This is a genomic window from Snodgrassella sp. CFCC 13594 (genome assembly GCF_001590725.1).
GTDB lineage: Bacteria > Pseudomonadota > Gammaproteobacteria > Burkholderiales > Neisseriaceae > Snodgrassella.
Window position 1 is genome coordinate 1 of sequence record NZ_LQXR01000008.1, and the last position, 91,880, is coordinate 91,880.

Below are 91,880 nucleotides of genomic sequence, written 5' to 3' on the forward strand. Positions count from 1 at the left end.
GCGGTTTGCATTGCAAAATATTGTATTGCACCCGGCAATAGTATTGAGCCTGCAACCATGGACGCAAGCACTTTGCCTTGTGCTGCGGACAATGCATTTAAGGCATCGTCTGATGTTAAGCTATTAATTACTTTTAAAATGCCGGCTTTATCACTTGTTGCGGCTGGTACATTCTTAGCTACAATATCTTTGATGGCCGTAAGAACCTGATTTTGTTTTGCTTCGACAGGTTCAATACCTGCATCTTGTAAAATCGCAATCAATTCAGCTTGTATTTGATTAAGATACCAGGCAGGCAAAATGGTACCCAGCTCAGTAATACCGTCGCCGTCGTGAAATAACTTATCCTGTGTTTTTATCGGATACATTTATTTGCCCTCATAAGTAAATCTAATATCTGTAAAAGCTGGTTTTAAATTTCTAAACATTGTTTCAATGACTGCATCACCATAGTCTGTCAATCTGTCGCCTGCAGCTGATACGCCAGCTCGAAAGTAAGCGGCCTGACTGTTTGCATTATTAACATTCACCCACCACACCCACATGATGTCCTCACGTGCGAGCCGGTCACCGGCGCGATTAACGCCAGCGCGAAACGGCTGTGGTTCTGTTATCGTTATGCTGTAGCCAATGGATGCTGCGAGCTGCTTAAAATACGGGATACTTAATCCGCCAATTTCGTTTAACTTTGCAAGCACAGCTTGGATGCGTTGCTGTGCGTTTAGACCAACGCTGCTCAAGCCGAACTCTTGTTCCCATCGCAAAATATAGTTGCCTGATGTTCTTGGGTTAATAACACCTAAAATTCGGCTTGCACTTGACTGCACACCATCCAAGCAATTGCCGTCGATTTCTGCTGCGGTTCTAATGCCTGATGCAGTGCGGTTATAAGAAACCGGTGGCAAAAGTCGAAGTAATGTATCGGAATAACCCATTACATCGACTCAATTATCACGTTGCCAAGCATGAACCATTCAATCTTGCTTTCCATGTCAGCATCCATGTTGCCAGCGGGCATGGTCATGCTGCGGTCAATCACACCAGTGACATCACTAATCACGGCCTCCAACTGCGAAGCAATGATGCCGTCACCAGGCTGAATGGCCGAGAAATACTCTTGCAAGGCTGCCTGAATATCAGCAGTGGCGCTGGCCAAGGTGGTACCGGACAATTTAACGGCGGCATGAATGTTGACCAGCGTTACGTCTGGCTTAATGACCAAGCTATTTTTAGCCGTAACCGGGCGCACAGAATCGATGTAGGCTTGAGTGGCGGCCACAATCTCATCACTCGGCACATTGCCCGCGCTGGTAATGACAATATCAACCGTACCCAAGCCGCGCCGCAGTGGGTACACATAGGCACTGGACACACCATCAACACTCAATGCCCAGTTTTTGTAATCGTATTTATTGCCGCCCGCGGCGGGGCGACGCAAAAGCTCAAGCAAACGGGAAAGCAACGCCGCATCTGTTTCTTGGTCTGTGCCGCCCACGGCTTCAATCAGTATCAAATCAGTGGCTACGCCGTTGGGCGCAGCCATGAATTGCGCCGATTGGTTGGTTTGGTTGTAAACGGCTCCGGCCGCAGTGGCAATGATGTCTACCGTTGCAGTGCCCGTCGCGTCCATCGTGGCATCGGTTTGCGTGGTATAGAACACATCACCGCACTTGATTTGTGCACCGGCGGTAATGACGGAACCGGCCACACCGCTGGCCGTGGCGGTGCCGCTGGCATAGGTCGCATTTTTGCGGCGAATGCCACGCAGGTTACAGTGGCGCTCTAAATATGCAGTATCTGCCGTATCAGGGAAAAACTGACGCAATACCCATGCTTGATGTGCGTATTGCCCAACAGCGCAACTGGCGAGCACACTTGCGCGAATGTAGTTGTCACTGTCTGTGCTGGTATCGGCGTTTGGCTGCAATGACACCAAATCACGCAAAATCGCGCTGCGAATTTCTTCAAATGTCGGGATTTGGCTCATGATTAAACCTTATTTAAATCACTTTTACAGGGTGTTCATAGCTGTATTTTTCACCAGCTGCTGTATCAATTTGGATGTGTAAATACAAATAGCCGTTATGCGGTTGCGTTTCTGTGATCGTTATCTCGCTCGCACGTCCGTCATCGACAATCGGCTGCAAGGCCTCTTGTGCATATTGACGAGCCAACATGCCAACACGGGTTAAATCTTTTTCACGCTGGATTAAGTGAAGCAATGAACCCAGCGCTGGGTCTGCCCAATAATCGCCCAAAGGTGTCATCAAGCGGATGTACACCGCATTTTGCAGGTTATCCAAGGTGCTGCCGGTGTAATCGCCGGTGCTGGGGTCAAGTGCTCTGTCCATGTGCCCATTATGCCGCTGCCAATTGGGCAGTAGCATAGGAAGCGCTTCAGTGGGTGCAGATATAAAAAGAGGCAGCACTGGGCTGCCTGAAATGGGTTAACTGATTTAAATTAGACTGGCTTGCCTACCCCCGCGACATGGTCATGACCATGCAAGCTGATACCACTAGCAGTGACATCGCCATCTGTGGTGTAGCTACCGCCGCTTTGAGCAATGTTGCCGTTGAAACTGGCCCCACTACCGCCTTGAATAGCCAGCCCGCCATTGCCATTGATTTGGCCAGCCGCTGTAACTTCCTGTGTGCAATTAACATTGGGCGCATCAATATCAACACCGCTGGGCGCTTTGATATTCAATTTTTCACAGTCAATATCAATGATGCGTCCTTTCTTCAGCGTAATTGAGGCGCCATCTTGGTTGTATACAGACACTTCACCAGATGCCAACGATTTAACGCGATAGCTGCCGTTTTCTGTGGCCACAATAATGCCATGGCTGGTAGCACCGCCCAGCGGGATCACAACCACTTCAGTGCCAGGTGGGGGGTTACTGGTGAAACCGAATTGCTGCATGTGTTCGATGTCTTGCAGTGTTTCGTCAGCCAGCCCAGATACCTGGGCACGTTGCACGTTCTCGCCGCTGTTCACCAGTGTCAACTTCCCACGGAACGCCTGGCGGATGGCATCGCTCGCATCATTCACAACAGCCTTGGTTTTTTTGGCCAACTTGGCAATGGGGTTCATATCGTCGCTAACTCCGTTGGTGCCTTTTTGGATTTACTGGTTTTCGCTTTGTTGGTCACGCCTTTTTTCTTGCCTTTCCGCTTACGGGCTTTCTCTGATTTTTCAGCGTAGGCATCAGGCACCCACACACCATCTTCTTTAAGTCGCAATTCGGTGGTGGTGCCATCGTAACGACTGAGCATAAAGCGCCGACCCATGAGAAAGAAAATCGCGTCGATACCTTCTTCTTCATCGATGACATGCACCCGTTGACCAGGCTGCCACAACACACCATCTTGGGTTTTGTGGTCAGGCACAGTAATCGTCAGCGTAAAGCCGTCTAGCTTCCAATCCGACAACATTTTTTTGGCCTGCTTTTGCAATGCATCTAAATTTTCAGCATCGCTCACCACCACGGTTTTCGGTTTATGCAATGTCATAGTGGGGTCTTTATAAACCCACTTTAAATCGTGTTTACTGCTATTGCCAGCCCGCCCATGGCTTTGCCCAAGAAAGGTCACTTCTGAAAAACGGCTCTCGGTATCGTGCTCAACCTGAATGCTCTGAATGTTGTGACGTGTGTCTGTGCGACTGTGGCAGAGTGTAGCCACTGGCTTGCTTGAATAATCAGGGCCACCAATCACCAACGTGCCGTTGGGCTCAAACCAAGGATGTAAACCCACGCTATTGGCTACCTTAGTCAGCGCCTGCCAGACGGTTTCGCCTGGCTCGATGTCAATCTTGTCCAGTGTGGGGTTCTTCTCTGATTTCAACACCACGCTTTTGATTTGTGTCCAGCCTGCGGCCAGTTTTTTAGCAGCGGCCAATACCGTCATACCCTTGACGTTAATTTGAGGGGCGGAGCAATCCACAAGCAGCCCAGCCAGATCGCGGCCAGAGAGTGTGATTTGACGATTCCCTTTGCTGACTGTTTTAACCTGATTGCCGATAATGCCCGTCATGACCACCTGGTCATTAATAACAACTTCACACTGATCACCGCTGTAATCTTCAACCGATGTTTGTGCCATGGCCAAACCAGTCTCAAAATTGAATGCATCGGCCGGAATCAGAAAGTCACTGTCGATGTCATAGCTTTGCCAATCCTTGTGCTCCTTGCCGCCAATGCGCACCACCACAGTATTGCCGTATGGGTATGGGGTTTTATTTGACATAGTAGTTCATCCAGTCGCCGCGGCTGATAAAGCTAGGGTGGGTCAAGTGCGGGTTGAGCCGCATCAATTCTTCAGTACGACCAATATCAGCATAAAAGGCATGCGCAAACTGGTGAATGGTGCCGTCAAACTCGGCTTGCCGCACACGCAGCGGTGGCTTTTGTGCAATCAGCGCCAACACCAAGGCATTGAATTGAGATGCTGATTGACGCAAGAGTTCAATCGTCTGATTGGTACTGGTATACAGAGCAGTAGCCTGCGGGCTCTTGGCAGCTTCGGCCAGCGTGTAGGTTGCACGCAAAGCATCAATTTGTGTCTGGATACGATTTCGCAGGTTATTATTAACGTGCATCAATTCAGTGGCGGTGATGGTGTCACTGTCATTTTCAATTAGCTCAACCGAAATTCTGATTAATATCCCAATATTAATCAGCGCCAACAGTTGTGCAATCGGCTGCATTTGCCGCTCTGTAACTTTGTGAATTCGGCGCGTGGCCACATCACTGCTGTCACCTTGCCCCGTCAAAATACTGGATGGCAATGCAGTAATTTCGGTCACCTTATCCGCAGTGGCGTCATAGCGCTGGCGAGCACCGAGCACGCTCTCGCCCTGGGCTGCCTCAGCACTCAGCCCAACATCCAACATCGTGGCCAGCTGAGCGGCTTGTGACGCGCTAGCAGTACTGAATGCTGATGTTGAATAGCTCCCACCATCGGGATATTTTGTGCTGTCTAAATCAAAAGCATTGCGTACCGCTGCAACCACGCCTTTTAACCCAGACCACAAACCCAAAGCACTGCCCCAAATCGCCGAAACACCATTTTTAACGGCGATGGCCAAATCAACATACTCAAGCACTTGGTCAATGTAGCCGTTGAGTGTATCCAAAATGTCTTCTAATTTGGCCAGCCATGCATTTTCAAACACAAATATCGGCTGGGCCTCGGTGGCTTCCCGAAAAGTAATATCCAGCGCCACATAATTGACCATATCTGCTTCGGTGTGAAATGACCATGACGAAGCAATCATGTTCTGCATGCGCCCGAAAAACGGATGCACAAGCACGCCAGCGCCTTGCTCTTCGAGCGCATTCATCAGCGCCACCATTTTGGCATCAAAGCCCAAGCCGTAATACACGGCCGATACTTGGCATTGACGCCCCTGTGTGCCCATATCCTCCAAATCAATGCCGTTCACAAACGGCCGCGCGTGCTCTGCCAATGCTTTTTCGTTGCGATCATCAACCGACAGCACATCAAATGCGGTGCCTTTATAGGATGCGGGTTGCAAATTGTTGTACCACATGCTCATTGCGCACCTCCGCGATTAAACATTGAGTACTGCTGGCGCGAAACTTGTTCGGCAACCACTCGGCCATCGAGGGTTACGCTGATGTTGTTTTGAATGGTTTGCTGCTGGCTGGCCAGCGTGCCATTGATGCGATCAAGCTGGCCGCCCAATGTGGCGGTATTAGTCTGCATGGCTGCCTGAAAATCGGCGGTTTGTTTTATGAACATCGGCTGCATTTTTTCAACCGGCAATTGAGGAGGCTGTCCAGTCGCAGCTTTACCTGCTTGGCCACCGCCTAGGGCTTGCTGCTGTTGCTGGCGACGGATGGCTTCTGCTGATAATGGAGGACGCACTTGCGGGTTTTGCATGCGCATTTTGCGCATCCGCTCATCTTCACCGGCATTTAAACTCTCTGAGTGAAAGAGTAGGCCAGCACCAAAGCCACCCATGCCCAATTTAGGGGAGTTGAGTAAAAACCGGCCACCGCCGCCCAACATCCGACCACCCCATTTAAGTAAACCTCCCACTTTTGAGGCTCCGCCTTTCAATACTTGGCCAGCTGTAGATGCACCACCTTTTAATATTCCGCCCACTGCACCTTTACCACCGCCCATTAATGCCATGAGCCCCAACGCACCACTCGCCGCGGTTGCTGCCGCAGCAAGAGCTGTTAAAGCCAATGTTGCATTGGGGAATTCAGCTGTAAATGCGGTCCATTTCGACTGTAAATTATTTAATGGATCGGTGGTATCGGAACGACCAAGCATGGCCAAAGATGTGTCTCTTTCTTGCTTAAAGAGATCATCGCGACTTTTTACATCAATATTTTTTTTAACTAAACTGTCTGCTGGCTTTAGCTCCAATAAACCTTGAATATATTCTTGCATTTGCTTGGAATCTACTGCAGCATTTAAACCTGCTTTTGCTTGAATGTCCGGCAGCAATGATGACAGCACAAAACCTTTCATAATATTCATTTGATTTGCTGCTGTTTTGTCTCCGCCGTCTGCTTTAAGTTTGAGGCTTTGATATTCTTTATCACGAGCCAGCATGGTATCAGCCAAGCGTGCCAGCACTTCCACCGCATTTTCACCGTTGCCAGCGCCTTTCAAAACCGATCCCTGCCAATCTATACCCTTTCCCGGTTCGGTAGGGTGAGCCATTTTTTTAAGTCGTTTTGTTGTGTCAGCAGATAACGTTTTTTCTAATAAATTTCTGATGTTATTGGCAGCTTCGCTATTTGAGCCAGCTTTATTAGATGAGGACTGCAGCATAGAAAGAAGATAATCAAATCCTTGCATGCCGCTCAAGCCTGATGATTTTGCGGCAGGCAGCAATGCTGGCAATTCTCGTACCATATCTGCAATTTCAAAATTACCCTGCATGCCTGACTTCATTGCGTGCTCAAACGCTTGCCCTAAATCTGCATTTTTAAACCCATAATCCGACAAAACTTTCATGAGTTTTGCAGTATCTTCGGGATTATATTGTCCTGGTCTTTCTGCAGATGCAATCATGGCTTTGTAAGATTCTCGCGAGCTACTTTTTGCTTCGTTGAAACTCATGCCGTTTGCCATCATGCTGTTAATTAAATCCAGTCCTACATCGGCATTGCCACCATTTTCCCTGACCAATTGTGTGACCAAATCCTTAATTTGCTTCTTGCCCTTAGTTGCAATCCAGTCGGCGGATTTTGTGTTGTCTTCACCAAATGCCTGCCACGCCACTTGAGTGACATTGGCTTGTAATTGTTTTTGGTCATCCATTGCGGGCTTGAGAACAGCGCCAGCCGCTGCCGTGGCTGCAATGGCCGCGCCACCGATCTGCATGCCTTTTTGCAGTTTTGATGAGCGCCCGAGCTCTTCATTTAATTCTCGAATGCGAAGACGGGATGCTTTAGCCGCGCGTTGTAATTCATTTTGTGATGCCTTACCACTGCGGGACAATGCGGTGTAGGCTTGTTGGGTGCGCAGAATCTCCCTTTGAATATCCCTTTCAGAACGGACGCCCAACCGGGCGCGCGCGGCGCTGGCTTGCCTGTTTTCTCGCTCAGTGCGGCGGATGATATTTTCTTGTGCGCGACCGGCTTTCTCACTTTCTTGCACAGCTGCTGTCGCAGTGCGTTTGATATTGTCTTCCATTTGCTTCAACGCACGGCTAACCCCAGCCTCCTTGGCTGCCAGCGTTAGTAGCAATTTCATATTTCCACCAGCCATAAAAATAGCCTTTAAACGGTCAATAACACATGGTTAATTGTCGCTTAAAGGCTGTCCACAGAGGATGGGAAGTGTTTCAGTGGTACCGTTTTATTTTGCTTTTAACCCCACCCCCACAACATTACTATTTTTCTCAGAGGCTACATGATAAATATTATCTTCAAAATTAAATTCACTCGAATGCTCCCCATTATCTTTGGCTTGTGCGATAGTTCCAGTAATGCTTCCAAATAGCTCTCGCCAGAGCTCACTTCGCTCAGCGTCTGGTTTGTTTAAATATGGAGAAACCATGATTTGAATCGAGGCCAGCATTTTATTCACATTTTCGTTGGTATTATCGCTTTTAATATACCCAGATGCCAAAGTCAGAACCTGTTTTGACTCATTCATATCAATGGAGGTAAAACCGTATTTCGTTTCAATATCAAGTTTATAGCCGCATTCATTTTTAACTACATTTTTATTTATCACTTCTGCCGATAAACCTGCTTTTTTCAAACCCTCTCCCATGTTTGCCAATAAATCATCAACATTAATCCCTATGGGCTTCTGACAGTTTGCTACCGCAACAGATGATGCTTCATTAGATTCTTGCTGCTTTTCGGCCCCACATGCAGCGAGCATAGATGCAATTAACAAGACTAATATGTTTCTCATTACAACTCCCCTAATTAAGTAAAACAAAGCCCCATCACACGATGAGGCTTTTAGTTTAACTGAGGATATTAAGTCTCGGTAGCGGCAGATTTCTCACTGGGCTTTTTCCGTCTTTGAGAAATAACAACCCCTTCGTCACTGATGCCGAGACTCTCAAACACAGTTTCTAGCCATGCAGACAATTCGGCGTGACACATTTCGGCAATTGCAGTTGGCATAATCATCGACTTAGCCATAATCACACATGCTTGCCGGTAGTTTTTGTGTGCTACTTGGTAATTTGGCCGCTGGGGCCGCTTTTTTCTGATGTGTTTACATGGCCAGCGGCTGGAGACTTTACCCGCAAACACTCAATACTATCTAAGATTGCTTGGTAATCCTCAGATGCCAAATTATCCATTAGAAAGGAGATTGATAAAGCCTCAGCTGGAATACCGGGAACTGTCAATTGTTGCGTCCAATAAGCCAGTGTCTCTACGATGGTTTGTCGCACCTCGGATGATCCCGCTGGCTCGGCTACCTGTTCCAATGCATCCATAGCAGCCAACTCACCACCAATAGTGAGCGGCCGAACAGAATAATCACAGTAAATTTTGCCTTGGTATTCCAAGCCGAATGTAAATTGACCAGTTACACGCATCATTCAATCACCTTATCCAACGCAAACATTTCAATATCAATGCGAGCCTCGTTATCGACTTCATACTGTTCCGAACATTCGGAGCTAGTGCAGCCGATGTAGCTGATTCGAGCATCTTCCTTATTGATCGGGAAAATCGTAATCTTCGCATTGGTAATGTTGTCCCAGTCGATTTTGGTGTCGTCGATCGGAATGGCCGCAGTCAGGCTCAATTTGTATTCAGTCACGCCGTCTGCGTAACCGCGCACTTTGCCACGACGGTTCATCGTTTTAACTGGCTTGCGACCGGTGGTGGTACTTGGCTTGATGCTGATAATCTCAACTTCAGTGCCGTTTACTTCCATAATCACCGCGCCCGCATAAATAGCGTCACTCATGTTGTGTCCTTTCGTGTTATCCAAGATAACCCGGCATGGCTATCTTGGCTTCATGGGTTACAGATACAGGTCAATCCGGGCCGCAAAAACATGCAAGCCGTTAACCACATCGGCAGGGATGATGGCATCCAACCGGTTTACATCCGAGCCATTGCGCTGTACCACCAGCAAGTTTTTGTTGGCCATCACTTCTTCCAGAATTTCTGCATCTTCACATTTAAGCAGCACATCCAGAATTTCAGACTTCACCCTGCGCGGCGTTTTGCTGGATAGCTTGTCGCGAGGGAAACGCAAGGCAATGCGCTGGTCCACTGCATCGCGTACATAATCCAGCGTGCGGATGGTGGTGATGTCGAGCAATGCTGGGTCATCGGTGCCGGTGGCGTTGGTGGTGTAAGTGGACACGGCACGCATGATTTGCACTTTGTTTGACTTTACTTCCAGCGGCGTTAAACCGTTGTATAAAGCACTGTTAAACTCAGCGTAAAGAGGCCAATCTGAATCTGGTGTTACGGTTAGCCCTTTGACTTCAAGGGTATTCAACGGCTTTGCTGGGTCTTCTTCATAAGCCAAAACGGCAGCGTAGCCTGCAGCAATAACCGCATTGCCCTCGATGGCTTTTTTGTACCACGCCACCGTAATGCGACCATCATTCAACTTGCCCGCAAAAGTCGTGCCGGTGGCCAAGGTGCCACGCCAGCCCATGACGCCGATACAACCACGCTTTTCAATGGCGTTGGATACTGCCTCAATGTGATCTGATAACTTGGCTGCATTCGCATCATCGGTAAATGCACTGCATATCACCTGATAGCGTTTACCAGCCACCACATCCAGTGCTGGGCCAATATCGCCGTTTACATCTCCGCTGGCAAAAGCAGTTACAGCAAAAGAAATGTCGCTGGCGGTACAGGTGGCGCTCACGCTGATTTCATTGCCAATAGCACCTTTGTTCTTGGCTGTTAATGCCAGCGTTCCGGCCGCACCGGCGGCGGTAACCTGCGTGTCAGGCACGTTAACCACTGTGCGCAGTCGGGTAGCAATGTCAGCCGCTGTGTCGCCACTGGAGATTGAGGTTTGGTAAGCAGTACCACCAATGGTCACTGTGGCCACGCCGACACTTGTTGCGGTGCCCGTGAATGTAACGCTGCCTGTTGCGGCGACCCCAGCCTCTGCATCGGCAACGCCAATTACTGTCAAATCCAAATAAGCGTTATTGGTAAATGCCTGCGTCACACATCGATGCGCCCACGAACCAGAGCCAAATAAATCAGCAGCATCAGCGTCACTGAATAACTGCACGGGTTCTAGCGCCGCTTGTTTACCCGCTGACAACATTGGCGCCACCAGCAACATCTTTTGTGGATTCTGTGGCAAGCCGCGAACCGCATTGCGGGTGTTAAATTCAATATAACGGCCCGGCACACGGATGCTGCTCGGGATTGTGTCAAAAGAAACTTGATTAGCCATTATTTGGCTCCTTTTGTCTTGGTGGCGGCTTCGGCCTCGGTGACATCAACGACCAGGCATAAATCACCATCTGCGAGCAAGCGGCGGTAATACACCGTATCCGACACTTCCACCAGTTTGTCTTCAATATAGTCATGCACGCGTTTTTCCAGCGGTACGCGCAAACCATCTGCGGCTTTTACTTTCATGGCTGCTCCTCGTTAAGTCGTAGCTCGCTGTGTACTTGCGCGCCTAACTTATCATCAAAAATCAAAGAATCCATCCGCAAAAATTCAGGGTATGGGTCGGACAATTCGCCCTGGTATTGCGTGAATACATAATCAGGATTGGCCTTATCTGTCGTTTCTTCTGGGAAGCGACCACTTTCCAGTGCTGTGAAATTCCAAGTTGCTTCAAATTCAATAGCCACAACACTCAACGCACCGTTTTGAACCACGGCATTATTCAAAATCGTGCGCACTTTTTTGGGTACCAAACCAAAGCTGTTGAGCTTTTCATCCAGCCGTTGGCCAGATAACAATCGCAAAACAGCAAATATCAAATCATTGCTGCCCACTTCGCGCTTGTCTAAACCGCCTTGGCGGCCTGCAAGCTCACTGCGCAGGCTGCGGCTGGCGGCCATCACCACCATCGTGGCAGTCTGCTCATACAGCTGCTTAGATGTGGATTTGGTGTCAATCTTGGCACCGCCATAGGTCACCCAACAGCAGGGCACTTGCTTGATTGCATTGGCCCAGTTTTCATTGTCCAGCTCACCGCCGTAGCTTTTGACCTGGCGAACCAATTTGCCTAGCCTTTGGCCAAACGATCCACGATGGCGGTTTCAATATCAGTTATCACGTGCAAACACCCGGTTTTTGTTGTTCACAAATTGCACCGTATCGCCGCTGGCCACTTGGTCGCCATCCGCCTCAATACCCAAAGTAACATCGCCTTTGGCCAAACCTTCGAGCAGCTTCAGAACATCAATTTTGTAGCGCCGTTCGATTTCTTCGGTGATGCTTACCCCGTTAGTGGCACATAAGCGATAGCGGGCAATATCGCAGCATAAGCGGGTGAGGATGGGCGGGACTTCAACAAACGGCAGCGGATAGCGACCCAGATAACCATTGATTTCTGCCGTAGCGTCGGCAAGAGCCACTTCAGCAACGTCATGGTCAATTTGATTGTCTTGGTTACGGTCGGTGATTTGCATCACTTCCAATTCACCGAACCGAGCAACCATATCCGCTACCGTTGCATAATTCATTGCGTAGCATCCTGGGCTGCACGCAAGGTCACGCCGCGCACTTCAAGCTGTGGGTCTGCCGCGATGCGTGTCCAATCGCGTTCATTCAACAACTCGGAGCGGTTGAGCACGCGCCACTCTTGCCCAAATTGCAGCCCGCCGCGCCAAAATGAGCCACCGCTACGGGTACGCACGGCCATCACTTCGGCTTCGTGAATGTTGGCTGGGTAGCCATCTTCAATAATTTCCTCGGTGGCCACTGGCTCCGGCGGTTCATTTTCAGCCGCATCCTTGATTTCGGCGGCGGCTTTTGCTTCTGCAGCGGCTTGCTTTTCTGCCGCTATGCGTGCGCGTTTTTCAGCAGCGGTTTCGGCTTTTGCCATTCTCGTCTCCTGTGGGCGGCTCCCGCCGCCCGGTCAATGGTTAGGCCAGCTGCGGCTCAACATGCAATTCCAAGCGACCGGCCCAGATGTTGGTGGTGCCGTCTTGAATGGTTTGCTCCAAAATTTTGCGTGCGTCTTCTTCCAAAGCAGGCGGCACAATCAACTTGGTTGGATTGATTTTGAGCGTCTTGCCACCATCGGCTTTGATGGTTTTCATCTTCGCCACCACCGCGGCCAAATTTTCTTTTGTAAGTGCCGTTTTTTCAGCCATATGCGCCAGTTGCCACAAGCCAAATCCAGCGTTACCGCGCGCCCGAATGCCGTACAAATAGGCATCTTCCATGAACACCTTGTCCGATTTTGAAGGGTCAAACTTGGTTTCAAATTCCGGTGCAGTACGTTCTTGCCATACCATCGGCTTCAGCACGTTGCTGTCGTCAATGATGTACCAAGTTGGCGCATCAGCAGCGGCACCTGTAGTCAAATTTGACTGCATGGTGGCCACGCCGCTGCCATCGACATTCGGATAAAGCGGGTGGTCGGTATCAAAGAAATTTTGGCCGTCATAACCCAGCGTAGATTTACCAGATGGCAACATGCCCCACACCAAATCGTCAGGCAACTCAGCGGCGGCTACGCCAGCTTGCTGCATCACAGGTCGGTAAATACCGACTTGGTCGTCTTCAATATCCGTACGGGCGATGCTCACCGTTGATTCATACAGCTTGTTGGTGATAGACATCGCTTCTTTGCCAAGCTTTTGAATCTGTCGCTCGCCGACCCATTCACGCATCTGTGGGAATGCAGACAACCAGGCATAAGTGTTGACGGCCGTCGTTGACGGAATTTTCATGGCGATAACCGACCAGCTTGGGTCGCGATGCTTTAAGCCAGCGGCGAATTCCTTGCGGAATGCGATGGTTAATGCTTCCAAAATAGCGGTTTTATTCATTATTTCTGCTCCAGTACTTGAGTTCGATATTCGACGTCAGACATGCCGAGCATTTTTGCGGCCGCAGTTTGCTCTGCAGTCAGTGCCACTGTTTTGTCACCTGCGGGCGGCTGCGTGGCAGTCTGCGTACCGCCCAAAGCTGCTACTGGTGTCACTGTGCCCAGATAAGCAGTCAACTGAGCCAAGCCGCCTTCGGTTTTGGCCAAGCCAGCCGCCCAATCTTTTTGGGCCGGTAGCAACTTACCCGAGGCCAAGGCATCGGCAATGACGGTGCTGGCCTTATCGCCATTGATTTGCGCGCTCAACGCTGCAATTTGGGTCTGCAAATCTTTCATAACTTCTACCGACACAAACTTAGCTGGGTCGGGCTGCTTGCCACCATCGGCTGTCAAAGCAGCAATTTTGGTATCACGGGTTTGCAATTCATCAAACACAGCAGACAACGCAACGGGTTGCTGCTTTTGTTTTTCAATCAGCGCCGATAACGCTGCTTTCATCTCATCTTCAGTTGCTTCGGGTGTTTGAAACACCTGGCGCAACAAAGCTACTAAGTCCATTGGGTTTTCCTTCTGGTTGGGTGGGGTTAAAAACTGTGCGCTGGCAGCGGCCAATATTTCGTCCATGCCATCCAGTGCGGGGAAATTGGTTAATGCCGCGTGATACAGCTTGCGCACATAGCCTTGGGTGTCATATGCAAAAACCGCGCTGATATAACGATATTCACGAGCCGCAATCATCTGCGCCGCTTTGTCCGTCCAGTTGGCATCAGCAAACAATCCTTGCGGCGTGAACTCAAAATAATTCATCCATCCTGCCGCCGGTGCCGGTTGTCCGTTGGTTTCTTTGTTGAGCGTTTGGTGCTCATAATCAATGACCAAATCGTTTTGCGCCGCATTAGCCAGCTTGGCCACATCATGGCCGTTTTCTTCAGTCAGGAACCAAGCGGGTACATCAGTTGGCCGACTGTCCGTAGCTGAGCGAAACTCGCCATAAGGCAAAAGCTGGACGCGTGATGATTTTGGCGCGCCTTCTCCGATTGTCTGAATTTCAAATGTAAGTGCCGCGAGGGCCAATTGTTTTTTGCGTGGCATCGGTGGTTTTCCTGTCGATGCTGGCATTTTTACGCAGACCATTTGGCCGCATAGAGTGGAAGAGCTTCAGTGGGATGTTGGCCCACAAACTGAGATTGTGTGATTTGTAATGAGCGCACCAGTTTATAAATCGCGCACAGGGTATTTAAAGGGTGTTTAAAACCCGTTATTTCTTGTTTTACGCATGATGGCCGCTAAAACATAAAAAAACGCCACAGCGGGCGTTTATGTCGATTTAAGATAATCAATGCATAATGCTTTGGAAATACTTTTGTACATCATCCAAAATGTCGGCCTCGTCCTGGGGCGTGATCATCATAAATGGGCGCGCAGGTATGGTAACTGATCGCCCGCGACCAGCCTGGCCGCCGAAGTTGTGAATTGCTGCATAAATACTATTGGTGCCGACAACTGCGCTGCCATTGTCTGAATACTCACTGATGCTACCGCGCAGGCGGCCAGTGTCGGTGAGCGGCTTGCCCACCCGGTATTTCAACCCGAGCCATGCAGGCCGCCCGCCAGCATCAAAGTTTTGCATCACGGCGCTGTACATCGTGCCTGAAATATTGCGCATCAGCGGTGACAGGTTGGTTACCCCATCAATCAACCGCTCAATTTGGGCCAATACTTCGTTTTCATTACTGATTTTGATTTCAATGTATGCCATGTTATGATGCTCCTATGGCCACTGGAAAAGCGGTGAATCTGCCTACCGCAGCCTTGCTTTGCATGAGCGTGTGTAGGATAGCGGCAGACCTACCCAGTGGCCTTTACTGTTTCTTGCTTTTCCAGCAGCCGTTTCAATTCATCTTTACCCGCGTATCTGTAAGACTGCACATATATTTCATCCGCTTTGCCAACATATTTAATCACCGCCAACAGCATGTGCTTGTCTGCTTTCTTCAACAGTGAAAAGACAGAACCGCTTTTGAAAATGTAATCCGGTTCAGCAATCACATCCGGCAATAAGCCATAAACCGCTGCATCAAAATTCTGTCCGGTTCGGCTATCCACTTGCTTAATCAATGTATCGTCTGATAGCCACGCCGTAGCGCGGCCAACACCCATCGCCTTTTGATTTTCATGTGACAGCACGCCTGCAGCAAATTTCAGTTGCCGTGATAGCGTATTGCGTATGCTAATTCGCTCGAATGAGGTTGGCTTACCATCCACGCCCAAACGATTTTTGACTTGTTCAAACTCGTTTTGAAGCTGCTTTAAACCCGCTTTAAACTCGGGTCCCGTCATGTCGGCCTTGGCAAACACCTGGGCCAGTGTGTGATCGTAGCGATCTAAATCGGGGCGGTAGTTCATGCGCCCGGCATTGTAATCAAAGCCGCGGTCTGTGGTCACAACAGTGCCATCCGGTGCTTTGTATGCCTTGGTTGGGTAGGTATCGCCCCGCTTGTTGTAAATCTTGTTGGTCTCAATAAAATTGCTTTCAGTACTTTCGCCGACAATCAAGCCTCGCCTGGTGACATCGCGTTCGGCCAAGGCAGTGACAGAGCAGCGGCAGTTGTAGCCGTTAGGCGGATAAAACGTCGCCCAAAATGGGTCATCGTAGCGATACACCAAGCCAGACATAGCCAAGTGGGACGGACGTGTGCGCGAATCGCCGACCGCGTTGTATTGCCAATACGGGCGATTGTCGATGTTGCCCATGTAGGTTTGGTATTGCCCGGCGCTAAAAGCGCTCTGCATATTGGTGCGGTACAAGGTTTCTAATCGCCTTGGTGCGCCATACACTTCGCCGCTTTTTGGGTCGATGATTTCTTTGCCGCCATTGCCGTCTGGATGAAGCCAGCCTGCAGTCTGCATGTGGTTCAGTAATTCTTTTTTGAATGTCGAAAACGGCGTGCCTTCGGCTGCAGACTTCACCATCGCGTCTTTAATGCTTTGCAGCATGTCTAAGTCAGTAATGCGCGATACCGTAACCACTTTTGCCAATTCACTGGCTGTGAGCTCACGATAACTTTGTGTAGTCACGCCTTTGGCTTTCAACCAATCTATGGCCTTGGTCGGCGGCAAATCCAGCGCAAAACTAAGCTTGGGCATCGGCTTGCCCCAGTAAATCAGCCAGATACAGCGCCTTTTGCATATAGCCTTGTAACTCTTTATTGTCCATCGTCGGGAACAGTGCAGTTAAAGCCGTGCTCGCTTCCTCATAGCTGTCACAGCCCATGACGGCAGCTGTGGCCTGTTTTAAAACAGGGTTTAATTGGGCATTAAAATCCGGTACCAACATGCCTTCATCCACCACACCATCTAACAACTGCTGTGGTGTTTGTCGCGCGCCAGTGTTTGCTGACAGCGCTGCAGTTTTACTACCAGTGCAACAAGAGCAGCTTGGCATGCGTCCAGTCAAGGCTGCTTGGGCCGTTGGGGCTGCGGTGGCCAAAAGCTGCTCGCCGTCTTGCGCATCGGGAATGGCCAGTTTTTCACGCGCCCAAGGCTCCGGTATCTGTACGCCCACATCCACCAATTTCGGCAGCGCGTCAGCAAATTGTGCTAAGTCGGCAACCTCGCGGGTATCAAATTCAAATGATGGCACACGGCGTGGATCAACCCCGGGGAAGTTCACCATCAAATACGGCAGGATAATTTGCTTGGTGATGGTTTGTGCCAGGCGCTTGCATCCGACACCATCAAATCGCGGCGTACTTCGTTGTGTACTTGACCCAGAGCATTGGTGCTTGATTTGCCATCAGCGCCACTGGTGAGCGTTTGGCCAAGTATCAATCGCGCCGCCGATTTCTCGCACCAATCTATCATGGTCATAAACGGATTATTGGTGCTGCTGGTGCCGCTCGCCGCCTGAATAATTTCAATCTCCATCCCATCAGGCATAATGCCCGCCGCGTTGTGTCCAATTTCCGCCACCGCGCGCAGCAACGTGGTTTTGTCTTTTTCAGTGGCACCAGCGCCGTATTTACCAATCCGAATGGGCATGCCGTAGAGCTCTAAAAACTCGGCAAAATCACTGGATGAATAATGCTTAAACATATACAGCCAAGCTAGTGTACGAAATAAACCATTTCGCGCCGCTTGCACGCTGCGGCTTTTGTGCTTGTGCACCACCCAGCCCAGTGGCCACAATGTTTCGCCCTGTTGGTTATCTGGCGTTTTGAGTAATAGCCATCTTCTTTATCCCAACGGAACCACGCTTGCGGGCGGTGGGTAAATGACACCGGCAAGTGCAAGCCGTTGACCATTTCCCATTCAATCTCAATCGGGGCAAAGCCATGGCCAACTGAATCCATCATGTCGAGCAGTAAATCTTCAAAGCCATCAATGCCATCAATCAGCTCGTCTGCGGCTTCAGCCAGCTTATCTTCAGCGGGTGTTGGGTTACGTGGCGGGGCAATGCGGTAATCCAAAGTCAATATTGCATTCTTGCGCGTGGCCACAGCAGAACCAATGGCACTGTCTCGCTCTTCAATGTCCATATACAGCTCATGCTGCGCCGTGATGTCGCCATTCTCCGCATCATCAAACAGGCTTTTCAACTTAGATGGTGTGATGCTGTTCGACGGGTGGTCACTTAAAACGCGGGTGACTTCAGTAATGCGTGCCGCCGATGTTTGCAAATCGGCAGGCAGCGCTACCTTTTCAACCTTGCTTTTGTCTTTCTTTTTCTTGGCCATGTGGGTTATCTCCATTTACTGCGCATATCAGAAAAATCATCATCGTGAACGCTTTGCCATTCGATCGGTGCGCTACCGGTTGTGGCCAACATCCACAGCATTTGTAGCGCATCGGGGCCGTCGTCGTGGTCGGCCATAGGGAAGTGACGAAGCTGGTCTATCAGCGTGACTTGACCTGGATGCAGACGAATCAGGCCGTTGGCCATGTGCGGCTGTAGGGCTTCAATTCGCAGCATTTTGTCTGTAATCGGCTTGATGCCGCGTGCCGGTACCGGAATACCCATCGCTGCCGAACGCTTTACTAATTCAGTCTTGAGAAATTCTTGAAACTGCACTGTTTCCACAGCCCACACCAAGCAGCGATACTCGCGTTGCAATTCAATCACGTCTGAAATGATGCGGTCAGGTAGGCGCTTTTTAATCAACGCTTCAACTACATCGAGCACGCCTGTGCTGCGATTAAAACCACCCACCAACAGTGCAGACGGGTCGCGAGCATTGCCCGCTTTGCCGAGGCTCGGGTCGCAAGCGCCGTAAAATACCCATTCATTTAACCGATTTACCCAAAATTGAATGGCATTGGCAAAGGGCGCAGCATCGCCCGCCAGTGGGTCGTTTTGATACTCTGAATCAAAAGCCAAGTGGCCGTTTTTAGCGCGGATAATCATCAACGCCAACACGCCACGCGCAGCCCAACTGGTGACAGCACCGGCCAGCATCTCGGTTTTATTGGTTTCATAAAAAGCGGTGGCTACTTCTTTGCCTTCGTTGCGGTGCAGCTCTTCCCAGCGGTCCCACAGCACCATATTGTCTGGCCACCGGATCATGGCTTTGAAGCGTGCCGTGTGCCAATACTCATTCTTGAGCGTGCGGCTCAATACACTGTCGTAGTGCAAAATCGTGCCGATATAGACCACATCGTACTTTTGGCCAACACCACCCAAAGGCATGATGGTTTTGGTCAGCCAACCCTGCAGCTTGTCGCGTTGCTCTGGATTGCGCACCTGGTCGTCATTCTCAATATCATCCAACACCGTCAAATCAGGACGATATGGGCCATGGCGCAAGCCGCGCAGCTTTTTTCCTGAACCGGCTACTTGAACCTTGATGTCATTGGCGGTCACGATCGTACCGGCTTGCCACACCCGTCCACCGCCAGTCACTTCGGCAAAATCAGTGCTTAAACGCGGGTTAAACTCCAGCTCGGCTTTAATCGCTTCGAGCATCGGATAAGCCTGGTCAATGCTGTCCATTACAATCACAATGTAGTGCTTCTGCTGGGTCACAATGCACCACAGCGTAAACAGCTGCGTCACCATCGTTGATTTGGCTTCACCACGCGGCGCGGCAATGGCTTCATTCTCGCCATCCTTGCTGCTGACAATTTCAGGCAGCCTGGTGTATAAATAGCGGTGTAGTTCCGAGCGCTCTGAGCTTTTGATGTAATGTGGGAAATAGGTGTTCACAAAGAATTCATACCCGTGCACTGGGTCGAACACCTTCGCGCGACGCTCGGCCACCGCTGCCGGTTCTGGGTCGAAACCCACAACCTCGGCTTCAATCATGCGACGCAGATTTGCAGCGATTTCGGCTAGGTTTTTTTGAAATTCTTTGTTTTTCATTTTTTATGGTGTCCCAATGTATATTGATCGTAAATTACAGCTTAAACTCTTGCAAAATTTAACAGATGAATTTCCCGAATGCCCTGCTCAATCTTTCTATGATGAGCAAGTTAAAGAACATGGGGAAAAGCAGGTTGTTGGTAATCTTTTATATTTAGATGAACATGGACTTATTTCACTCAAGCAATCCCAATGCTATGGGGAAAGCATGCCATCAGCAATTTGGGCGCTAACTAAGCCCACAGCAAAAGGCATTGATTTTCTAGCCGATGATGGCGGCTTATCGGCTATTCTCGGGATTGTCACGGTTAAGCTGCACTCTGACACCATCAAAGATTTGCTAACTGCCAAAATCGATGCCTCCGATTTACCCTCTGAAGAAAAAGAACACTACAAATCTTCGCTTTCGACCATTAAAGATTCTGCATTAACCAGAATCACTGAGCTTGCCATTGAAAACGCTCCGTGGGCGGTTATGCTCGGAGTCATAAAGACTGCAATAAGCAGCTAACCAAACCGCTTCTGAATCTCCGCCCCAAACGGCTGCAGCATTTCAACAAATGCTTGCAGATGCTTGGGGTATTTTTGTTGCACAAACTTACCCAGCATATCCAGCACTTCAATAGCAGTGGCCAGCTGACTGGTTTCAGGCAACACCTTGCGGCTCGCGGCAGTGGTTTTGGTAAACGCATCAGCCAAGCTGGTCAGCATCTCCACTTTTGTCATTGCGGGCAGCTCTTCATCTGCATTGATTTTTTCCATTGTTGCCTGGTACTGCACCAAAAATCCGGTCAAGATCGAACGACTCAATTCCTCAAGCCCACCGCCAGCGATGGTGTGTGCCGCGCGCACTTTGTCCCAATCATCGCCCAGCTGTTTGTCCGCTTCTTTCCAGCGCCGCGCAGTGCCAATGGCCACACTGGCCATCACCGCCGCCATTTCCAGCGGCTGCTGTTCAAACACATAGAGGCGCCGTACTTTTTCGCGGGTTTCTTTCGGGTGCGCCATATCAGCCACCAAACTTCACGCGCAGCAGCTCAATCGCCGTGGTCACCAGACCACCAGCCAGCCCGCCAGCGGCCGCGCCGTTTACCAATGCTGTGCGCTTACAGTCTTTGTGAATCTGATCGAGGCGTTCATTGACCACTGTTTGGTTTTCAATAATCGTGTCTTGTTTTTGCTCAATGCGGTTTAATTGAGCCAATAATGGGTCATTTGTCATGGTCATTATTTGTCTGCTTTCTTATCCAATTTTTCTGATACTTCTTTTAAGTCAGCGCGAATTTCTTTGAGTAGACCAGTAATTTGCTCATTCTCACGGCGCGCATCATCCCGGCTTTGGTAAGCTAGCCGCACGTTATTGATGTCCTGACGCAACTCTTTGCATTCTTCGCTGCTCTGGCTAATGCGTTTTGAAATGGAATTTACCCAAGCCCACAGCGCGCTGGTGAGTAAACCAAAGACAGCACTAAAGGCCACTTCAAAGCTGATTGCGTTCATTCGTCACCTCCAAACACGACGCGGCACTGAAGCCAGTCTTTTTTCGGGTCGGCCACCACCAGCGCTTGGCCATCTTGCTCAACATCAAATGCGGCGCTTAAATGCTGTTCAATGGCTTGTTTCTGGTGTGGCAATGCAATCCAGCCAGCTTGCAGCACAAACGTCACATCAAAATGCCTGTCCATGCGCATGTGGTGCACCCAGCTCGTGCGCGTCAGCTTTTCAGCCACCGCTGCAATAAAGCTTTCCTGCTCATCCATTTTGCGCAAGCCATATTCAATATCCATGTGCTTTTGTGCCAAAATCATGTTGGCTAATTCACGATACGATTTCGCACTCATTTAGCACCACCCGTGGCCCAGCTCCTCCACGCCTTATTTTGGTTTTCCAATTCGCCGACATACACGCCAAAATCTGCCGCATGCTCTAAGATGGTCTTGGTATCGCCTGCAGCCGGTGCAGCTGGGCGCACGGGTGCTACCAGCAAAGCACCTGGCGGGGTTGGCATCGTGGGCACTTCAACGGTTTTAATAACCGAGGGCGCGCTTGTATTGCTGCAAGCCGTTAGCGCCAAAGCCATCAATGCACTGGCTATCAGCTTTGTCTTTTGCAATCGCATCACTAATCCCTTTCTTGGTTTCTGCCGCACGCTCGCGGGTTTGGTTGTTTGCCGTAGCCAGCTCTTGATCGGCCTGTGCCGCGCGGGTTTGCCATGCCGCGGCAGCTTCGTTGGCTTTAGCCAGTGTCTGGTTGTATTCAGCCTGCGCGGCAACAGCTTGCTGTGCATACTGTTGCTTGAGCGCCGACAACTCAGCCTGAATACTTTCTTTGCCCGATTGATACCCACTAAAATAAAGGGCAATGGCTGCAACAACCGCTACAATCAACTGCCAGTATTGGCGTGCAAAAGCCGATAAAACCGTTAAGAAATTAAGCATCATTGGTTTCCTTTTCTTGCTGTTTTGCTGCAATCCAGCGCCGCGCCACTGCATAACCGCCCACCAAGCCCAAATACGCAATCCACACCTCATAAGGCGGCGCAGGCTCAACCACAAATTTATAAGTGCCCGTGGCAGCGGCCACATTGGCCCAAAGCTTTGAGTGGCTGATTGCGCCGGTGCCGGGGTTTGTAATCAAGCCCAGCGGCCATTTGAGTATAGTTTTGATACTCACTCGGCCACCTCCGCCAGCACCCCAGCTACCGCTTTGGCCACCAGCCATTTTTTGTCATGCCACACCACCAACTCAGCATCATTACTGATAAAAAACAGCTCAAGAATGATGCCACCATTGCGCACGTAACCCAGCCGATGGTGCTGGCCTGCGTTTTCCGGTTGCCAACCTTTATCGCCACGCAACGGGCTGCCGGTCACATCAGCCACGGCTTTGCATAATTTTTGGCACAACAGTTTGTCTTTGCTTTGCGCCAAGGCTTCAACCCCGCGCGCGGTCTTATTTGCTGCGGCATTGCAGTGAAATTCGACAGCAACAGCGCTACCTGCTATCAGCTTGATGGCTTTATTCAAATCCAGATTGCCTTTGCCTTCGCCATCTGTGCGCGTATAGATGTTTTTTTGTGCGAGATAATGGGCCACCATATTGCGCATATCAGCTGCAATATCAGCCTCGCGGTTGGCGCCATTGACTGCGCCGGGGTCGGTATTGCTATGCCCGGCGGTGATGGTGATGATTTTGGTGCTCATAAAAAAATCCCAGTGATGGTTTACTGGGATTCAGTTTGCCGCGCAGGCGGGGTTTAACTAGAGTAGAAGCGCTTCAGTGGGTCGGGTTAAAACAAATCCCGCTGGTGGGTAACCGGATCGGTGTGGCTGCGAATGATGTCATAAGCGGTTCTGTCGCTGATATTGTATTTCGGGCATAAAGTCTGAATCGCCATAACCCCGCTGGCACCGTCCAGCTCGGTCATGCGCAGGTAATCGTTTTTAAAACGAGCATTTCGCAGCAAGCGCAGCGCTTTTTCACAACGCGGAATATAGTCCCGGCTGCCGCGGAATACAGACAGCAACTGGTGGGTTTTCTGCTCCCCAATTGCTCGGTATAAAATGCGCAGGCGCTCTGTTTCACGTATGCCCACACCGAACGCAAACGATGTGCCGCCAATCGCCTTGACCAGCGCCTCGGTCGCTGGAAAGCCAATAATCTCGGCAATGTCGCACACAATTGCGGGCAAGTGCTGTTTGGCCAATTCCAATTCAGTCATGGATCAATCCTTTCGGCGGTTGGCATAAATCTGCAAAGCGGCAATCAATTTGTGCATGTGCTCATCATTTAGCCATTGCACGCGATCAACGCGGAACATTTTGCGTGCCATGCCGTGTGCGTAATTCCACGGCAATTTGTTATCGGCGAGCAAAGCGCCGACCTTTCGCAGCATTGGGTCTGCCGAGGTACGCGCACTCGGGCGTTTGTGTTTGGTGGGTGATGTTGGTGTGAAGCCTTGGCTGCGCATGGCTGCCAGTACTGATTCGAGCTGGCCAACATCCATTTCAGTGCAAGATCGGTGCCCGGTTACGCGTTCAAGCAGCGCGCGATAAGTCGCGTCATCAAGCCCAAGTTGCGTTTGGCCAATTTTGATTTTTGCGATCAGCCCGCGGCGATTTTGAGAAGTTGCCATTTTTAACCCAGTGATGTATTTGTTTTATTTGGGTAAATTATCAATCAAAATAAATGCCATGTAATTCGCCAACGGAGTAAGTCGTGCGTATTTTTTACACAAAAAAAGCCCCGCATATAGCGGGGCTGTCTGAAATATCGCTTTTTAATCGGCGTTTAAAGCCTCTTTTAATGCTTTGGCTTGTTTGAATTTTGCAGCGCGGCTGGCGGCAATCTCCAAGGCTTCGCCGGTTTTTGGGTTGCGGCCAGTGCGAGCCGCGCGTTCTCCCAAGCTGAATGTACCGAATCCCGGCAGAGTGATGGTTTCGCCCTGGACCAACACGCCCGCGATATTATCAGTAATCGCAGTCAAAGCAGCATCTGCTTGGGTTTTAGTGATACCGGCTTTTTCAGCAACAGCGGCAATTAGTTCAGATTTGTTCATGTGGTACTCCAAAAAAGTTGGGGATTATAGCGGCAAACCCTGCCGCTGTGGGGTTAACACAAAGTGGTTTTTTCGGCATCTCTGCCGGTCGCTCGTTTATACCTATCATCAATAAATTTAAGTGCAAAAAAAGCGAGTTCTTGTGCTTTTGTGGGCTTTTCGTCTTCAGCTGTCGGGCCAGCGCCGCCAACTTTCACAAATACGCCGTTGTCTATGTCAATCAATTCTATGGTTACGCGGGCCATATCTAACCTCCAAAAGTGGGATAAAGGCACTCCCACCTATAATTTTCAAACGTGATTTCTTCAGCCTTGATTACCACGCCATTGATAATCTCAACATCAAGATTGAATTCCATACCGCTCTCAAAGCCGAAGAATTTAAAATTAATTTCATATTTTGCAGATAACCTTTTAAAGCCCTCGATGTCAAATACCCAAGCGCAATCGATTTTGTTAATCATTACGATGATAGAGTCATTATCTTCATCAAGCTCTATAAGCTCTGGCTGGCATTGAGCAAAGCAGCGCTGTGCGCCTTTCAGGCAGCCATCAGACAGGATGTACCCAGCCTGCGCGGGCACGTCTTTCTTTGTAACAATCAAATCGTTATACTCACCAATAGCATAGCTATACCCAGCAATACATTCGTTCATGTATTTCAAGACATTTTCTTTTTTACCGCGTATTTTCAGCGGACCTGTGCAGTAATTCGGCATAATCACACCTCCGGTAGTTCTTGGTTATGTGGTTCAATCATAAAGAATTCTTTACCCAGAACGATACTTAAACCCGGCACCGGTTTTTTAACAAACAAGTCGGCTTCATTGAGTATTGCGTCTTTGTTGATCTCTTTTTTTATGCGAATAAAGCGAGCCAACGCCTCGTTCTGCTCAAGCAGAGCCAACACGGCGTCTTGACCGCGAATGCTCACTTTGGGTGGGTTGCAGCGCCAAAATACTTTGCCTGTGATGAAGTCGGCGAACTTCACTTTGCCGCCCTCCGTGATTGAATCTCGGTTCGCAGTGCACCATGCGGTGATGCTTGACATCAATATTTCGATTTTTTCGTCATACGGCGCTACTTTTTCAGCCGTTGCTTTCTGCAACGCAGCGATCGAATCGTTCATTTCTGCTTGAATGCACGTTTTTTCGCGTGCTAAATCACCCAGTTCTTTTATCGCTGCAGTCACTTCATCGCGGGTTTGTGCCAGTGCAGGCGTAGCCTCGGTGCGGTGGCGGAGTTTCTGTTTTGCTGCCATGTCATATTCCTTTTCGTGTTAAAACTTGATTAATAAGTGTTTGAATGCGTTGTAAATTGGCTTTTCCGTGCGCTTTTTGCTCTGGTGTTTGCCGCTTGTTGTGCTCCAATTTTTTAACCGCCGGGCGCTGCGGTATGCGTTCAATTAATGCTGCTGGCGGTGGCCACCGAGTTGCCTCTGCAGCCAAGGTGGCAAAGGCTTTATTGATGCGGCTTGCGTCCAGTTGCTCATCCCATGCGGCCGTGCGCTCGCTTAATGCCGTCATCCAGCCCTGCGCCGTGGCTGTCAGTGCTTCGGCAGGCGGGGCGCCGGGCAAGCGCAGCGTGTACAGCAGCTGCAAGCCCGAAATGATTTCTTGCCTGATAAATACCTTCATTTCATTTGCTCTAATGCTTTCAGACCGGCGACCATGCTGCTGTCTGCTTTAGTCTGCGCAGGTGCGGCATCAACAAACTGGCTGGTTTGGCCACGCCAGTGGCTCAAGACTTCATACAGATAGCCGTGGCTGATAGCGGTGTTTTTAGGCTGCCTGAATCACGTGCAGCAACACATTCGCCGAATGCCCAAGCCCATGCAGCCACCGGCGCATCAAACACTTTTCCGCCGCGCTGAATGCGCTGCGCCTGAATGTCGGGAAGTAGCTCGGCCATCAACTTGGCCATACGTGCTTGTGACAAGACAGACTTTTCGGGACGAAACAAGCCTAGGTACATCACTAAGCCTTTAGTCATACCGCCGCCGATTTTTGCCAGCGCCCACAGCGCATTGCGGGCATCTTCATTGGCAATCAATGCGTCGAGGCTGTTTTCAGCACCACAGCACGGGCAGCGGACTTTCATGGATACACCTGCTCAAGCTTATGTTTCATACGCAGCCTGACTTCTTTAAAGTCGTCGTCCAACTCAATACAATCCACATCATTTTTAAAAAGTCCAACGTCTGAAATTTCCACATCAAGATCGTCCTGCATGTAAGTAACAAGCGTGTCCAAAACATCATCAAATAGCGGGTGCTCGCGTGTCATTGGCCGCATCTCACACCCCCAATCTTTTCTGCTCTTCACCACCATTCATGGCGTGATTTAGCTGCGCATCTTGGCCTTGTGCGTAGCCATTGGATCGGTCATATGCTGCGCTGTTTTTTACACTGCCTTTAACGTTTGAACCACGGACTTTGGTCGGTTTCATTTCACCAAGTCGGGCAAAATATGAATCGAGTTTTTGTTGCTCTTCAAGCGTGTTTGCGAAGACCTCAACTTTATTCAGAACTGCGACCACCCAGCCTTCGCAAAATTGATCTGCTCTGTAGGTTTTATTCTTTGTAGAACGCACACGCTTCAGTTCAATAGCGATGTACTGCCGCCGCGCTGCCCGAATTTGTCGTAGTAATACTTCATAGGCATAGCTGGCCAGTTCCGGCTTCGGTGCCACGCCATAAAATTTGTAACTTGCGGTGTAACGGTTGGCTAGATAATCAAAATCCTTTTCAATATAACCACCGCAACCAAATGCCTTTTTGCACACATTGAACAAACCATGTTGCCAGCGTGGACACGCAACTGGCGTTTTCACACCAGCTTCTGTCACTTCTGATAGAACGACATCGAAGTCTGTTACGCCATGCTCACGCATCAATGCTTGCGCTTGTTTCAGCGCTTGCGCGGCCTCGTGTTCATTGGCTGATTTAGCCAGGCGCAAACACTTTTTGATTTTTTCCAGAGCAGTTTTCTTATCCATCTCACGCCTCGACTTTCTTGTATCCGAATGCGCTGGCGAAAAACGCGATTAATGCGGCCATGTGCGCTTGCTCAAGCACAATATCGTACTGGTCAACACTGATTTCACATGATCCATCACTAAACAAACCAAAAAGCGGCGTGTTGTTTTCATTCAGCGAGTTTATGCACGGGGCAGGCTCTGGCTCGGCTGAAACGATATTTTGAGATGGGGCGTTATCTTCAGCACCGGGCACCTCGTCATCTGTACAAAGCGTCGATAATATTGACAAAATACTGTCGGCTTCTTCTGGTGCCTCATCATCTACACACTGCTCCAATGTGCGTTGATACATGCCGCGTTCGGCGCGTTCGAGAATCCCTTGCTTTTCCATTTGTCTCAATAAGGCATAAATATTCACCTGGTGCTGTTTACCAAGGCTGTTAATGATTAATGCAGGAGTAAATGCACCTTCAATTGACAATACATAACCACGGGCCTCCGCAACATCCCATTCAGGCAGCCCATCCTGTGTTGAAACTGGTTGCAGGATTTCAGGAGCAGGGGCAACGGCGTTCGATGGCAAGAAATACACAATCACACCTTCAACCATGTCGCTTTGAATCGTGCCCACATCCTCCATCTTGTCGAGTGCATCCATCACTAAGCCGTTGCGGATGCCAGTTTCTTTAATAATTTCCTTGGCCGTTTTTTGTGCGTTATCGGCCAGCGTGGCCAAGATGGTTTTATTTACTTGCATTTCAGTGACCCCATTTCATTAATAGCCAATCGATGTAAAAACAAACCAGTGTTGCCGAGCAAAACATCAAAATCAGCCAACCTAAAACCAGTTTTAAAAGTGCTTTAATCATGGCTTTGCTCCCTGTTACCGCCGTCCCAGTTATCGGTCGGAGCAACATAGTTTTTCCCGCCCGGCAAAAAATCAGCGACATTGCTTAAACGCCGGGTTGGCTGGTTGCTTGCACCCCTGCGATGCCGAGCATTAATGCGGCGGCGCTGGCGCTGCGCCCACTCGCCCGGGCTGATATTGCGTATCAAAGTGGTTGAATGGCGGCGTCTCATGGCTGCACCTCTGCATCACCCAATGTTTTTTCAGCATCCGGCATGGCGGCGTATGCGCGCTCTGTTGCACGGACTTGAGCAGCCGCTTCGGCATCAAGCCGCGCCATAATCGCGGATGGCGTCTCTGTGCGCGGGTACGCAGCGGCTGGTTGCGGCTCACAAGCTGTGGGGGTAGCGCTCAACAGCAAAGCAATGGGCAGTGCGCCAAGCCAGTACCACATGCGGTGTTGATTGGTTGTCATGATTTTTCTCCCTCTGGGCGCATCGGGCAGCGCAGGCAAGCGCGCCAATGTTCCATCTTGATCGGGTTATGGGTCGGGGCTTTGGCCAGCGCATGGGCTTTGCAATCCGCAGGGGTAATGACACGCTGCTCAAACGGGCATTCAACCTGGCCAAACACTTCAAGCACCCGTTCAGCCACTTTGTCAGTTTTGCCTTGATACTTGCCGTTGAGCACCAGGCTTACGGTGGCTCGGCTGTAACCCAGTTTTTCAGCAACTTCACGCGGTGAAGTACGGGCAACGGCGCTTTCTAAAATGTTTAACCAATTACTCACGATCCGGCACCTCCCGAGCCATAATTTCATCCAGATTTGGGTCGTAAACCTCTTTCACACGCATGATTTGCGGTGGTTTCGGGCCGGTATTGCGCACCAGTGTGTACAACGGGCGGGCGTACGATCCGCTGCGCTTCAGGTAGCCTGCAGGTTCAATGGCCTTGATGTAGCTTGCCACCGTCTCTGGTTTGGCAAATTTGGCTACGTGTGCGGCCAGTTCTTCGCGTGTAAACGTTTTCAGAATCCGTATTGCTTGCCAGATCGCTTCATTCGCACCCGTGGCCACAATTAATGACCCATTAGCGGAAAAGCGTGGCGCGTCAATACCAGCATCCTTGATTAGTTGCCATTTGCTTGACTGGCCCCTTTGCATCTGATGTTTGATAACATAGCCAGCAGCAGCAAGGTGGCGCAGGTAGCGGTCATCGATGCTGTCAGCGCCCACTCCGAGCTCTAAGGCCATCATGTTTCTTGCAATGGGCTGATTTAGATTTTTTCGCAGTAGCGCATACATGCGCTGGCAGATAGTCGGTTGCGGTTTTGTTAGTTCCATTTCCGTATCCTTAGCTCAGGCTGCGTTTTGGGGCTTCGCTTGATACAGCGCCGTTCGATCAAGGTCGTTGAGTGTCATGTTCGTAATGCCGCGCACCATCGCGTTCTCGGCAATGTTCACCAGGTTGACTGTTACTCGGCGCACGGAGCCATGGCTCAAAGCAACAAGCTCTTTCAATACCGGCTCTTCAATTTCCAAATTAGGCGCGTAGATTTCAGCCAGCAGTTGCGCATCGCCCAAGCTGACGGGTTGAGCAGGTACCCAATTCAAAACGCGGCCGTGGAAGCGCTCAAATTTTTTCAATTTATTCGGCAGCATTTCTTCGCCAACGAGCATCAGCGGCGCCTGGCTACCTTCATAAATATCGCGTAGCAACTCAACCATGCCTGCTTTGGTCACTGCAAAATCCGCTTCGTCAATGATGAGTGGGCGTTGGCTCGCAGCCAGCTGCTCACAAATCACATCAAGGCTGGCTGAAACGGTGCGGGCTGCCTGAAGCGACATTTCTGAACAGATTTTTTCCAGCAAGGTTTTTTTGCTCCACGCGCTGCGCATTTGTACGTAATAAGCGCGGGTTTCAATGGCCACAGCCACGGTTGTGGTGGTTTTGCCAAATCCACTGGGGCCGTAATAAACACCTAAGCCAGGCAAACCATCCTGCCGATTAATCAGGCGCTCCATGGCGACGCTTACTAGGTTTAGGTTGTTGATTGGTGCGACTTTCATTACAATTTCCTCGTAGTATTGAGATGTTGCTTGTCTCGGCACGGGCGGCCACCCGTGCCACCCATTTACATGCTGTGAGCACGTTTGCTCATAGCTTTGTATTCGTGGCTGTTGGGATACATCTGCACCCAGCGGGCGGCTTGTTCAGGCAGCCCAGCTTGATTTTTAATGCGTTCAAATAGCGCAAAACGGTCGGCGGATTCTGTAGGTACTGACCACGCGGCTTGTTCTTCGATTAATTCCGCTTTTTGCACTTCTTTTGTCACCACAGCGTCAACCGTGTCGTTGTGTTGGCGCATCGATAGCCGGGCTTTCTCGCCCTGCTCGGCTAGTTTGTCCATGTCGATGGTGATGCCACCCATGTTCACACTGCTGGCTTGGTGCTCGATGTAACGCTGTGGACGCGCGGCTTCTGCGGTGGCTTGTTTCACGCCCAAGCGCCGCAGCTGTGCATCAACCCGTTTGTCTTTGGCTTGATCGCGCACGCTCACAGGCATGTAATCAATATTGTTGCCATTCCATTCCGCGCGGCAGATTAAGCGACCAAGGTCGTCATAAACCCACACATGATTCGCATCGTGGATGTCATAAGCCACGCGCACGGTGTCGCCGTTGTATTCGTCAAGTGATTGGCTGAAATAGCGGTTGTTTTGTAAGAACACACAACCACGCTGTACCGTGCGCATTTGTTGCGGCAAGAAAAGTTGGTATTTTTCGTCATCGGCGATTTTGATAATCTGCGCACCTTGTTCCACTTTCAGCGCCCACATTTCATTGGGTGTCATGTGGCGGCGTTTGCCATTCACATCCAAAATCTTTGGCAGGCTGCTGTGCGGGCGGTTGTTGTATTGCGCAACATGCCATTCACAGAACGCCACAAATTCCCGAAAATCTAGAATCAAATTTGGGTTGAGCGACTGGATATTGGCTAAAGCGGGCACATTTTTTAAGTTCATGCCCTTTTTTAAAAGCCCGCGTGTGGTTTTGTGCACCAGCTGTTTGGCTTGCGGGTCCATCAGCTCGCCCATATACGTTTGCAGGCTTTGCGCCGCTTTCACCCAAACGGTTTTATGCAAATGCTCGATCACCCCGCGTGCTTGCGAACTGTAGGCAAGCGAATGAACCATTGATGTACCAATGCGGCCCATTAAGCCAATGGCTTCATCCGCCATCATGTGGTTGCGGTAGCCGCCGCCGTTATCGACATAGAATAGAGCCGGTACCCCATTGGTTTCGCAAGCGTGGCTAATGGCGGCCAATACGGCAGTACCGCTTTCGGCCAAATCCACACTGAAGCCAACAATCTTGCGTGTGGCCACATCAGCAATGGTGGTGATTTCAGGTCGGAATGGCTTGCCGCTGTCTGGGTGCAGCACTTCAGCATCAAACGTGTGACCATCACAGGTGTAGATTTCCGTTGGCTCTAAGTGCAAAAATTCGCGCACTTTGTATGGTTTCAGGTATTTGATTTCACGTTCGCCAATCCGGCCTTTTTGCTTGCTGACATTGCCCAGCTTCTGCACAAACCGGTAGCATTGCCATGGGCTGGGCAGTTTTGCCATCGGATGAGTCTGCAAGAACGCTTGGGCAAATTGCTCATACGCATGCTGATGGCTCACTTTTTGTGGCACTTGATAGAATTTCAGGTATAGCGGCGCCCATTCAGGCAGGCTCATATCGGCTTGTTTGATTTTGGGTGCCAAATGATCGCGGTTGGCAAACCAGCGTTTAATCGTGCGCAGGCTGGGCAACTCTCCTGTTGCGCCTCGCTCGTCTCGGGCCAATTCAAACAACCGTGCAAGCTGCTCAAAACCAACCATGCGTGCGTTGGTTAAAACGGTTTTAATCGCGTGTTCTTTTGCGCAGCCGGTTTGGCCCACAATGTTGTCGATAGTGGTCAAGACACCCATTCGGGCTGATTCAACTTGGCGTTGCCGATCCGTCAGGGGGACGGCAACGGATTTGATGTCAGCATCAGACAATGCAGGCATCGGTGCTGGTGCTGTTTCGGCAAGCAGTTGCGCGGTCTGCTTTGCACGGATGGCTGCCTGAATATCGGCAGGCAGCTGCGACACAACAAATACTTTGCGTTTACCACCGCGTGCTTGCCCGGGTATGTTTTCAAATAGCCATTGATCACGTCTCGCGATATGCTCAATACCTTGTTTGCTTTTGGGCAAATCAGGCAGCCTCAAATCAGCAAGTTCAGCAGACGTTAAATATAGGTTACTCATCATTACCCCCGTCGAATCCAAGCTCAGGAGTTTCATGACGCTTCACGTTCTCGCGCTGGTACACCAATGCAGATAAGCTTTCATTGATACCAGCGATGGTTTCATCTGCCTCGGTTTTGCCCTCATTAAATGAAGCAATCAAGGCAACAACTTGAGCAAGCTGTGTTTGCAATTGCACCAAATCAGTCACGCTGCATTTGCTGCCGCGCGGGATGTCGATCACCACTTTATGGCCGTGAAACACGCACAAATATTCGCTAATGAATTGAGAGCCGGTGAGGTGCTCATATTGAATAAGCTTATTAAGAGGCATCGTGCCGTCTATCATCCATCTGCGAAGCGTTTTGTATTCCACACCCATTAATTCGCACACTTTTTTGCTCGGCATGCGGTGCTGATCAGCCCATACTTCGGACAACTCAATGGCATGATCAAAGCTCATGGCCTTAGTGTTTTTGGTGATTCGGCTGTTTTTTCTCATGGCGTTTTCAACATGAATGCGATTTTTAAAAAGTGCATTTATATGGTTTTGCAATTAAACTTCAGGCATTAACTGCTTTTGGGAAGACGGGGTGAAAATTCCGGTGTTCGTAGCGCGTTGGCCAAATCTCCTCAGGGGGCACGCCGATGGCGGTGGCGATAATCCGCTCGCCCTTTAAGTAAGGCGTGGCAAGTGCCGTCTTTAAGGTGTTTGAACTCAACCCCACTTCTCTTGATAAAGCAGCGATGGTCCAGCCCTTTTTTTTGAGTGCCGCAACGATGTCGGCGCGGTGCCAATCGGCTGTATTTTTTTGCATATTGACTTACTCCATTTAGTAAGGCGGAAAGCGCCGCCTGTTCGTTTAACTTGTGGATATATTACTTAACAAGAGTATCTATATCAATACTTTTGTTTTGTATTTTCAGATAATTTTGTACACATTTATAGAAACTATTGTTTTTAATAGATATGTTTTTTAAACAAAAGGAAGTTTACTTGTTTAGTTTTTTGTTTAGTCCAAATTTTCTAAACAAGAGGTAATAAACTTATGGATAATTTTAAAGACAGGCTACTTTCCTTATTCCCAAATAAGACCATTGCTTCAATTTCTACAGAAATTGGCATGTCTCATGTAGGCCTATCAAAAGTTTTTAGCAAGCAGACGCTCCCAAAAGCGGAAACATTGCTAAAAATTAATGACATAACTGGATGTGATTTAAAATGGCTGATGACTGGTGAGGGCGAACCATTTCGAGAGAATTCAAACAAAAATCAGGGCGCTCCATTAACCCCAAAGAACTTGCAAGAAAGCATGGCGGCTTATGATGTATTTGGTAGGCCTGTGAGTATTGATGAGTTTGTGTTTATCCCCCGCTATGACGTAAAAGCAGCCGCAGGGCATGGTTGCTACAATGAAGACGACAAGCCTGTATTCACAATGGCTTTCCGCCGATATTGGATTGAAAACTACCTACGCGCTGATCCCAAAGATTTGTCGGTAATCGCGGTCAAGGGCGACAGCATGGAGGGCGTTTTAAATGATGGCGACAATATCTTGGTAAACCACGCCAAGAAAGCGCCGGGTGATGGACTGTACGTACTGCGCATGGGCGAAAACTTAATTGTTAAGCGAACTCAACTCATGCCGGACAACATGCTTTGGGTAACGTCGGCTAATGAAGCGTATGAGCCCTTTGGCATTGATATAAGCAAACCAATTGCTAATATAGAGGTGGTAGGCAAAGTGGAGTGGTTCGGCCGCAAGATTTAACAGCCCTTTAAACAAACAATAAAAAACCGAGCGCGTTATTCAAAACCGCTCGGTTTTCTGTTTATTCTGTGACATAAATTATGCAAAATTACTCAATATCTGCTCATTTTTGCCTATTTTTTTGCATTTCCCATTTTTATGCTAAATTTGTTTCAAATGCCCGTGTTTATTGAATTTCAGACCTTTTTTGTTGCTGCTGTGACTGTGACAAAACAAGCACCCCCCCACACTAAGGATTATGCCGCCGGTTTGCATTGAAGGAAAAACCAGTGAAAAATAAGAGCCCTGAAATTCAGGCTCTTATACAATTTGGTGGCGAATCAGGGATTCGAACCCCGGACACAAGGATTATGATTCCTCTGCTCTAACCGACTGAGCTAATTCGCCGTAATTTTCTTAAGCGCGCATTATACAATGGCTAGCGACGAACGCAATAGATATGCTCATAAATCATGGTATTTAATTGTTTTCTAATTAAATTAACTTTCAGGTAACCTGTTTACCATACCTGCGAAGGCAACCAGGGCTATATGATCAGAAATAACTTGGTTTCTCTCAGACAGGCGGTACAGGTCAAATAACAATTGGCCCTGATTCATGTCTGCCCTACTTTTATGGGGTTATATTGATCAGATTGATTGCACGACTTCTTCAAATCATGAACATACAGATTCATCAGCATAGCTTATGTGGTGCTATCTATTTAACAATTTTCCATGGGCGCACAAGATGATGAGTTAAGGTGCACATGCCGAACACTGGACACGCAATGAGATGGTTTTTTATGCATTGGCACCGCAGCCATATCTTATTGTCAGGTTGCCTGAAAACGCATGAATGCTTATGTTACAATTTTATCTTTGAATTTTGCGCTGAACACAAAGGATTACCATGAGTTTGAAATGTGGCATCGTGGGCCTGCCCAACGTGGGAAAATCCACGCTTTTTAACGCCTTGACCCAATCCGGTATTGAAGCGGCCAACTATCCTTTTTGCACCATTGAACCCAATGTGGGCATTGTTGAAGTACCTGATGCGCGCATGACTGCGTTGGCCAAGATTGTGAACCCTCAAAAAATGCAGCCAGCCATTGTGGAATTTGTTGATATTGCAGGCTTGGTGGCTGGCGCCAGTAAAGGCGAGGGTTTGGGCAATCAGTTTTTGGCCAACATTCGTGAAACCGATGCCATTGTGAATGTGGTGCGCTGTTTTGACGATGACAACATCGTGCATGTGGCCGGTAAAGTGGATCCTGTGGCTGATATCGAAGTGATTGGCACTGAATTGGCCCTGGCCGATTTAGCCAGTGTTGAAAAAGCCATCCTACGCGAAGGCAAACGTGGTCGTTCTGGCGATAAAGAAGCACAAAAACTGGTGACCGTATTAGAACAATTGCAAAACCATTTGCTCGAAGGCAAACCGGTTCGCTCTGCGTTATTGGATGAAGAATCATTGGCGCTAATTAAGCTTTGTGCCTTTTGACCGTCAAACCTGCCATGTATGTGGCCAATGTGGCTGAAGATGGCTTTGAAAACAACCCCCATTTGGATCGTTTACGTGCTTTAGCTGAAAAAGAAGGTGCGCCAGTAGTGGCATTGTGCGCCGCCATAGAAAGCGAAATTGCCGATTTGGACGAGACCGACAAAGCTGAGTTTCTACAAGAAATGGGGCTACAAGAACCAGGATTAAATCGACTGATTCGTTCTGGTTATGACTTACTGGGCCTGCAAACTTACTTTACAGCAGGCGTAAAAGAAGTGCGCGCATGGACGATACACAAAGGCGATACTGCGCCACAAGCCGCAGGCGTCATCCATACCGACTTTGAACGCGGCTTTATTCGAGCTCAAGTGATTGCTTATGAAGATTTTATTACCCTAGGTGGCGAAGCCAAAGCCAAGGAAGCTGGTAAAATGCGGGCAGAAGGCAAGGATTACGTGGTACAAGATGGTGACGTGATTAACTTCTTGTTTAATGTATAAACCCACTATTGCTGGTTACCACATAAACGCTAAGCAGACTACATGGTCTGCTTTTTTGTTTTCAGGCAACCCTGCTGAGTATCATATTTTAGAGAAATGATCATAAGGCTTATTGATGGAACACTTTTCCTTGCTATTGTATTTTGGGTGACTAGTGTCTTTCATCATTATCCCAAATCAGCTCCACTCGCTTTGACGCAGTAAAAGCCAATTTAATGCCCACGCATCATTTGGATATTATGCTTGCCCCGACTCGACGCTAATCCAAAACAATACTGAAATATACATACAAATATGTATGTAAAATGAGACAGCACTATACCTTCTTTGTGTTAAGGCACTCATTTTTTATGAAAACCCCTCTTTTCAGGCTGCCTGAATGAGGTGCATAGTATTTTCAATGCAGCCGTCAGGCAGCAACAAAATATAAGATAAATCTTCCTGATGAAAGGATGTAACCATGAAAATACATACTCGCCTGATTACCCTATTTGGCGCCATCGCAGTGGCCAGCGCCCCCTTAAGTATGGCTGAAGTGAATCGAACCACAGGCACCATTGTGGGTGCCGCAGTTGGAGGGGTTGTGGGCAATGCGGTGGGCAATGACATCAATTCCACACTTCTGGGCGCTGCAGCCGGCGGTTTATTGGGTAATCTACTAAGCCAAAACAACCGCAACTATAACCGTGAAGGTTACTACAACAACCGCTATTACTATGGCGGGCGCGAATTTCGTAAACAACAAGATTACCGTGCTTACCGCGAGGCCGTGCGCCGCGACATGCTGCGCGATAACGAACGTAACCGCTATGCTCAGTACCAAAACTGGCGAGCACGTGATAATCGGCACATGAATCGTCTGCAACCCAACCAACCATCACGATTTGACCGCCCCAGTAATCGACCCAATGACAATCAATGGCATCAATCTAACCAAGGCCCCAACCGGTATATGAACCATCGCGATAATCGAGCAACGCAATCCCGCCCGGGCCCGCGCCCAGGCATGCAAACCTCACCACAAAATTGGCCACAACGCTAAGCCAACGCGCTTAGTTTGAATTTGAAATAGTATTGATTGAAATTTTAGGGAAACCCTTGGCGGTTTCCTTTTTCTTATGCCATCAACCCACCATTCAGACCATAAAACCACAGACGCCCCATATTATCCATCCAAGTTCACCGCAAAATACTGTGCTCAGCACATAAATACTTTATTTATCGTAGCCAGCTTCATCACTCGGCAATTCCCCTACTTCAGTCTGAATCAAACCAAAGAAAATGATGGATCTAGGCATTAACACCCCGAGCTTTGGTAACGTATCCAAAACCCAATCGATCTGAATCACCGCATCCCAACGGGCAACACCCATAGCGAACGGATAAAACCCAGCCGTTTCCAGCCTAAACCAGGCTCAAATCGTGTAAAATGCAACCCATTTATTCAAGCAACTGAAATCGCTGTGCACTGAGGTAAAGCAGTCATACACGCGTAATAAAAACTGCTGCGGCCATCATGGATATTCAGGCAAGCTGAAATCCATACTCAGCATATTTGGTTGCTATCGCAAAATCTGAAAGAAAAACATGACCAGTGTGATTCACGATTTACAAGGGCGCGGTTTGATTGCGCAAACCACAGATGCAGCGGCGCTGGACGCGCTGCTCAATGAGAAAAAAATTAGTTTGTACTGCGGTTTTGATCCCACGGCAGACAGCCTGCACATCGGTCATTTGCTGCCCATTTTGGCTTTACGCCGCTTTCAATTGGCCGGACACACACCCATTGCGCTGGTGGGTGGCGCCACCGGTATGATTGGCGACCCCAGCTTTAAAGCACAAGAGCGCAGTCTCAATACCTTGGACACTGTGCAAAACTGGGTTGAAAAAATTCGCAACCAATTAAAACCATTCCTCCATTTCGATGGTGATCATGCCGCCATTATGGCCAATAATTACGATTGGTTTGGCCGCATGAATTGTTTGGATTTCTTGCGTGACATTGGCAAACATTTTTCTGTCAACGCCATGCTCAATAAAGAATCAGTCAAGCAGCGATTGGGCCGGGATGATGTGGGCATTTCTTTCACGGAATTTGCTTATGCTTTGTTACAAGGTTACGATTTTGCCGAGCTACACAAGCGACATGGTGCGGTATTGCAAATTGGTGGTTCAGACCAATGGGGCAACATCACCGCAGGGATTGACCTTACTCGTCGCTTACACCAAGGCACAGTCTATGGACTGACCCTGCCACTGGTAACCAAATCTGATGGCACCAAATTTGGCAAGACAGAAGGTGGCGCCGTGTGGTTGAACCCAGAAAAAACCTCACCATATCAGTTTTACCAATTCTGGCTCAAAGTAGCCGATGCTGATGTATATCAGTTCCTCAAATACTTTACATTCTTAAGTGTGGCTGACATCGATGCCCTTGAAGCACAAGACCAAGCCAGCGGCAGCAAACCCCAAGCACAACGTATTTTGGCCGAAGAAATGACGCGTTTGATTCATGGTGAAGCCGCTTTGGCCGCCGCACAACGCATTTCAGACAGCCTATTTGCTGAAGACCAAAGCCAGCTTACCGAAAGCGATTTTCAGCAATTGGCTTTGGATGGTTTGCCCAGCTTTCCCATTTCAGGCAACTTGACGATTGTGCAGGCACTCACTGCTGCTGACCTTGCCAAATCCAATAACGAAGCCCGTGGCTTTGTGAGTCAAGGTGCAGCTGTGGTCAACGGCAAAAAAATCGACACTGTGGACTTTATTGTGCGCGACGAAGACAAGCGCTTTGGAAAATACACTATTTTACGCCGCGGCAAGCGCAATCATGCATTGCTGATTTGGCAATAAACCCCTTTCAGGCAGCCCAAAACAGCCTCCCCTAATTAAAAACGTAAGGATTTTTTCATGAGCAATAACGCCACTATTTTGCAAAACCTGCCCATTGGCCAAAAAGTAGGCATCGCTTTTTCTGGCGGGCTGGATACTTCTACCGCTTTATTATGGATGAAAATCAAAGGCGCCCTACCTTATGCCTACACCGCCAATTTGGGCCAACCTGACGAAGACGACTACGATGCTATTCCCCAAAAAGCGTTGGAATATGGTGCCGAAAAAGCACGCCTCATTGATTGTCGCACCCAATTAGCACATGAAGGTATTGCGGCAATCCAGTGTGGCGCTTTCCACATCACCACAGGCGGAATGCCCTATTTCAATACCACACCGCTGGGGCGCGCCGTTACCGGCACCATGCTGGTCGCTGCCATGAAAGAAGACGAGGTCAACATTTGGGGCGATGGCTCTACCTATAAAGGCAATGACATTGAACGCTTCTATCGTTATGGTTTGCTGACCAACCCCAGCTTGCGCATTTACAAACCATGGCTGGATCAGCAATTTATTGATGAATTGGGTGGCCGCCATGAAATGTCCGAATTTTTGATTGCCAACGGTTTTGATTACAAAATGTCGGTAGAAAAAGCCTATTCCACCGACTCCAACATGTTGGGCGCCACACATGAAGCAAAAGACTTGGAATTCCTCAACAGCAGCGTGAAAATCGTCAATCCAATTATGGGCGTGGCTTTTTGGCGTGAGGACGTGACCATTCAACCTGAAACCGTCACGGTGCGCTTTGAAGAAGGGGTGCCGGTGGCATTAAACGGCCAGGAATATACTGATCCCGTCGCATTGATTCTGGAAGCCAACCGCATTGGCGGGCGTCATGGCTTGGGTATGACCGATCAAATTGAAAACCGTATTATCGAAGCCAAATCACGCGGCATTTATGAAGCACCTGCCATGGCCTTGTTACACATTGCCTATGAACGTTTGGTGAGTGGCATTCACAATGAAGACACCATCGAGCAATACCGTATAGACGGTATCCGATTGGGTCGATTATTGTATCAAGGTCGCTGGTTTGACTCACAAGCACTGATGCTGCGTGAAACTGCTCAGCGTTGGGTCGCGAAAGCCATCACCGGCGAAGTCACACTGGAATTACGCCGAGGTAATGATTTCTCCATTCTCAATACCGAGTCCCCCAACCTAACCTATCAGCCAGAACGATTAAGCATGGAAAAAGTCGACAACGCTGCATTCACACCGGCCGACCGCATTGGCCAACTCACCATGCGCAATCTCGACATCATTGATACCCGCAGCAAATTGGCGTTGTATGCAAAAACGGGGCTACTCACTTTGGGCAAAGATTCTGTCTTACCCCAATTGGGCCAGCAAAAAGACGATATCTGATGTTTGGATAGTCTCATCTTTACCAATAAAAAAGCACCGCTAGGCGGTGCTTTTTTATGTCGTTGCTATTGCTTTCAGGCAGCCTGAAACTATGACGCATCAGCCAAAGTGCAGCTGCCTTGCCACAGTGATGTCTGACAACGCAAGTGACCTACATACTGCAAAGGCTTAACCGGAATCACCGAAGGTATGTCATCGGCACGCATGTGTAGTAAGTCACCCGGGCTCACCCATTCAGGTGGTGTTTTCGTTAAAGGGGCACCGGCTCGATTGAATGCCTCTACCACAAATTGCGAGCAAAAATATCGATTGCCTTGGAATGGTGAGACTTGCACCACCGCCATGGTGTTCAGACATAGGTGGCGCATGGCGCGCGGTATCACCGGTAATTCACATATTTTTCGAGTAATGGTGTAGGGAGTTTGCTTAGCAATACCAAAATAATTATAGGGAGAACCCAAATGCTGTTCCGCAAAAGCTTGAATTGCAGTCACTTGAACGTCTGTTAAGCCAGGATAGCGATAAACTGCCAGTAATGGGCTGTCGGCCATGCTATTTTGTATCGGCATAATACGCACGCCACTGCCCAGCGCTTCCGCAATTTTCCCCTCGCCCAAATACACAAAACTGTGGCTAACAGAAGTGTTGCCACTGAAGCGCAACGTGCGCGAGGCCAGCCCCTGATCGGCAGAAAATAAAATATCACCGGGTGCCAGTTGTGCTTCATCAATCATCACCACCCCAGAAGTGGGGGCCGTATTATTACGTTGAAATTGGAACGCATAGCGTGCGCCTTCTTCGCCAACTGATTTGTGCCATTGCGCCGCACACCCGCTTAGCAATATCAAGACCGAAAATAAACGCAGATTTACCCAGATTGAGCGCGTATTCAATGGCTTCATGACACCCTTTCAAGTTAATTTTAATTATGGTATTCGAATTGGCCCATAAAAAAGCCCACAATATTTGTGGGCTTCAATCAACCAATAATCAATCTTCGGCTTCAGGCAAGGCATGACCAGCCATGGCTGCCTGAAGGCGATCTTTATCCAAGGCATTCTCCCAACGAGCCACCACAATGGTGGCGCAGGCGTTGCCAATCAAATTGGTCAACGCGCGGCATTCAGACATGAATCGATCAATACCTAAAATCAATGCCATGCCTTCTACCGGTACTTCCGGTACTACCGTTAAGGTCGCCGCCAGCGTAATAAAGCCCGCACCGGTCACCCCAGCCGCGCCTTTGGAACTCAACATGGCCACACCCAACAGCAACAATTGATGTCCCAGAGTAAGCTCGATATTACATGCCTGCGCAATAAATAAAGCAGCCAAAGTCATGTAGATATTGGTGCCATCCAAATTAAAAGAATAGCCAGTCGGCACCACCAAACCCACCACCGATTTTTTACAACCAGCACGGTGCAGTTTTTCCATTAAAGTGGGCAAAGCCGCTTCAGATGAACTGGTCCCCAACACCAACAGCAATTCTTCCTTGATGTACTTAATCAAACCAATAATAGAAAAGCCATTGTATTTAGCCACGGCACCCAGCACGATCAACACAAATAATAATGCCGTGATGTAGAAGGTCAAAATCAAATACAAAAGATTACCGATGGAGCCGATGCCGTATTTACCAATCGTAAATGCCATCGCACCAAATGCACCCACAGGGGCCGCTTTCATCAAAATAGACACCATTTTGAATACCGGCGCAGACATTTCTTGGAAAAAATTAACCAAAGGACGGGCTTTATCGCCAATCAAGGCCAAAGACACACCAAACAACACAGCAATAAACAATGTTTGCAGGATGTTGCCATCGGTTAAGGGGCTGACTGCCGTAGTGGGAATGATGTCCATCAAAAAGCCAACGATGGTGGAATCATGCGATTTCTTCACATATTCCTGCACCTTGGCCGATTCCAATGAAGATGGATCAATATTCAGACCATGGCCTGGTTGCGCCACATTGGCCACAATTAAGCCAATAATGAGCGCCAATGTGGAGAAAGTAAGGAAATAAATCATCGCCTTACCAGTTACTCGGCCTACGGTTTTCATATTGCTCATGCCGGCAATACCGGTCACAACCGTTAAAAAGATTACCGGAGAAATAATCATTTTTACCAATTTAATGAACGCATCGCCCAACGGCTTCATGCTTTCACCAATCGCGGGGTAAAAATAACCCAACAGAATGCCGATGGTAATGGCAATAATCACTTGTACATACAGAATCTGATACCACTTATGTTTTTTAGGTGGCTCGTTCATCTCTGCAATATCTAGAGGGAGCATGTTTTTCCTTTGCAAAACTCATTATTTGATTGTGTTTCTTATACCGTGTTCACTTAGTTGCCTGAACATTCGTTGGGTATTATAGCCAAAACAAAATTTAACAAAAAGATATTACCATTTACAATTTAATATCCAATGATTTAATCACCTATTTTTTAAGCAATTTTCGAAAACAGTACTGCATTAATTTCATGTCAATGTCCTTTCATTTGACATAAATCAAGCCATTTTCTTTGCCATATTCAATTCTGTTCCCCAACCAGTCAATCTCCCGCAAAAACAGAATACCAATCACAGCAATACATCAGAAAGTCAGTGATGCAACACAATGATTACTCGGCATTGACGATGATTATGGCCTCTCCCAAAACCACCCCTCGCTCCAAAAAATTCATTGGGCCCACAAAATGCTTATTCTGAAACCGATCGGATTATTGAGCGTGATCGTTCTGTAACCCATAAAGAAAAACCGCCATGAACTGAATCATGGCGGCTAAATTGGTCGGAGTGAAAGGATTCGAACCTTCGACCCCCTCGTCCCGAACGAGGTGCGCTACCGGGCTGCGCTACACTCCGTAAATGAAGTCAGGCATTATAGGCGCGTGTTTTTCTTTTGACAACCTGCCCATCTGACTCAATAACAACGGCATCAACCAATGATTTATTTCACGATAACGTGTTTATGGCGTGTGTTAAGCATAAAGCACAAATAAACAAGGCCGCTTTTTCAATTCAGGCAACTTAGCCATTCGACGCCATGCAGCAACCGGCTGACTGATGATAAGTTGCGTGGGCAAGGTCAAATCCGCAGCAATACACAAGCGCGTCTCTGCATGCAACAAGCCAATGGCATCAGTCAACAGAGCATCATTTCGATACGGCGTTTCAATAAACAATTGCGTTTCATGCGTTTTCTGTACATGCCGCTCCAACGCTCTTAGGCTGGTCGCCCGTGCTTCTTTGTCTGCAGGCAAATACCCTTTGAAAGCAAATTGTTGCCCATTGGCACCAGAAGCCATTAGTGCCAACATGATACTGGACGGGCCCACCAACGGCTGTACGGCAAAACCTTCTGCATGCGCCAAAACCACCAACTGTGCTCCTGGATCTGCCACCGCAGGGCATCCTGCCTCACTCATCAAACCGATACTGCGGCCCGCACGCAAAGGCGCTAATAATGTGGGCACAGTCGTGGCAGCCGTGTGTTCATTTAATGTCTGTAAATTCAACTCCCGAATGGGCCGTGCTAGCCCAAAGGCTTTTAAATGCGCCCGTGCAGTTTTCTCGGCCTCCACCACAAAATCACTCAGGTGCACAATCAAAGCCTGTTCATGCGGCAATAAACAAGGTATATCGGCCGTACCCAGTGGCGTTGGAATCAGGTACAAGACGGGCTGGCTCATAATATCTCCATTCCTTCGGCTAATAAAAAATCCACCAAGCGGAAAATGGGCAACCCGATCAATGCATGCGGATCGCTTGAGTCAATGCGTTCAATCAATAAAGCCCCCAAACCCTCGCTTTTAGCTGCCCCCGCACAATGCACCGCATCTGGTTCCAACGCCAAATAATGAGCAATTTGCGCGTCGGTGAGGGCCCGCATGGTCACTTGCGTTTCGTCCACATGCTTGTGTATGCGATTCTCCGCCACATTTAACAACACCACGGCAGAATAAAAAGAAACCGTTTGCCCACGCAAGCAACGCAGCATTTGTTGTGCTTTCGCCACGGTTAACGGTTTACCCAATTGTTGCTCGTGGCACCAAGCAACTTGATCAGATCCAATAATTAGCGCATCAGGGAATGCACAAGCCAATGAGCGTGCCTTCCCTTCCGCCAACCGCAAAGCCGTTTGTGGTGCTGTTTCATGGGGCAACGGCGCTTCATCAAAACACGGCTTGGCTACTTGAAACGGCAGTTGTAAACGGCGCAACTGCTGTTGGCGATACAGCGAACTGGAACCCAAGATCAGTTTTCTGGATGTATTCATGGCGGCACAACAATTGACAAGATAATGGCATGGATAATATCATACCCCGTTTATGTTAGACCTTAATTTGATTGATACGGCTGCGTTCACTCAGGGGCGTCAAATTGTGTCGGGCAATATAAGCTTGGCTCAGCTGGATGAACGCGTGTGGTCGCATGAATTACTGGCAAATCGTGACGATGAGATTCGATACCGCATTAACGGGGGAATCGATCGTTGGCAACGTCCATTTTTCGATATTGATATTGAAGGCGTAGTGCAATTGGTGTGCCAACGTTGCCTGAAACCAGTAAGTCATACACTGCATGACCAAACCCAAGTGGTTTTGTTTGCTAATGAGCAACAACTGGATGAGGCCATGACCGCCGATGACGCACCAGAAGGCATTCTGTGGATGCCGGAGATCAATCTGAAAACTTTGGTGGAAGACCAACTACTGATGGCCATCCCATTTGCACCAAGGCACGACGATTGTGACAACGCCCTACTGACGCGGGCCAATCAAGACCAAGCCAACCCATTTGCCCAGCTGGCTGGTTTAAAAAGCGGCCACTAACACCATTTATTTATCAGGAGCAAGACATGGCAGTTCAACAAAACAAGAAATCCCCTTCAAAACGCGGCATGCACCGTTCACACGATGCTTTGAATGCCACTCATTTATCCACTGACGCCAATACCGGCGAAGTGCATTTGCGTCATCATATTTCTCCCAACGGCATGTATCGTGGCCGCAAAGTGGTGAAAGCCAAAGACGAATAAGCCCAGCGAACTTACTGAGAAATAAAGCCAGACATTGCCCAGGCAAACACTGGCTTTTTTGCATTGAGTCGCCTGAGGCCATACTAACCATTATTCAGGCAGCCTATCCATTCATGAAGCCGCCATCTCAACCCCGCACGGATTTCCGATGAAGAAAATCTGGTACACCTACGAAGACATCCATCGTGCCATTAAAATATTGGCCGATAAGATCAACCACGCCCAACAGCCTTTTGATGCCATGATTGCCATTGGCGGCGGTGGTTTCATACCGGCACGCATACTGCGCACTTATTTAAACATTCCCATCTACACCGTGACTTTGTCCTATTATGACGTCAATGACCATCCCACCGACAGTCCACAAAAAATACAGTGGACAGAAGGCTTGGCCTCTCAGTTAAAAAACAAACGTTTACTGGTGGTCGATGAAGTGGATGACAGCCGTGTTACCTTGGAATATTGCATTCGCGAATTACAAAAAGATGGCTTCCATGAATTGGGCGTGGCCGTGTTGCATGAAAAGCGCAAACCCAAAAAAGGCTTTTTGCCCGAAAATCTTCCCTATTACAGTGGCATTCAGGTAGAAGACTGGTGGATTAACTATCCATGGGATGCTTTGGATATCCAAGCCCACAACCAGCAAGCCGCCACTGCTCACCCCACAGAGAAACCTTAACATGACCTTGAAAACCATTGCAGTAGATATGATGGGCGGTGATTACGGCTTGCCCGTCACTCTGCCCGGCGCATTGGCTTTTTTAAAAATGCAACCTGATGCTCAATTGATCTTGGTTGGCGACGCCGATACGCTACACGCTGCCTTGCAAGACGCGCAGATTGATACCCATCGCATCCGTATTCAGGCAGCCTCAGAAGTGGTGGACATGGACGAATCACCCCAGTCGGCCTTGAAAAACAAAAAAGATTCCTCCATGCGCGTGGCCATCAACCAAGTCAAAGAGGGATTGGCCCAAGCGGCTGTTTCTGCTGGCAATACGGGCGCTCTAATGGCCACCGCGCGATTTGTTTTAAAAACCATCCCCGGTATCGACCGCCCCGCCATCGCTAAATTTTTACCAGGCCAAAACAACCATTTGTCTTTGGTATTGGATTTGGGCGCCAACGTAGATTGCACCAGCGAACAACTATTGCAATTCGCCATCATGGGCAGCCAGCTTGTGTCTGCCATGTTCCCAGGCAAGGCCAATCCCAGGGTAGGCCTAATGAACGTTGGTACTGAAGACATTAAAGGCAACAGCGTGGTCAAACAAGCACACCAATTGCTGGCCGAAAGCGGTTTGAACTTTATTGGCAACGTTGAAGGCAATGCAGTATTCAGTGACCAAGTTGATGTGGTCGTGTGTGATGGTTTTACCGGCAACGTGGTGCTCAAAACCATTGAGGGCGCTGTCAAATTTATCGGCAGCGTCATCAAAGAAGAATTTACCCGCAGCTTCTTGACCAAGTCTGTGGCCATATTGGCCATGCCCAGTTTAAAAGGTTTTAAAAAACGGCTGGATCCACGCCGGTTTAATGGCGCTATATTCTTGGGTTTGCGCGGGGTGGTCGTCAAAAGCCATGGTGGCACAGATGCGGAAGGATTCTGTTATGCATTGCAAGAGGCTTACCATGAAATCAAGGTAGATACCCTAGATAAAATTGAAGCCGGCATTGCCAAACAAGTAGCTGCGATGGAAGCTCAAGCAGAAGCAGCAGAAAAGCAGACAAACTAGAGCAGTTTGTCTACAATACCCGTTTTGTCGCATCAAAGATTACACCATGCCTTATGCTCGCATCATTGGCACCGGTAGCTATTTGCCGGCGCGCCGCATGACCAACGATGACCTCAGCAAAATTGTCGACACCTCCGATGAATGGATTGCCACTCGCACCGGCATTCGAGCTCGGCATATTGCCGCGCCCGAAGAACAAACCAGCGATTTGGCAGTTCAAGCGGCCACGCGCGCTTTAGCCAATGCCGACATTCAAGCTACCGACATTGACTTAATCATCGTGGCCACCTCCACTCCTGACATGACCTTCCCGGCCACAGCCTGTATTGTACAAAACAAATTGGGCATCAGCGGCTGCCCTGCCTTTGACGTTCAAGCAGTGTGTGCTGGTTTTATGTATGCGGTAACCACCGCCCATGCTTATATCCAAAGTGGCTTGGCTACAAAGGCTTTAGTCATTGGTGCAGAAACGTTCAGCCGATTACTTGACTGGCAAGACCGCCGCACGTGTGTGTTGTTTGGCGACGGTGCCGGCGCCGTAGTATTGTCGGCTTCCGATGCCCCCGGCATCATTCATGCCAAACTTCAAGCGGATGGCGCCTATAGCCACATTCTCAGCACGCCAGGAAAACTATCCTCGGGAGTCATCGAAGGCGCACCCTATTTGCATATGGACGGCCAAGCTGTTTACAAATTTGCCGTTAAAGCACTGGCCAAAATCGGCACCGAAGTAATTAAGGAAGCCGGTTATACTGCTGCTCAAATTGATTGGGTCATTCCCCATCAAGCCAACTACCGAATCATTGAATCCACCGCACGTCATCTCGACATCCCCATGGACAAAGTGATTGTTACTGTCGCAGAGCAAGGCAATACCTCAGCTGCATCCATACCTTTGGCTCTGGATCAAGGCACCCAAGATGGACGCATCCAGCGTGGGGACACCTTATTACTGGAAGGCATAGGCGGCGGCTTCGCTTGGGGCGCTATTTTGTTAAAATACTGATGAGCATTTTTCTGTGAATAGAGATAGGATAATTTAAGGCCATGCTTTCTTTATCTGCGTTGCATGACATGCGTCCGCTCATCATGACGCCCAGCCATGATGGCAAATATTTTCATAATTATGTTTTATCCTTGCTGAACTTGTTGAATCAAGGCAAACAAGATGGGCTAAATCTACAAATTTCCTTGCATAAAGGAGAGAGCCTGATTACCCGAGCACGCAATAATTGCGTGGCCGCATTCATGGCCCAACCTGAATGGACACACTTATTCTGGATCGATTCAGACATCGGTTTTTCCGTTGAATCAGCCTATCGCTTGCTGCTGGCCGACCATGATATTGCAGCAGGAGTCTACCCGCTTAAATTAGAAAACTGGCCCGCCGAAGGCATACCAGCAGGGATGACAGAAGCACAATTTATTGCACATTACACAAGATATACAGTGAATATGGGCCAAACCGATGAAGTCGGTGATGTACACCTCAACATAGACGAACATGGCTTTATGGCTCTAAATGAGGCTCCAACCGGCTTTATGGTGATTAAACGCCAAGTATTCGATCAGCTCATGGCTGCATATCCAGAACTACAATACACTCCCGATTCCATCGGCGTGACCAATTTAGGACTGCATTATCAATTCTTTGATTGCACGATTGACCCGGTTAGCCGCCGTTATCTATCGGAAGATTATGCTTTTTGTCGTTTATGGAATCAACTGGGTGGTCAGGTATATGTAGATACCCGTTCCAACTTAACACATCAAGGCAGCAAATTGTATCAAGGTCCATTTGCACAATCACTATTAGATAACCTGCCTTTTGCCGTTGGTGCGCCTACTGGCGCCCACATGTTTCTGCATACCGATCAAAATCTAAAGTTGAACCCACCTGCTCCCCAGTAATATTTGGATGCTCCTTTCAGAATTACCATACTGCCATGCAGAGAGGATAATTATGCGTTTTGCTTTTTTCTTTCCCGGTCAAGGCTCACAAAGTCTCAACATGATGGCTGGATTTGACGGCATGACTGTGGTCAAAAACACGTTCGCAGAAGCCAGTGATGTGTTAAATCAAGATTTGTGGGCAATGATTACCGGTACCAATGCATCACCGCTCAATGAAACCATCAACACCCAACCCATTATGTTGGCTGCAGGCATAGCCACTTGGCGCGCTTACCGCGAATTGGACGGAGCGACACCCGTCGCCTTAGCGGGGCACAGTCTAGGCGAATATTCAGCTTTGGTGGCTTCAGGCAGCCTGTCATTTACCGATGCCGTGCGCTTGGTGCGCTTGCGTGCACAACTGATGCAAGACGCAGTACCTCAAGGCGAAGGTGCTATGGCCGCGATTTTAGGCTTAGATGATGACGCAGTGCGTGCCATTTGTGCCCAAGCAGAAAGAGAATGTCCCCATACCGTAGCCGAAGCTGTGAATTTCAATTCCCCTGGCCAAGTGGTCATTGCTGGCAGAGCTAACACCGTTGCCAAGGCTTGCGAATTAGCTAAAGAAGCAGGAGCCAAACGGGCTTTGCCACTACCAGTTTCTGTCCCATCTCACTGTCGCCTGATGCGACCGGCAGCAGACAAACTGGGTCAGGCATTGGAAACCATTCCTTTCCTCTCTCCGAGCATTCGCGTGCTGCACAACGTTGACGTCTGCAGCCATAGTGATGCCACAGCCATTAAAGAGGCATTGGTACGCCAACTGTACTCACCGGTGCGATGGACGGAAACTGTTGCCAAGCTGATACAAGAAGGCATTACCGATTCAGCCGAGTGTGGGCCAGGTAAAGTATTGTCGGGTTTGGCCAAACGCATCGATAAAACCGCTAACTGCGCCTCATTAACCAGCCAAGAAGCGATGGAACAATTTATCGCTCATCACCCAGCTGCCTGAAAACGCTACCCAAAAGGACAAACATGAACCAAGATTTGAGCGGCAAAATCGCATTGGTCACGGGCGCCTCCCGTGGTATTGGCGCGGCCATTGCCCAAACTCTGGCGCAATCAGGTGCACGCGTCATCGGCACTGCCACCAGCGAAGAAGGTGCCCAAACCATCAGTACACGCCTCAAAGAGCATCAAGGCCAAGGCAGAGTCTTGCGGATTGGCGATGAAAACAGCATCGAAACATTAATAACCGACATCGAAAAAACAGTTGGCACAATTGCCATCCTGGTCAACAACGCCGGCATTACACGTGATAATTTATTGATGCGCATGAAGGAGTCAGAATGGGACGACATCATGCAAATCAATTTAAAATCGGTTTTTCGCACCAGTAAAGCCGTGATGCGCAGCATGATGAAAGCACGCCATGGCCGCATCATTAACATTACATCGGTTGTCGGTGTAATGGGTAACGCTGGCCAAGCCAATTATGCGGCAGCCAAGGCTGGCCTAATTGGTTTTGCCAAGTCCATGGCTCGAGAAGTAGGCAGCCGCGGCATCACTGTCAATTGTGTGGCTCCCGGTTTCATTGATACGGACATGACTCGCGATTTACCAGAAGAACAGCGCCAAATGTTTGCTGCTCAGACTGCGCTGGGCCACTTTGGCACACCTGAAGACATTGCCGATGCTGTGTTATTTTTGGCCAGTGAACAAGGTCGTTACATCACAGGACAAACTTTACACGTCAATGGCGGCATGCTCATGCCTTAATGATTAATAACCAAAACATATAAAAAGGCTGCCTGAAAACCTCTCACGCAGCCTTTATTATCAATTTCAAATTCAATAGCCATTTTTGCTTTGCTACTCACCCAACCAGTCTGCTATGGCTGCATCGAAACTCAAAAAACTAAATAGAGAAATCGTCATGCAACGGTGCATACAACACAGCTTCGATGCGTTCTCGGCTTAACGTTGGTGCATATAAGGCCAAAAATGCATAGCCAAACCCACGCAAGTAGGCATCTTGACGCAAGACCACATGAGAGAAAGAAGGCTCAAACAAATGCTCGGCACTAATGCGCTGCAATCCTTCATCCTCAACTGCGTCATAAGCCATCGATGCCATCAATCCAATACCCAAACCCAGTTTCACATAGGTTTTAATGATATCTGTATCAGCCGATGCCAGCACCACTGGCGGTGGCTGGATGTGAGCATGCGCAAAAGCACGGGCAATATGTGAATCCCGTTGGAATGCAAACTCATAAGTCACCAAAGGATAATTCGCAATATCTTGTAAAGACAAAGGCCGTGTGAGGGACAGCAAAGGGTGGCCATTGGGAACCACTACACTGCGATTCCACGCATAGCAACTCATTTTGCGCAATTCTGGATGTTGCTGCGCCAATTCCGTACCGATAGCAAAATCGGCTTCCCCATCCAAAACCATTTTATCCAATGCCCCTGGGCTGGCAGGCAAAATCGACAACTGCACTTGCGGATACTGTGCCACAAATGCCGATACCACCTTGGGTAGGGCATAACGCGCCTGAGTGTGGGTTGTCGCGATAGATAATGAGCCCGCGCCTTGATCCGCAAACTCAGTACCGATGCGCTTGATGTTGTGGACTTCTCGCAAAATGCGTTCAGCAGTTTCCAACACCACTTTTCCCGGCGCCGTTACTGCCACCATGCGTTTCCCATGGCGCACAAACAAAGCCACACCCAATTCATCTTCCAATAAGCGAATTTGTTTAGAAATACCGGGCTGTGATGTAAATAACGCATCGGCAGCATCCGACACATTTAAATTCTGGCGATAAACCTCAACGGCATAACGCAATTGTTGTAATTTCATCGAAATTCACACTCAGCTTCGTCAAAATGTTTCATTGATGCAACAATACCACAACTGACCATGCTGCTCACAGCACAAACCAGCGTCAGCCATGCAAAATAAATAACCAAAATTCACTGGTGTACCGAAACTCTACAAACGTTCTAGTGAGCGAGTTACTATTAGCCACTTAACTGTTGTTTCTCTGCAACATCCAATACAAAGCCTTTGAGTTTTAGTTGCAAATAAGTGACACCACCCCCGTTTTTGGGCATGATTAGGCATTAGGAAGCGGGTCGTCTAGCAGCTTCGTAAAGGTAGACAGATATTGACAGGTTGGCTGTGAGTTTCTATAGTTTAGCCTTGAATTATCATTAGCTACCCGCCCAGTTTGAGCGGCCTGTAATGGATGGTATTTGCGTTTTGAGCGATTGACTTCATAACCACTCAAAACACATAACAATTTTTTGATGAGGGAATAACATGACCAAACAGCTGAAATTGAGCGCATTGATTGTCGCTATGGTTGCTTCAACTGCCGCTTTCGCCGATGGCGTGGTTCCGGATGCCAGCTGGACCGGTAGCCGGAAGGTGCCTACAACGGTTACACCACCAGCTCTGCTCCTGTCACCGGTACTGGTGAAGTTGTGGTAACTGGCGCCGTATCTGCCAAAGATGGTTCTCCAGAATGCTGGAAAAATGGTTTCAACGATGATGTTGATCCTACTGTAGCCAACAACTGTGCTCACCCAGTTGCCCAAGCTCCACAATATGTTGACGAAACCGTTGCATTGTCAGCCAACTTCTTGTTCGGCTTTGATAAATACAATTTGCGTCCTGAAGCTCGCACTACTTTGGATCAATTGGCTGCTCGTTTGTCTGATACTCGCGTACAAACTGTCCGTGTTGAAGGCAACACTGACTTCATGGGCTCTGAAGCTTATAACCAAGCTTTGTCTGAACGACGTGCTCAAGCCGTTGCCAACTACTTGGTTGAACATGGTGTATCTGCTCAGAAAATTTCTGCAGTTGGCTTGGGCGAATCTCAAGCCCGTATGACTGCAACTTGCCAAGCAGAAGTAGCTAAATTGGGTAAAAAAGTATCTGCAGCCAAAAAACGTACTGCATTGATTGCTTGTATCGAACCAGACCGTCGTGTTGACGTGAAAATCCGCACTTTGGTTACCAAAGAGAAATAATTGGCTTTACCAATTAAAACCCTGCTTTTATAGCAGGGTTTTTTATTACCTCCTGCTGAGTAAACCAGAAATATCAAGCTTTGGATAGGGCCCAAATCTATTACCCTAAGGCATTACTTAAGCACATTATTAACTGCCGCCCAATAAAAAGCAGCCAACAACGGCTGCTTTCATTAATCACGTCTAGTTAAACTAGCCAACCCGCATACCTGGCTCAGCGCCGCTGTCTACATCCAACAAAAATAGCTGATGATCCGGCCCTGATGCTGAAGTAATCATGCCTTCAGACAAACCAAACTTGGCCATTTTCCGGGATGCAAAATTGGCCACCACAATAACCTTACGACCAACCAGCTTTCCTGGCTCTGGGTAACTCGCTGCAATACCAGAAAAAATAGTACGCTGTTCAAACCCCAAATCAACACGGAATTTCAATAATTTACTGCTGCCTTCAACCTTGTCACAAGCCAATACCTGCGCCACGCGTAAATCAATCTTCATGAAATCATCAAAGGAAGCAATTGGTGCAATCGGTTCATAACTGGGGGCCACAGCCTGAACGGGGGGTTGGATACTTTGCTTATTGGCTGCAATCAAATCATCTACTTGCTGTTGTTCTACTCGCTGCATTAAGTGCACGTAATTATGAATGACATGACCGGCCGGCAATACACTGGTGCTGTCAGCCCATATTAATTCAGGGATATTGAGAAATACAGCTGCTTTTTTGGCTAATTCTGGCAAAACAGGGGACAAATAAACCGTTAAAATGCGGAAAGCATTAATTAATTCACTGCACACCAGGTGCAGCCGTTCATTCTGTTCAGGTTGTTTCGCTAATTCCCAAGGCTTGTTGGCATCCACATATTCATTAACTACGTCAGCCAACGCCATCACATCTCTTAGCGCGCGCGCATATTCACGCAACTCAAAATCACGAGCAATGGTTTCACTCTGGCTCATCAAATCACGAAGTAAGCCGCTGTCATTCACTGACAATAGGCAACCGTCAAATCGTTTGGCAATAAATCCTGCCGCGCGGGCAGCAATGTTGATATACTTCCCCACCAAATCACTGTTGACACGGGCAATAAAATCACCCAAATTCAAATCCAAATCCTCAATCTTGCTATTGAGCTTGGCCGCAAAATAATACCGCATCCATTCTGGGTTTAAGCCTTGCTCCAAATAAGAACGCGCAGTAATAAAAGTCCCGCGGGATTTGGACATTTTCTGCCCATCCACAGTCAAGAATCCATGCGCAAACACACCAGTTGGAATACGATGTTGCGAATAATGCAGAGTGGCTGGCCAAAACAAAGCATGGAAATACAAAATATCTTTGCCGATAAAGTGGTACAACTCCGCTTCGCTATCGGCTTTGAACCAATCGTTAAAATTAACGCCAATGCGGTCACATAAATTTTTAAATGAGGCCATGTAGCCAATAGGCGCATCTAACCAAACATAAAAATACTTGCCTGGAGCATCGGGAATTTCAAAACCAAAATACGGCGCATCGCGGCTGATGTCCCAATCGCTCAAATTATCGTCTTTAAGCCATTCGTTCATCTTATTCAATGCTTCAGCCTGCAGATGCGGCTGAATCGCGCCGTTGGCTAAAGTACTGTTGCCTGAAGTCCATTGCTTTAAAAAATCCGCGCACTCACCCAATTTGAAGAAAAAGTGCTCAGATTCTTTGAGTACGGGTGTGGCACCGGAAATCGCAGAATAAGGATGAATCAACTCTGTTGGGCTATAAGTTGTGCCGCATACCTCGCAGTTATCACCATATTGATCTTTCGCATGGCATTTCGGGCATTCGCCTTTAACAAATCGATCCGGTAAAAATAAATTTTTTTCAGGATCGTAGAGCTGTTCAATGGTTCGGGTTGCAATTTTGCCATTGGCCTTCAGTTTTAAATATATTTCGCGTGAAAATTCTGCATTTTCAGGCGAGTGCGTGCTGTAATAATTGTCATAGCCAATACCAAACCCGGTAAAATCGGCCAGATGCGACTCGCGCACTTGAGCAATCATCGCTTCCGGGGTTACGCCTTGTTTCTGTGCTGCCAACATGACAGGGGTACCATGGGTATCATCCGCGCATACGTAGTAGCATTCATGCCCTCGGGATTTTTGAAAACGAACCCAAATATCAGTTTGGATGTGTTCGACCATGTGACCCAAGTGGATATTGCCATTGGCATAAGGCAAAGCCGAGGTCACTAAAATTTTTCTTGTCTGCGTCATGATTCCGTATCACATTCACTCACTACAATGAAACAAATTATAACAGAGCGAACCTATGGTTGCCTGTTTACCCATATCAGAAAGGATGCTGCGGAGCCATTCTACTCAATGCGCCCATGTAGCTCATGCCAAGCAAAATTCAAACTCTTTGCACGCTGCCACCAAAATGCGAGACTAAGCTGGGATTGAGTAAACGAAATAAACATTAAAACAAATGGAAGCAAACATTATCTGGAAATAACCCGCACGACAAAGCAAAAGGCTGCCTGAAAAATCTCAGGCAGCCTGCACGAGCTCGATCAATATTGAAATTCAATCATCGGTACAACTGGATCTAGCTCACTTTTTTCAAAACATATGTTGTGGCTCTTTTACCATGCAAAGGCGAACCATCGGCAGCAGTACGCTCCTCCACAAAACCATTGCCAATCATAAAGCGACGCAAATCACCATCGCGATCCAAAATCACTTGTCTCTTATCGGCAGACCATTTAAACCAACCACCGGCCTGGGTATTCAGCACATCAGCCCGACCCACCCATGTCTCACGCAGAACATACTGCCCATTAGGCTGTAAAATCAATTGAGTCCGTGCACCGTTGCATACAGTACACGGCAAAACGCCTTGATAAACACCGGCCCACTGTGCCGATGAGGTACTCGTGCGCGCTGACTTCATCTTTCCCTGACCGATGGCCGCATACGCCCCACTGGCATAGAGAAAACCCAAAGCGCCTACCACATAAGCAATCAATATTTTTTTATTCATCTTTCTGGCTCGCAAGTAATGGCGTAAGCATTAGTGTAAGGCCGTGAAAAAAAGTTCCATCTCCATCAAAGTGTGGTTATTTTTTGCAAATGTTGAATGCGTTGGGTTAGCCGTGCCACATCATCGCGCAAAATATTCACCTCTTTTGAAAAACCAGCAAATTGCTCTTTTCCCACCACCCAAGCATCCTGCTCTCGTCCATAATCGGCCACCTGCCGCGCCACACTGCGCCCCCAGTCAGTGCCCTCGGCCTTACACTGGTTTACACCTTGGATGACCCAAGCTGCAGCTGCATCACCAAATACACGAGCCACATCATCGCTTAAGTCATAGCGCAAACCACCCAACAAAGGCAATAGAGCCATTCCCAATGCATGATCCCCTTCGACCACCACATCTCCTACCCCTGGCGTTGTGCCTGCCAGCAGTTTTCGCACAGCACTGTCTTGAAACCACAAAGTGGTTTCGGGCAATTCTGAAGCCTCCTCTAGAAACCCTGTATCAGTCACAACACCATCCCACTCAATGAATGGCCACTTCATAGCGACACGCCGACCTGCATAAGCAGTCAACTGCTGCTGAATTTCCACATTTTGTTGGATTAAATGATTTAAAACTGCTTTGACCAACATTGGATTCTCCTCAAATGGTGGATTAAGCACCCGCAGTCAACCACTGCGGCTGGCGCCATTTCACTGCATCTTGCGGGTGATAATCAGCCATTTGCGCCAATAACGCTTGCGGTTGCGTTGCAGCACACAGCAAACTCATGTTGGCTTCAGGCATAAATTCCTCCTCCACCGTATGCGCTAACATGCTCAATAAGGCATCAAAAAAACCATCAATATTCAATACACCCACCGGATGGTGATGCAATTTCAGTTGTGCTTGTGACAACACCTCAAACAACTCTTCATATGTGCCCAAACCACCAGGCATGGCGATAAAACCATCCGCCAATTCAATCATCTTATTTTTGCGAGCAGTCATGTCGGCCGTTTCAATCAATTCCGTAAGGCCCAAATGCGCCACTTCTTTTTGCTTTAAGAAAGTAGGTATCACTCCAATGACCTCACCCCCATTCGCCAATACCGCGTCGGCAACCGTACCCATCAACCCGATATTACCGCCACCATAGACCAACCGGTAATGATTGTCCGCTAACGCTTTACCCATAGATTGGGCTGCATCGAAATAGGCCTTGCTTCGACCCAAATTAGAGCCGCAATACACCACCATATTTTTCATTGTCATCATTTTTCCATTGATTCATGCAATCTCATCGGCCACCGCTGCAGCCAATTTGCCTGTCAAATAAAGCACGCACTGCCCAGCTACCCAAACGGCGTCATCGGTAACACGGCACACCAGATGGCCACCACGTATAGAGAGCTGGGCTGCATGAAGCTCACTCTTATGAAGCCGCTGCGACCAAAATGGCGCGAGGGCAGCATGAATGGAACCAGTGACTGGATCTTCCCAATCAGGCGTATCGCGCCAAAAATAGCGGCTCACAAAATCATGCTGGCTGCCCTCGCGGGTGGGCGCTGTGGCCACGATGTCTTTGGGTAAGCTGTGCTGCAACGCGGTAGGCTGAACCTGCAATTGCCGCACCGCATCTTCACTGGCATATTCCGCTACATAAGCTTGCTGATTTTGCCACAGAGCCACTGGTCGTTGTGACAAACCCGCCACCACATCTTGAGGCCATGTGTCCATGGGCAGCAATCGACCCAGTGGAAACCGCATTTGCAAATAGCCTCCTTGGCCTCGCTGCACCGCAATATCACCCACTGCGCCGGTCGAAAAAACCAATTCCGCTAACTCAGGTTGTTGCGACAACAATACCCAAGCCGCTGCTAAAGTAGCGTGTCCACAGAAAGGGATTTCACGCACTGGCGAAAACCAACGAATCGCATAATGCCCAGTTTGCTGTTGATACACGAAAGCAGTTTCGGACAAGCGGTTTTCAGCCGCAATCGCTTGCATTTGCGGCTCCGCCAAAGGCTTTTGCAGCAATACCACTGCGGCTGGATTACCACCAAACAGCCGATGGGTAAACGCCAAGACCACATACATGGGCAATGCGTTCGTACTCATGGTGATTCCTTCCGTTTGCTGAGGATCATAAAACCGCCGTGGGATACGACCCAATCAATTTAACAAAGGCAGCCCGTTCCGACAGCTCTTTCAAGGCTGCCTGAATGGTTTTATCCTGATGATGTCCTTCAATGTCGATGAAAAACACATATTCCCATAATCCGGCGCGGCTAGGACGACTTTCCAACTTGGTCATGGACACCCCATGGTTGGAAAAAGGTTTTAGCAAGCCATGCACCGCCCCCGCTTTATTAGGCGCAGACACAATCAAGGACGTTTTGTCCCGTCCTGTGGCGCTGGTATTTTGGTTGCCGAGCACCAAAAAACGCGTGGTGTTATTGGGCTCATCTTCAATATTATTCGCCAGTGCACTCAGTTGATAACGCTCGGCCGCCGTTTGTGAAGCAATCGCGGCAGCACTCTCATCTTCACTGGCCAATCGAGCCGCTTCGGCATTGCTGGCCACAGAGATGCGGGCCACGTCATTGGGTAAATTTTTACTGAGCCACTCATGGCACTGCGCCAATGCTTGGGCGTGGGCATATACTTTACGAATATTGGCCACATGAGATACCCGACGCAATAAATGATGATGAATGCGCAACACCACTTCACCACATGCCGTAAGCGAAGTTGACACGAGTAGATCCAAGCTGCGGCCCACCGAACCTTCTGTGGAATTTTCGACCGGTGCCACCACATAATCGGCTTGACGCGCTTCAACCTGACGAAAACACTCATCAATGGAGATGCAGGGCAAAGTATGGGCCGCATGGCCAAAATGCTTGATGGCCGCCTGCTCCGTAAACGTTCCCTGCGGTCCCAAATAAGTAATACTTAATGGCCGTTCCACCGCCAAGCACTCACTCATCACCTCGCGAAACAACCGGGCTACCGCCTCGTCTGGTAACGGACCTTGATTGAGCGCTTGGATGCGTTGCAACACAGCGGCTTCCCGTTCAGGGCGATAAACCGCTTTGGTCCCTTTAAGCTCACCAATCGCATGGGCGTGGCTGGCGCGCTCATTCAACAGGCGCAGCACTGTTTCATCAATGTTATCAATGGCATCACGATGAGGCTTGAGTTGGTCGTTGTCAGACATAGCAGGTTCCAAATTAAAACACGGCAAAACGCGGTGTTATTGTAGCGAATTTACCCGAATCAGGTGGTAAACGGTTTCAGGCAGCCTTATCGGCGCCAAGCGCGGTGTGAGCATAAAGCCAGCAAAACCACGCCACACAAAGTCGATACCAACATCATGCTGGGCATAATGTGTGCCGTACCATTGTGCAACTGCGTGGTGAGCCAACCCACGGCAGCGGCAATCAAAAATTGCATGGTGCCCAATACGGCATTGGCACTGCCACCTGCTTGCGAAAAATAACCCATGAAACAGGCTTGCGTATTGGACATCACCAAGCCCTGTGTCCCCACGGAACACATCAACAGCAGCAGCACCAACGCGAAGGGCGGCAGCGGCATGGCCCACACCGCCACCGCCAATAACGTATTGCACACCAGCTGCACCGCAATGCCACTGAGTAAAATGTCTTTGGCATCAGTGGTGCGCAAACGAAAAGCAGTGATGCGGTTAAACGCCATCATAGTGAGGATATTGGCACCAAATGCCCACGCATATTGGTGTGCATCCAAACCATAAAGCTTCATATAAACGAATGGCGATTCAGTCAGAAACACAAACATCGATGAAAAGCTAAATGCTTGAAAAAACAAAAAACCCAGGGCTTCAGGCTGCCTGAACACCGTAGCAAAATTGCGCCCCACGGTACCGAATAATTGCCAGTTTAAAGGCTTGCGTGTGACCCTCGTCGTTGGCATAAAACGCGATACCAATAGCCACACCACCACCGTGTACACGGTTAGGAACACAAAAATAGCACGCCAACCGCCTATGTGCGTCAAAGCAGCGCCCACCATCGGCGCGGCCAATGGGGCCGCCATGGTAATGATGCCAATGGTGGTAAACATTTTGGCTGCTTCGCGCCCTGAAAAGAAATCGCGTACCACCGCGCCCACCGTCACGGTAGACATGCCACCACCAATGGCCTGCACCCAACGCCAAAACAGCAACTCAGATGCCGATTGAATAAACAAAATGGCCACCACCGCCACCAAGTAAATCGCCAAGCCCAGCAAGGCAATGTGTTTTCGGCCTTTGACATCAGAAATGGCCCCGCCCAGCAATTGCCCTATGGCCACCCCAAAAATAAAACTCGACAAGGTTTGTTCGATGATGTGGATGTCCGCATGCAAAGACTGCGCCATCACCGGCACGGCCGGCAAATACACGTCAATGGAAAATGGCATAATGGCCACCATGGCAGCCAACAAAAAAGCCAGTTTGCGCGCACCAAGCGGTAAAGAAACAGGAACTGTCATGGATTCACCAACATAAAAACAATGGGCGTAAAAGCACGCCAAAAAAATCAACACAGGCTGCCTGAATCCGTTCAGGCAGCCTGTTTCTGCGCCATCTATTTAGGCTGTCAACAGCGCCACCAATACCGCTTTGATGGTGTGCATGCGGTTTTCAGCCTGATCAAACACAATGGATGCAGGCCCTTCAAAAACATCTTCAGTGACTTCCACACCATCCAAACCAAACTCGTCATACAACCATTGCCCAATATTGGTATCGCGGTTATGAATGGCAGGCAAACAATGCATGAATTTCACATCCGGGTTGCCGCTCGCGGCCAATAAATTCGCGTCCACACGATAAGGCGTGAGCAAGCCAATGCGCTCTGCCCACACTGCTTTGGGCTCGCCCATGGAAACCCACACATCGGTATGGATATAGTCGACGCCTCGCACCGCTTCTGCGGCATCTTCGGTTAAGGTGATGCGTGCCCCGGTGTGTGCTGCGATGTCTCGACATTGCGCCACCAGCGACTCGTCTGGCCACAAATGCTCTGGCGCACCAAAACGCACATCCATCCCCAATTTGGCCCCCACCACCAACAAAGAATTACCCATGTTGTAACGCGCATCGCCTACATAGGCATAAGCAATCTGATGCAGCGGCTTGCGGCTATGTTCGCGCATGGTGAGCACATCTGCCAGCATTTGCGTCGGGTGAAATTCATCGGTTAAGCCATTAAATACAGGCACGCCTGCATACTGAGCCAGCTCCTCCACAATGGCCTGACCAAATCCACGGTATTCGATACCGTCAAACATGCGACCCAATACCCGTGCGGTGTCTTTCATGCTTTCTTTGTGGCCGATTTGGCTGCCTGAAGGCCCCAAATAAGTCACATTGGCGCCTTGATCATGTGCCGCAACCTCAAAAGCGCAGCGGGTGCGTGTGGACGTTTTTTCAAAAATCAACGCAATGTTTTTGCCCACCAAAAGTGGTTTTTCTTGGCCCGCTTTTTTGTCTGCCTTTAATTTTGCTGCTAAATCCAACAGCGCGCGAATGTCTTCAGGCGTGTAATCCAATAATTTCAGAAAATGTTGTTGTTGCACCATACTCATGATTGTTCTCGGTTGTGCTGATGTTTTCAGGCAGCGGCCAAACGCCGCAAGATGGCTTCATATACTGCAGAAAGCTGCGGTACCGCGACCAAATCAATGTGTTCATCGATTTGGTGAATGCTGGCATTCACTGGCCCAAGCTCGATTAACTCGTGTGCAATGGCTTTGATGAAACGGCCGTCTGAGGTGCCCCCACTGGTGGATAATTCGGCCTGAATACCGCACACATCGGCAATCGCAGCTTGGGCTACTGCCGTGAACCGTCCAGCGGCGGTGAGAAAAGGCTGCCCAGACAAAGACCATGTCAGCTCATACACCAACCCATATTGATCCAAAATGGCTTCCACGCGTTGCTTTAAACCCATATCGGTGGATTCGGTAGAAAACCGAAAATTAAATTGCACTTCCAGTATGCTCGGAATCACATTCGTGGCGCCTGTACCCGCATGGATATTGGAAATTTGGAAGCCGGTGGGTGGAAAGTAATCATTCCCATCATCCCAATGCTCTGCGACCAAAGCCGCCAAAGCAGGCGCCGCCAATTGGATCGGATTCACGGCCAAATGTGGATAGGCAATGTGTCCCTGCTTGCCTTTAACCACCAGATGGCCCGACAGCGAACCACGCCGCCCATTTTTGATGGTGTCTCCTAGCGTATTCACCGCAGTAGGCTCCCCTACCAGGCAATAATCCAGAAATTCACCACGGGCTTTCAATACATCCACCACCCGCGTGGTGCCATCTTTGCCATCGCCTTCTTCATCAGAAGTAATCAGCAAAGCCAACCGCAATAGCACATTGGGCTCCTCAGCCAATAACCGTTCGCAAGCAGTGACAAATGCCGCGACACTGGTTTTCATGTCTGCCGCGCCACGGCCATAAAGCCGACCATCCCGCTCTGTGGGTACAAATGGCGGAGATGTCCATTTGTCAGCAGGGCCACTGGGCACTACATCAGTGTGCCCAGCAAAACACACCAGCGGCCCTTCTGCTCCGTGCACGGCGTAGAAATTATCAGTGTTCCCAAAGCGCATGGTTTCGACGATAAAACCCATTGCCTGTAGGCGTTCGATTAAGATGGCTTGGCATTGTTTGTCATCCGGCGTCACCGATGCTTCGGCAATCAGTGCTTTGGCCAGCTGTAATGTTGCGGTTTCAGACATAAATATTTTCTTGTAAACGGGTTCAGGCAGCCTAAAGGGCTGCCTGAACAAAAATCCAATTCAATTAATCAAAGGCCACTGCCTGCCTTGAGTATACAAACAAACTCAAAACCAATCCAGCCGCCCCAAAACCATTTTCTTATAATAATTGCGATTAGCCAGCATACTGAATGCTGCACTCAAGCCAATAAATAGTCCATTGCCAAAATTCTTTTGCAAGGCCAGCTCAATGAGCCCCACCACAAAAGCCACCACCAACGTAATCAGCAAAGTAGATACCGCCAACTTCCACATGCCCTTAATCAACATGTAAACAGGCCCAAACAACAGCGCCCAAATATTAAAATTCAAAGCAAAGCGCTGTTTAAAAGTGAGTTCTTTAAACCGTGGCAATTTTTCCCCACCCGCTTTTTCAATCAACCTAAATTTTTTCTTCCAACGCTCACTCACAGGCAACCCATCAATCACACTCGCGGTATTGCCTATTTCCGGCAGCGCCACCGAAGGTGGTGCTTGATAAGGATTGGATTCAGTCATGTCATCTCCTCTATATAATCATGATTAGGCATGGCATTGAAATTAAATCCACAATAGAACAGCATTGGGCTTTACCCTCACATGATTCAATAACCATATCCACACGTTCGCCCACTGCTCACATTGAGGCTACCCACTTACTCATAAACCACTTTTGCACGTTTCACATTACACAACAACTCATAAGCAATGGTGCCTGCGGCGGCGGCAACTTCATTGACATTCACCACATCACCCCACAATTCTACCGCACTACCAATGCCTTGCTGGTGATCGGCCAACTGTACCGTCATCATATCCATGGAAACCCGACCCAACACTCGGCTACGCGCACCTTCAATGGCCAGCGGCGTCCCCGTAGCAGCACGACGTGGATAACCATCTGCATAACCACCAGCCACCAAGCCCACTCGCGTTGATTGTTCGGTCACAAAAGAGGCGCCATAACCAATGGGCTCACCTGGCTGTAATACACGTTCACCAAACACTTTACTGGTGAGTTTCATCACCGGTTTAAAACGGCTGTCGGCGCCGCCCATTGGCGACACCCCATACATAGCCAAGCCTGCCCGACCCCACCCGCGCATGGTTTGTGGATATGCCATCATAGCGGCAGAATTAGCAAAACTGATGTCGCCGGGCAGATCCGTACACGCCAAATCAAACGCAGCAATTTGCTCTGCCGTCATGGTTTTCATGGGCTCATCGGCACAGGCAAAATGTGTCATTTTCACCACGCTGGCCACTTTCGGGCTCTGTGCCAACGCCTCATAAGCGGGTGCATAATCATGCGGAAAGAAGCCAGTTCGATGCATCCCCGAATCCATTTTCAACCACACAGTAACCGGCTGCGACCAGTCATAGGCCAATAAAGCTTCCAGTTGCCAATGATTGCCCACCACGGGCCACAATTGATATTTATCCACCAACGCATACTCGGACGCCTCAAATACGCCTTCGAGCATCACGATGGGCAAAGTAATACCTGTTTCACGCAATTCAATGGCTTCTTCAATACACGCCACCGCATAACCATCGGTTAAGTCTGCCAAAGCTTCGGCACAGCGAACTGCACCGTGCCCATAGGCATTGGCTTTCACCACCGCCAACATGGGGCCGCCGCCGTGTAATTGTTTGAGTGTGGAAAAATTGTCGCGCAAATGGTTTAAACGAATGTGTGCGGTTAAAGGACGCATGATGTACCTTCTTTAAATCAACAATAATCGTGAATATCGATCAAATACAGCATCATACTCACAATAAAACTTTTCAGGCAGCCTTAACTGGCTGCCTGAAAAATACTGGCAAATGATTAAACGTAACGAACCAAAGACAAATCACTGGTTTCAATTTCAGGTTTCACGCCACTAATTAAATCAGCCAAAATCTTGCCCGAGCCCAAGCTCATGGTCCAGCCCAATGTGCCATGCCCAGTATTGAGTGACAAATTAGCAAAACGAGTGGCACCAATTAATGGCGTACTGTCCGGCGTCATCGGCCGCAAACCGCTCCAAAAAAAGGCTTCATCGGTGTTGCAGCTACCCGGAAATAAATCATTGACCACCAAATCTAAAGTGGCCTTGCGTTTTGGGTTCAGCTTGATTTCATAGCCAGACAGCTCTGCCATACCGCCCACGCGGATGCGCTCATCAAAGCGTGTAATCGCTACTTTATAGGTTTCATCCAGCACAGTAGACACGGGCGCCTTGTCTTCATTGGTCACAGGGATGGTGAGTGAATACCCCTTCACTGGATATACAGGCACATTCATGTGCAAGGTTTTCAACAACTGCCGGCTAAAGCTGCCCATCGCGCACACATAATGATCGGCTGTAAATGTTTGCCCATTGGCAACCACGCTTTTAATGTGGCAACCATCTTCTTCAATCTGCTGAATGCTGTGGTTAAACAAAAATTGAACACCCAAAGCTTCGCATTTGGCCGCCAAATGATTGGTAAATAAGTGACAATCCCCTGTTCCATCATTTGGTAAAAACAGTGCGCCTGCAAGCTTACTGGCAATATTCGCCAGAGCCGGTTCATATTGAGCGCATTCAGCAGGGTTATCGATAACGGTTACGGGCACACCCCAATCTTGTAATACTTTTAAATCTTTTTTAGACGCAGCCACTTCTTTTTCGGTGCGAAAAATCTGCAAGGTACCCTTGTGACGGCCTTCAAAAGGGATGTCTTCTTCCGCTTCCAAGCGACGCAGCATTTCGCGACTGTACTCAGATACCCGTACCATGCGCTCTTTATTGGTGGCATAACTGCGCGCATTGCAATTTTGATACATTCGCCACATCCACTCCAGCTGATAGAAACTGCCATCGGGGCGAAACAACAACGGCGCATGTTCCTTAAACAACCATTTAAAGGCTTTTTGCGGAATACCAGGAGCCGCCCAGGGCGTGGTATAACCATAAGACAGCTGGCCCGCATTGCCAAAGCTGGTTTCCATGGCGGCCTTATCCGCGCGCTCCAATACCGTCACCTCATGACCGGCTTTAGCCAAATACCAAGCCGTGCTCACGCCCACAACACCCGCACCCAATACCAAAACCTTCATTCTCGCCCCCAACAGATCGCATGAGTTCAGGCAGCCTAATCTGCCCCAAAATCCAGAGATTTTCAGGCAACACAACCACCCATCAATCTCATCAGTGAAAAAATGAAGTGTATTCTTTTATTAATGGTTTTTTTCACTTTATTTATAACCTTAAAAGTGATATTTTAATGACAAAGTCCAACAAAAAAGGGAATTAGGTAAGTATGCACCACTTCGATAAAATCGACATGAGAATTTTGGCTTTGTTGCAGAAAAATGCCCGCATGACCATGACTGAATTGGCTGATAAAGTAGGCTTGTCTACCACGCCTGTCACCGAACGCGTGCGTCGATTAGAGCGCGACGGTGTCATTACCGGCTACCATGCCCAACTCAACGCGCAAACTTTAGGACAAAATCTACTGGTATTTGTGGAAATCAAACTGCGTTCAAAATCTGGTAATATTTTTGAAGAATTCCGCCGCGAAGTATTGGACATTCCTCAAATATTGGAGTGCCATTTGGTGTCAGGCGAATACGATTACTTAATCAAAATCCGTCTGCCGAATATGAGCGCTTATCGTCATATGCTTGGTAATATTTTACTGCAATTACCAGCCGCAGCGGAGAGCCGCAGTTATGTGGTGATGGAAGAGGTGAAAGAAGAACACATGCTGTATTTAGACTAAGGCCTAGCTTTGCGTTTCAAGCAGCAATCCACACTACAATAATCGATGCTCAATCATGAGATCACCCAACCACTGACCCCGTTTTAAGATAGCGATACTATCAATAGAACAGGCCTAAGTCTTTCTCTCGTCTCATGTTTCGTTTCACAGATTTCCAGCAGCACAACTACCGCAATTGGTTCAAAACAAGATGACCCAAGCTAACCTCAAGTTAAACGTAATATGGCGGGCGGCACCAAGATAAATTAGACAAAATTCAGACAAAAAAATGCGCACACTGTTGAGTGCGCGCCAAGTCTACAAAGGAGAAATAGAGGAGAAACTATTAAGCAGTCATTGCAACCACTTAATGATCGATATTATGCCGAAATGAAAAAAAACAGTCAAATATTATTTTCGTTTTTAATTATTTTTAACACATACTGAACATAAATCCTCTTTCGCTTCTGTTTCTCACATTTTTGTGAACAAATAGTAACAATCACCATGGAAACCCGTTCACTATTCGTTTACACACTACGCTCTACAAAAAATTCGATCACGCAGCCACACCATCATCAAAATACAAAAAAAATGCGCACACTGTTGAGTGCGCGCCAAGTCTACAAAGGAGAAATAGAGGAGAAACTGCCAAATCAGCATGACGCTGAATTGACGATTTGAATTTTGCCGTTTTTTGTAGTGCAATGCAACATAAAATGTTCGTTTCAGCGCCAATTAAATTAGATAAATTATTCGATTTTGTGAAAAAGCGCACATTTTCGCGTTTGATTGGCATTAAAATAACACTGCAATCTATTCCACTACTGTCTGAAATAATGGGGTTTTTAACGGTTTTACTGGCTTTGCCATTGCACCCGGGCTGCTTGCGCCTGCTCAAAAAAATCAAACAAAGCTGGGCCATCAGCCTGTTGCAAACAGTGTTGTAAATAAGCCAATTCTTGCTGTTGTTGTTGTAATAAATCCAATAAAGGCTGGCGATTGGCCAGACAAATATCCACCCAAATGGCAGGATGAGAGCCCGCGATGCGGGTAAAATCACGAAAGCCACTACCAGCAAAATGCAGGAGTGCATCTTTGTTTGGCGATTGTGCAATCTGATGCACATAAGCATAAGCCAGCATGTGGGGCAAATGACTCACTGCGGCAAACACAGCATCGTGCTGAGGCGCGGTTAAATAATGGATTTCCGCACCCACTGCCGCCCAGAGTGCCGCAACTTGAGCGACGCTCTCGGCATCTTGTTGCTCATGGGTGCACACAATACATTTTTTGTGCTCAAACAAGCCAAATTGTGCGGCCAAAGCACCATGCCGATCCGAGCCAGCAATGGGATGCGCAGCCACGCAACGGCGATAGTGCTGTGGCAACCATTCAGCATACGCTGCCAAGGCAAGCTGTTTGGTGCTGCCCACGTCGCTGATAATCACGTTGGGCGGCAACACAGGCTCCAGCTGCCGGCAAATACCGGGCAAAGAGCCCACAGGAGTAGCAATCACAACCAAATTGGCTTGACCCACACTGTCTATATCAATGCATGTAGCAGCTCGATCGATCACTTTGCGTTCGAGTGCGCGCGCCAAATTGTCGGCATCAATGTCGATGCCGACCACCTCATCCACCAACTTGCGTCGCTTTAAGTCCAACGCCAATGAGCCGCCGATGAGGCCCACTCCGATTAAAACCAAATTAATCATTATTGACCAGCATCGTCTCAAGCTGCCTGAAAGCAGGATGATTGTTTCTCATGATTAACGCCCCCAAGCAGCCAAAAATTCAGGCCACTGCGGTTCATCCTGTTGCTGCAGATAGGCTTTGAGTCGACGAATTTCTTGTTCATATTCGTCACCATCCAAGAAACCGCGCATTAGATTAAAGCGCTGGTACATCAGATAGGTATTGGTCGCATCGGTTTCGCAGTATTGCCGAATGCCCGCCAATTCGCCCCGTTGAAATGCGTCCCACACTTGGCTACCATCCATACCGAGTTTGCCTGGAAAGCCGCACAGCTTTGCCATGTCATCCAAAGGCACATTGGCGCGCGGTTGATAAAGAGCCAGCAAATCCATTAAATCCAGATGACGGTTGTGGTAACGACTAATATAGTTATTCCACTTAAAATCGCGGCTATCACCAAAATCGCCCTCACCCATGTCCCAATACCGCGCCGCGCTGATGCCATGAATCAGTCCTCGATAGTGCAAGACCGGCAAATCAAATCCGCCTCCATTCCAGCTCACCAGTTGCGGTGTATGGGTTTCCACCAATTCAAAAAATTTAGCAATCAGTGTCTCTTCCGTGTCATCCAGACTACCGATGCTGCCCACATGTAATTTATCCGCACCCCAGCGCATACAGCAAGAAATCGCCACCACCTGCTGCAGATGCAACTGCATAAAATCACTACCTCCCGTTTGAGCTCGACGCCGCTGCTGAGCAAACGACACCACATCACCATCGTCGACTTCTGCGGGCAAATGATGCAACAGGCGTATGCCCGCCACATCTGGGATGGTTTCGATGTCAAAAGCCAAAATCGGGGTCATGGCAAGACTCTTGTGCTGGTTGGTCTGGATAAGAAGCCACATTGTGGCATGAAGTCATCACAGCGCCAAGTTTCAGGCAGCCTGATTGCACCAGAACACATTTAAGGCCAGAGCCAGTTGTTCCGGTACCTCCCAATGCAACATATGCCCAGATTCAGGGAAGCATATTTTTTGGGGTTTTCCCATAGCGGCATAGCGTTGCGGCAAGGTTTGTTTTACGTGTTGTAAATAGCGGTTGTGCGGTAACAAACCACCTTCCACCCACAAACGTGGCGCGCGAATATGGCGCCACACGGCATACGCCAACTCCGTACGGTATGGCAAAGGCTGTGGGATTTTGTGTTTATTGTCGGCGCGATAGGTCAGACAACCTGAAGTGTTGGTTTCGGTGAGTACATGAGCAAAATACAAGGCGCGCTCCGCGCTCAACAAAGGGTTACGTTGTTGAAATTTTGCAGCAACTTTGGCCACATCCACCAAATCAAGCCACGGCTGGGGGTGACTCATGGCCGACAAAAACCGAGCACTACGGGCTGCCGCCTCATGCACATTGCCCTCTTCGATACCAAATCCTTCCGCCACCACCAAGCTTTTTACCCGCTCAGGCAAGGTACCAGCATAATGCGCCGCCAACATGCCGCCCATGCTGTGCCCCATGATGTGCACAGGCTCATTGGGGCTAATGATGTCTATCCACTGGGATAAATCACTGAGCATCAAAGCCCGATCATAATAACCATGACTTTGATGGGCCGAGAGGCCACAACCACGCCAATCGGGCGCATAAACATCCCATTCTCCACCCAACGCCATGGCCATAAATTGAAAACTGGCAGCGCAATCCAACCAACCATGTAATAGCACCACTTTGGGGCGGTTTGGCGCTGGCCAATGCCAAGCATGCAGGCACAATCCATTGATTTGATGGCGACAGGACTGCGCTTCTATATGCGCATTTATCTCATTGTTGAACAACATCTTTCCCCCACTGGCTTTCAAGCATCGTCATAATTGGGCATAATGGCATGCTTAAACCGATGCGAAAACGCGAATTCATTGTCTATGATTAAATTTTCTGCTTGGCGCATTTTAGCGCCTTTGTGTGTATTGCCCTTATTGGCCTGCGGTCAAACACCCGTGTCCAATAATGATGCCAGCACCGCTTCAGCGGGCAGCGAGGCCAGCGCCGAAATCACGCGCACCTTGAGTGCTAAATTGGAAAAAACCTATCAAGGCCAAAACCTCAAGGTATTGAGTGTCAATGCCACCCCAGTGGCAGGGCTTTATGAAGTATTGGTCACCGGCAACCAAATTGTTTATGTCGACAGTAAGGCCAACTATATGTTGGTGGGCGATTTGCTTGACATCAACACACGCAAAAGTCTAACCGAAGCACGGCTCTCTGAAATCAATAAAATTGATTTTGCGCAATTGCCACTAGAAAATGCGATCAAAGAAGTTCGTGGTAATGGCCGGCAAAAAATTGCGGTATTTGCCGATCCAGACTGTCCTTTCTGTAAGAAATTGGAGGAAGAATTCGAGCAGTTGACCGACGTTACCATTTACACATTTCTTATGCCCATTCCATCTTTGCACCCACAAGCCGAGCCCAAATCAGTGCAAATTTGGTGCCAGAAAGACCGTGTGACCGCATGGACAAACTGGATGCGCCGCAATGTCGCACCGCCTACGGTGGCCGATTGCCCAAACCCGGTGGCACAAACCATGGCCTTAGGTGAAAAATTTGGCTTCAACGGCACCCCAACTGTGATTTTTCCCAATGGTAAAGTTCAATCCGGTTATATGGACAAAGCAGCTTTGGAAACCGCCCTTAAAGAAAGCAATCCTTAAAACAAGAACGCCGCAGAACATTCAGGCAACCTTCAAGGTTGCCTGAATGCATTTTTGACCAAAACGCCCTAACCATCTATTTATTGGCGCCAAAATAAAGCAGGAACCCTATTATTTAGATGGGCACTACCTCAATCCTATGTTAAATTCAAACACTCGTTTTAATTGATATTCTTGCCTTTTAGCCCATTTTATTGATCAAGAGGAAACAACATGAGCGATTTACCCGCCCAATTCGCACAGGCGCAAGCCGATGTAACCAGCCTGGCCGAGCGCCCTGACAACGCTACATTGCTCAAGCTCTATGCCTACTACAAGCAAGCCACCACCGGCGACGTGCAAGGCGATAAGCCGGGCATGTTTGACTTGGTGGCCAAGAAAAAGTACGAAGCATGGGAAAAATTACAAGGCATGGGTACAGACGATGCCATGAAAGCCTACATTGCTGAAGTGCAGCGCTTACTGGAAGACTAGCACTCAAAACTATCACCACACCACGCCGCTTGCTGCGGCGTTTTATTTTTATTGTATTCCTGCAAGTAAAAATAACCCCTATGCAGCCCTTTATCATGATCTCAATTGGTATCCAAGCTTTCAGCCTGTATTTTGGCATGCCCATGAAAAGCATATTTATCAAAAATAAACATTAATAATCAATACTTTTATTATTCATCTTTTATTTTCAAATCATAAGATGTATCAAAAAATAAAATCTTTAGCAATATTCCACCTCTTCTTTTCTTTTCTATTGCAACAATCCTTTTTGCTCAGGCACCATCACCGATAAAATCCACTTTTTTTGTCATTCATCTGTATTTTGCATTGCACCAAACCCATTTCACTGTTAATTTTTATTTACATCTATTGATTTAAATTTTACAGATGTAATTTAATCAATTGATTTTCATAAGATTTAGTAATAATGCGTCCTGGGAGATAAGTGCATGAACAAACGGCAATTCTTGGCTACCGCCATGTGGTCCACCCTTTTGATGGCAGGCTGTACGCCTAAAGGCAGCAACAATGCGGCCTCTGGTGCAGGCACTGCTTCCGGAGCAGCCAGTAGCGCAGCAGGCGCAGGCGGTGACACCATCAAGATCGGGGTATTGCATTCTTTGTCGGGCACCATGGCCATATCTGAGTCTGCTTTAAAAGATACCGTCTTGATGCTCATTGATGAACAAAACAAAAAGGGCGGCATTCTGGGCAAAAAACTCGAAGCTGTCGTGGTGGACCCTGCATCGAATTGGCCGTTATTTGCAGAAAAAGCCCGCGAGCTGCTGGCCAAAGACAAAGTGGCGGTTACCTTTGGCTGCTGGACTTCTGTGTCACGTAAATCAGTCTTGCCCGTATTTGAAGAATTAAACGGTATTTTGTTCTACCCTGTGCAATGGGAAGGTCAAGAGTCCAGCAAAAATATTTTCTACACAGGCGCCACACCGAACCAACAAGCGATTCCGGCGGTAGATTATTTACTCAAACAAGGGGTAAAACGCTTCGCCCTTTTGGGTACTGATTATGTATACCCACGCACCACCAACAAAATCTTAGCGGCCTATCTGAAATCCAAGGGCATTGCCGACAAAGACATTATGGTGAACTACACCCCATTCGGTTTCTCCGACTGGCAGTCTATTGTGTCAGATGTGAAAAAATTTGGTTCTGCAGGTGGCAAAACAGCCGTGGTATCCACCATCAATGGAGATGCCAATGTGCCGTTCTACAAAGAATTGGGCAATCAAAATATCACACCCGACCAAATTCCAGTGATTGCCTTCTCAGTGGGTGAACAAGAATTGGTGGGCATCGACACCAAACCACTGGTGGGCCATCTGGCCGCTTGGAACTACTTCGAAAGCATCGATACCCCAGCCAATGCCGAATTCATCAAAGGTTGGCAAGCCTACAAAAAAGATGACAAAGCTGTTACCAACGACCCGATGGAAGCCACCTATATCGGTTTCAACATGTGGCTGAAGGCCGTGGAAAAAGCAGGCAGCACGGATTCAGACGCCATTCAAAAAGCCTTAATAGGCGTTGAAGTGCCTAACCTCACCGGCGGCACCGCCAAAATGCTACCTAGCCACATGATTTCAAAACCAGTATTCATCGGCGAAATCCAAGACAATGGTCAGTTTGACGTGGTATGGAAAACCGAAGGTGAAGTCCCGGGTGAAGCATGGTCAGGCCTGTTACCAGAGTCGAAAAACTTGGAGGCCGATTGGACTGATCCCATCAACTGCGGTGCGTACGATAAGGTCACTAAGAAATGCACAGCAGGTACTAAGTAAGCCAACTTTGCTGCCTGACAACCGGCCATCCGGTTTCAGGCAGCCTTTTTTTCGATTTTCCATTTGCACGTGATACAAAAAACCATCCACAAATAAAAGGATGAAACCATGAGGTTGCTCGTTTTGACATCGTCTGCCAATCACATCAGGCACTGGCTCGGGATTGTCGCCTTGGCAAGCATACTGTTTTTAAGCCATGCACCGGCATGGGCCGATACGGATACATCCAGTGCCTCGTCTGCCGCAGACACCGCTGCGGTAACCACCAATGCGCCCACCAGCTTTGATGCCGCGCTAAATGGTTTACTGTCGATGAATTTTGATGACAAAAAGGCTGCTGTTCAGGCATTGCCACAATTCAACCACCCCAATACCTTGGCCATTTTAGCCGCCTTGGGCGATGGCAATTTGTTTCATGCCGGCGGCCATTTTTACATTCAAAAAGACAATACTTATTTTGATGTCAATGATGTGGAAAAAGCCGTCGACAATGTCAACAATGCCAAAAAAATCACCATCAATAATGCCATTCGCCAATGGGTTAAAAGCTATGTGGCTGAGCATGCGTTAATGAGTCCCGATACCAATGAACGGCGCAGCGCCATTACCCAAATGCTGCAAAAAGGCGATGATACTGCGCTGGCACAAGTGCAAGCTGCCTTGCCCAAAGAAACCAATGCCGAAATCAAAGGTCTGCTCCAAACGTACCTTGCCCGTGCCGATTTGGCTGGCAAAGATGTGAGCCGCCATGCAACAGCAATTGAGCTCTTATCGCAGCACGCCTCACCCGAAAACCTAACACTTTTGCAGCAGTATGCGGCAAAAGCCCCTACGCCCCAACTCAAAGCTGCAGCGCAAAAAGCCATTGCTGCCATTGACCAGAAACTGAGCATGATGAAAGGGGTTGAGACGTTAAGCTTTGGTCTGAGCTTGGGTTCAGTATTGGTACTGACGGCCATTGGCCTGGCCATTACCTTTGGGGTAATGGGCGTCATCAACATGGCGCATGGTGAATTGATGATGATTGGGGCTTATTGTGCCTATGTGGTGCAGTTGCTCATGCCCAACCACATTGGCGCTTCAGTGTTGGTGTCTATTCCGGTGGCGTTTGTGGTCTCGGGGTTGGTTGGGGTATTGATTGAACGCTTTGTCGTGCGCTATCTATATGGCCGCCCATTGGAAACACTATTGGCCACATTCGGTATCAGCTTAATTTTGCAACAAGCCGTGCGCAGTATTTTTTCACCCCTCAATCGCATGGTACAAACCCCAGACTGGATGAGCGGCACATGGCAAATTTTGCCTGGGCTGGCCATCACTTGGAACCGCGTTTATATCTTTATTTTCTGCTTGTTGTGTTTCTTTGCCCTAATGGCGGTAATGAAATACACCCGCTTGGGTTTGCAAGTACGCGCCGTTTCCCAAAACCGCGATATGGCTCGCGCCATGGGCATCAATGACCGCAAAGTAGACATGCTTACTTTTGGCTTAGGCGCAGGTGTTGCTGGCATGGCCGGCGTAGCACTGTCGCAGCTCACCAATGTTGGCCCCAATTTAGGTCAGCAATACATTGTGGACTCATTCATGGTGGTGGTATTGGGTGGCGTAGGAAACTTGTGGGGCACGCTGGTGGCGGGTTTAGGCTTAGGCATTCTCAACAAATTTATGGAACCGTGGCTGGGAGCTATGCTCGCCAAAATTCTGGTTTTGGTCTTTGTGATCCTGTTTATTCAGAAATATCCACGCGGGCTATTTCCGCAGAAAGGACGGGCCGTTGAATGAAACAATCTGCAGTGATGTCATTATTTCAACGTGAACCGCTGATTGGGAAAGCCACACTTGCTCTCGTGGTGCTGATGATGATTTTGGTGGCCGTGGGCAATTTGCTTATCCCAGAAAGCAACCCCCTGCATGTATCCACCTTCACCGTAACCCTCTTGGGTAAGTATCTTTGCTATGCCCTACTGGCCTTGTCTATTGATTTGTGTTGGGGTTATTTGGGCATACTCAGCTTGGGACACGGTGCCTTTTTCGCGCTGGGTGGCTATGCCATGGGTATGTATCTGACTCGCGAAATCGGCAGTCGCGGCGCTTATGGCAATGCCAATCTTCCTGATTTCATGGTGTTTTTAGGCTGGAAAGAATTGCCTTGGTTTTGGGCCGGTTCCGAACACTTTATTTGGGCGCTCATCATGATGCTATTTGTGCCTGGGCTATTGGCCTTTGTCTTGGGTTGGTTATGCTTTCGCTCGCGGGTCACTGGTGTATATTTATCCATCATTACGCAAGCCATGACTTATGCCTTAATGCTGGCCTTTTTCCGTAACGAAATGGGCTTTGGCGGCAATAATGGCCTTACCGACTTTAAGGATCTATTGGGATTTTCACTATCGGCCGACACTACCCGTGTCACGCTATTTGTGCTTTCTGGTTTGGCCGTATTGTTAACCTATGTGTTGTTGCGCAGCGTATTGTACTCGCGCTTGGGCAAACTCATTATTGCGGTTCGTGATGCGGAAATGCGCACCCGATTTGTGGGTTTCCGCGTCGAGCGGGTGAAATTACTGGTATTTGTGCTTTCCGCCATGATTGCAGGCGTGGCTGGGGCGTTGTATGTACCACAAGTGGGCATCATCAACCCGAGTGAATTCAGCACAGTATCCTCCATCGAAATCATCATTTGGGTGGCTTTGGGCGGCCGCGCCACGTTATATGGCGCCATCATTGGCGCATTTGTGGTGAACTACGCCAAGACTTGGCTCACCGCCGTATTCCCGGATGCTTGGCTATTTTTCCTGGGTGCGCTGTTCGTGCTGGTCACCATTTTCCTGAAAAAAGGTTTGGTTGGCTTAATCAACCAACTCACGCAGCAACGTCGCAAGCAGCCACCCACCAAACCCGATGCACCAGCGAATGAGGAGGCCACAGCATGAATATGTTAAACCGCTTTCATCTGCGCCCTGCCACCGATGCACGCCAACAATACGATAACTTGCACATCGGTAAAAATATCATCTTGTACATGGATGGCGTATCCGTGAGTTTTGACGGATTCAAAGCCATTAATGATCTGAACCTCTACATTGAACGCGGGGAATTGCGCTGCATCATTGGCCCCAACGGCGCTGGTAAATCCACCATGATGGACATTATTACCGGCAAAACCCGACCCGATGAAGGCCGGGTGTTTCTTGGACAAAACACCGATTTACTGAAAATGAGCGAGGCTGAAATCGCCTGTGCAGGCATTGGCCGAAAATTTCAAAAGCCCACCGTGTTTGAATCGCTACCGGTTTACGACAATTTGTCTTTGGCCATTGCTGGGAGTAAATCGGTGTTTGGCGCCTATTTTGGGGCTGGGCGCAAGTTAACGGGCGAGCAAAACGAGTTCCTCGACCATGTGTTGGAACTCATTGGACAAGCTGACCACAAAAATCGCCTGGCTGGCGAATTATCACATGGCCAAAAACAATGGCTGGAAATCGGCATGTTGCTGATGCAGAAACCGCAGCTATTGCTGATTGACGAACCTGTTGCCGGCATGACACATGGGGAAATTGAGCGTACAGCCGAATTACTCAATTCGCTGGCGGGCGAACATGCGGTGGTGGTAGTGGAGCATGACATGGAATTCGTGCGCATGATTGCGCGTACCGTTACCGTTTTGCATCAAGGCAGCGTACTTGCTGAGGGTAACCTAGCCGACATCCAAAATAACCAGCAAGTTATCGACGTGTATTTGGGCGGTTAAATCCGCTTTCAGGCAGCCTTTATCACACCAAGGCTGCCTGAAATACCCTTTGAAGGACAGAATCATGCTTAAAGTGGAAAACCTGAATCAGTATTATGGCCAAAGCCACATCTTGCACAACATCAGTTTCGATGCACCCGACAAACAATGCACCTGCATCATTGGCCGCAATGGCGTGGGCAAAACCACGCTGCTCAAAAGCATCATGGGGCAAGTGGCGGCCAAAGCCGATGCCTTGTGCTACGACAACACCGACTTGCGTAAGCTGCGCGCCGACAAACGCGCTTATGCCGGGATTGCCTATGTGCCGCAAGGGCGGCAGATCTTTCCACTGCTCACCGTTGAAGACAATTTACGCATTGGCTTGCCTGTCTACCAAAAGCGCACTGGCACCCGCACCACTCATATTCCCGACATGGTGTATGAACTGTTTCCCGTATTGGCTGATATGAAACATCGGCGCGGCGGTGACCTTTCCGGTGGTCAACAACAACAATTGGCCATCGGCCGTGCTTTGGTGCTCAACCCCAGCCTGTTGATTTTGGACGAACCCACGGAAGGCATTCAGCCCAATATCGTGGCCGAAATCACCCGCGTTATTCGCCGCCTGAATGAGGAATGGGGCCTAACGGTATTGGTGGTGGAACAAAAATTACACTTGATTCGTGCTTTAGCTGATAACTTTGTGCTACTGGAACGAGGCAGTTGTGTGGCTCAGGGTCGTGGCGATGAATTAACCCCAGAATTGATTCAAACCTATTTGAGTGTCTAAACACTGGAAGCCTGCGCCTCAATTAAACCAGGTGCTCCATTCTGCAGAAAAGGATAAACCATGGCTAAGTTCCTGCATTCCATTTTCGGACAAGTGTTGCTGGCATTGATCATCGGAATCGCAGTGGGTCTGTTGTGGCCCGATTTTGCTCAACAGTTGAAACCCTTGGGCGATGGCTTCATCAAAATGCTGATACCTTATATTGTATTTTGTGTGGTGGTACATGGCATTGCCTCATGGGAAGGTGATATAGACAAAACCAAAGCCAAAGCTGTTTTAGACAACCCCGCTGCGTTACACTCCTAACTTCATCGTGAATGCGCTTAAGGAATCATAGCCATGCATTTAACCAGTCGCGAACAAGAAAAACTGATGCTGTTTCTGGCCGGAGAGTTGGCGGCCAAACGCCGAGCGCGCGGTCTAAAACTCAACTACCCCGAAGCCATTGCCTATATCAGCAGCCATTTGCAAGAAGCAGCGCGCGATGGCATGAGCGTGGCCAAATTAATGCAATACGGCGCTACTTTGCTCACCCCGACCGACGTCATGGAAGGCGTGGCTGAGATGGTGCATGAAGTTCAAATCGAAGCCACATTCCCCGATGGCACCAAGCTGGTGACCGTCCACCAACCCATTCGTTAACGACAGTGGTGGAAAAGCAAATGGCTCACATCGCAGCAATCCGGCATGTTGGTTTTGAAAACATGGGTATTCTGGAAACGGTTTTACACCAGCGCCAGCACTCGTTTCATTATATAGATGCGCCTTTGGGCCATTTTGCCGATGCGGCGCCTGAACATCATGATTTATTGGTGATTCTGGGCGGCCCCATCGGGGCATTTGAGGAAGCAGCCTATCCTTTTCTGCGCAATGAGCTGGCCTTACTGCAAGCATGGCTTCAATGCGGCAAACCCATATTGGGCATCTGCTTGGGCGCGCAATTATTGGCACGGCTAATGGGCGCGGCTGTCACGCCCATGCCACACAAAGAAATTGGTTATGCCCCGTTAATTTTAAGTGTCCAAGGCCATGCATCGCCATTGCGCCATTTAAATAACACACCCGTTTTGCATTGGCACGGCGACTGCTTCGCCTTGCCAGAAGGCACCACCTCATTGGCATCCAGCGAATTGTGTTCACATCAAGCTTTTGCCAAAGGAAAAAATATATTGGCGTTACAATTCCACTTGGAAGCGTTGCCAGAGCAAATTGAATATTGGTTGGTGGGCCATGCCTGTGAACTGGCGCAAGCGCAGATACCGCCACCGCGCATCCGTCAACAAGCCACCCAATATGGAGAGGCTTTAACACGAGCGGCAGCGAGCACCTTAAACGAATGGTTGGATGGGTGCCTGACTTCAGGCAAACCGCCAACCCATTGACAGGAAAATACATCATGATACCCGGTGAATACATTCTGGCCGATGGCGACATTGAAGCCAACACAGGCCGCCGCACCCTCACCATCAACGTGATCAATCGCGGCGACCGCCCCATCCAAGTGGGTTCACATTTCCATTTTTATGAAACCAATGCCGCCCTTGAGTTTGATCGGGAACCTACCCGCGGTATGCGGCTCAACGTGCCCTCTGGCAATGCGGTACGCTTTGAACCAGGAGAGGCCAAAACCATTGAACTCACCGAATTTGGCGGCCATAAAATTATCGTGGGCTTTCATAATGCGGTGAATGGGCCTGTTGCATAACCCTTGCGCCACATTGGGTATACGACCATCGCCTAGGTTGCCTGAACCCATTCAGACAACCTAGGCAACAAAAAGGATTTGATGATGAGTTTAACCATTCCCCGCAGCCAATACGTAGCCACCTATGGCCCCACAGTGGGTGACAAAGTGCGCTTGGGCGATACCGATTTATGGGGCGAAGTAGAGCAAGATTTACTCACCCATGGCGATGAGTGTAAATTTGGCGGCGGCAAATCTGTGCGCGATGGCATGGCTCAATCCGCCACCGCCACCCGCAGTGATGCAAACGTATTGGATTTTGCCATTACCAATGTCCTGATTCTGGATCACTGGGGCATCGTTAAGGCCGATATCGGCATCCGTGACGGTAAAATTGTGGGCATAGGCCAAGCCGGCAATCCCAATACCATGGATGGTGTGACACCCAACATGGTGATTGGGGCAGCCACCGAAGTGCATAATGGTGCCCACCTCATTGCCACAGCAGGCGGCATCGATACCCACATCCATTTCATTTCACCACAACAAATAACACACGCCATCGAATCCGGGATCACCACCATGATTGGCGGCGGCACGGGGCCTGCCGATGGCACCAATGCCACCACGGTCACACCGGGTTCATGGCAGTTACAAAAAATGTTTCAAGCAGCCGAAAATGCACCAGTCAACTTGGGTTTTTTCGGCAAAGGCAATTGCGCCACACTGCCCCCCCTGCGCGAGCAAATTGAAGCCGGCGCCTTAGGACTAAAAATTCATGAAGATTGGGGTGCCACAGCTGCGGTCATTGATGCTTCTCTGCAAATCGCCGATGAAATGGATGTGCAAGTCGCCATTCACACCGACACTTTAAATGAAGGCGGTTTTTTGGAAGACACCATGAACGCCATCGCCGGCCGAGTGATTCATACATTCCATACCGAAGGCGCCGGCGGCGGCCATGCGCCAGACATCATCAAAGCCGCCATGTTCCCCAACGTACTGCCCGCCTCAACCAACCCTACCCGGCCGTTTACGGTGAATACCATCGACGAACATTTAGACATGCTCATGGTGTGCCATCATTTGGATAAACGCGTGCCAGAAGACGTGGCCTTTGCAGACTCTCGTATCCGACCCGAAACCATTGCCGCCGAAGATATTTTGCACGATATGGGTGTGTTTTCCATCATGAGCTCCGACTCCCAAGCCATGGGGCGGGTGGCCGAAGTCATTATCCGTACGTGGCAAACAGCAGACAAAATGAAGCAGCAACGCGGCAGGTTGCCTGAAGAAACGGGTGACAACGACAATTTCCGTATCAAGCGCTATTTAGCCAAATACACCATCAATCCAGCCATTGCCCATGGTATCAGCGATTATGTCGGCTCCATTGAGCCAGGCAAAATCGCCGATTTGGTATTGTGGAAACCGGCCTTTTTTGGCGTCAAACCGGAAATTATCATTAAAGGCGGAGCCATCAGTTATGCGCGCATGGGCGACCCCAATGCCTCTATTCCCACACCGCAGCCGGTGATTTACCGGCCCATGTTTGGTGCTTTAGGCAAGGCCGTGCAAGATACCGCTGTGCTGTTTGTCTCGCAAGCGGGTGTGGACGCAGACATCCGCAGCCAATATGGATTACACAAACGCACTTTACCTGTGCACAATTGCCGTAACATCGGCAAAAAAGACTTGATCCACAACCATGCCACCCCTGAAATCACGGTCAATCCCGAAACCTATGAAGTCCGGGTCAATGGTGCGCACATTACGTGTGAGCCAGCAACCAAAGTACCACTGGCACAGCGGTATTTTTTGTTTTAAAGTTGATTATCCTATGAGGGAAAAAGACACATGAAACTGTATGGCATGCTGGATTCGCCATATGTGCGCAGAGTAGCCATCTCTCTCGCCATTTATGGTTACTCTTTCGAACTTATTCCTTTGTCGGTGTTTGCTGATTTTAAACAGTTTGCAACCATTAATCCTGCTGTTAAAGCACCCACATTGGCCTTAGATGATGGCACACGGTTGATGGAATCAACGCTGATTCTGGATTATTTTGAAGCCTTGGCCCACACCCAACACAAACTCATGCCACAAGAAGCAGCATCACTGGCGCAAGACTTGCATTTACTCGGCTTTATTTTGGTGGCCTGTGAAAAAACCGTGCAAATCGTCTATGAGCAGCGCTTGCGCCCTGAAGAAAAACAGTATCAGCCATGGCAAAATCGAATCACGACTCAATTACATGCCGCCTGCCAAGTCTGGAATGAGGCGCTGGCAACACGCAATCATCGCCCATCCATTAGCCAAGTGACCCTCTCCAGCGCGGTGGTATGGCAATTTATGCAATTCGTATTACCCGAAACCACGCAACGATTGAACTGCCCCACGATCCAAGCGTTAAGCGATGAAATGGCTGCAACACCAGCATTCCAGCAATATCCGCTTGCCTAAAGCCCATGCCAAAGAAATGAACCGATTAATATAAAATGAACTTGATTATCCAAAGTATTATCGCCCCACTGACTCAGCTGACCAATTCAGGCAACCTGAATCAGCAAACCATCGATAGCGTATCTTTACAATGGTATGAAGCTGATCGGCGTTTATTGCGCACCCACACTGAACACGGACGCGACATTGCATTTCGCCTTTTAAAAGAAGGCCAGCGACTACATCATCATGATGTGGTTTATCTGGATGACAAGCTGGCCATTGTCGTGGTTATCGAACCCAGTGACGTTATGGTATTGTCTCCCAAAACCCTGCCGGAAATGGCGCGGGCGTGCTATGAAATTGGCAATAAGCATACCCCTTTGTTCCTGGATGGCAACGAATTGCTGCTGCCCTACGACAAGCCTTTATTTGAATGGCTGGCCGCCGCTGGTTTCGCCCCACAACGTGACCATCGCCGTCTCAGCGAACAATTGCGCGCCAACTCGGCTGCGGGCGTGAGCGCAGGGCATGCCCACGAACATAGCCACGCCAATGATGTGGCGCATCACCACCATTGAGGCTGCCTGAAATGTCGATTGAAACCACGCCAGCAATCTCGTCTTTGTGCGCATTGGGCCAGCTGCTGCACTTGGCTGACCCCACCCTACCCATTGGCGGCTTCAACCATTCAGGTGGATTGGAAACCTTTGTGCAGCAGCGCGTGGTCTATGATGAGATCAGTTTGCGTGATTTTGTGACCACCCAATTACAGCAGAGCTTGCGCCACAACGATGGCGCATACGTGGCCTTAGCCTATGACGCGACCATAAATCAAACATTGACTGCACTGCTGTCTTTAGACGACCAGATTGGTGCCACCAAAGTACCGCGGGAAATGCGCGACAGTAGTGCCAAGCTGGGCGTGCGTTTATTGAAAATTTTTGCCCCACGCATAAACCATGAGCTGCTGACCCACTTTCAAGCTGCCATCAGCCAGCAACACGCACGGGGTTTTTATCCCTTGGTATTTGGCTTGGTGGCCGCGCTGTTGGGGCTCGACAAAGCACAAACGCTGTATGCGTTTTACTACAACAGCGCTGTGGGCATGGTGACCAATGGCGTCAAATTGATTCCGTTGGGACAAATGGCGGGCCAAGATATTTTGTTTGGGCTGCATAGTCTGATTGCCGAAACCGTGGCCCATAGCCTCACGCCGCCATCGCAGTATGTGGGTGCAACCACATTGGCCACCGACATCCGCGCCATGCAGCATGAACGGCTTTATACCCGTTTGTATATGAGCTAATCTAGCGATACGCTGCACCCATTGAACGTCATATGAACAAAAGGAAAGCATCATGAAAAAAGCACTGTCCACATTATTACTGCTGATACCCACATTGGCGCTGGCCCATCCTGGGCATGGTACCGATGGCTTATTGGCAGGCTTGACCCACCCCATCACGGGTTGGGATCATCTGTTGGCGATGCTGGCTGTGGGTTTGTGGGCAGCCTCCTTCTCCGGCAAAGCGCGTTGGCTGGTGCCCAGTACATTTGTGATCGTGATGATGGCGGGTTTTGCCTTGGGTACCAACGGCATAAAAATCCCGATGATGGAACAAGGTATTGCGGCATCGGTAATGATTATGGGATTGGCTGCGGCTTGGATCAAAAAAATACCCTTGGCGGCCGCAATGACTTTGGTGGGCATGTTTGCGCTCTTTCATGGGATGGCACACGGCGCTGAATTGGGTACACATGGCGCGCGCTCATTTGCCATCGGATTTGTGATGGTCACTGCCGCTTTGCATGCCGTCGGGTTTGCACTGGGCCACCACATGGCGAAGCGTCCCTGGACGCTGCACCTTTCAGGCAGCCTGATTGGCCTGGTGGGTTTGGGCATGTTGATGGGGGCTTAAAATGAGCTATCAAGCAGAGCGCGTTTATGCTTACCAAGGTGATCAGCCTGCAGTGTTGGTTGATCGATTGTGGCCGCGCGGCATAAGCAAAGCACGGCTATCTGGGGTATCGTGGGTCAAAGATGTTACGCCCTCGGCGGCATTGAGAACTTGGTTTCATCAAGATCGAGATGCTCGCTTTGATGATTTTTGCCGTCTTTACCGCAAAGAATTGGCGCGGCCAGAAATACAAACCACACTGGATCAGCTGCGCCACCTCGAGCAAGATCAGGGAAAGCTCATCTTACTCACTGCCGCTAAAGATATGCAACATTGCCATATTCCCGTATTAATCAGTGTTTTGGTGGATAGCAATGCACGTATGCCAAATGGCATTGCATCATGACGGATGCGCCACCCATATTGTTGCGCGAGGCATGCGCTGATGATGCAGCAGCATTGGCCAATATATATTGCACTGCCGTCATGGCCATCCCTGTGAATGTGTACGCCTTGGTGCAAAAAACAGCGTGGAGCATCGGTAAACATGATCCTTCTTTTTGGCAACAGCGCCTTGCCCAACCCAACCGACACACCGTGGTGGCGGTATATCGCCAGATCGTGGTGGGCTTTATCGAGTATCAAGCTGATCAAGATTACATTGACTGCTTGTATGTTTCACCACACCACCAGCGCCAAGGTGTGGCTTCTGCATTACTGAAGCACGTGATGGCGTTGCCCCGCGATAAACGCCTAAATGTATTCACGGTGCAAGCAGCCCATCCAGCAGTGCCATTTTTCAGGCAACATGGCTTTCAATGGGTGCGAGAAAACCACATACTTTGTGGTAACGTGATTTTAACCAACCACACCATGCGGTTGACACAACCCTTATAAAATCGGAATGACGCAATGCGCAACTACATCAAAATCGGCGTGGCTGGGCCTGTTGGCTCTGGCAAAACAGCCTTGATTGAAAAACTCACCCGCCAAATGGCGCAAGACTATAGCGTAGCGGTGATTACCAATGACATTTATACCCAGGAAGATGCGGAATTTTTGACTCGCAACAGTTTATTACCCGCCGAACGCATCATGGGTGTGGAAACTGGCGGCTGCCCGCATACAGCAATTCGCGAAGATGCCAGTATGAATCTAGAAGCCGTAGATGAAATGGTGGCTCGCTTTCCCGATGTGCAAATTGTGTTTATTGAAAGCGGTGGCGACAACCTATCGGCCACATTTAGCCCCGATTTGGCCGATGTCACCTTATTTGTGATTGACGTAGCCCAAGGTGAAAAAATCCCCCGCAAAGGTGGGCCTGGCATTACCCGCTCCGATTTATTGGTCATCAATAAAATTGATTTAGCACCCCACGTGGGTGCCAGCTTAACCGTCATGGAACAGGACGCCCGCCGCATGCGGCAGGGTCAACCATTTGTGTTTACCAACTTAATGGCATTGCACAATGTTGACACAGTGATTGATTGGATTAAGAAATACGCTTTACTGGAAGATGTCGGCGAACCGGCCGCACTGGTGCGCTGATGCACAGCGAGCTGCGCCTAAGCACCAAACAAGCCCAATCTGATCACACGGTTTTGGATGACTGCTATTGCACCCCACCCATCAAAATACTGACTCTGCCCCACACCCAAACTTCAGGCTGGCCAGGTACGCTGGCGGCAATGCAGATGAGTTCTTCTCCCGGTCTCTTGGCGGGCGACACCATTGATGTGCAAATTCGTTTGGCGGCACATACTCGCCTGAATCTATTCACACAGGCATTTACTCGAGTTCAAGCGATGTCGGCTGCCAATGCAGAAGCACGCCAGCACACCACGATTGAACTGGCACACGGTAGCCATTTGAGCTATTTGCCTCATCCTTTGGTGCTCCACGCTGATGGCGCGCTGACGCAAACCACCGAAATCAATTTGGCTGATGACTGCGTGCTGATACTGGGCGAAATCATGGCATGCGGCCGTGTACTCAACGGCGAGCGCTGGCGCTTTCGCTATTTGTCATCACACCTCGCTATTCGCCACCACCATCGGTTGGTACTCAGCGACAATATTCAATGGCATCCACAAACGCAAGATTTAGCCGTAATTGGTCAAATGGAAGATTACAGCCACCAAGCGGGCTTGTATTATGTCCACACAGGCATCAGCGAATCGGCCATGCGTGCTCGTGTCGATGCCCTCTACCAAGCATTGTCCGCTCAATGGCCAGTAGCCGATGCGCAGTGTCTTTGGGGGGTGAGTTTGGCCAATGCATCTACGCTATGCGTGCGCGCTTTGGCCCATCAAGCGCAAGTATTACAGTCATTATTGAACGAAGCGGCAACGTGGTTGCGGCAACCTCAAAGCCCGTCTTTGGCTCCATCAAAATAAACACCGTATTTTTATGGTCACCATCATCATTCAGGCAGCCTTGTGAGGCTGCCTGAATGCAAACTGATGCTTCTATCGTTGTATTAAGGCAACAAACCGCTGAGCTGTCCTAAAAACCAGTTTACCCGAGGATCAGGTGTGGGCCGAGTCACCGCATAGTGCGTCACCACATAGGTTGCTTGCTGCGGCAACAATGCGGTGAGCAAACCATCGCGTACATACGGGTCGGCCATTTCTTTGGGTAAAAAACCAATGTGGCTACCCGCCAACAGAAACAGCAAAGTTGCCTCTTGGCTGTGTGCTGTGGCCGTGGTTACCCCGGCAGTAAAACCCACACCTGTTGGCAATTGTGCATATGTGCGTTTTACCCAAGCGTAGTCTTCCTCCAGTTTAGTGAGCGATAAATCATCCACTTTGGTGGCGGCATGATCAACATGACAATACAAATTCTGACGCTCTTCAAATACTGGCTGATAACGCAGATTTTTCAACAAATTGCTGTAATAGCCTATGCCCAAATCCATTTGGTTGGTGGCCACTGCAGTTTCAATATCTTGCGGCGGTTTGGTATCCACGGACAAACGCAATTCTGGGTAATTGGCATAAGCACTGGCAATCACCTGACCTATCATTTTTTGGAATTGCGGCGGCAGATGATCAATCAGACCAATGCGCAAAGTCCCAGAGAGTACAGAACGATGCCATTTGATGTTTTGCACTTCACGATGAAACTCGGTGGTTGCCTGAAGCAACAAAGTACAAGCCTCATAGAGCTGGTGACCTGCTTTCGTGAGTGCAAAACCTGCTCGACCACGGCGGCATAAGCTCACGCCCAAGCTTTCTTCCAAATGCGCCAAATGCGTACTGATGGCCGATTGCGACATGTTCAGTCGTTCTTGTGCCGCGCTCACGCCATTACATTCCACAATGGCCACAAATGCTTGCAACGCTTTTAAATCGTGCTTAATCAAAGTGTGTAACATAACTGCCCTTGTTGGTTCCCCAAAGCCATCCATGACGCATTATGCCATGGGTTGAATGAAGATGGTTTCGCCACAAGCCTGTGACAATACCGTATTCAAGACTGCAAAAAACGCCTGCCCATCGCGCATTGCCAACCACTGCCCATTGCGCTCAGCAAAATGATAGCCACCGCTTTTGGCCGCTATCCACAATTCTTGATTGGGGGTATGACGATTGACGATAATTTGTTCACCTTGTTCATTCTCGATGGTGAGTACATTTCCCCCCAACTCGCAGTCCAAATCCCAGCCACCGGCATCAATTTGGTCTTCAATGTACCCAAACAAATCATCACTAAACTGCAAAAATTCGCTCTCATTCATGATATTGGCTTGCATCACTGTATTTTTCATTTCACAGCGCTTATCTTGCCATATAATGACGCTCAATCCTAGTTTTAACAAGGCTGAAGCACAAACCAGCCACTCCATTTTGCGAAAGTGATGCGAATGACCCGTTTTGTCTGCATTGCACTGGTGTTCAGTGCCTGCTTAACCGGCTGTGGTTACAAAGGCAACCTGTATCTGCCCAAAGAGAATGATCAAACCCGCTTTGGCGTGATTCAAACTGGCCTGAGCATTGAGCCCATTAACCCTCAAAACCTACCAAGCCATGACTGATATTTTGCGCTGTGAAGCCGTCCCCTTGCCTCAATTGGCGGCCGAATACGGAACACCTTTGTATGTCTATAGCGAACAAGCACTGACACAAGCCTATCAACAGTACGCTCACTCTTTTACCACACCAAATACCTTAATTTGCTATGCGGTTAAAGCCAACAGCAATTTATCCATACTCAAACATTTTGCTCAATTGGGCAGTGGTTTTGACATCGTTTCAGGTGGTGAATTAGCGCGGGTTCTGGCGGCCGGTGGTGATGCCAGTAAGACTATTTTCTCTGGTGTGGGAAAAAGTGAAGCCGAAATTGAATTTGCGTTACAGCAAGGCATTTTATGCTTCAACGTGGAATCATTGCCGGAACTTGACCGCATCAATACAGTGGCCTTTCGCCTAGGCTGTGTTGCACCCATTTCTTTGCGTATCAACCCGGACGTGGATGCACACACGCATCCTTATATTTCCACTGGACTCAAAGCCAATAAATTCGGCATTGCTTATGCCGATGCACTGATGGCTTATCAACATGCAGCTCAATTGCCGCATTTGCATATTGTGGGCATTGATTGCCACATTGGTTCGCAATTAACCGATCTTTCGCCATTGGTCGAAGCGCTCGAGCGGTTGCTGCTGTTGGTGGATAAATTAGCCGACAACGGCATTGTGCTACAACACATTGATTTAGGTGGCGGTGTAGGCATTGTTTATCACAATGAAAACGTCCCCGATTTAGCGGCTTATGCCCAATCCATTCGGCAACATTTGCAAGGCACAAACCTTAAATTGATTCTAGAACCAGGCCGCAGCTTAGTGGGCAACGCAGGCATGCTGATCACGCGTGTTGAGTATATTAAAAAAGGGGAGCAGAAAAATTTCGTGATTGTGGATGCTGCTATGAATGATCTGATGCGACCGGCCTTGTATCAGGCTTACCACCGCATTGAAAATACCACACCCAGACCACAGGCACCCATGTTGGTGGATGTGGTGGGCCCCATTTGTGAAACGGGCGATTTCTTGGCACAAGACCGAAAACTAGCGGCCCAAACTGGTGATATATTGGCGGTGATGAGCGCAGGTGCTTACGCAGCCAGCATGGCCAGCAATTACAACACTCGTCCGCGCGCAGCTGAGGTCATGGTTGCAGGGTCACAGCATCGCCTAATTCGTCGTCGTGAAACCATCACAGAGCTGATGGCCAATGAACGAGACTATGTCTAATCATCACCAATAGGCTGCCTGAAAAAAGACCATCCCTTCGGATGGTCTTTTGCTGCTTAACCTTCTATTTTCGGCGGCCAAAAATAAATGACAATACCGCCAATACCAAAAACAGCACGAATAAAATTTTGGCAATCCCTGCCGCACCAGCTGCGATGCCCCCAAAGCCAAATACAGCAGCAATGATGGCTATAATAAAGAAAACTACTGCGTAATGTAGCATGATTGACTCCTGCCTTTATGTGTGAATATTGATCATGTGTGTTGAATTAAGACAATACCAATAACATCTGGTTCCCTCGACCAGCAACAGTATAAAAAGCAGACTGCCCTACCTAACTTGCTGCTTGATCAGGCTGTGCTCTCAAAAAAGAACAATGCCAACCAGTGCGTTCATATATACATTATTTTTTAGTCATCCACACGCACAATCGCGATGCTGCATTACGGCCATTATTATCCAAGCCAATGCCGCCAATGCGCTTACTTAATAGGGTAGCGGCAGATTGAATCACAATAGATACAGTGCCTCATTTCGCTAAAATCATCCGATGAGGGTTGCACTCATTGCGGTGTAGGTTGCATACTGAATCCACTATGCCTATGAATCAGGGTAGCCATCACCTGCCTCAGGCAATCAAAGATGTCTGCACGCGTATAGGCAAATCCGATTTGCATCATCGTCTTGCCTGACAACAGAAGGCCTAATCAACCAGCCCAAACATATGCCACTCTGAATTATCTTATCGGCGATAATCAGCACTTCCTTGATACCGTGACACAAGCGAGCCTATTCACCATGACCCACTACCCATTTTCTCGAGCCATCACTAACACACCCAAATCATTCATCCGCGAAATTCTAAAACTGACCCAAAGCGAACACATCATTTCTTTTGCGGGTGGCCTGCCCAATAAAACATTGTTTCCCGTTTCAGCCATTCAGGCCGCCGCAAACAAAGTATTGAGTGACGATGGTGAAAATGTACTGCAATACAGCACCACAGAAGGCTATTTACCGTTACGCCAATGGATTGCCAAGCGCTATCTCAAATACGGCATCACCATTGCCCCCGAACAAGTACTGATTACCTCTGGTTCGCAACAGGCACTGGACTTAATTGGTAAATTATTTTTGGATGCAGGCGATGCTGTGGCATTGGAAAATCCCAGCTATTTGGGCGCCATCCAAGCGTTTCAAATGTATCAACCTCGTTTTTACAGTGCCAACTTAACCAATGAAGGCATTGACGTTGAAGCCCTATCAGAAATCGTTCGAACCCAACAGTGTCAGTTTTTTTACGGCATCCCCAGTTTTCAAAATCCCACGGGGCTATCATACAGCTTGGCCAATCGCAAAGCAGTGGCACAATGGCTCATTCAAGATAATCGTATTATGGTCGAAGACAACCCCTATGGTGAACTGCGATTCAGTGGTGAAGATCTGCCGCCAATTTATAAATGGGCACCCGACAACACCATCATGCTGGGTACTTTTTCCAAGGTTTGTGCACCTGGTTTCCGCCTCGGCTGGATCGTGGCACCCATACCGGTGATGGATAAATTCATCATCGCCAAACAAGCCGCGGATTTGCACACCAGTTATTTTAGTCAGCGCGTGCTTTATCAATACCTACACGACAATCTCATAGATGAGCACATCAGCAAAATTAAGCACGCCTACGCCACGCAGTGCCAAGCCATGATTGCCGCCATCCAAGCGCATTTGCCTGCATACATCACCGTCACCCAGCCTGAAGGCGGTATGTTTTTATGGCTGACGTTACCAGACAACTGGTCTGCAATTGATTTGTTTCACATCGCGGTGCAACACGGCGTGGCTTTTGTCCCAGGCGAACCTTTTTTCGCAGATGCTCAACGCCAAAATCAATTGCGCATGAGTTATTGCACCAATGATGAGAAAGCCATTCGCGAAGGTATTCGGCGGCTGGCGGCCGCTATGGATGAATATCAGAAACGCCTCCAAGAGCCATCGCCACTGATCATTTAACCCATTACAAATACAGATCTAGGCAAGGAAACACGGTTCAGGCAGCCTGCGTATTATGGCTGCATATACGCAAGCTATATCTTATTTATAGTTATTACCACTCACCTACATCCCAAATCTGAAATCCCCAGCTAGCTTGGTAAAAACACGCCTGATTTGTCTTCAGTAAAATGAATAGTGTCCATAGCCTCGTCATACAGATGCAAAAAAGCGGATAAGCCTCTCGACTTATCCGCTTTCTATTCAGCAATGAATTACTGTACTTTAATTTCCACGTCCACGCCCGCTGGCAAATCCAATTTCATCAAAGCATCAGTGGTTTTATCAGTCCAATCCACGATGTCCATCAAACGCAAGTGCGTCCGAATTTCCAGCTGCTCGCGTGAAGTTTTGTTCACGTGAGGAGAACGTAAAATATTGAAACGTTCAATTTTGGTTGGCAACGGAACCGGGCCTTTTACCACCGCACCAGTACGTTTAGCAGTATCCACGATTTCTTGTGCAGAACGGTCAATCAAAGCATAGTCATACGCTTTTAGGCGAATACGGATTTTTTGGCTTTTCATCAGTAAGCTCCTAAA

At 48.8% G+C, this 91,880-nt stretch carries 110 protein-coding genes, 2 tRNA genes and 4 pseudogenes; 39 read left to right on the top strand and 77 right to left on the bottom strand.

All coding sequences use genetic code 11. The features are described 5' to 3' along the window. The 23 genes and pseudogenes from A2F46_RS06070 to terL form a co-directional block, all read right to left on the bottom strand. A pseudogene (locus A2F46_RS06070) lies at positions 1-368 on the bottom strand (hypothetical protein); the annotation flags it as partial. Beyond that, entirely contained in the window at positions 369-935 is a 567-nt protein-coding gene (locus A2F46_RS06075; RefSeq protein ID WP_066568026.1) for a YmfQ family protein, read from the bottom strand. It abuts the pseudogene before it with no gap. Beyond that, positions 935-1,987, bottom strand: a complete 1,053-nt coding sequence (locus tag A2F46_RS06080; protein ID WP_066568029.1) for a baseplate J/gp47 family protein — start codon at positions 1,985-1,987, stop codon at positions 935-937. Before A2F46_RS06080 ends, A2F46_RS06075 begins: the two co-directional genes overlap by 1 nt. Positions 1,988-2,000: 13 nt before the next feature. After that, positions 2,001-2,351, bottom strand: coding sequence for a phage GP46 family protein (locus tag A2F46_RS06085; protein WP_066568297.1), 351 nt, complete (start codon positions 2,349-2,351; stop codon positions 2,001-2,003). Between the two features lie 110 nt (positions 2,352-2,461). Then, positions 2,462-3,094, bottom strand: coding sequence for a phage baseplate assembly protein V (locus tag A2F46_RS06090; RefSeq protein ID WP_082783602.1), 633 nt, complete (start codon positions 3,092-3,094; stop codon positions 2,462-2,464). Next, a complete protein-coding gene (locus A2F46_RS06095) occupies positions 3,091-4,248 on the bottom strand; it encodes a phage baseplate assembly protein (RefSeq protein ID WP_066568033.1) in 1,158 nt (385 codons plus the stop codon). The genes A2F46_RS06090 and A2F46_RS06095 overlap by 4 nt, the downstream gene beginning before the upstream one ends. Then, positions 4,238-5,560, bottom strand: coding sequence for a DNA circularization protein (locus A2F46_RS06100; protein ID WP_066568035.1), 1,323 nt, complete (start codon positions 5,558-5,560; stop codon positions 4,238-4,240). Before A2F46_RS06100 ends, A2F46_RS06095 begins: the two co-directional genes overlap by 11 nt. Further along, positions 5,557-7,740: a phage tail tape measure protein gene (locus A2F46_RS06105; protein WP_231867729.1), complete on the bottom strand. Its 2,184-nt coding sequence runs from the start codon at positions 7,738-7,740 to the stop codon at positions 5,557-5,559. The genes A2F46_RS06100 and A2F46_RS06105 overlap by 4 nt, the downstream gene beginning before the upstream one ends. 105 nt (positions 7,741-7,845) lie before the next feature. After that, positions 7,846-8,412: a hypothetical protein gene (locus A2F46_RS06110; protein WP_156471577.1), complete on the bottom strand. Its 567-nt coding sequence runs from the start codon at positions 8,410-8,412 to the stop codon at positions 7,846-7,848. Positions 8,413-8,680: 268 nt separating this feature from the next. Further along, a complete protein-coding gene (locus A2F46_RS06115) occupies positions 8,681-9,055 on the bottom strand; it encodes a hypothetical protein (RefSeq protein WP_066568040.1) in 375 nt (124 codons plus the stop codon). Further along, positions 9,052-9,429 carry a phage tail protein gene (locus A2F46_RS06120; RefSeq protein ID WP_066568041.1) on the bottom strand — a complete coding sequence of 126 codons (378 nt, stop codon included), beginning with the start codon at positions 9,427-9,429 and terminating at the stop codon, positions 9,052-9,054. Before A2F46_RS06120 ends, A2F46_RS06115 begins: the two co-directional genes overlap by 4 nt. A gap of 57 nt (positions 9,430-9,486) precedes the next feature. Beyond that, the gene (locus tag A2F46_RS06125; RefSeq protein ID WP_066568042.1) at positions 9,487-10,899 is read right to left on the bottom strand and encodes a phage tail sheath subtilisin-like domain-containing protein; all 1,413 of its coding nucleotides are present in this window, start codon (positions 10,897-10,899) and stop codon (positions 9,487-9,489) included. After that, the gene (locus A2F46_RS06130; protein ID WP_066568049.1) at positions 10,899-11,087 is read right to left on the bottom strand and encodes a DUF2635 domain-containing protein; all 189 of its coding nucleotides are present in this window, start codon (positions 11,085-11,087) and stop codon (positions 10,899-10,901) included. The genes A2F46_RS06125 and A2F46_RS06130 overlap by 1 nt, the downstream gene beginning before the upstream one ends. Next, entirely contained in the window at positions 11,084-11,683 is a 600-nt protein-coding gene (locus A2F46_RS06135; protein ID WP_156471578.1) for a phage protein Gp37, read from the bottom strand. The genes A2F46_RS06130 and A2F46_RS06135 overlap by 4 nt, the downstream gene beginning before the upstream one ends. A gap of 45 nt (positions 11,684-11,728) precedes the next feature. Continuing rightward, positions 11,729-12,148: a gp436 family protein gene (locus A2F46_RS06140; protein WP_066568051.1), complete on the bottom strand. Its 420-nt coding sequence runs from the start codon at positions 12,146-12,148 to the stop codon at positions 11,729-11,731. Continuing rightward, complete coding sequence (locus tag A2F46_RS06145) at positions 12,145-12,510, bottom strand: hypothetical protein (RefSeq protein ID WP_066568053.1); 366 nt, start codon at positions 12,508-12,510, stop codon at positions 12,145-12,147. Before A2F46_RS06145 ends, A2F46_RS06140 begins: the two co-directional genes overlap by 4 nt. A 40-nt stretch (positions 12,511-12,550) precedes the next feature. Further along, the gene (locus A2F46_RS06150) at positions 12,551-13,462 is read right to left on the bottom strand and encodes a Mu-like prophage major head subunit gpT family protein (protein WP_066568055.1); all 912 of its coding nucleotides are present in this window, start codon (positions 13,460-13,462) and stop codon (positions 12,551-12,553) included. Further along, positions 13,462-14,553, bottom strand: coding sequence for a phage protease (locus A2F46_RS06155; RefSeq protein ID WP_066568057.1), 1,092 nt, complete (start codon positions 14,551-14,553; stop codon positions 13,462-13,464). Before A2F46_RS06155 ends, A2F46_RS06150 begins: the two co-directional genes overlap by 1 nt. A 244-nt stretch (positions 14,554-14,797) precedes the next feature. Then, positions 14,798-15,220, bottom strand: coding sequence for a phage virion morphogenesis protein (locus tag A2F46_RS06160; protein ID WP_066568058.1), 423 nt, complete (start codon positions 15,218-15,220; stop codon positions 14,798-14,800). Between the two features lie 89 nt (positions 15,221-15,309). Continuing rightward, the gene (locus tag A2F46_RS06165) at positions 15,310-16,608 is read right to left on the bottom strand and encodes a phage minor head protein (protein WP_066568061.1); all 1,299 of its coding nucleotides are present in this window, start codon (positions 16,606-16,608) and stop codon (positions 15,310-15,312) included. Next, positions 16,595-17,631 (bottom strand): annotated as a pseudogene (locus tag A2F46_RS13420) (DUF935 family protein). Before A2F46_RS13420 ends, A2F46_RS06165 begins: the two are co-directional and overlap by 14 nt. Beyond that, positions 17,568-18,197: a DUF935 family protein gene (locus A2F46_RS13240; RefSeq protein WP_255358753.1), complete on the bottom strand. Its 630-nt coding sequence runs from the start codon at positions 18,195-18,197 to the stop codon at positions 17,568-17,570. The pseudogene A2F46_RS13420 and the gene A2F46_RS13240 overlap by 64 nt, the downstream one beginning before the upstream one ends. A 5-nt stretch (positions 18,198-18,202) precedes the next feature. Continuing rightward, positions 18,203-19,819, bottom strand: a complete 1,617-nt coding sequence (gene terL, locus A2F46_RS06175; RefSeq protein WP_066568064.1) for a phage terminase large subunit — start codon at positions 19,817-19,819, stop codon at positions 18,203-18,205. A 16-nt stretch (positions 19,820-19,835) separates the two neighbouring features. Here terL and A2F46_RS06180 point away from each other — a divergent pair, with 16 nt between their 5' ends. Then, positions 19,836-20,330 carry a hypothetical protein gene (locus A2F46_RS06180; RefSeq protein ID WP_066568067.1) on the top strand — a complete coding sequence of 165 codons (495 nt, stop codon included), beginning with the start codon at positions 19,836-19,838 and terminating at the stop codon, positions 20,328-20,330. Here A2F46_RS06180 and A2F46_RS06185 read toward each other — a convergent pair. The 27 genes from A2F46_RS06185 to A2F46_RS06310 all read right to left on the bottom strand — a co-directional run bounded on the left by A2F46_RS06185 (position 20,327) and on the right by A2F46_RS06310 (position 33,301). Then, entirely contained in the window at positions 20,327-20,827 is a 501-nt protein-coding gene (locus tag A2F46_RS06185) for a DUF1804 family protein (protein ID WP_066568070.1), read from the bottom strand. The two genes, A2F46_RS06180 and A2F46_RS06185, sit on opposite strands and share 4 nt — an antisense overlap. 1 nt (position 20,828) lies before the next feature. After that, entirely contained in the window at positions 20,829-21,047 is a 219-nt protein-coding gene (locus A2F46_RS06190; RefSeq protein WP_066568072.1) for a hypothetical protein, read from the bottom strand. Then, positions 21,047-21,319 carry a hypothetical protein gene (locus tag A2F46_RS06195; RefSeq protein WP_066568073.1) on the bottom strand — a complete coding sequence of 91 codons (273 nt, stop codon included), beginning with the start codon at positions 21,317-21,319 and terminating at the stop codon, positions 21,047-21,049. The genes A2F46_RS06190 and A2F46_RS06195 overlap by 1 nt, the downstream gene beginning before the upstream one ends. After that, a complete protein-coding gene (locus A2F46_RS06200; protein ID WP_066568075.1) occupies positions 21,316-21,660 on the bottom strand; it encodes a hypothetical protein in 345 nt (114 codons plus the stop codon). The genes A2F46_RS06195 and A2F46_RS06200 overlap by 4 nt, the downstream gene beginning before the upstream one ends. Next, the gene (locus A2F46_RS12515; RefSeq protein WP_197457583.1) at positions 21,657-21,827 is read right to left on the bottom strand and encodes a hypothetical protein; all 171 of its coding nucleotides are present in this window, start codon (positions 21,825-21,827) and stop codon (positions 21,657-21,659) included. The genes A2F46_RS06200 and A2F46_RS12515 overlap by 4 nt, the downstream gene beginning before the upstream one ends. 19 nt (positions 21,828-21,846) lie before the next feature. Then, the gene (locus A2F46_RS06205; RefSeq protein ID WP_156471579.1) at positions 21,847-22,260 is read right to left on the bottom strand and encodes a hypothetical protein; all 414 of its coding nucleotides are present in this window, start codon (positions 22,258-22,260) and stop codon (positions 21,847-21,849) included. Further along, complete coding sequence (locus tag A2F46_RS06210) at positions 22,250-22,486, bottom strand: hypothetical protein (protein ID WP_231867732.1); 237 nt, start codon at positions 22,484-22,486, stop codon at positions 22,250-22,252. Before A2F46_RS06210 ends, A2F46_RS06205 begins: the two co-directional genes overlap by 11 nt. A gap of 2 nt (positions 22,487-22,488) precedes the next feature. After that, on the bottom strand, positions 22,489-23,022 hold the full coding sequence (locus tag A2F46_RS06215; protein ID WP_066568079.1) for an N-acetylmuramoyl-L-alanine amidase: 534 nt from the start codon (positions 23,020-23,022) through the stop codon (positions 22,489-22,491). A gap of 86 nt (positions 23,023-23,108) precedes the next feature. Beyond that, positions 23,109-23,540: a Mor transcription activator family protein gene (locus tag A2F46_RS06220; RefSeq protein ID WP_066568082.1), complete on the bottom strand. Its 432-nt coding sequence runs from the start codon at positions 23,538-23,540 to the stop codon at positions 23,109-23,111. 3 nt (positions 23,541-23,543) lie between these two features. Next, complete coding sequence (locus A2F46_RS06225; protein WP_066568085.1) at positions 23,544-23,954, bottom strand: gp16 family protein; 411 nt, start codon at positions 23,952-23,954, stop codon at positions 23,544-23,546. A gap of 144 nt (positions 23,955-24,098) precedes the next feature. Then, a complete protein-coding gene (locus tag A2F46_RS06230) occupies positions 24,099-24,377 on the bottom strand; it encodes an HU family DNA-binding protein (protein ID WP_066568091.1) in 279 nt (92 codons plus the stop codon). A gap of 53 nt (positions 24,378-24,430) precedes the next feature. After that, the gene (locus tag A2F46_RS06235) at positions 24,431-24,622 is read right to left on the bottom strand and encodes a hypothetical protein (RefSeq protein ID WP_066568094.1); all 192 of its coding nucleotides are present in this window, start codon (positions 24,620-24,622) and stop codon (positions 24,431-24,433) included. Positions 24,623-24,624: 2 nt separating this feature from the next. Continuing rightward, positions 24,625-25,095, bottom strand: coding sequence for a hypothetical protein (locus A2F46_RS06240; protein ID WP_066568097.1), 471 nt, complete (start codon positions 25,093-25,095; stop codon positions 24,625-24,627). Between the two features lie 2 nt (positions 25,096-25,097). Next, positions 25,098-25,637, bottom strand: a complete 540-nt coding sequence (locus tag A2F46_RS06245) for a host-nuclease inhibitor Gam family protein (protein WP_066568104.1) — start codon at positions 25,635-25,637, stop codon at positions 25,098-25,100. 1 nt (position 25,638) lies between these two features. Continuing rightward, a complete protein-coding gene (locus tag A2F46_RS06250) occupies positions 25,639-26,013 on the bottom strand; it encodes a hypothetical protein (protein ID WP_066568107.1) in 375 nt (124 codons plus the stop codon). Between the two features lie 103 nt (positions 26,014-26,116). Continuing rightward, positions 26,117-26,476 carry a hypothetical protein gene (locus A2F46_RS06255; RefSeq protein ID WP_066568110.1) on the bottom strand — a complete coding sequence of 120 codons (360 nt, stop codon included), beginning with the start codon at positions 26,474-26,476 and terminating at the stop codon, positions 26,117-26,119. Beyond that, positions 26,473-26,661 carry a hypothetical protein gene (locus A2F46_RS06260; RefSeq protein WP_156471580.1) on the bottom strand — a complete coding sequence of 63 codons (189 nt, stop codon included), beginning with the start codon at positions 26,659-26,661 and terminating at the stop codon, positions 26,473-26,475. The genes A2F46_RS06255 and A2F46_RS06260 overlap by 4 nt, the downstream gene beginning before the upstream one ends. Positions 26,662-26,671: 10 nt before the next feature. Continuing rightward, on the bottom strand, positions 26,672-27,373 hold the full coding sequence (locus A2F46_RS06265) for a DUF2786 domain-containing protein (protein ID WP_066568117.1): 702 nt from the start codon (positions 27,371-27,373) through the stop codon (positions 26,672-26,674). A 1-nt stretch (position 27,374) separates the two neighbouring features. Further along, a complete protein-coding gene (locus tag A2F46_RS06270) occupies positions 27,375-28,091 on the bottom strand; it encodes a hypothetical protein (RefSeq protein WP_156471581.1) in 717 nt (238 codons plus the stop codon). Positions 28,092-28,216: 125 nt separating this feature from the next. Continuing rightward, positions 28,217-28,435, bottom strand: coding sequence for a hypothetical protein (locus A2F46_RS06275; RefSeq protein ID WP_066568123.1), 219 nt, complete (start codon positions 28,433-28,435; stop codon positions 28,217-28,219). Then, positions 28,432-28,677: a hypothetical protein gene (locus A2F46_RS06280; protein WP_066568134.1), complete on the bottom strand. Its 246-nt coding sequence runs from the start codon at positions 28,675-28,677 to the stop codon at positions 28,432-28,434. The genes A2F46_RS06275 and A2F46_RS06280 overlap by 4 nt, the downstream gene beginning before the upstream one ends. Further along, complete coding sequence (locus A2F46_RS06285; RefSeq protein WP_066568142.1) at positions 28,674-28,991, bottom strand: helix-turn-helix domain-containing protein; 318 nt, start codon at positions 28,989-28,991, stop codon at positions 28,674-28,676. The genes A2F46_RS06280 and A2F46_RS06285 overlap by 4 nt, the downstream gene beginning before the upstream one ends. Beyond that, positions 28,984-29,544: a hypothetical protein gene (locus tag A2F46_RS06290; RefSeq protein WP_156471583.1), complete on the bottom strand. Its 561-nt coding sequence runs from the start codon at positions 29,542-29,544 to the stop codon at positions 28,984-28,986. Before A2F46_RS06290 ends, A2F46_RS06285 begins: the two co-directional genes overlap by 8 nt. Positions 29,545-29,559: 15 nt before the next feature. Continuing rightward, complete coding sequence (locus A2F46_RS06295) at positions 29,560-30,270, bottom strand: AAA family ATPase (RefSeq protein ID WP_066568145.1); 711 nt, start codon at positions 30,268-30,270, stop codon at positions 29,560-29,562. A 65-nt stretch (positions 30,271-30,335) separates the two neighbouring features. Then, positions 30,336-32,540, bottom strand: coding sequence for a Mu transposase C-terminal domain-containing protein (locus A2F46_RS06300; RefSeq protein ID WP_082783603.1), 2,205 nt, complete (start codon positions 32,538-32,540; stop codon positions 30,336-30,338). Further along, positions 32,497-32,985: a hypothetical protein gene (locus A2F46_RS06305; protein ID WP_066568154.1), complete on the bottom strand. Its 489-nt coding sequence runs from the start codon at positions 32,983-32,985 to the stop codon at positions 32,497-32,499. Before A2F46_RS06305 ends, A2F46_RS06300 begins: the two co-directional genes overlap by 44 nt. Positions 32,986-33,046: 61 nt before the next feature. Continuing rightward, entirely contained in the window at positions 33,047-33,301 is a 255-nt protein-coding gene (locus A2F46_RS06310) for a helix-turn-helix transcriptional regulator (protein ID WP_066568156.1), read from the bottom strand. Positions 33,302-33,532: 231 nt separating this feature from the next. On the opposite strand from A2F46_RS06310, the gene A2F46_RS06315 reads away from it, so the two are divergent. Next, complete coding sequence (locus tag A2F46_RS06315; protein WP_066568157.1) at positions 33,533-34,255, top strand: S24 family peptidase; 723 nt, start codon at positions 33,533-33,535, stop codon at positions 34,253-34,255. 310 nt (positions 34,256-34,565) lie between these two features. Here A2F46_RS06315 and A2F46_RS06320 read toward each other — a convergent pair. Next, positions 34,566-34,642: transfer RNA gene (locus tag A2F46_RS06320), tRNA-Met, on the bottom strand. A gap of 504 nt (positions 34,643-35,146) precedes the next feature. Here A2F46_RS06320 and ychF point away from each other — a divergent pair. Together ychF and A2F46_RS06330 are read left to right on the top strand one after the other, a co-directional pair. Beyond that, positions 35,147-36,237: pseudogene (gene ychF / locus A2F46_RS06325) on the top strand (redox-regulated ATPase YchF). A gap of 460 nt (positions 36,238-36,697) precedes the next feature. Then, on the top strand, positions 36,698-37,279 hold the full coding sequence (locus A2F46_RS06330) for a glycine zipper 2TM domain-containing protein (protein ID WP_066568160.1): 582 nt from the start codon (positions 36,698-36,700) through the stop codon (positions 37,277-37,279). 172 nt (positions 37,280-37,451) lie between these two features. On the opposite strand, the gene A2F46_RS12300 is transcribed toward A2F46_RS06330, so the two are convergent. Then, positions 37,452-37,610 (bottom strand): hypothetical protein, encoded by a 159-nt coding sequence (locus A2F46_RS12300; protein WP_156471584.1) that lies wholly within the window; start codon positions 37,608-37,610, stop codon positions 37,452-37,454. 214 nt (positions 37,611-37,824) lie between these two features. On the opposite strand from A2F46_RS12300, the gene tyrS reads away from it, so the two are divergent. Together tyrS and argG are read left to right on the top strand one after the other, a co-directional pair. Further along, a complete protein-coding gene (tyrS, locus tag A2F46_RS06335) occupies positions 37,825-39,090 on the top strand; it encodes a tyrosine--tRNA ligase (RefSeq protein WP_066568162.1) in 1,266 nt (421 codons plus the stop codon). 57 nt (positions 39,091-39,147) lie between these two features. Further along, the gene (argG, locus tag A2F46_RS06340; RefSeq protein WP_066568164.1) at positions 39,148-40,500 is read left to right on the top strand and encodes an argininosuccinate synthase; all 1,353 of its coding nucleotides are present in this window, start codon (positions 39,148-39,150) and stop codon (positions 40,498-40,500) included. 89 nt (positions 40,501-40,589) lie between these two features. Here argG and A2F46_RS06345 read toward each other — a convergent pair whose 3' ends face one another. The 5 genes from A2F46_RS06345 to A2F46_RS06365 form a co-directional block, all read right to left on the bottom strand. Continuing rightward, positions 40,590-41,402 (bottom strand): YiiX/YebB-like N1pC/P60 family cysteine hydrolase, encoded by an 813-nt coding sequence (locus A2F46_RS06345; RefSeq protein ID WP_066568166.1) that lies wholly within the window; start codon positions 41,400-41,402, stop codon positions 40,590-40,592. A gap of 88 nt (positions 41,403-41,490) precedes the next feature. After that, positions 41,491-42,804, bottom strand: coding sequence for a dicarboxylate/amino acid:cation symporter (locus A2F46_RS06350; protein ID WP_066568168.1), 1,314 nt, complete (start codon positions 42,802-42,804; stop codon positions 41,491-41,493). A gap of 499 nt (positions 42,805-43,303) precedes the next feature. Further along, positions 43,304-43,380 (bottom strand) — tRNA-Pro (locus A2F46_RS06355). A 116-nt stretch (positions 43,381-43,496) separates the two neighbouring features. After that, on the bottom strand, positions 43,497-44,207 hold the full coding sequence (locus A2F46_RS06360) for an SAM-dependent methyltransferase (protein ID WP_066568171.1): 711 nt from the start codon (positions 44,205-44,207) through the stop codon (positions 43,497-43,499). After that, the gene (locus tag A2F46_RS06365; RefSeq protein ID WP_066568173.1) at positions 44,204-44,794 is read right to left on the bottom strand and encodes a nucleoside triphosphate pyrophosphatase; all 591 of its coding nucleotides are present in this window, start codon (positions 44,792-44,794) and stop codon (positions 44,204-44,206) included. Before A2F46_RS06365 ends, A2F46_RS06360 begins: the two co-directional genes overlap by 4 nt. A gap of 52 nt (positions 44,795-44,846) precedes the next feature. On the opposite strand from A2F46_RS06365, the gene A2F46_RS06370 reads away from it, so the two are divergent. From A2F46_RS06370 to fabG, 8 genes are all read left to right on the top strand, one after another. Continuing rightward, complete coding sequence (locus A2F46_RS06370) at positions 44,847-45,350, top strand: DUF177 domain-containing protein (RefSeq protein WP_066568175.1); 504 nt, start codon at positions 44,847-44,849, stop codon at positions 45,348-45,350. A 26-nt stretch (positions 45,351-45,376) separates the two neighbouring features. Further along, on the top strand, positions 45,377-45,556 hold the full coding sequence (rpmF, locus tag A2F46_RS06375; RefSeq protein WP_066568177.1) for a 50S ribosomal protein L32: 180 nt from the start codon (positions 45,377-45,379) through the stop codon (positions 45,554-45,556). 148 nt (positions 45,557-45,704) lie between these two features. Continuing rightward, positions 45,705-46,235 carry a phosphoribosyltransferase gene (locus A2F46_RS06380; RefSeq protein ID WP_066568180.1) on the top strand — a complete coding sequence of 177 codons (531 nt, stop codon included), beginning with the start codon at positions 45,705-45,707 and terminating at the stop codon, positions 46,233-46,235. A gap of 7 nt (positions 46,236-46,242) precedes the next feature. Further along, positions 46,243-47,292, top strand: coding sequence for a phosphate acyltransferase PlsX (gene plsX, locus A2F46_RS06385; protein ID WP_066568306.1), 1,050 nt, complete (start codon positions 46,243-46,245; stop codon positions 47,290-47,292). A gap of 46 nt (positions 47,293-47,338) precedes the next feature. Then, entirely contained in the window at positions 47,339-48,298 is a 960-nt protein-coding gene (locus A2F46_RS06390; protein WP_066568182.1) for a beta-ketoacyl-ACP synthase III, read from the top strand. A 41-nt stretch (positions 48,299-48,339) separates the two neighbouring features. Next, positions 48,340-49,203: a hypothetical protein gene (locus A2F46_RS06395; RefSeq protein WP_066568184.1), complete on the top strand. Its 864-nt coding sequence runs from the start codon at positions 48,340-48,342 to the stop codon at positions 49,201-49,203. Between the two features lie 52 nt (positions 49,204-49,255). Next, positions 49,256-50,200 (top strand): ACP S-malonyltransferase, encoded by a 945-nt coding sequence (gene fabD / locus A2F46_RS06400; RefSeq protein WP_066568186.1) that lies wholly within the window; start codon positions 49,256-49,258, stop codon positions 50,198-50,200. A 23-nt stretch (positions 50,201-50,223) separates the two neighbouring features. Next, complete coding sequence (gene fabG, locus A2F46_RS06405) at positions 50,224-50,967, top strand: 3-oxoacyl-ACP reductase FabG (RefSeq protein ID WP_066568188.1); 744 nt, start codon at positions 50,224-50,226, stop codon at positions 50,965-50,967. A 139-nt stretch (positions 50,968-51,106) separates the two neighbouring features. On the opposite strand, the gene A2F46_RS06410 is transcribed toward fabG, so the two are convergent. Continuing rightward, entirely contained in the window at positions 51,107-52,057 is a 951-nt protein-coding gene (locus A2F46_RS06410) for a CysB family HTH-type transcriptional regulator (protein WP_066568190.1), read from the bottom strand. A 462-nt stretch (positions 52,058-52,519) separates the two neighbouring features. Between A2F46_RS06410 and A2F46_RS06415 the strand changes: the two are divergent. Continuing rightward, positions 52,520-53,235, top strand: a pseudogene (locus A2F46_RS06415) (OmpA family protein). Positions 53,236-53,427: 192 nt separating this feature from the next. Here the strand turns inward: A2F46_RS06415 and metG are convergent. The 12 genes from metG to A2F46_RS06475 all read right to left on the bottom strand — a co-directional run bounded on the left by metG (position 53,428) and on the right by A2F46_RS06475 (position 66,124). After that, the gene (gene metG / locus A2F46_RS06420) at positions 53,428-55,488 is read right to left on the bottom strand and encodes a methionine--tRNA ligase (RefSeq protein WP_066568192.1); all 2,061 of its coding nucleotides are present in this window, start codon (positions 55,486-55,488) and stop codon (positions 53,428-53,430) included. Between the two features lie 334 nt (positions 55,489-55,822). Continuing rightward, entirely contained in the window at positions 55,823-56,257 is a 435-nt protein-coding gene (locus A2F46_RS06425; protein ID WP_066568194.1) for a copper resistance protein NlpE, read from the bottom strand. Between the two features lie 65 nt (positions 56,258-56,322). Continuing rightward, positions 56,323-56,889, bottom strand: coding sequence for an SCP2 domain-containing protein (locus tag A2F46_RS06430; RefSeq protein ID WP_066568196.1), 567 nt, complete (start codon positions 56,887-56,889; stop codon positions 56,323-56,325). A 22-nt stretch (positions 56,890-56,911) separates the two neighbouring features. Next, positions 56,912-57,514 (bottom strand): TIGR00730 family Rossman fold protein, encoded by a 603-nt coding sequence (locus A2F46_RS06435; RefSeq protein WP_369796313.1) that lies wholly within the window; start codon positions 57,512-57,514, stop codon positions 56,912-56,914. A 12-nt stretch (positions 57,515-57,526) separates the two neighbouring features. Further along, on the bottom strand, positions 57,527-58,357 hold the full coding sequence (locus tag A2F46_RS06440; protein WP_231867731.1) for a PhzF family phenazine biosynthesis protein: 831 nt from the start codon (positions 58,355-58,357) through the stop codon (positions 57,527-57,529). A 25-nt stretch (positions 58,358-58,382) separates the two neighbouring features. Beyond that, the gene (gene pheA / locus A2F46_RS06445; protein ID WP_066568198.1) at positions 58,383-59,459 is read right to left on the bottom strand and encodes a prephenate dehydratase; all 1,077 of its coding nucleotides are present in this window, start codon (positions 59,457-59,459) and stop codon (positions 58,383-58,385) included. An 86-nt stretch (positions 59,460-59,545) separates the two neighbouring features. Next, positions 59,546-60,757, bottom strand: coding sequence for a multidrug effflux MFS transporter (locus A2F46_RS06450; RefSeq protein ID WP_066568312.1), 1,212 nt, complete (start codon positions 60,755-60,757; stop codon positions 59,546-59,548). A gap of 99 nt (positions 60,758-60,856) precedes the next feature. Continuing rightward, positions 60,857-61,849: an ornithine carbamoyltransferase gene (gene argF / locus A2F46_RS06455; protein ID WP_369796314.1), complete on the bottom strand. Its 993-nt coding sequence runs from the start codon at positions 61,847-61,849 to the stop codon at positions 60,857-60,859. A 32-nt stretch (positions 61,850-61,881) separates the two neighbouring features. After that, a complete protein-coding gene (dapE, locus tag A2F46_RS06460) occupies positions 61,882-63,018 on the bottom strand; it encodes a succinyl-diaminopimelate desuccinylase (protein ID WP_066568202.1) in 1,137 nt (378 codons plus the stop codon). 105 nt (positions 63,019-63,123) lie between these two features. Continuing rightward, positions 63,124-63,555, bottom strand: coding sequence for a DUF2628 domain-containing protein (locus A2F46_RS06465; protein WP_066568204.1), 432 nt, complete (start codon positions 63,553-63,555; stop codon positions 63,124-63,126). A gap of 137 nt (positions 63,556-63,692) precedes the next feature. Continuing rightward, positions 63,693-64,751: an alanine racemase gene (gene alr, locus A2F46_RS06470; protein ID WP_066568206.1), complete on the bottom strand. Its 1,059-nt coding sequence runs from the start codon at positions 64,749-64,751 to the stop codon at positions 63,693-63,695. 116 nt (positions 64,752-64,867) lie between these two features. After that, entirely contained in the window at positions 64,868-66,124 is a 1,257-nt protein-coding gene (locus A2F46_RS06475) for a D-amino acid dehydrogenase (RefSeq protein ID WP_066568208.1), read from the bottom strand. Between the two features lie 203 nt (positions 66,125-66,327). On the opposite strand from A2F46_RS06475, the gene A2F46_RS06480 reads away from it, so the two are divergent. Continuing rightward, a complete protein-coding gene (locus A2F46_RS06480) occupies positions 66,328-66,792 on the top strand; it encodes a winged helix-turn-helix transcriptional regulator (RefSeq protein ID WP_066568210.1) in 465 nt (154 codons plus the stop codon). An 836-nt stretch (positions 66,793-67,628) separates the two neighbouring features. Here the strand turns inward: A2F46_RS06480 and A2F46_RS06490 are convergent. From A2F46_RS06490 to A2F46_RS06500, 3 genes are all read right to left on the bottom strand, one after another. Further along, positions 67,629-68,489 carry a prephenate dehydrogenase gene (locus A2F46_RS06490; RefSeq protein ID WP_066568215.1) on the bottom strand — a complete coding sequence of 287 codons (861 nt, stop codon included), beginning with the start codon at positions 68,487-68,489 and terminating at the stop codon, positions 67,629-67,631. Between the two features lie 54 nt (positions 68,490-68,543). Continuing rightward, positions 68,544-69,338: a 3'-5' exonuclease gene (locus A2F46_RS06495; RefSeq protein WP_066568216.1), complete on the bottom strand. Its 795-nt coding sequence runs from the start codon at positions 69,336-69,338 to the stop codon at positions 68,544-68,546. A gap of 72 nt (positions 69,339-69,410) precedes the next feature. Further along, positions 69,411-70,316 carry an alpha/beta fold hydrolase gene (locus A2F46_RS06500; RefSeq protein ID WP_066568218.1) on the bottom strand — a complete coding sequence of 302 codons (906 nt, stop codon included), beginning with the start codon at positions 70,314-70,316 and terminating at the stop codon, positions 69,411-69,413. Positions 70,317-70,403: 87 nt separating this feature from the next. On the opposite strand from A2F46_RS06500, the gene A2F46_RS06505 reads away from it, so the two are divergent. From A2F46_RS06505 to A2F46_RS06600, 20 genes are all read left to right on the top strand, one after another. Next, on the top strand, positions 70,404-71,189 hold the full coding sequence (locus A2F46_RS06505; RefSeq protein ID WP_369796315.1) for a DsbC family protein: 786 nt from the start codon (positions 70,404-70,406) through the stop codon (positions 71,187-71,189). A gap of 213 nt (positions 71,190-71,402) precedes the next feature. After that, positions 71,403-71,663 carry an acyl-CoA-binding protein gene (locus A2F46_RS06510; protein WP_066568223.1) on the top strand — a complete coding sequence of 87 codons (261 nt, stop codon included), beginning with the start codon at positions 71,403-71,405 and terminating at the stop codon, positions 71,661-71,663. 470 nt (positions 71,664-72,133) lie between these two features. Continuing rightward, the gene (urtA, locus tag A2F46_RS06515) at positions 72,134-73,480 is read left to right on the top strand and encodes an urea ABC transporter substrate-binding protein (protein ID WP_197457584.1); all 1,347 of its coding nucleotides are present in this window, start codon (positions 72,134-72,136) and stop codon (positions 73,478-73,480) included. A gap of 108 nt (positions 73,481-73,588) precedes the next feature. Next, positions 73,589-75,262: an urea ABC transporter permease subunit UrtB gene (urtB, locus tag A2F46_RS06520; protein ID WP_082783605.1), complete on the top strand. Its 1,674-nt coding sequence runs from the start codon at positions 73,589-73,591 to the stop codon at positions 75,260-75,262. Then, positions 75,259-76,413, top strand: coding sequence for an urea ABC transporter permease subunit UrtC (gene urtC / locus A2F46_RS06525; RefSeq protein ID WP_082783606.1), 1,155 nt, complete (start codon positions 75,259-75,261; stop codon positions 76,411-76,413). Before urtB ends, urtC begins: the two co-directional genes overlap by 4 nt. Next, entirely contained in the window at positions 76,410-77,231 is an 822-nt protein-coding gene (urtD, locus tag A2F46_RS06530) for an urea ABC transporter ATP-binding protein UrtD (RefSeq protein ID WP_066568232.1), read from the top strand. Before urtC ends, urtD begins: the two co-directional genes overlap by 4 nt. Positions 77,232-77,295: 64 nt before the next feature. Beyond that, on the top strand, positions 77,296-78,003 hold the full coding sequence (gene urtE, locus A2F46_RS06535) for an urea ABC transporter ATP-binding subunit UrtE (RefSeq protein WP_066568235.1): 708 nt from the start codon (positions 77,296-77,298) through the stop codon (positions 78,001-78,003). Positions 78,004-78,063: 60 nt separating this feature from the next. Then, a complete protein-coding gene (locus tag A2F46_RS06540; protein ID WP_066568238.1) occupies positions 78,064-78,309 on the top strand; it encodes a cation:dicarboxylate symporter family transporter in 246 nt (81 codons plus the stop codon). Between the two features lie 33 nt (positions 78,310-78,342). Beyond that, complete coding sequence (ureA, locus tag A2F46_RS06545; protein ID WP_066568241.1) at positions 78,343-78,645, top strand: urease subunit gamma; 303 nt, start codon at positions 78,343-78,345, stop codon at positions 78,643-78,645. A gap of 20 nt (positions 78,646-78,665) precedes the next feature. Beyond that, positions 78,666-79,385 carry a glutamine amidotransferase gene (locus A2F46_RS06550; protein WP_066568244.1) on the top strand — a complete coding sequence of 240 codons (720 nt, stop codon included), beginning with the start codon at positions 78,666-78,668 and terminating at the stop codon, positions 79,383-79,385. Between the two features lie 14 nt (positions 79,386-79,399). Beyond that, positions 79,400-79,708, top strand: coding sequence for an urease subunit beta (gene ureB, locus A2F46_RS06555; protein ID WP_066568247.1), 309 nt, complete (start codon positions 79,400-79,402; stop codon positions 79,706-79,708). An 81-nt stretch (positions 79,709-79,789) separates the two neighbouring features. Next, positions 79,790-81,514, top strand: coding sequence for an urease subunit alpha (ureC, locus tag A2F46_RS06560; protein ID WP_304437934.1), 1,725 nt, complete (start codon positions 79,790-79,792; stop codon positions 81,512-81,514). A gap of 30 nt (positions 81,515-81,544) precedes the next feature. Further along, positions 81,545-82,150, top strand: a complete 606-nt coding sequence (locus A2F46_RS06565) for a glutathione S-transferase family protein (protein ID WP_066568252.1) — start codon at positions 81,545-81,547, stop codon at positions 82,148-82,150. 35 nt (positions 82,151-82,185) lie between these two features. Next, positions 82,186-82,710, top strand: coding sequence for an urease accessory protein UreE (gene ureE / locus A2F46_RS06570; RefSeq protein WP_066568254.1), 525 nt, complete (start codon positions 82,186-82,188; stop codon positions 82,708-82,710). Positions 82,711-82,721: 11 nt separating this feature from the next. Then, positions 82,722-83,438, top strand: coding sequence for an urease accessory protein UreF (locus A2F46_RS06575; protein ID WP_066568257.1), 717 nt, complete (start codon positions 82,722-82,724; stop codon positions 83,436-83,438). 52 nt (positions 83,439-83,490) lie between these two features. After that, positions 83,491-84,051 (top strand): HupE/UreJ family protein, encoded by a 561-nt coding sequence (locus A2F46_RS06580; protein WP_066568264.1) that lies wholly within the window; start codon positions 83,491-83,493, stop codon positions 84,049-84,051. A 1-nt stretch (position 84,052) separates the two neighbouring features. Further along, complete coding sequence (locus tag A2F46_RS06585; RefSeq protein WP_066568266.1) at positions 84,053-84,436, top strand: DUF488 domain-containing protein; 384 nt, start codon at positions 84,053-84,055, stop codon at positions 84,434-84,436. After that, positions 84,433-84,927 (top strand): GNAT family N-acetyltransferase, encoded by a 495-nt coding sequence (locus tag A2F46_RS06590; RefSeq protein ID WP_066568268.1) that lies wholly within the window; start codon positions 84,433-84,435, stop codon positions 84,925-84,927. The genes A2F46_RS06585 and A2F46_RS06590 overlap by 4 nt, the downstream gene beginning before the upstream one ends. A gap of 15 nt (positions 84,928-84,942) precedes the next feature. Continuing rightward, positions 84,943-85,578: an urease accessory protein UreG gene (gene ureG / locus A2F46_RS06595; protein ID WP_066568271.1), complete on the top strand. Its 636-nt coding sequence runs from the start codon at positions 84,943-84,945 to the stop codon at positions 85,576-85,578. Further along, on the top strand, positions 85,578-86,426 hold the full coding sequence (locus A2F46_RS06600) for an urease accessory protein UreD (RefSeq protein WP_066568277.1): 849 nt from the start codon (positions 85,578-85,580) through the stop codon (positions 86,424-86,426). Before ureG ends, A2F46_RS06600 begins: the two co-directional genes overlap by 1 nt. Positions 86,427-86,509: 83 nt before the next feature. On the opposite strand, the gene A2F46_RS06605 is transcribed toward A2F46_RS06600, so the two are convergent. Continuing rightward, positions 86,510-87,409 carry a LysR family transcriptional regulator gene (locus A2F46_RS06605; protein ID WP_066568279.1) on the bottom strand — a complete coding sequence of 300 codons (900 nt, stop codon included), beginning with the start codon at positions 87,407-87,409 and terminating at the stop codon, positions 86,510-86,512. A 39-nt stretch (positions 87,410-87,448) separates the two neighbouring features. Then, positions 87,449-87,775, bottom strand: coding sequence for an iron donor protein CyaY (cyaY, locus tag A2F46_RS06610; protein WP_066568323.1), 327 nt, complete (start codon positions 87,773-87,775; stop codon positions 87,449-87,451). A gap of 123 nt (positions 87,776-87,898) precedes the next feature. Here cyaY and A2F46_RS12520 point away from each other — a divergent pair, with 123 nt between their 5' ends. Both A2F46_RS12520 and lysA read left to right on the top strand, forming a co-directional pair. After that, on the top strand, positions 87,899-88,069 hold the full coding sequence (locus A2F46_RS12520) for a lipoprotein (RefSeq protein WP_197457585.1): 171 nt from the start codon (positions 87,899-87,901) through the stop codon (positions 88,067-88,069). Beyond that, positions 88,062-89,288, top strand: coding sequence for a diaminopimelate decarboxylase (gene lysA / locus A2F46_RS06615; protein WP_066568282.1), 1,227 nt, complete (start codon positions 88,062-88,064; stop codon positions 89,286-89,288). The genes A2F46_RS12520 and lysA overlap by 8 nt, the downstream gene beginning before the upstream one ends. Before the next feature lie 64 nt (positions 89,289-89,352). On the opposite strand, the gene A2F46_RS12045 is transcribed toward lysA, so the two are convergent. Further along, positions 89,353-89,511, bottom strand: coding sequence for a DUF1328 domain-containing protein (locus A2F46_RS12045; protein WP_082783608.1), 159 nt, complete (start codon positions 89,509-89,511; stop codon positions 89,353-89,355). Positions 89,512-90,087: 576 nt separating this feature from the next. Between A2F46_RS12045 and A2F46_RS06620 the strand changes: the two genes are divergently transcribed. Then, positions 90,088-91,299 carry a PLP-dependent aminotransferase family protein gene (locus A2F46_RS06620; protein WP_066568288.1) on the top strand — a complete coding sequence of 404 codons (1,212 nt, stop codon included), beginning with the start codon at positions 90,088-90,090 and terminating at the stop codon, positions 91,297-91,299. 254 nt (positions 91,300-91,553) lie between these two features. On the opposite strand, the gene rpsJ is transcribed toward A2F46_RS06620, so the two are convergent. Beyond that, positions 91,554-91,865, bottom strand: a complete 312-nt coding sequence (gene rpsJ / locus A2F46_RS06625; RefSeq protein ID WP_066568290.1) for a 30S ribosomal protein S10 — start codon at positions 91,863-91,865, stop codon at positions 91,554-91,556. Positions 91,866-91,880: the final 15 nt, after the last annotated feature.

Excerpts from the sequence above, each read along its gene's own strand:
- A2F46_RS06075 (WP_066568026.1), bottom strand. The coding sequence starts at position 935 with ATGGGTTATTCCGATACATTACTTCGACTTTTGCCACCGGTTTCTTAT.
- A2F46_RS06080 (WP_066568029.1), bottom strand. The coding sequence starts at position 1,987 with ATGAGCCAAATCCCGACATTTGAAGAAATTCGCAGCGCGATTTTGCGT.
- A2F46_RS06085 (WP_066568297.1), bottom strand. The coding sequence starts at position 2,351 with ATGGACAGAGCACTTGACCCCAGCACCGGCGATTACACCGGCAGCACC.
- A2F46_RS06090 (WP_082783602.1), bottom strand. The coding sequence starts at position 3,094 with ATGAACCCCATTGCCAAGTTGGCCAAAAAAACCAAGGCTGTTGTGAAT.
- A2F46_RS06095 (WP_066568033.1), bottom strand. The coding sequence starts at position 4,248 with ATGTCAAATAAAACCCCATACCCATACGGCAATACTGTGGTGGTGCGC.
- A2F46_RS06100 (WP_066568035.1), bottom strand. The coding sequence starts at position 5,560 with ATGAGCATGTGGTACAACAATTTGCAACCCGCATCCTATAAAGGCACC.
- A2F46_RS06105 (WP_231867729.1), bottom strand. The coding sequence starts at position 7,740 with ATGAAATTGCTACTAACGCTGGCAGCCAAGGAGGCTGGGGTTAGCCGT.
- A2F46_RS06110 (WP_156471577.1), bottom strand. The coding sequence starts at position 8,412 with ATGAGAAACATATTAGTCTTGTTAATTGCATCTATGCTCGCTGCATGT.
- A2F46_RS06115 (WP_066568040.1), bottom strand. The coding sequence starts at position 9,055 with ATGATGCGTGTAACTGGTCAATTTACATTCGGCTTGGAATACCAAGGC.
- A2F46_RS06120 (WP_066568041.1), bottom strand. The coding sequence starts at position 9,429 with ATGAGTGACGCTATTTATGCGGGCGCGGTGATTATGGAAGTAAACGGC.
- A2F46_RS06125 (WP_066568042.1), bottom strand. The coding sequence starts at position 10,899 with ATGGCTAATCAAGTTTCTTTTGACACAATCCCGAGCAGCATCCGTGTG.
- A2F46_RS06130 (WP_066568049.1), bottom strand. The coding sequence starts at position 11,087 with ATGAAAGTAAAAGCCGCAGATGGTTTGCGCGTACCGCTGGAAAAACGC.
- A2F46_RS06140 (WP_066568051.1), bottom strand. The coding sequence starts at position 12,148 with ATGAATTATGCAACGGTAGCGGATATGGTTGCTCGGTTCGGTGAATTG.
- A2F46_RS06145 (WP_066568053.1), bottom strand. The coding sequence starts at position 12,510 with ATGGCAAAAGCCGAAACCGCTGCTGAAAAACGCGCACGCATAGCGGCA.
- A2F46_RS06150 (WP_066568055.1), bottom strand. The coding sequence starts at position 13,462 with ATGAATAAAACCGCTATTTTGGAAGCATTAACCATCGCATTCCGCAAG.
- A2F46_RS06155 (WP_066568057.1), bottom strand. The coding sequence starts at position 14,553 with ATGCCACGCAAAAAACAATTGGCCCTCGCGGCACTTACATTTGAAATT.
- A2F46_RS06160 (WP_066568058.1), bottom strand. The coding sequence starts at position 15,220 with ATGGCATACATTGAAATCAAAATCAGTAATGAAAACGAAGTATTGGCC.
- A2F46_RS06165 (WP_066568061.1), bottom strand. The coding sequence starts at position 16,608 with ATGCCCAAGCTTAGTTTTGCGCTGGATTTGCCGCCGACCAAGGCCATA.
- A2F46_RS13240 (WP_255358753.1), bottom strand. The coding sequence starts at position 18,197 with ATGGCCAAGAAAAAGAAAGACAAAAGCAAGGTTGAAAAGGTAGCGCTG.
- terL (WP_066568064.1), bottom strand. The coding sequence starts at position 19,819 with ATGAAAAACAAAGAATTTCAAAAAAACCTAGCCGAAATCGCTGCAAAT.
- A2F46_RS06180 (WP_066568067.1), top strand. The coding sequence starts at position 19,836 with ATGTATATTGATCGTAAATTACAGCTTAAACTCTTGCAAAATTTAACA.
- A2F46_RS06185 (WP_066568070.1), bottom strand. The coding sequence starts at position 20,827 with ATGGCGCACCCGAAAGAAACCCGCGAAAAAGTACGGCGCCTCTATGTG.
- A2F46_RS06190 (WP_066568072.1), bottom strand. The coding sequence starts at position 21,047 with ATGACCATGACAAATGACCCATTATTGGCTCAATTAAACCGCATTGAG.
- A2F46_RS06195 (WP_066568073.1), bottom strand. The coding sequence starts at position 21,319 with ATGAACGCAATCAGCTTTGAAGTGGCCTTTAGTGCTGTCTTTGGTTTA.
- A2F46_RS06200 (WP_066568075.1), bottom strand. The coding sequence starts at position 21,660 with ATGAGTGCGAAATCGTATCGTGAATTAGCCAACATGATTTTGGCACAA.
- A2F46_RS12515 (WP_197457583.1), bottom strand. The coding sequence starts at position 21,827 with ATGCCAACCCCGCCAGGTGCTTTGCTGGTAGCACCCGTGCGCCCAGCT.
- A2F46_RS06205 (WP_156471579.1), bottom strand. The coding sequence starts at position 22,260 with ATGATGCTTAATTTCTTAACGGTTTTATCGGCTTTTGCACGCCAATAC.
- A2F46_RS06215 (WP_066568079.1), bottom strand. The coding sequence starts at position 23,022 with ATGAGCACCAAAATCATCACCATCACCGCCGGGCATAGCAATACCGAC.
- A2F46_RS06220 (WP_066568082.1), bottom strand. The coding sequence starts at position 23,540 with ATGACTGAATTGGAATTGGCCAAACAGCACTTGCCCGCAATTGTGTGC.
- A2F46_RS06225 (WP_066568085.1), bottom strand. The coding sequence starts at position 23,954 with ATGGCAACTTCTCAAAATCGCCGCGGGCTGATCGCAAAAATCAAAATT.
- A2F46_RS06230 (WP_066568091.1), bottom strand. The coding sequence starts at position 24,377 with ATGAACAAATCTGAACTAATTGCCGCTGTTGCTGAAAAAGCCGGTATC.
- A2F46_RS06235 (WP_066568094.1), bottom strand. The coding sequence starts at position 24,622 with ATGGCCCGCGTAACCATAGAATTGATTGACATAGACAACGGCGTATTT.
- A2F46_RS06240 (WP_066568097.1), bottom strand. The coding sequence starts at position 25,095 with ATGCCGAATTACTGCACAGGTCCGCTGAAAATACGCGGTAAAAAAGAA.
- A2F46_RS06245 (WP_066568104.1), bottom strand. The coding sequence starts at position 25,637 with ATGGCAGCAAAACAGAAACTCCGCCACCGCACCGAGGCTACGCCTGCA.
- A2F46_RS06250 (WP_066568107.1), bottom strand. The coding sequence starts at position 26,013 with ATGAAGGTATTTATCAGGCAAGAAATCATTTCGGGCTTGCAGCTGCTG.
- A2F46_RS06255 (WP_066568110.1), bottom strand. The coding sequence starts at position 26,476 with ATGAAAGTCCGCTGCCCGTGCTGTGGTGCTGAAAACAGCCTCGACGCA.
- A2F46_RS06260 (WP_156471580.1), bottom strand. The coding sequence starts at position 26,661 with ATGACACGCGAGCACCCGCTATTTGATGATGTTTTGGACACGCTTGTT.
- A2F46_RS06265 (WP_066568117.1), bottom strand. The coding sequence starts at position 27,373 with ATGGATAAGAAAACTGCTCTGGAAAAAATCAAAAAGTGTTTGCGCCTG.
- A2F46_RS06275 (WP_066568123.1), bottom strand. The coding sequence starts at position 28,435 with ATGAGACGCCGCCATTCAACCACTTTGATACGCAATATCAGCCCGGGC.
- A2F46_RS06280 (WP_066568134.1), bottom strand. The coding sequence starts at position 28,677 with ATGACAACCAATCAACACCGCATGTGGTACTGGCTTGGCGCACTGCCC.
- A2F46_RS06290 (WP_156471583.1), bottom strand. The coding sequence starts at position 29,544 with ATGGAACTAACAAAACCGCAACCGACTATCTGCCAGCGCATGTATGCG.
- A2F46_RS06295 (WP_066568145.1), bottom strand. The coding sequence starts at position 30,270 with ATGAAAGTCGCACCAATCAACAACCTAAACCTAGTAAGCGTCGCCATG.
- A2F46_RS06300 (WP_082783603.1), bottom strand. The coding sequence starts at position 32,540 with ATGAAACTCCTGAGCTTGGATTCGACGGGGGTAATGATGAGTAACCTA.
- A2F46_RS06305 (WP_066568154.1), bottom strand. The coding sequence starts at position 32,985 with ATGAGAAAAAACAGCCGAATCACCAAAAACACTAAGGCCATGAGCTTT.
- A2F46_RS06310 (WP_066568156.1), bottom strand. The coding sequence starts at position 33,301 with ATGCAAAAAAATACAGCCGATTGGCACCGCGCCGACATCGTTGCGGCA.
- A2F46_RS06315 (WP_066568157.1), top strand. The coding sequence starts at position 33,533 with ATGGATAATTTTAAAGACAGGCTACTTTCCTTATTCCCAAATAAGACC.
- A2F46_RS06330 (WP_066568160.1), top strand. The coding sequence starts at position 36,698 with ATGAAAATACATACTCGCCTGATTACCCTATTTGGCGCCATCGCAGTG.
- A2F46_RS12300 (WP_156471584.1), bottom strand. The coding sequence starts at position 37,610 with ATGGGTGTTGCCCGTTGGGATGCGGTGATTCAGATCGATTGGGTTTTG.
- tyrS (WP_066568162.1), top strand. The coding sequence starts at position 37,825 with ATGACCAGTGTGATTCACGATTTACAAGGGCGCGGTTTGATTGCGCAA.
- argG (WP_066568164.1), top strand. The coding sequence starts at position 39,148 with ATGAGCAATAACGCCACTATTTTGCAAAACCTGCCCATTGGCCAAAAA.
- A2F46_RS06345 (WP_066568166.1), bottom strand. The coding sequence starts at position 41,402 with ATGAAGCCATTGAATACGCGCTCAATCTGGGTAAATCTGCGTTTATTT.
- A2F46_RS06350 (WP_066568168.1), bottom strand. The coding sequence starts at position 42,804 with ATGCTCCCTCTAGATATTGCAGAGATGAACGAGCCACCTAAAAAACAT.
- A2F46_RS06360 (WP_066568171.1), bottom strand. The coding sequence starts at position 44,207 with ATGAGCCAGCCCGTCTTGTACCTGATTCCAACGCCACTGGGTACGGCC.
- A2F46_RS06365 (WP_066568173.1), bottom strand. The coding sequence starts at position 44,794 with ATGAATACATCCAGAAAACTGATCTTGGGTTCCAGTTCGCTGTATCGC.
- A2F46_RS06370 (WP_066568175.1), top strand. The coding sequence starts at position 44,847 with ATGTTAGACCTTAATTTGATTGATACGGCTGCGTTCACTCAGGGGCGT.
- rpmF (WP_066568177.1), top strand. The coding sequence starts at position 45,377 with ATGGCAGTTCAACAAAACAAGAAATCCCCTTCAAAACGCGGCATGCAC.
- A2F46_RS06380 (WP_066568180.1), top strand. The coding sequence starts at position 45,705 with ATGAAGAAAATCTGGTACACCTACGAAGACATCCATCGTGCCATTAAA.
- A2F46_RS06390 (WP_066568182.1), top strand. The coding sequence starts at position 47,339 with ATGCCTTATGCTCGCATCATTGGCACCGGTAGCTATTTGCCGGCGCGC.
- A2F46_RS06395 (WP_066568184.1), top strand. The coding sequence starts at position 48,340 with ATGCTTTCTTTATCTGCGTTGCATGACATGCGTCCGCTCATCATGACG.
- fabD (WP_066568186.1), top strand. The coding sequence starts at position 49,256 with ATGCGTTTTGCTTTTTTCTTTCCCGGTCAAGGCTCACAAAGTCTCAAC.
- fabG (WP_066568188.1), top strand. The coding sequence starts at position 50,224 with ATGAACCAAGATTTGAGCGGCAAAATCGCATTGGTCACGGGCGCCTCC.
- A2F46_RS06410 (WP_066568190.1), bottom strand. The coding sequence starts at position 52,057 with ATGAAATTACAACAATTGCGTTATGCCGTTGAGGTTTATCGCCAGAAT.
- metG (WP_066568192.1), bottom strand. The coding sequence starts at position 55,488 with ATGACGCAGACAAGAAAAATTTTAGTGACCTCGGCTTTGCCTTATGCC.
- A2F46_RS06425 (WP_066568194.1), bottom strand. The coding sequence starts at position 56,257 with ATGAATAAAAAAATATTGATTGCTTATGTGGTAGGCGCTTTGGGTTTT.
- A2F46_RS06430 (WP_066568196.1), bottom strand. The coding sequence starts at position 56,889 with ATGTTGGTCAAAGCAGTTTTAAATCATTTAATCCAACAAAATGTGGAA.
- A2F46_RS06435 (WP_369796313.1), bottom strand. The coding sequence starts at position 57,514 with ATGATGACAATGAAAAATATGGTGGTGTATTGCGGCTCTAATTTGGGT.
- A2F46_RS06440 (WP_231867731.1), bottom strand. The coding sequence starts at position 58,357 with ATGAGTACGAACGCATTGCCCATGTATGTGGTCTTGGCGTTTACCCAT.
- pheA (WP_066568198.1), bottom strand. The coding sequence starts at position 59,459 with ATGTCTGACAACGACCAACTCAAGCCTCATCGTGATGCCATTGATAAC.
- A2F46_RS06450 (WP_066568312.1), bottom strand. The coding sequence starts at position 60,757 with ATGACAGTTCCTGTTTCTTTACCGCTTGGTGCGCGCAAACTGGCTTTT.
- argF (WP_369796314.1), bottom strand. The coding sequence starts at position 61,849 with ATGGTGCAACAACAACATTTTCTGAAATTATTGGATTACACGCCTGAA.
- dapE (WP_066568202.1), bottom strand. The coding sequence starts at position 63,018 with ATGTCTGAAACCGCAACATTACAGCTGGCCAAAGCACTGATTGCCGAA.
- A2F46_RS06465 (WP_066568204.1), bottom strand. The coding sequence starts at position 63,555 with ATGACTGAATCCAATCCTTATCAAGCACCACCTTCGGTGGCGCTGCCG.
- alr (WP_066568206.1), bottom strand. The coding sequence starts at position 64,751 with ATGCGTCCTTTAACCGCACACATTCGTTTAAACCATTTGCGCGACAAT.
- A2F46_RS06475 (WP_066568208.1), bottom strand. The coding sequence starts at position 66,124 with ATGAAGGTTTTGGTATTGGGTGCGGGTGTTGTGGGCGTGAGCACGGCT.
- A2F46_RS06480 (WP_066568210.1), top strand. The coding sequence starts at position 66,328 with ATGCACCACTTCGATAAAATCGACATGAGAATTTTGGCTTTGTTGCAG.
- A2F46_RS06490 (WP_066568215.1), bottom strand. The coding sequence starts at position 68,489 with ATGATTAATTTGGTTTTAATCGGAGTGGGCCTCATCGGCGGCTCATTG.
- A2F46_RS06495 (WP_066568216.1), bottom strand. The coding sequence starts at position 69,338 with ATGACCCCGATTTTGGCTTTTGACATCGAAACCATCCCAGATGTGGCG.
- A2F46_RS06500 (WP_066568218.1), bottom strand. The coding sequence starts at position 70,316 with ATGTTGTTCAACAATGAGATAAATGCGCATATAGAAGCGCAGTCCTGT.
- A2F46_RS06510 (WP_066568223.1), top strand. The coding sequence starts at position 71,403 with ATGAGCGATTTACCCGCCCAATTCGCACAGGCGCAAGCCGATGTAACC.
- urtA (WP_197457584.1), top strand. The coding sequence starts at position 72,134 with ATGAACAAACGGCAATTCTTGGCTACCGCCATGTGGTCCACCCTTTTG.
- urtB (WP_082783605.1), top strand. The coding sequence starts at position 73,589 with ATGAGGTTGCTCGTTTTGACATCGTCTGCCAATCACATCAGGCACTGG.
- urtC (WP_082783606.1), top strand. The coding sequence starts at position 75,259 with ATGAAACAATCTGCAGTGATGTCATTATTTCAACGTGAACCGCTGATT.
- urtD (WP_066568232.1), top strand. The coding sequence starts at position 76,410 with ATGAATATGTTAAACCGCTTTCATCTGCGCCCTGCCACCGATGCACGC.
- urtE (WP_066568235.1), top strand. The coding sequence starts at position 77,296 with ATGCTTAAAGTGGAAAACCTGAATCAGTATTATGGCCAAAGCCACATC.
- A2F46_RS06540 (WP_066568238.1), top strand. The coding sequence starts at position 78,064 with ATGGCTAAGTTCCTGCATTCCATTTTCGGACAAGTGTTGCTGGCATTG.
- ureA (WP_066568241.1), top strand. The coding sequence starts at position 78,343 with ATGCATTTAACCAGTCGCGAACAAGAAAAACTGATGCTGTTTCTGGCC.
- A2F46_RS06550 (WP_066568244.1), top strand. The coding sequence starts at position 78,666 with ATGGCTCACATCGCAGCAATCCGGCATGTTGGTTTTGAAAACATGGGT.
- ureB (WP_066568247.1), top strand. The coding sequence starts at position 79,400 with ATGATACCCGGTGAATACATTCTGGCCGATGGCGACATTGAAGCCAAC.
- ureC (WP_304437934.1), top strand. The coding sequence starts at position 79,790 with ATGATGAGTTTAACCATTCCCCGCAGCCAATACGTAGCCACCTATGGC.
- A2F46_RS06565 (WP_066568252.1), top strand. The coding sequence starts at position 81,545 with ATGAAACTGTATGGCATGCTGGATTCGCCATATGTGCGCAGAGTAGCC.
- ureE (WP_066568254.1), top strand. The coding sequence starts at position 82,186 with ATGAACTTGATTATCCAAAGTATTATCGCCCCACTGACTCAGCTGACC.
- A2F46_RS06575 (WP_066568257.1), top strand. The coding sequence starts at position 82,722 with ATGTCGATTGAAACCACGCCAGCAATCTCGTCTTTGTGCGCATTGGGC.
- A2F46_RS06580 (WP_066568264.1), top strand. The coding sequence starts at position 83,491 with ATGAAAAAAGCACTGTCCACATTATTACTGCTGATACCCACATTGGCG.
- A2F46_RS06585 (WP_066568266.1), top strand. The coding sequence starts at position 84,053 with ATGAGCTATCAAGCAGAGCGCGTTTATGCTTACCAAGGTGATCAGCCT.
- A2F46_RS06590 (WP_066568268.1), top strand. The coding sequence starts at position 84,433 with ATGACGGATGCGCCACCCATATTGTTGCGCGAGGCATGCGCTGATGAT.
- ureG (WP_066568271.1), top strand. The coding sequence starts at position 84,943 with ATGCGCAACTACATCAAAATCGGCGTGGCTGGGCCTGTTGGCTCTGGC.
- A2F46_RS06600 (WP_066568277.1), top strand. The coding sequence starts at position 85,578 with ATGCACAGCGAGCTGCGCCTAAGCACCAAACAAGCCCAATCTGATCAC.
- A2F46_RS06605 (WP_066568279.1), bottom strand. The coding sequence starts at position 87,409 with ATGTTACACACTTTGATTAAGCACGATTTAAAAGCGTTGCAAGCATTT.
- A2F46_RS12520 (WP_197457585.1), top strand. The coding sequence starts at position 87,899 with ATGACCCGTTTTGTCTGCATTGCACTGGTGTTCAGTGCCTGCTTAACC.
- lysA (WP_066568282.1), top strand. The coding sequence starts at position 88,062 with ATGACTGATATTTTGCGCTGTGAAGCCGTCCCCTTGCCTCAATTGGCG.
- A2F46_RS12045 (WP_082783608.1), bottom strand. The coding sequence starts at position 89,511 with ATGCTACATTACGCAGTAGTTTTCTTTATTATAGCCATCATTGCTGCT.
- A2F46_RS06620 (WP_066568288.1), top strand. The coding sequence starts at position 90,088 with ATGACCCACTACCCATTTTCTCGAGCCATCACTAACACACCCAAATCA.
- rpsJ (WP_066568290.1), bottom strand. The coding sequence starts at position 91,865 with ATGAAAAGCCAAAAAATCCGTATTCGCCTAAAAGCGTATGACTATGCT.